Genomic DNA, 102,227 nt, shown 5'->3' with positions numbered 1-102,227 from the left:
TATCTCGGGTTCTTTCCAACTCATTGTACCAGCCAGGCACTCTATGAATTCAAGGAATTACGGCCAGATATTTTCCGATATTCATCGCCAATCTGCGCTGTTTGGCGCGGTGACAGGAACCAATCGCCTGTTTTGCAGCAGTTTCTGGAGCTGATCACAGTTGATGCCCCCACTAGCGCAGCTGGGTCCGCCGGTCAGAGGTAACATTGCCTAGTAGCGACCCTGGTATTCTGCGGCACAGCACACTCAAAGGGCGTTTTTGGCGGAATACAAAACGGCCGGGATTGGTCTCAGTCTGCGCAAAGGCGAGACAAGTCAGTCAGCTGAGCTTCACCGCAGACTCACTTTTTGGTATTTCCGCAGCTCAAGAAACGCGGCGCGGATCTCACGAACTGCATTGAACGCGAAGCTAGAACCTGTATTCGGTGACTTGTCGATAGGTGGTGTCAGCGCGCAAAACCGTGTTGGGGAAAGCCGGCTCGTTGGGACTGTTCGGCCAGGCCTGCGCTTCCAGGCAAATGCCGGAACGGGGTGGATATGGAGAGCCTAAATGGCCGGTGTGCTTTCTTGAGAGCTTATAGCCATTATAAAGATGAATACCCGGTTGGGTCGTCCAGAGTTCCATGGATATATCGGCACAAGAAAGCCTTGCCGCTTTCAGCAACTCGCCAGAGCTTTTCCGGTGCAGGCAAAATGTATTGTTGCGGTCGACCTTGCCGAGAAGCCGCTCCTTTCTGAAGTCGAACGACGTGCCTTCTACCCTCGCCACGCTACCCGTCGGCAGCAACGACTTGGATGATGGCAGATAGCAATCGGCATTTATCTGGAGCATGTGCTGCTCGGTGGGGTGCGTCCCTGAAAAGTTGAAATAGGGATGGTGGCAGATGTTGATGATCGTGTCCCGATCGCAAGCAGCTAAGAATGTGAGCCTTAGTGTGGCTGGCTCGACAATCTCGTAACTTGCGCTCAGGATCAAAGTTCCAGGGTATCCCGCGTCTCCATTGTCGCTTTTAACTTCAAGAACGGCCTTTGTTGCCGTCCTTTTGGCCAATTCCCAATGCCGGTTCCAGAGACCATTGGAACCACCATGCAGGTGACCAATTCCTGTCTCGTTCTGCTCAAGGCATATTTCCTGATCATTCAGACGAAAGCGGCCATCGGCAATCCGATTGCCGTATCGTCCAATGACAGAACCCATGAATTGTTGGTCAAACGGGTAGATGGAAGGGTCTGCATAGCCAAGGACAAGTGGTGTATCCTTTCCTGTCAGACGCAAATCCGTCAGGCTCGCGCCATAAGTGATGACGTTGGCATGCAAGGACCTGTTGCCAATTTCAATCGCTTGCAATGGCTCAACCATTTTTGGGGAGCCGCCCACCAGTCTCTGCATCGAAAAAATGAAAATCTTCGCCGGCTGCGAACAATGGAACGACATCATGTGCGTTGAACGTGCTGCGCGTTCGGTCCAGAACGTGCATTGGTTGGCCAATGGCATCCACGAACAGCAAAGTCTCTGACCCTGTCGGTTCCACGACACGAATGTGGGCATTCCCCAGCGAGGTGCCCTGCCCTCCGACGCAGATATGTTCAGGTCGAATGCCGAGTATGATCTTTTGGCCACGGGCCTCGTCTGATGCAACTTCAGACAGATCGATGGTATTTCCAGCCGGCAATTCAAACTGACCCTGCTCAGACAAGTGGCCTTCGATCATGTTCATTGAAGGTGAGCCGATAAAGGAAGCAACAAAGCGCGTCAGCGGATTGTCATACAGCTCCATCGGAGTTCCCGTCTGCTCCACATGACCGTTGTTCATGACCACGATCCTGTCCGCCATCGTCATGGCTTCCACTTGATCGTGAGTAACGTAAACTGTTGTCGTCTTGAAACGCTGATGCAGTTCCTTGATTTCAGAGCGCATCTGCACCCGCAGTTTAGCGTCCAGATTTGAAAGAGGCTCATCGAACAGGAATAGTTTTGGGTTCCGAACAATGGCCCGGCCCATGGCGACCCGCTGACGTTGACCACCAGACAATTGCCCGGGCTTGCGTTCCAAAAGGTGGCTCAGATCCAATACGTCTGCCGCCACGTTGACTTTTTCATCGATTTCACGAGGCTTGACGCCCGCCAGTTTTAGGGAAAACCCCATATTCTTGCGAACCGTCATATGGGGATACAAGGCGTAGGACTGAAACACCATTGCAATATCCCGCGCACGTGGCGGCAAGTGATTGATGATCGAACCATCGATAGCTACCTGGCCCTTTGAAATCGACTCAAGGCCTGCGATCATGCGCAGCAGGGTCGTTTTCCCGCACCCAGAAGGCCCGACCAGAATAACAAACTCGCCGTCTTCAATGTCCAGCGATACGCCGTGAATTACCTCAAGCGAAGCGTAGGATTTTCGGACATCTTGTATTTCTATGGATGCCATTTGTCTTTCTTTCGAATTTCACACCAATTCAACGGCTTTTGGCGCCCGTTACTTCCGCAACGGCGTCAAAAAAGGAGCGCTTGGAGGGAGTGTTGATGGCCCAATTCACCGGCACGGACTGATAGCCATCGCGATAGTTGTTGTCGCCCTGGTCGTAGTATCCCCAAGGCGCATATTCCTCGACCGCCGCAAAAAGGTTGGTCACCGCAATTGAATCTTCATTGATCACAACTGGCATGGGGCAGCGTTTGAAGGCCTCTCGCTCACGTGTCCGCCGCACGACTTCGCGAGTGTTGGCCATGTTCATTTCATTGGTATGGACGAGAGCAAAGTCCGAGACCTCAAGAACGTCTTCCGTCGGGATGCCGTTTTGCAGCCCCTTCGAATCCGAAAGATCCAGCACGCCGTTGTGCCGCATGTGATAGGCGCCGCCGGCAAAGGATGTCGCCACCAACAATCTGCGCCCTTCGAGCGATCTGCTCTTTGCCAGAGCGATTAATTCGTGCACACGACCAGGCATCAGAACGTCATGGGTATAGTGAGGAATGTCAGCCTCGTTGTTGATCTCAACGAGAATGTTTTCGTGGCCGCTTTTTAACAACCAATCGCAAGCATTGATGACACCGCGTTTCACTGCATCTTCGTCAGAAATATATTTGTCCTGCCCAAAATAGTAGAGGCCGACAATGACCACGACGCCAGCAATGTCAGCTGCTTTGAGCAGACGATCCAAGCGATGCAAATAGGCTGATTTCAGATTTCCTTCGGGATCAATCGCCGTGTTGAGCCAAGGTTGTACCGTCTCTGTCTTCGTGATCGGCATACCACCTTGAAGATTGATCGTGACGGCATCGCAGCCATTGGCCTTGTATTCTGGAAGAACCGCGCAGAATTCTTCGAGATTGCGCTCTGGGTCCCAAACCCCGGTGTCGGGATAAACCCATTGATGACGCGTCTCCGGATTTTCATCGTCGAATATCGCCTGGACGACCCTGTTGTTGAACAAAAGGCCCTCGACCTGATGTCCTTTCCAGGTTCTCCCTTTGTGTGTTGGCGTTCCGTCGATTAAGAACTTTTCACCGTCGATTGAAACTCTGGTCATTGAATGCCCGCTAGGATTTGACGGCACCGGCGGTCAAACCGCCAACCAGCCATCGTTGCACGAAGAAGAAAAGCACCAGCGCCGGAATGGTGGACGCAACACACGCGGCCATGAACGCGTTTTGATACTGGCCGGCACCATCTTCAGCGGCAAAGGAACCGATACCCACTTGAATGGTCTGATAGTCCCCTGAAGACAGCAGAAGACTCGCCCACAGGAAATCGTTCCAGGCGTTGAGGAAAGTGAACACGGTCACGGCGGCGATACCCGGCAGGCAAATCGGCAAAATCACTCGCCAAAACGCGCCGAAATATGTGCAGCCATCCATCATTGCCGCCTGCTCCAGTTCCGGTGGGCAGGCAGATTGGAAGTACCCTCTCAACAGAAGAACCGCATAGGGGATTGAGAAGCCGACATAGGCAAAAATCAAACCTCCATATGTGTTCAACAGCCCCATTTCCTGAACCAGAAAATAGACAGGAAAAACACGTGTAATCGGAGGTATCAGCTGCGTGAGAAGCAACGTAACCAGAATGAGCGTTGCACCTGGAAACTTAAAGCGGGCAAGGACGTAGGCTGCCATGCAGGACACGACACTTGCTATGACGGCTGCGACCGAAGAAACGAGAAGAGAATTTCCGATATACCGCATCAACGGGATGATCTGATTGGCAATCAGATAAGGGTCGAATGACGGTGAGGCCGCCCAGAACTTGGGCGGAATGGCGTTCACCTCCGCCGTTGTTTGAAGTGAACTCTTCACCATCCAGAAGATGGGCAGCAAAATAAAAATTAACATCGAAGCCAGCGCGACAAATATCGCCAGGCGGGTGATCCAGTCACCGAGCCTTACGGAGTTTGCCTGCGATTGCGGTGCAATTGCTGAAGAGGCAACGCTCATGACCGGTTGTCCTTGGATTGAGCCCAAAGATAGAAGACGGAGATGATTGAACACATCACCAGCACGATGCCGCCCGCTGCAGCCGCCTTGCCGTATCGCAAGAACTGAAAGCCTTCCTGATAGGTCCAAACCGCAAGGACATTCGTCAGATTTCGGGGGCCACCCCCGGTCATGATGTAATTCATCTCAAAATGCCCAAATCCTCCCAGAAAAAGCAGCGCAAAGAGAACCATCAAGACAGGCCGCAACATAGGCAAGGTCACGTATCGAAACTTTGCCCAGACCCCTCCACCGTCCATTTCGGCCGCCTCGTAAAGGCTTTTAGGAATGGACTGCAAGCCAGCCAGAAGAAAGATGATGATGATCGGCAGGCCGTTCCAACAGCGAACTGCGACAATTGAAAGCATGGGAATGCTGAACGGTCCGATCGTGTCACTATCAGTCAGGAAGCGAATTTTGCGCTCAATTATTCCTGCATCCAGGAGCATACTGTTGATCGGGCTCGTATTTGTCTCCAGAAGCCATAGCCAGATGGCAGATGCGACAACAGGCGGTACAAACCAGGGACTGAGAATGACAGTCCGGAGCACAGAACGGCCGCGAAAGTCTGCGTTGATGACCTGGGCAAGAAAGAGGCCCATCAACACCGAAATACCAACAGCCAAAACTGTAAAGATCACGGTCTGCAAAACAGTCTGCAGAAACTTGTCGTTCGCCAGGATTTCGCGATAGTTGTCGAAACCGACCCATTCGGTCCCTTTCGACTGAACCGTAAGGAGGTCGTAAGACTGAAATGAAATCAACATCGTATCGACCATCGGGTAGACGCCGAGGACTATCGTGATCAATAGCGCCGGCGCGACCATCACGTAACAGAAGACGTTTTTTTCGTTCATATCGGAGTGTTGGGTCTAGCTGTCCAGGCAAGGAATGCGTGCATTCCAAGACGATCCAGATGGAAAGAAAAGGCGATCTGTCCCCCTACTGGAGAAGGGGGACAGATGCCCGGGAGGGCTGGAGCGCATTACCGATCCAGCTGAGCCTGCATCAACTCTTGAGCCGTCGTGATCGCAGCATCCATATCTTGCTGCTCAATGACAACGGAGTAGATCATGTCATAGAGGATACCGCCGGGCTCGGAGGTGGAAATGGCCGACCAAGCCGGTGCCGGATGCTGGGACGTGTGAGCATCTTCTAGCGCCTCGGCCACAACGCGTTTGTACGGTCGGTCACTCCAAAAATCCGTTGCCATAACTGCAGGTTTGGTTGCGACGGTTCCGGCTGCCTGGGACAATTTCAGCATGTTCTCGTCCCTGGACAGGTAAGCGAGCCAGTCGACGCATTGCTCAACCTTTTCAGAACCTCGCAGAACGCCAAGGTATCCCGCTCCAGAAAAACTTGCCCGGTTGGCAGGTCCAGCTGCACTTCGCGAAAAGGACCACTTCCCGTCTACTTCCGGATTTTCGGTTTCCAAGCGGTTGCCCCACGCCTGCTCAGCGCTTCCGATCATCGCAACCTTGCCGGCAACAAACGCAGGTCGGGCTTTGTACCCTTTCTCGAATGCATCTGGATCGGCAACCTTATGAACATTGACCATGTCGTGCATGAAGGTCAGCGCTTTGCGCATTGCGTCATTGTCGATTGTCGCTGTTTTCCCGTCGTCGGTCATGAATTCGCCGCCGGCCTGCCAGTACAACGGCATTAGCCAATCGACGACCTTGGCCGCTGACCCAAAGCTGTAGCCCCAGGTTTCAACCTCGCCGTTGTCACTGCGTTTTGTCATCTTCCTGGCGGCTTCAATCACCTCGTCCCAGTTTTCCGGCGGCTGGGTCACGCCGGCTTCTGCCGCTATGTCTGTGCGATAAAGCTGTGCGCGAATGTCGCCTCGCCACGGAATTCCATAAAAGTCTCCGCGCCAGGTCGAATCCTGCAATGCACCTTCATAAAAGTCTTCGACCGAAAACTTGGACTTGAAATCATTGATCGGCATCGGACCGAATTTATCTCCGCCGATAGCGGAAAAGGAATGGAGCCACCACATGTCGGCACAATCAGGCGCAGCACCACCTTGGGCGACTGCCAGCCAGGTTTTGCGTGAGGAAGACCAAGGCACGATCTCGTGGTTCACCTTGACCCCGGTTTCGGCTTCGTAGGCTTCTGTCAGCTCTTTGATCGCAGCAGTCCACTTGATCTGGTCACCATAAGTTTGCGTCCAGAACTCTATGCTTTCAGCGCCAGCTGGAGCCGCTGCCAGAAAGCTGGCTGATAGCGCCAGTACAGCTGTGGTCAGTTTCAGCTTTTCCATGGTGTCATTCCTCCATTTCACCAGAAAGGCCGCCTACGCAAGTGTGAAGCGTGCCTAGTTCCCCTCTTCGTCGGCAATTCTGCGGCGAAGCAATTCTATGGTTTTTCGGATGTGCTGGATCATCAGACGCTCTGCCTGGTCGGGATCCTTGGCTTCCAGCGCATCGATGATCGCCAGGTGCTCAGGATGAGTTTCCTCTGGCGAGCGCAAAATGCCTTGCGACAGGGACATGCTCATGATGGCATGAACAGAATCCAGCATTTTGGTAAGGTTGCCCTGCGTGACGAGCTTGGTCAGATAGGTATGAAACTCGACGTCGGCATCACGATAGGCTTGCGTGTCGCCGGTTTCGACAGCCGGTTGTGCCGCAGTGATGACAGAACGCAGATATAAGATATGTTTCTGCTCTATCGTCGGTGCCAGCAACCGGCAGATGAGACCTTCCAAGACGGCCCGCACTTCAAACAAATCCACGATCTGGCGTGTTCCGAATTCAGCCACATATGCTTCGCTGCGCGACGTCATCCGAACAAAGTCTTCGCCTTCCAGTTTTGCGATCGCACTGCGAAGCGGTGTGCGACTGACACCAAGGCGTTCCGACAGGTCTTCCTGGACCAGCTTTTCTCCGGAAACCAGATCACCAGACAGGATCATCTCGCGCAGCTGGAGATAGACTTCGTCTTCAAGGGTATTGGTATTTGACCTAGTCCGCATGTAGCTCTTCCTTTTGCAAGTAACCAAGGTGCGGAAATCTCAAACCTTTTTTGCGCATCATGCCAACCCCAATTGTGAGCGGGCATAAGTGACACTTCGGGCAAGCCAGACAGCCTCTTTGGATCGCGCCTCACTCAAATCCGGATATCCTGGAAGCCAATGCTCGAGAATTACGCTCATCTCATCAGGGTAGTCGGCCGCGCCTAGTACGGCTGCGCAGTCTGTCCGGCCATCGCCCAAGGGGCATCCCAGAATTCGAAATCCGACGCCATAGGGATCCGGTTCAATCACGTAATCCTTGAGATGGAGATTGATGGTATGAGCCGCTAACCGTCCTACGGTCTCGGCAGGCCATTCGCCGGCGCAAATCGAATTTGCAACATCAAGACAAACGCCGACTTGCGGGTCATTTATCCATCGAAGGAGCGCGACAAGACGATCGGAGGGAAAGTCGAAATGATTTTCAACGGCGATCTTGATCCTCTTGGCTCTTGCAAGCGGGAAGAGCGAAACGAACTCCGCTGCAAGGGCATCCAGTGGCTTTTCATTGTCTGGACCATCGAGGGCCACACGAAGAATGGGAGCGCCAATTTTCTCGCCGATCTCGAGATAATTGCGTACCTGCTCAACATCGAAGGACTGTGTTCCGAGCTCAAGCGTCACGCCAGCGACGCGTGCACGAGAAACCAAGGCACCGAGTTCGGCGTTCGACAGCTTGTGAAGAGGCAAGTTGTCAGCAAATTGGACAACGGACAGACCGTGACCGATTGCGACCTCCAGAACATCCAATGCACTCATAGGCACATCAGGAACCTGGTCTTTATGTCCAATTGACCAGCGAAATGCGTATGTTCCAAGACCCAGTCTCACAGCAACCCCCTGATGAGGTCACGGTAAGCTTGTGCAGGCACGCCCGAAGCTTGCGCGGCAAAGAGCGTTTTCTCTCCGATCTTGTCGAGCAGCTTCTCAAGATTTTCCATAATTTCAAACGTCGCGGCAATGGCCTCCGCGTTGTCACCAGAACGCGTGAACACGTCATAGGCAACCCAACCGTCGTAGCCGATGCGACGCATATAATGGAGCGTCTCGAGCGTTTGCCAAAGATGAACGGAAGCCGGAAGCATGTCCCAGTCGGCTCCGCGGTCGTTGTCGTTGAAATGGACGTAAAACAGACGGCCTGCTTCGCTGGCTATAGCCAATTCGGCTGCTGGACACTCACCTGCGATGAGTGCATGGCCGACATCCATCGTGACACCAATGTTTTCGGCACCCACCCTCTCACATAAATGAAGCGTCTTTCCCATAGAAGGCAGGATGATGTGGTTCTTGCTTTCAAACGCCTTGTATTCGATGCTTAGTTTGACATCACTTCGGTGATGCGCCGCTTCTGAAAAGGCCTCTATTGCCCATCGCCATTGTTGAATGTGGTCGGCCTGAAAACTGAAATCCCAGCCATCGATGAGCGGACAAACGGTGATCATGTTCGCGCCGAGCTCGACGGACATGTCCATAGCCGTCTTCAGATATGCAACCGTTTCTCTGCGAATTCCGGGATCGCGGTGAGTGAAGGACCCTTCTCTGAATTTGTCTTCAGTTTTGATGTTGACGTTTACGGCCGAGACAGCCAGGCCGCTGTCCTGCATTGCCTTAAGACCAGCACCATCTGAACCAAGATCCTGCGGATAGACGGGCTCAACGCCGTTGGTGCGCGGAATGGACTTGGCAATTTCAAGGCGCTCTTCAAATGAACGGTCGACCTGATACTGATGAAATCTATCCCGGTATCCGCCGATTGTTCCCAGCAAGATCGAATTTTTGTAAGCCAATTTCCCCGCCCTGCTAACGCTTCCTCGCCAAAAATCGACGACTGGAATTCATTTTGTATTCTCTGTATACAATGGACTCATAAAATACGGTACGCAAGCGCTTTTTGTGATTGGCTCTTCAAAGAAGCTCTGGTTCGGTTCGTTTGGAGAGGTCATAAGGACGAAAACAAGGGAGCTGCAAACAGGCTGTGGCTTCGCCAAATTCATTTTTGTGCTGAAATGAAAAACTCAAATCTATGCGCGTGAACAGAGAGTTGGATCAAATGAAACGTTGGACGACAATCGAATGCAAAGGCGAGCCTCATTGCCGGCATGAAAACGGCTTTGCTGCCCATGACGGCAAGCTCTATCTTTTTGGTGGCCGCCGGGTCCAACCCGTTGATATCTTCGACCCTGAGACCAATGAATGGACTTCAGCGTCAGCACCGCCCATGGAAATCCATCATTTCCAACCCGTCATATTTGGAAATGAAATTTGGCTGCTCGGAACAATGACGGGCGAATTCCCCCGGGAAACTCCTCTCGACAAGGTTCTGATCTACACGCCCGCCACCGATGACTGGTCTTTCGGACCTGAAATTCCTGCGTCACGCCGCCGTGGAGCGGCAGGATGTGTTTTGCACAACGATGGGTGGATCTACCTGGTTGGAGGCATTGTCGACGGACATCACTCAGGAACGCAATGCTGGTTCGACCGTATGGATCCGTCGACAGGCAGATGGGAGATCTTGCCTGACGCCCCGAACAAGCGTGACCATGCGCCCTGCGCCATCTTGAACAACAAGTTGTATTTTTTTGGAGGCAGAGAAACAGGCCGACACAATGGGCAGGACTATGATGCCTTGTTCGGCGACACAATTGCCGATGTCGACGTGTTTGATTTCGAACACCAGACCTGGTCAGTGCATCCAGAACCACTGCCAATCCAAACCGCCGCCGGTGGTGCTGCTTCTCACGGTAACAGGATTTATTACGTTGGAGGTGAAGCCCTTCGCAAGGAGGCATTCACCGATATGCAAATCTTCGATCGCAATGACGATCATTGGTCACCCGGCCCAGCTCTCAACTGCGGTCGACATGGAACAAACTGTTGCATACATGACGGCAAGATCTGGATTGCAGCAGGAAGCGGCGCACGAGGAGGTTCTCCGGAGTTAACCAGCCTGGAATGTATTGAAGTGCATAAATGAAACTCTTGTTCTTACTCGAACCGATGACCCCAAGGCGGATCGACAGTTGGCGGGACGATGTGCTGCGATTGTCAGCTGGCGCATTCTTCTGGCAGGGAGGTGCACCCAGAAACTGATAGAAACCCTGAAAGGCAATCGAAGGTAAGGATCGGCCAAGGCAGCAGGACCCCGTTTTCGAGCCTGTAGTTTCTGAAGTTGCACGTTTAGCACTCTGCAAAGAAAGCTGGAGGATGCTGCTTCAGTGCCTAACCCGAAAACTGGCTGATCCTCCCTCTTTGAAATGGGCGAACGTCATCGGCTACGCTAAATAAAGGCCATGAAGCATTGGACCGGCTTTTCACAAACATGATACCCGTTTTGGAAACCGGAACGGGGCAACATTCGGTATCGATTGACACGGGATCGCCTTGATCCGTTGTTCAAGAACGGCCTTGCCGGTGCAACGGACCTGCTTTGGCGGGTTTCAGTTCAAACTTCATCTCGATTTTTTGGAACCTCCTTTGTCAACGGCTCCCAATTCTTCGACACTTTGAACGATTTTCTCGCTTTCAGAAACACAGGCCTCAACCACCAAGTTGAGACGGTCTTTCAGGGGGTTCTCGTCATTGGCGAACAATCCCCATGCGTAGCTTATCTTCGCTGACAAGGGCCGGATCGACACACCTTCCACAGGCACGCCGAGCGCGGTCACCGGATCACATAGGGCAATACCCAGCCCCGCCCGCGCAGCCATTGCAGCACTTAGGGATGAGTTGGTGGCGATTTCTGAGGAGGGTTTGATGCTTTCTTCTCTGAAGGCACGATTGATGGCATCGCGAATACCGTAGCCGTTGCAGATCGTTGCCATCCTTTCGCGCGCAAACACCGAGAGCGGAATCGGCTCATCAACGTCGTAGCGGCTCCCCTTTCTGACCACGGCGACAACCAGAGACTCAAACCGTGCAAGGCATTTCAAGCGGTCGTGCTCACTCGGATAGGCTGAGAATCCGAGATCGGCCGTACGCTGACGAAGCGCGTGCAGAACCCGTTCCGAAGTTGTCGTTTCGACATGAACAAAGTCGGGCAACACATCGACGATCCGCGACAGTACCGGCCCGACCAGTCCTGAGGACATTGTCGGGGTTGCGACAATATCGATGGCGGCTAACCTTTCGTCCCTGATCGCATGTGCCCGCTCCGTTAGTTGCGATAGGTTGGCCATAACACGCTGGGATTCTTCAAAAAATTGGATACCCTTCTCAGTGGGCGAAATTTTCGGGCCGTTCCGCTCGAACAACGCAAATCCTACGCGCGCCTCCAGGTCCCTTACCATTCTCGTAACGGCTGGCTGACTTACCGACAGTCTCTGCGCGGCAGCCGTCATGGACCCATAGCGGACCACGGCAGCAAAAGCTTCCATTGAGCGAATGTCAGGCCGCCCATTATTCATTGTTGACATATTAGAGAACCTATCATTACGGTAAGCTATCATTGACACGTTAGTATGCAAAAATAGCATAGCAAGCTACTATGCGATCGGTAAGGGGACCGGCGCAATGACACTTGGATTTGTGAACGCGGTTATTGGGAGCACGTTCGGTCAGGCTGAGATCCGCATGGGTTCTTCTGCTCTGAAGACCGGCAGCTATTCGGATACGGACGGCTCAGTCTGCCATGCTTCTCCTCGACGGCCGTGCAAACCAAATAATTCCGACCCGGATCAAAGTGTGATCCTGCCAATGATCGTCGGTTCCAAAGAATTTCCTGGGTGGCATGCAAGATGACCAAAACACTGTCTTCTATAGACTCGCAAGGCTTGGCAGCGCTCGAGGCACGTCTCAAGGATGATCTCGATCTGCTCTGCTACCCCTCCAAGGACTGGATACCACGAAGAGACAATGTGACAGACGTCGTCATCATCGGTGGTGGCATGTGCGGAATGGTCGCCTGGCTGGCTCTGAGGACGGGTGGAGTTCACAATTTGCGCGTCCTGGACCGGGCCGCCAAAGGCAACGAAGGACCCTGGCTGGGATATGCGCGCATGGAAACCCTGCGGTCCCCCAAGTTTCTCACCGGCCCCGCCTTCGGACATGGCTCCCTGACGTTTCAGGCATGGTTCCGTGCCCAGTTCGGGACAGAAGACTGGAACCAACTGGACAAGATCCCGCGCACGATGTGGATGGACTACCTTTGCTGGTATCGCAAGGTCCTAGATATCCCGATCGAAAACGGCGTTTCCGTCGACCATGTCGAACCCGAGGGAGACTTGTTGAGACTGACGGTTTCGGGCGCGGAAACGGGCATCATTCTGACCCGCAAGCTGATCTTTGCAACGGGCCGCGACGGAACCGGCGGCCCGAATATTCCCGGGTTCATCAAGGGGCTGCCGGAGCATCTTTGGGCACATAGTGCGGACGAAATCGACTTTGCCGCGCTGAAGGACAAGCACGTCGCCGTTATCGGTGTCGGCGCGTCAGCGGTCGACAATTCGGCAGAAGCACTGGAGCACGGCGCAGCCGAAGTGCGTCATCTGGTTCGCCGCAAGGAGATGCCGACAATCAACAAGATGATGGGTATCGGCAGTTATGGATTTACCGCCGGTTATGCCGCGTTGCCTGACGAATGGCGATGGCGTTTCATGCAATACAGTTTTGCAACGCAAACCCCTTCTCCGCGCGGGTCCACATTGCGGGTCAGCCGTCACCCGAACGCTTACTTTCATTTCGACAAGGCGACGACGCGGATCGATCAATCCGGCGACGGCACACTCATCCACTTCGCGGACGGCACGTCCTATCAGGCAGACTTCGTCATCCTTGGGACCGGATTTGTCATTGACCCCATGGCGCGGACGGAATTTGGCGAAACGGCAGCGGAGATCCTCCTTTGGCATGACGTATACACACCACCTGCAGGTGAAGAGTCTGCCGATCTGGGGCGTTTTCCCTATCTGAATTCCGATTTCACCTTCAGGGAAAAGAACCCAGGCAAGGCTCCGTGGCTGAAAAACGTCTACTGCTTCAACTACGGCGCATCGGCCAGCCTCGGCAAGGTGAGCGGCGACATTCCCGGCATTAGTGATGGTGCCGCCTGGCTGTCCCGTGCCGTTGCGGCCGCGCTCTACGGCGAGGATATCGAGGTGCACTGGCAGGGGATGCAGGACTACGACATGCCGGAACTTCTTGGCGATGAATGGCAACCGACCGAGCTGCCGGTCGAAATAAGGTCAAGGGAGAGCGAGACGGTATGAATGTCTCTGACCTGACGGTTCTGAAGCAAGCCGGAGTTACACCGGACAGCACCTTGTCCGGGGTGGTGTCGATGCGCGGCAACATCATCGGAATGACGCAGGCCGCTGAGGTGGCCGTTTTACGCCCGAAAGAAACAGGAGCCTTTCCCCACGACCTTCGCGCAGCAATCGCCGCGCGCGTCGCGCGCCTCGCCGGAGATGAAACGTTGGCGGCCTATTATGTGTCTGACGCCGGACAATACGCGGCCTTGGCGGTGCCTGGAGAACCGGACATTCAGCATGAAGAATTGGCTGTGGTTTTGTCATTTGTCGACAAGATTGCAAACCAGACCCGGGACGCCGCCGGTGATGATATTTCCGGGCTGCAGGCAGCAGGCATTGCCGACGCCGATATCGTTAGGCTCTGCGAATTGGTTGCTTTCCTGGCTTTTCAGATACGTGTGATTTCCGGTTTGCGCCTGATGAATGGGAAAAACAAGTGACCCGCATCGTCCACAAATTCACCCGCAGAGTGCCCGAATGGCGCCCGCGTCTGGAGCCGGTGAAACTGGAAGAAGCCACTCGGGAGCAGCTCGATGCCCTCAGGGTGACCCCTTCCAACACCAAGGTGTCGGACTACGTCCTGACCCTTGCCCACGATGTCGAAAGCCTTTCGGTTCGCTCCCCGCTGTTCAACGCGATCATGTACGATCGTGGCGGCATGTCGCGGGAAGAACGCGAACTCGGTGCATTAGCGGCATCTATGGTCAATCGCTGCATCTATTGCGCCGCGGTTCATGCGGACCGTCATGCGAAACTGGCGAAAGACAACTCCGTGACCGACGAGCTGTTCGCTAACGGCGATAAGGCCGATCTCAGCCCGAGAAACAGGGCGATTTTCGATTTCGCACGCAAGGCCGCGGAGGCACCACCTTCCGCCGGCCCGGAAGATATCGACAAACTGTCGAGGGTGGGCCTCTCTGATGAAGAGATTTTCGATCTGATCCTGTCGTCCTCTTTGTTCGGCTGGGCAAATCGCCTGATGCATGTCTTGGGCGACCCGGTGGGCCGAAAGGAGACCGTATGAAAGATCCCATGCACATAGGCATTGCAGGGGCAGGCTCAATTGCTTGCGGCACGGCAGCGCTTTTGTACAGAAACAAGCATCTTCCGACACTCTGGTCACCCTCTGGAAAGAGCACGAACGCGTTCGAAACCGAACCCTTGCAGGCTCACGGGGTGCTCGAAGAGGAGTTTACGCCTGCTATTGCCCATTCGGCACAGGAGCTGGTCGAGGCGAGCGATGCACTGATCATCGCCCTGCCAGCAACCGGGCACAAGAACGTCATGGATGCGCTGGCACCCCATATTCGCGAGGGTCAGCACGTCATCATCTCGTCCCATGCGTCCTTCGGTGCGATCTACCTTGCGCAGGCTTTGGCGGCACGCGGCGTGAGCGCTCCCATCACCGCTTGGGGCACGACGATCGTCTCCGGCCGCCGCCAGGAAGAACACAAGGTGCGCGTCAACACCATACGCAACCGGGTTGATCTGTGTACCGTGCCCGCGTCCGGAACGGATGATGGACTGGCCCTGTGCCAGAGTTTGTTCGGTGATCGCTTCATGCCACGCGATGGCCTGTTGGCCATATTGCTGTCAAATCTCAATCCGCAGAACCACCTCGGGATCGCCCTTTGCAACATTACCCGGATGGAGCGAGGGGAGGACTGGAGCCAGGGCCTGAACGTCACGCCGAAGGTGGGACGATTGCTGGAGAAACTTGACCTTGAACGTCTTGCAATCGCTAAGGCGCTGGACCTAAAGGTCAAAACCATCTTCGAACACTTCCACCAGAGTTTCCACGTACCAGTCGGAACCATTTCCGAAATGAACCAGCAGATGCACACGCATGGTTATGGTGGCCTCGGCCCTGCGACGGCGGACAGCCGTTACGTGACCGAGGATGTTCCCTACGGACTTCAGGTCACTGTTGTTCTGGGCCGGCTGGTAGACAGGCCCGCCACGTTACACGAGGCCGGTATTAAGCTATTTTCAGCAATGTATGACCGGGATTTCGCGCTCGAAAACGAATTCCTCCATGCCTTGGATTTGGAAAGCTTCAGCCTTTGCGACTTGCAGCATGCGTCCCTTACCGGGGTGCTGCATAGACCATCCACGCCACAAACTTAACAAAAAGGATGGACCAAACTTAACCGACTAGGAGACGCTAAGATGACCAAACTTACCATTAATCGCCGACGCTTTCTGGGAACCGCTGCCGTTGGTGCGGCAACTCTGGCCAGCCCAGCCTATCTTCGCCGAGCAAGTGCCTCTGGCGGTGAAGTGAACATCTGGACGTACAACGACTTTGTTCCCGAGGCTTTCAAGAAGCAGTTCGAGGCGGACACCGGGATCAAGGTGAACATTCGCCTGGTTGATGACCAGGGCAAGCAGTTCAACCTGCTCGCTGCCGAAGCACCCAATCCCACAGTGGACATCATGACCGTGGCAGGTCACCGTTTCCTCCAGTTCATAGACAGCGACCTGCTTGCCCCGCTCGACACCGGACGGCTGAGCAACTGGGGGAACATCAATCCCACATTCTCCGAAAGCGACTGGTCCACGATCAATGGGCACAAGTGGGGTGCGCCGATCCTGTCCGGCATGGAAGTGCTCGCTTACAACACCGAGCTCGTCACCCCCGAGGAAGCCAGAAGCTGGGACGTTCTGTTTTCGGAAAAGTACAAGGGCCAGACCGCCTATATCATCCAGGACATGATGTCGATCATCATGCTCAAGATGGGTTATGACGGCAATATGGTTGCTTATCTCGACGACCCGGAAAAAGCAGCTGCGATTGTCGAGGAAGCCAAGGCATTCCTGATCGAGAAGAAACCGCTTGTCAGAAAATACTATGACAGCGGAGCCGAAGTGCAGCAGATGTTCATCAACCAGGACATTGCGCTTGGGCACAGCTGGAACGGTCCCGCCGCGGCACTCATCAACGATGGTTTCCCGCTGGCCATGACCATACCGCAAGAGGGCTCCTACGGCTTTGTCTACACCTACAACATAGCCAACAACGCCCCCAATTCGGACAATGCCTACATCTTCCTTGACGCCATCCTGGCCTCTCCGGAAATCGGTGCGTCGATGACCAAGGCGTCCGGCTTCATCTCCACCTACAAGGACGCGTCGAACTACCTGACGGACCTTGAAAAGAAATCAACCTCGTTCTCGGACGACGAACTTGAGAACCTGCAGTTCTTCCGCGCCGAGGCGAACGAGATGAAGTACGGGCTTGTCGATCCGGCGGTTGAAGCCATCAAAGCGGCCTGAGCCGTTGCTCTGACGAGCAAAAAAGACCTTGTCCGCCAAGAAGGCGGACAAGGCAATCAAGGCAAATTGGGGGAATTCTGGCATGAGCGATGAAGTCGCTCCACGCACTGGACGTGGCCCTGACACTTCGGAAAGAAAACATCTGACGTTCTGGGGTGCATTGTCAGGCTGGAAGCCGTATCGGCTGATTATCGGGATTGCAACCGCATCGCCGCGCCGCCAGTTCCTGATCCTTGCTGCCTTTCCGTTGCTTTGGGTTCTGACCCAGCACCTTGGACCAATGCTGCAAATGCTTCGGGTGAGCTTTACCGATGCCTATCCGGTTGCACCCGGTGTCGAGCAGCATTTCACTCTGGACAACTATGCGCGTTTCTTCGGCGATTATATTTTCTGGCAGCCGTTCTTCCGCACGCTCACCTTTGCCAGCGTCTTCACCTTTTGCACTTTGATCCTGACCTACCCCGTCGCCTATTTTCTGGCGCGTCACGTCAGCCGCAAAAACCAGATGTTGATGCTTCTTTTGTTGTTGATCCCGTTCTGGGTCGGCGAAATCGTCCGCACCTATGCGATCATGATCCTTCTTGGAAATACCGGAGCGGTGAACCAGTTGCTCAAGTGGCTGAGCCTGATCGATCGGCCCATCCCGTTCATGTACACCAGCTTTTCCATGGGCGTCGGGATCGTCTACCTGACAGCGCTCTACATGCTGTTACCGCTTTATTCGGCGCTGGAGAAACTTCCCAGAAGTTACAACGAAGCCGCTGCCGACCTCGGCGCTTCGGCCTGGACCCGTTTTCGAAGGGTCACCCTTCCTCTCACGCTGGAAGGTATCTCATCGGGATGTACACTGGTGTTCCTGATATCGACCGGGTTTTATGCAACTCCGGTTCTGCTCGGTGGCCCCTCGACAACCGTGTTTGCCGAAACGATTGCCGGGTTCTTTCATGTCGCAGGCGATGAGTGGCCGACAGGTGCCGCCTTTGCGACAATCATGTTCCTTGCCGCGATAATCCTGACCGGTGTCTTCCAGAAACTGATGAACTCTCTTCGCAAAGGAGACAAGAATTGAACCGGGGTAACCGCATTCTTCTGTCTTGCGTCTACTGGGCCTTTGTTCTCTACGTCTTCGTCCCGCTGGTCCTGATGATTGTCATGGGCTTCAAGGACAGCAAGTTTATCGGTTTTCCGATCCGCTCGTGGACACTCGATTGGTATACCGGTGTCTTCGACGATGCGGCCGTACCGTCGGCATTTGTCTATTCGGTCGTCATTGCAGTTCTCGCGACAATCATCTCCGTTTTCGTCGGAACCTGGATTGCGGTGCTCCTGGAAGGCAGAAAGTTCCTGGGCCGGACCGCAATCTTCGGTTTGACCGTTCTGCCTGCACTCGTGCCTGGCATCATTTCCGCCATTGCATTCCGGATCTATGCCAGGTGGCTCGGCATCGAACCTGGAATGGGCGCTATTGTTTGGGCGCACGCGGTTCACAACGTACCATTCGTGGCCCTGGTGGTGATGGCCCGGCTGTCGACACTACCAAAAAGCCAGATTGAAGCGGCGCGAGACCTCGGCGCTGACCCCATCATAGCCTTTTTACGGATCACCCTGCCCTATCTTGTACCTGCCATCCTGGGTGCCAGCATCTTCTGCCTGTTGCTCAGCTTCGACGATTTCGTCCGTTCCTTCTTCCTGGGAGGATACGATCCGACCCTGCCGGTTCTGATTTTCGCCAAACTCAGATCCGGCATGTCACCGGAAATCAATGCCATTGCGACAATCGCCCTGATCCTCACAGCGGCAATCGGCATATGGGCCGAACGATTCACCCGCCGTATGAACAAGGAGTCTTGAAATGACTGAAACAAATCCCCTTGTTCGCATCGAGGGCGTCACCAAGAAATTCGGTGAGACGGTCGCCCTTGACAATTTGACGCTTGATATCGCCCGGGGTGAATTCGTTACCTTCCTCGGCCCGTCCGGTTGCGGCAAATCCACGACACTCAGAATTCTAGGGGGCTTTGAGCGGCCGACGTCCGGCCGTGTCATCCTGGATGATCTGGACGTCACGCGACAGCCGCCGGAGAAGCGGCATGTGAACATGGTGTTTCAGGACTATGCCTTGTTTCCACATATGACCGTACGCCAGAACATCTCTTTCGGCCTTGAACTAAAAGGTATGAACAAGACTGATATCCGCCTCCGGCAAGACGAAATAATGTCATTTCTGGAACTGGAAAACTATGGAAACCGATATCCTGGGCAACTGTCTGGGGGGCAGCGACAGCGGGTGGCGCTGGCCCGGGCGCTTGCTCCAGATCCCGCCCTTCTTTTGCTCGATGAGCCGCTGGCAGCACTCGACGCGAAACTCCGCGGTCAGGTTCAGCAGGAACTCAAGGCGATCCAGCGGCGAACCGACAAGACCTTCTTCTTCGTGACCCATGACCAGGAGGAAGCTCTGACGATGTCGGATCGCATTGTGGTCATGAACCATGGGCGCGTTGAACAGGACGGCACACCCGAGGAACTTTATTTCCATCCCGCGACCAGGTTTGTCGCTGAATTCATCGGAGAGACGAACCTTCTGACTTGCAAGATGCGCGGTCAAGATGGCGATGCGATTGTGATGGACTGGTTTGGCCAAACGTTAAAAGGTCAATCGCAAGGCCATATTCCCCAGGTTGGCGATACGATCACGGCATCTGTCCGGCTGGAAAAACTCGCCTTCCATACAGCCCGGCCCGAGCACTCAAATGCTGTAAGGGGAACCGTTGTTGGCAAGACTTTTCTTGGTAGCCGCATGTCGGTCGACCTGATGGTCGAAGAAGCGCAGGGTGCAAAGCTCCGCGCCTTCGTTGATGCGGATGTCGGTCAATCGGTCGGCTCCGAACCGGTTTGGATAGGATGGGACAGTGAAAGCATGGCCGTGCTTCGCACCTAATACCAACCTCAACCAATAAGAACCTAGGACCACACCAATGTCCGTCATCTGCAAATCTGCAATGGTTGGCTGTGAACCGTTTCCGGTCTGCGGAACTTACGACGGGAACCCGTCGGTCTACGAATTGCATCGGAAGCGCACAGCTTCAGGGAAATTCAGCCGCAGGTAGTGCCTCGGAAATCGATGCCGAACTTCGATCTTCGGGCATGATAGGATCTAGGCCGTGGACTCATAAAATCCCAGCCATAAGCGGAATGCCGCAAGCTTGATGAAGGCAAGGAAGTTTGCTGCCAGCTAGTCGTATCGCGTAGCAATTCGTCTGCAGTGTTTGATGCGGTTGTAGCAGGTCGTATACGGCCCATAGCGTTTGGGCAGGTCACGCCACGGTGCTCCTGACCGAAGTACCCAGAAGATGCCATTGAGGACACGCCTGTCATCCACACGAGGCACGTCTCGGGACTTGCAAGGCAGGACAGGTGAAATCAACTGCCATTCGGTGTCGGTAAGTGCATATCTCATGTTCAAGGCTCCTTATCTGAGCTTGAATCGCGTCGACATGCCAAAGTTCAATGTCTGCTTTGCCCCCATATGCTGACCTAATCCACAAGATCGACTGATTACTTCGAGCACAGCTGGAGGGTGATATTTGGAGTTGCGTCATCCCGCTGCCCCAATTCAAGTAGAATATCTGAAGCACTCCGAACGACTCTAGAACCATGTTTTTATGAGAAGAATTATTAAGATCACCGCTGCTGCAGTTTTGCTGCTTTTCTTGGGGGTGCTGGGATACGGAGCATATGGCTATTTTGATGCGCTCGCAGCTTCAGAAGAACTCGAAGCAAGAGCCGAGAGCCTTCTGGCCGAAAATTTGGGTGGCTCATCGCTCGGTGAAGAACGTTACCGTCAGCTTCTAGTGGTCCAAGATCCGGCCTTTGAACAACACAGCGGCGTGGATGTGACAACGCCGGGTGCCGGTATCACGACCGTGACGCAATCGCTTGCCAAGCGGGTTGGATTTGAGAATTTCACGCCCGGGATCGGAAAAATCCGACAGACCGGTTACGCACTCGGCTTGGAGACACGATTGAGCAAAGAACAGATTATGGCGCTTTGGCTCGATACACTTGAAATGGGGCGGGGGCCGGACGGCTGGGTCACAGGATTCCATCGTATGAGCGAAGCGGTTTACGGCGCAACGCCCGACACAATTGCGGATGATGAGTATCTATCCTTGCTTGCAGTCCTAATTTCACCGGGCCGCTACAACCTCGGCAGCGACGACCAAGCACTTCAAGAACGTACGGTACGTATTCGCCGTCTTGTTTCGGGGGAGTGTGCGGCCAACGACAATTCAGACGTGTGGCTTGAAGGCTGTAGGTAGGATAGAAACGCTGCGCTCTGGCACCCTACTCAGTCGATTGGACGGCCACGCCACACCCGCCGAAAGCGGTCATGCACATCCAATTGCTTATGAGTACACACCCTAGTGGCCTTTTGACAGGTCATGGATATCAGCGATGCTTGCGACCAACGGATCAGGCTAGAACTGCGCAGCGCCGAACTCCAGCATGCACAGGATGGTCTAGGTGTCTGCCGGTTCGTTCCTTGGTTTCTATTGCCTGGCTTCGATTTTCAAAGAGTGGGCAAAGTTCGCCAGCTTTTCTGCCGGCATCGCTCATCAGGCAATCGGCAGATCCGGGCCTATTGGCACAATCGCGCATTCGTAAACAAACTTCTCACAAGGCTAAGAGAATTTGCCCAATGGCCTTAGCCCGATTTTTGCACCTTTCCCCTATGGTGATTATCGAAATTCCGTTCGGTACAGAAAATCTCTCAGGGAAACAGGGACAATGCTCACAACAGGTTTCGATGCGACAACCGATGACGCGCAAGCCAACGAAATAAAGCTCCCGAACGCGAGCTCGAAATTCTATCCGATCATGGGCTCAAACATCAGCGTACAGGCGATAGTCGAAGGATCACTCCTTGCCGATATCGAACTTGACCCCGTTCCCGAATACGGCATCCATTATTGAAGGGTAGTTGAAGCGCTGATTGCCGGAAGGACCAGCTTTCCAGAAGCTGGAAAACAAAAACGGTTCCTTATTCACCATCCTGAAAATTTGGTTCGAACACGGCCATATGATTGTCCGGAGAACTGGCAAAGAGCTCTGCTTGGACGGCGATTTGATATCTTTTGGCCACTGCCGTCACGCGCAGATCCGATAACTCAAATGCAAGCTTCTCCCAACTCATCGACCCTCACTAAATAGGCAACCATTTCAGGCCTTTCTTAGTGTCTTTCAGATCTCCAAATTTGCTGTTTCGACCTGGAAAATGTCTTTCTGGCCAGAGCATTTGTTCATTGCAGTGACCCGGCTCGGGCTATAACGAAGCCAGGTCCCTGAGCATCAATGCGATGCCTGGAAAGAAGATCAGCAGGGCTGACATCAAGAAGAGGATCACGAAGAACGGAAACGTTCCCTTGATCACCTCCATGTAGGGCCGGTTGAAGATTGCGATCGCGGTGAAAATATCACAGCCGAATGGTGGAGTTGCGGACCCGATTGCCATTTGCAGCGTCACCATCACACCGACAAGAACCGGATCAAGTCCGGACGCATCGACTATCGGCACGAAGATGGGTGTCAGAATAACCAGCACCACCAATGAATCGACAAACATGCAGCCAACGAAAAAGCTCAGCGCGATCACAGCAAGAATATACTTGTCCGATGCACCTTCCAAATTGAGCGGTTCAAGCAAGCCTTGAGGAATTTGCTCAAAGGAGATGTACCAGGAAAACGCCTGCCCAACACCGACCAGAATGAAAACGACAGCCGTAATCAAGCCTGTGCTGAGCGCCGCGTTCAGGATGTCATTCAGCTTGAGCTCACGGTAGATCACGCATTCAACAATCAGCGCATAAAGAACTGAAAAGGAAGCCGCTTCGGTCGGCGTCACCGCGCCTGAATAGATGCCGCCCACGATAAGGGCGGGAAACCCCAAAGGCAGCAGCGCCTTCTTGATCGCGGCAATCCGCTCGGCAGCGGTCTTGCGTTCCACGAGAGCAATCGTGTCACCTTGAAGCAGGCTGTAGACGTAACAATAGGCCGAAAAAAGTGTTGCCAGAACGATACCAGGTCCAATACCCGCGATGAACAGTTCACCGACGCTGGTATTGGCAAGAGTGCCGTAGAGAATGAGACCGATACTTGGTGGAATGAGAAAGGCAATGTCACTGGCATTGATGATCAATGCCATGACAAAACTGTCCTTGTATCCTGCCTTCAACAGCTTTGGGCGCATGATCTGGCCGACCGAAACCACCGTAGCTTGCGTGGAGCCGGACACGGAACCAAAAAGCGTGCAACTGAGGCAGGCAGTGATTGGCAGCCCTCCCCGGCGATGGCCAAAAAAGGCTTCGATCAGTCCAAGTAGATTGTTGGCAGTGTGACCGCGCGCCATGATATCGGCCGCCAATATGAACATCGGAACGGCTATCAAAGCATTCGGTGAAATTCCGGTGACGATCTGCTGGATGATGACACCGGTGTCAATCTGAGAAAAGTGAACCAATCCGACCATTGCCGCGACGGCCAAAGGCACAACCATCGGGAAACTGAGAAACAGCAGCACGATCATTGTCACGATCAGGGTGAAAGTGATGACATAGATGTCCAGTTCGCCTGCGACTATATCGTTGAGGAAGCTCATGATGTCGCTCATCTCAAACGCCAATATCTTCAGCTTCACCGTCCTGGACATCCAGTGACAGATACGTCCCCCTCTGGGTGACGTTCATCAAAAACGCAATCAGGTATTGGAGACTTGCCATCGCAAGACCAACGGGAATGACCGCATATATCAGATAGACAGGAAACTGCAGGGCCGGCGACAACCGATTGATGCCCTTGACTTCCTGGACATAGAGAACCGATTTGTAGGTCAGGAACATCAGCAGCAGCCCTGTCGTGAGCGAGATCAGCGTCAGCAGGACCTTCTTGGAACGCGGTGAAAGCGCGTCATAGACGGCAGTCATGCGAATGTTTCGTCCCCGTCGGACCGCATAGGCGAAACCGACGAATGTGACACCCACAATCAGAAACTGGTTCAATTCTTCAGCGAAAAACAGGCTTTGTCCAAATACATATCGACCGATCGCGTTGGCGGTTGAGTTCACCATCATCAGCAATATTGAAGTGATGATTATTGCCTTTTCGGCGAACTCAATGCCTCTGTTTGCTGTTAAGAGAAGCGTTTTCATTATCATCTCCCGTCTGCTGGCCGTTCATCGGCACAGCCGCGCCCTCCTCGCGCATAGAACGCAAAAGGCACGGGAATTCCGCCCGCGCCATTCGCGCATTCCTTGCCGGCCTACGAGGCGTCCTTCACCTCTTGAATCAGGTTTTCAAGAATTCTTTGGGCGCGATCTCGAGCCTCTGACTTTTCCTCCTCGCCATAAGCGTTTTCCACGACGGCGTAGTAGGTTTCATGCAAGCCTGTGCTGAGGTCCTTGAAAACCGCGCGCTCTTCTTCATTAAGCACAACAACTTTGAGGTCAGGGCGCTCTGCCAGGATTTTGTCCATATTTTCCTTGTTGATTTGGAGCTGATAGTCGTGTGCTGCCTGCTCCGCAGCGTCTATGGCCTTGTGGACCATGGCCTGCTTTTCAGCACTCAGGCCGTTGAACCATTCGCTGTTGGTGGAGACCGTGCCGACATAGGGCTGCTGCCCCGGAAACATCAGATAGTCCTGCACTTCATGCCACTTGGCATTGTAGATAAAGTAAATCGGGTTGACCATGCCATCGACGGTTTTGAGCTGAAGAGCACCGTAGACTTCACCCCAGGAAAGCGGTGTCGGCGTTGCCCCGAAGGCCTTGTAGGTTTCCACCGGAATTGTTGACGTAAAGGTCCGGATTTTCTGTCCGTCGAAATCCGCCGGGCTCCGAATTTCCTTGTTGGCTCCCCAGGCCATTTCGCCTTCGGAAATCATAGTCAATAGCTTCAGATTGACCTTTTCGAAGCGGTCGCTGAGGTCGTTGTAGATTGTTTCACTGCCTGTTAGGACCTTGCGAATGACATCCACATCGCTTCCAAGGACATAAGGAACACTGAGCGCCTGTACCTCTGGCACGTAGGACCCCAAATGACCGGTGCCAACTGAAACAAATTGAACGACGCCTTTGGCTGTCAGCTCAACAATGTCGTTTTCGGTTCCCAACTGTCCGTAATAGAAGATCCTGACCTTGATATCGCCGCCCGACTCTTCCTTGATCGTCTCGGCAAATTTCTTTGCAAAAATGTCCTGCACATCGTTTTTGTCCTCCTCGGAGGCAAACTTCCATGTCTCAGCGCCGGCACCGGTCGCAAGGCCAACCGCCAACACTGCTGGAATGACTAATTTCGTGAATAATTTCTGCATGTTGCTTCCTTTCACGACCCGCTCAGGCGGGCCCCTCTGAGATTATGACAAGGGGTAAGAAGTCCTCGCCGGTTGTTAGGTCGGGGAGCTGTGTGCACAAGGCGCCAAACCCAGCTGCGCCTGAGGGTGTGGTTGCTATGCCGAGCCTAGTCATAGCCGCGGCCGCTGCGGAACCATCTGTTTCGGAAAGCGTCTGATAGGTCACATTGCAGCGCTCAAGCACGCGCCAGGCAACGATTGAAGGTTCTTTGCAGTCCAGACGTCCCATGTTGGAATCCGGCCCATCAGACCGAGTGGGCCGGCCTGCGTCATGACTCGCCTTCAAACAAGCTGCAGCCTCAGGTTCAACAACGATCAGCTCCGGCTGGACGGCCCAGTTCAGGCGAATCATATGGGACATCGCGGCTGCGAGACCTCCAACGCCAGCCTGGAGGTAGACATGACTTGGCCAGTCGCCCGATGCTTCGAACGACGCCCGCAATTCCTCAGCGATGACGCAGTAACCTTCCATCACCCATTTCGGGATCTCGGTGTAGCCGGGCCAGGTACCGTCAGCCAGTAGTGTTGCGCCGGTCCGCGCAGCATCGTCAATCGCAGCCGCAACGCTCTCGTCATAAACGTCGCCGGACCACACAACCTCCGCGCCCAGTGCACGAAGTCTCTCAGCAAAATTTGCCGGAACGGTTCTTGCCAGATGAATACGCGACTTGGCACTGACCCATTGAGCACCCGCTGCAACGCCCAGCCCATGGTTGCCCGCACTTGCGCAGACGAATGTCAGCGTGTTGGCCATAGAACGCACATCGGCGTCCACGAAGCGTGCCGGTGTTAAAGCCTCACCGGTTTTGGCAAACCAGGCTTCTCCAACGAGGCGGGCCACGGCATAAGGAGCGCCAAGCGCCTTGAAGGCACCCAGTCCCATTCGGGTGGTTTCGTCTTTGGCCAGAAAGGAATAACCGCCTGGTCCCTGCAGTCGCCGCATCGGTGAGACGGCGTAGTTTTTCTGTGCTTTGAAGAAAGCAACCGCCTGTTCGAAGTCAGGAGAAAAATCGAGGATGTCTGTGTGTTTCATGCTCCATGATGTAGCATTTTCGGATTATTTGATTTTTTCAATTTCTGGCTTAAGCTTGACGAAATTTACCGCTCAAACAATCAAACCAGAGAATTTGCATCATGCTTGACAATTTGGACGATGCGGATCGAACAATCCTGAGATTGATGCAAAAGGACCGTCGGATTGGACTTGAAGTCCTGGCTGAAGAATGCGGATTGTCCGTCCCGTCAGTACAACGAAGGCAGAAGCGCCTGAAGGACAGCGGCGTCATTCAACAGGAAGTTGCCATTCTTGATGCATCGAAGCTGGACTGCGGCATGACACTGATAGTGATGGTGGAACTGGAGCGTGAAAGCCTTCAGCAGCTCGATATGTTCCGCAAGCTTGCCCGTTCCGAGCCACAAGTGCAGCAATGCTATTACGTGACAGGCGAAGCAGACTTTATCCTGATCTGCACAGCGCGCGACATGCAGGATTTTGAGGAGCTGACGCACCGGCTATTCTTTGAAAACTCTAATGTAAGACGCTTTCGCACGTCCGTTACCATGGAGCGCACCAAGGTCGGATTGACCTTGCCGATATAACCGGATGGCAGCCTAAAGCACATCAAGAGATACTTTGACCCTGTCCATGACAACGGAGGTCTTGAAGCGGCTGATATTGGACTCATCAAAGAAATGGTCCTGTGTGAACTGCTCGTATTCCTTGATGTCCCGGACCGTCAGGATCAACGTAAAATCGGCCTCTCCTGTAGTGTAGTAGCATTGCTGTACACACTGGGCGTTCTTCATTTTTCGCTTGAACTCATCCAAATGACGCCGGCTTTCACGCTCAAGAATGACGTCAACGATAATTGTCATGTCCCGCCCCAACCTTGACGGCGACAGGACTGAAACATCCCTTTCGATCACACCGCTTTCTCGGAGCCGTTTCAGGCGCTTTTGCACAGCCGCAGGGGACAACCCGACGTCCTGACTGATTGTTTCTGCCGTCAACCTCGCGTCCCTTTGCACAAGCCGCAGTATTTCCAGATCCTTGTCATCCATTGTCCGAAGTTGATCGCCTTTTGCCAGTTATTCAATGTTTTTCATCGCAAATGATCAAAAAACGACGCCATCCGACCCTTGAGACATTGTAGTTAGAATTGAGGAAACGGGAGGCATACCCATGCAAGCGTTTGAACAGCGCCTGACGGCACGACGGCAGGATTTTCACCGCAACCCTGAGCTGGGTTTCCAGGAAAAACGAACAAAACTTGAAGTCGCCCGCGAACTGCGGGCGCTTGGTATTGACGTGCATGAAGGCTCAGGTGTCGTTGGCGTCCTGCACGGTGGCCAGGGCAACCGGGCAATTGGATTACGCGCGGACATGGATGCACTTCCTATTACCGAAACCTCTTCGCACGGGCATCGCTCTGAAACGCCCGGTGTCATGCACGCCTGCGGTCATGACGGTCATATGACCATGCTTTTGGGTGCCGCAGAGCGGCTTGCCAAAGATCCGGATTTCGAAGGCACTGTCGTGTTTTTGTTCCAACCCAACGAAGAACTTGGTCTTGGCGCAAATGCAATGATCGATGAAGGCGTGTTGAAGCAATTCCCGCTCGACGAGATTTATGCAATTCACAATTTGCCAGGTGCACCAACCGGCCAGGTGTCCACCCGGACAGGCATTATCTGCAACAGCGAAACACTGTTTGAGATCAAAGTGACTGGTCAGGGCGGGCATGCATCCATGCCGCATACTGGCGTTGATGCGATTACGGTCGCCGCTGAACTTGTTCTTGCCCTCCAGAGCATTGTCTCCCGAAAGCTTCCTCCAGGAGCGGGAACGGTCGTTTCCGTCACCGAATTTTTAACGGACGGACAACGCAACGTCCTTCCCGGCCAAGCTGTCCTGAAAGGAGACTACAGAGCCAGGTCGCCGCAGGACCGGGCTGCCGTGGAAAAGTTCATGCGCCAGATCGCCGAGGGTGTGAGCGCGGCTCATGGAGTGTCGGTGACGGTAGATTGTGCTACGGAATTCATCGAAACAATCAACGCACACGCGCCGACGGAGGCAGTCTACCGCGCAGGAAGAGCGGCCGGATGCGAGGTTGTTGAAGACCGGCAGCCGATGAGTTTTTCGGAAGACTTTGCGCATTTCTGCTCCGCTGTTCCCGGTTGCTTCCTGTTATTGGGGAACGGAGAGACGGGCGCGAACGGTCAACCTCTGCACGCCTCCGATTATGATTTCAACGATGCCTTGTTGCCCATCGGTGCGGAGTTCTGGGTGCAGTTGGTGCGAGACCGGTTGCCGCGGCGAAAGGACAGCCAATGACAGAAGCGCCTTCCCGCGGATTTCCCGAAACAGAATTCGAAGCGCGCACTCACCGGGCCCAATTTCGCATGGCTGCAGCGGGTATCGATGGGATCCTTTTTATGAGTGAGCCCGAAATTCGATATTTCAGCGGTTTTCAGACTTTGTTTTGGCAAAGCCCGACCCGGCCCTGGTTCCTTTATCTACCCTCAACCGGCAAACCGATTGCGATCATTCCCGAAATCGGTGCGCAGTTGATGCACAGCACTTGGCTGGACGACATCCGCACATGGAGTGCACCCTGCCCTGAAGATGACGGAGTGAGCCTTTTGACGGAATTGCTCACACCGCTTGCAAGAGAGCGTAAGACGCTCGGTGTGATGAAAGGCCATGAAACCGGACTTCGCATGCCTTTGGGTGACTATGAAAGGCTGTTGCAAGGTCTCCCGAACCTGTCAATTACTGACGCGACTGACCTCGTTCGATCGTTGCGCATGATCAAGTCCGAACGGGAAATTGAAAAACTTGCTCACATCTGTGCCATCGGCTCACGGACATTTGCGAAGGTTCCGGAGCTGGCACAGGAGGGGCAGCCTTTAGAAGACCTGTTTCGCACCTTTCGCCGAGAAGGCCTCGCTCAAGGTGCTGACGATGTTCCCTATCTTGTCGGTGGTGCGGACCAGGGTGGTTACCATGATGTGATTTCACCACCCTCTCGCCGACCCTTGGCGCGCGGTGACATCCTGATGCTGGACACGGGTGCGGTCTGGGATGGGTACTATTGCGATTTCGATCGCAACTATGCCATCGGAACCGCCGATGCTGCTTCCCAAAAAGCATATGACGTGCTGTGGCGTGCGACTGAGGCTGGGATCAAGGCCGCCCGGGCCGGCATCACTTGTCATCAGCTTTATCAGGTCATGCAGGGTGTTATCGCGGAATTGCACGGCCAGGGTGGAAATGTTGGCCGCTTGGGTCACGGACTGGGTATACAACTCACCGAATGGCCCTCACATGCTCCCTATGATCACACACCCATCGCAGAAAACATGGTGCTGACACTGGAGCCATCGCTGAGTTATGGCGACGCCCTGATCATGGTTCATGAGGAAAACATCGTCATACGTGAGGACGGTGCCCAGTTGCTTTCCGAACGCGCCTCCCGCGACCTTCCTGTCATCTGAGGTGAGCCCATGAAACTGCAATTCGACACGGATGCCGGGATCGGAACACGAGCGACGTTGGGTGTGATCGTACTGGAGACCGACGAAACGCTGGAACCAGAGTTTTCCAGGCTCATGGCACTCGACGGTGTCGCCCTTTATCACAGCCGCATTCCGATGGTGTCCGACATTCGTGCGGACACACTTGCCCAAATGGAAAAAGACCTGCCGTCTTCGGCGCGGCTTTTGCCGCAATCGCTTGATTTCGATGTGATCGGTTATGGATGCACTTCGGCCTCAACGGTGATCGGATCGCGGAACGTCGCCCGCGCCATTCAGACGGTCTATCCCAACGCCTTGGTTACTGACCCCTTGGCCGCCGTAATTGCCGCCGGACAAGAGGTCGGTGCAAAAAGGCTCGGTTTCATAACACCCTATGTGCCGGACATATCTGAGCGCATGCGTTTGAAACTGATAAATGCCGGTTTTGAAATTGCCGGCTTCGGGTCCTTTGAGGAAGGCAATGACCGGGTCGTTGCGCGGATCAGTGAACTCTCGATCATTCAGTCGGCCAGGCAGATTGCTTCAGCCTCCCTTTGCGATGCAATCGTCGTATCGTGCACAAACCTTCGAACCTTGAACATTCTCAAGGAAACTGAACACGAGATTGGTGTGCCCATCATTAGCAGCAATCAGGCACTGGCGTGGCATATGCTGCGCCTCGCAAAGATCAATGACCCGCTGCCCGACTTTGGCATCCTGTTCGGCCAACACTGAATTCGATGTTTCTCGCGTCTGATAGGCGCATTTTGGTTTGGTCACGGCAGCAATCGGCGGACAGCAAAAGACGTCCATGGCCAAAACCGGACAGCGTCAGACGGCTTAGAACAGCTTGGCCGCCCTGGACCATGTTCACTTTCAGCGTCATGTCGCAATTCGAGCAGTCGTTTCGCGACCCAATCACGATTCAGTCGAAGGCGCTCGAAAAACATCTGGACAACCAAAACATCAGATGTTTAATATCATCTCATGTCTGAACTACTCTACTATGATCTCAAAGACACCGCGGGTGTTGTTCCGTCGCTTTCAACACAGGTCTGCCGCGAACTGGGCAGACGCATCGTTGGAGGTGTCGTTCGTGAAGGCGACCTGATCGACGACGAGAACAAGCTCTGCGAGCGTTTTGGCGTTTCAAAGTCTGTGGTTCGCGAAGCGGTCAAGCTTCTTGTTGCAAAGGGGCTTCTTGAGGTGAAGCGCGGCAGCGGCACGCGGGTCCGGCGGCGCGCCAGCTGGAACCTCCTGGATGATGATGTTCTGGCCTGGCATCTCAGTGTTGAACCAAGGCCCAGCTTCTTGAACCAGCTACTGGACGTTCGTCAGGTTTTCGAACCGAGCGCAGCCGCTTGGGCAGCGAATTCGGCAACCAAGGCGCAAATCGACGAAATCCGTGCCGCGCAACAAAAGATGGAAAGTGCTTCGGAGATCCAGGACTACGTGGTGGCAGACGCTCTGTTTCACCGTGCGGTGCTTCGTGCGGCAAACAATGAAGTCCTGATGGCAATGGAAGGCGTGATCTTTTCAGCGCTTTTGAGCTCTATCCGACTGACAAACGCTGACCCGCGGGACAACAAGCGTTCCGTCCCCCTTCATCAAAAAGTGCTTGCCGCCATTGAAGCGCAAGACGCCCCGGCGGCTGAAGCTGCCATGAAGGAACATTTGGAGGACACCCGCGAACGCCTTGCTCACATCATGTCAGGCACAAGCGGGAAATAGGCAAAACCCACCTGCCTGGAGGGGCAGTTGCAGAACTTCGCGCCTGTTGGTGGACAGGCTAGTGGCCGGCGGTTCGAGCTTGTTTGGAACCATACTCGCCCCGCCGGATCGATCGCTCAATCGAAGGAATTCCACCAGAAGATCCGGCGCTGAAAGCGCTGAAACATCGACGAGGAGGATAGGATGTTTCCAAGCACTATGAAAGGCTTATTGATAACGGGCACAGCATTGGCCACACTTTTGGGAGCCGGGGCAGCAGCCGCGGAAGATATGGTTGGCTTGTTGTTACCGGAAAACGTAAATCCCCGCTGGGAACAGCAGGACGCGGCGGCTTTCGTCTCGACGATGAAGGAAATCGCCCCGGACATTCGGGTGGAAGTCTTCAATGCCAACAATGACACGTCCGTCCAGCAACGCCAGGCCGAACAAGCCCTCACGCAAGGTGCAAAGGTGCTTGTGGTCATTCCCATTGACGGCGAAAGCTCCGCTGTCATTGCGGATATGGCTGCGGAAGAGGACGTTCCAACCATTGCCTATGACCGAATGATCAATTCGGCAAACACCTCTTTTTGGGTGCAGGCGGATTTGGAGGCGATGGGCTTCGATCAAGCCAGCCATGTCATTGAGAATACCAAGGATGGCGACACGCTGGTGCTGCTCAAAGGCTCTCCGACAGATCCGAACGCTGCAGTCATTCACAATGGGCAACTGCGCGCCCTTACGCCCCTGTTCGAGAGCGGCAAACGGGTCATGGGCTACGAAAACTGGACACAGGGTTGGGACCCGGCAATTGCCAGGCGCTCCATGGACCAGGCACTGACCCAGCTCAACAACAATGTTCAGGGTGTTGTCTCTTCAAATGACGGAAACGCCGGCGCTGCCATTGCGGCCCTGGAAGAACAGGGCATGGCCGGAACAATGCCGGTGTCCGGGCTGGATTGCACGGTGCAGGCCCAGCAGCTGATGCTCCTCGGCAAGCAGACACAATGTGGCTGGCGTCCGCTTGCCGATATGGCAAACGCGGCGGCCAAGGTGACTGTCAGGCTTATCAAGGGCGAGGACTTTTCCGACCTGGCTCCACAAAAAGTCAAGAACGGTGTTGGGGCCGAGGTCGCCTACGTTCCCGTTGGCTCCTATTCCGCCATTGGTGCTGAGGGTGTCGCCTACGTCATCGAAAACGATCCATCGATCACAAAGGAAATGGTCTGCCAGGGCGAAGCCGCGGCAACCGATTTCTGTAAGTAACCGGGCAATCCATGTCTTTGGAAAACAACAAGCAGGTGGGGCCGGCGGCCCCGCCACCTCGCTTGCGCGTTGCAGGTATCGAAAAACGCTTTGGCGGTGTTCACGCACTAAAAGGCGTCGACTTCGAGGTTGCACGCGGTGAGGTTATGGCACTGGTCGGCGACAATGGCGCCGGCAAGTCGACGCTCATGAAAATTCTGGCCGGGGCACTCACGTCGGATGAAGGTGACTTCTTCATCGATGAGAAGCCGGTCGCGATCAGCAATCCTCATGACGCCGGTGCACTTGGCATTCAGATTGTTTATCAGGATCTGGCCCTTTGCGAGAATCTTGATGTCGCGGCCAATCTCTCGCTTGGAGCTGAACCGGTGAAATCCGGCTGGCAGTTTCTACCGCGCATCTTGCGTCCTCTCGATGATCTTGAGATGGAAGTTCGCGCCCAGACCGCCATAGACCGGCTTCAGGTACGAACCCTCAAATCCGTACGCGCCAAGGTGGGTGGCCTCTCGGGTGGACAGCGCCAGGCGATTGCCATTGCCAGGGCCGTCGGTGCCGAGTGCAGTGTCGTGATGCTGGACGAGCCGACTGCGGCTCTGGGTGTCGCTCAGACGCGACAGGTTCTGGATGTCGTCAAGCGGCTCCGCGACACCGACCACGCCGTTGTCTACATCTCCCACAATATGCGCGACATCTTCGAGGTATCCGACCGGATCTGCATTCTGCGTCACGGAGCCAATGTCGCAACCTGGAAAACATCCGAGACGACCGCAGACGAAATCGTCGTTGCCATGACCGCCGGACTGGACAACGGGGCGAACAATGCAGCCTAACTCTCCATTTTCTCCGGTAGAACGTTTGCGACGACTGCGCGAAACACGCCTGGGCTCGTTCGTGCCAGTCCTTCTCGCACTGGCGGCGATCTGGCTCTATTTCGGGATAGCACTCCCCTTGTGGGAATTCTGGGGCGATCAGGATGCCACCAGTATCCGCTTCATCTTTCTCTCACCGCGCAATATCTACAATCTGTTCATGCAGTCAGCAGTGATCGCGACATTGGCGGTCGGAATAACCGTTGTCCTGCTTCTGGGGGAAATAGACCTCTCCGCCGCGGCCACGGCCGGTGTCTGCGCTGCGCTTCTTGGCGTTCTTGTGCTCGCCGGCATCCCCGGCTGGACGGCTTGCCTGATTGTCATGGCCGTCGGCGTCGCTATGGGGGCCGCGCAGGGGTTACTGATCGCCTATGTCGGCATACCTTCCTTTGTCGTCACACTGGCCGGCTTGCTCGGCTACCAGGGGCTGATGCAGAAGATCCTGCCAACGGGGAACCTCAACATAAGCGATCCCTTCGTTCGGGCAATCGCACGCATACTGGTTCCCGATATCTGGGGCCTCCTGCTTGCAACCCTTCTTGTTGTTGCAATCGCTGCACTGGCTCTGCGCCGTCAGGCGGAGCGTAAGCTCCGCGGGCTGGAACTCGACACCGCCACCACACTTTGGGGACAGGTCGCGTTCTTTGCGATCATCGTCTTTGCTGCGGTCCTGACGATGAACGCTTACAGATCGGTCCCACTCCTGATAATTCTCCTGACAGGTGTTACCGCAATTGTCGGCTGGGTCACGACATCCACACCCTTCGGCAGATCGATCTTCGCTGTCGGCGGCAATGCGGAAAGCGCGCGGCGTGTCGGCATGAACGTCAAACGCATCCGGGTGGCAGCCTTCGGGATTGTAGGCCTCCTGGCTGCAATCGGCGGCATCTTCGGAGCGTCCCGCTACGGTTCGGTGTCCTACACCGCATTCGCTGGCGGCTCCCTTTTGCTGGAAAGCATTGGTGCAGCAGTCATTGGAGGCACATCTCTGTTTGGCGGCCGCGGTTCTGTCTGGAATGCAATCCTTGGAGCACTTGTCATCGGGTCCCTGGGCAATGGTCTGGACCTATCCGGAGCGAGCGCTGCAGACAAACTCATGTTCTCGGGCGCCATTCTTCTTCTTGCCGTTGCGATTGACGCGCTGTCACGCCCGGCAGGCAACGGACAGCGCTAGGAGGTGCCAATGTCAACGTCGGAAACTCAGGCGCTCCTCTTGAAAGTTCTGGAAGAAATCATTCCGGCTGGCGGTGCACGGCGCATGCCGTCCGCCGGTATGAAGGCAGTTGCCGATGGTGTCCTCACGGCAACTGCCTATTCAAACGGCTCTCCAGGAGCAGTGACCCGGCTCCTGGAGGCAATCTCGATGAAATCGCCCGATTTTCCGATCCTTTCACCGGATGCACGGGTTGATGTTCTCAAGGTGATCGAAGCCGATCATCCAGCCGATTTCACCGAACTCGTTCGCCTCACCTACACGGCTTATTACAGCCGGCCGGAAATCCGTCCATTGCTTGGTGTCGCTGCTCATCCGGTGCACCCGGATGGATATCTCGTGGAACCGGAAAGCGACGCTCTGATGGATGAATTGACACGCCCGGTACGTGCCCGCGGCACGGCCTACCGGCAGGTTTGAGGCACTGGGAAGAAAAGATGACCAACCATCCTGTCGACGTCCTGATAATCGGTGCTGGAGCCTCGGGAGCTGCAATCGCATGGTCCCTTCTGGAAACCAGGATGCGCATTCTTTGCCTGGAACAAGGTGATCATTTGCAGGACAAGGATTTTCCGAGCCGTAGGGAAGACTATGAGCTTGCCCGCTATGGCGCATTTTCATGCGATCCGAATGTCAGGAAGCTGAAGCAGGACTATCCGATAAACTCGCAAGACAGCTGCATCACACCTGTGAACTGGAATGGCGTCGGTGGGTCGACCATCAATTTCCTGGGCCATTGGCCGAGGATGAAACCATCGGACTTCAGAACAAGGACATTGGACGGTGTCGCGGAAGATTGGCCGGTGGACTACGCCACTCTCGAACCGTTTTACAATTTGAACGATGAGAACACGGGCGTCTCGGGGCTGAGCGGCAATCCCGGATATCCTGACTATTCGCCCCCACTCCCGCCGATCCCGATCGGACATCTCGGTCAAACCCTCGCGAGAGGCTTCAACAAACTGGGCTGGCACTGGTGGCCCTCGGACGTTGCCATCCTGAGCAAGGACAGGGACGGTCGGCAAAAATGCGTGAATGCGGGAACGTGCGATCTGGGCTGCGCTGCAGGTGCCAAGGGGGGCACCAATTTCACCTATTGGCCGATACTGGAAAATGCAGGCGTTGAACTCAGAACCAATTCCCGTGTCCGTGAAATAGTGGTCGATCAGGAGACCGGCTTTGCGACAGGAGTTCTTTATCACGATGCCGATGGCAAGCTTCTTGAGCAAAAGGCAGAGCTTGTCGTGGTCGCTTGCAATGGCGTCGGAACGCCGAGACTGCTGCTGAATTCAAAGTCAAAACTGTTCCCGGAAGGCGTGGCCAACAGATCCGGTCTGGTCGGCAAGAACCTGATGTTTCATCCACTGACGGGTGTAGCCGGTGTCTTCGATGAGCCAATGCGCGGGCACGAAGGTCCAATGGCTTGCTCGATCCTCTCGCAGGAATTCTATGAAACGGACCCCTCTCGTGATTTTGTCCGGGGTTACGGATTGCATTCAGGCCGTTCAACGACCCCGATGACGTTCGCTCTTGGGGGTTACGGGATCGACAACCCGATCCCCTGGGGCGCTAAACACAGGGAGATCATGGACAATGTCTATCCCTATATGGCCGGTTTGACTGTCGTTTCCGAGGATCTCCCCGAAGAAACAAATTGTGTCAGCCTGGATCCGGACCTGACCGACAGCGATGGCATTCCAGCACCGAAGATCACCTACAGGCTCGGCGACAACACGCGGAAAATGCTTCGACACGGAGAAGCCAAGGCCGGGGAGCTTCTCCTGGCGGCAGGAGCCAAACAGGTCCTGTCAAAGGGCGACGACAGCGTCTGGTGGCGCGCTGGCTGGCATCAGATGGGCACGTGCCGCATGGGTGATGATCCGAACAGATCGGTCGTTAACGCCTGGGGCCGCTGCCACGATGTGAAGAACCTCTTCATTGTCGACGGGTCCATTTTTGTGACCGCTGGCGCGGTCAACCCAACCTCAACGATCCAGGCTTTGGCGCTTTACATCGGCGACAGGATCAAAACCAACATCGCAACGCTTTTCGATTGAGGCCGCATATGAATTTCCCGAGCAAAATGTATCTGGGTGGTGCTCTGGTTGAAGGGCATGGCACTATTGAAGTCGCCAATCCTGCGACGGAGGAACCAGTCGCCACTGTAGCCGCTGCCGGGCGTGAAGATGTGCAGCGCGCACTCGAAAACGCTCGAAACGCTTTTCCTTCATGGTCGAGAACATCCATCTTCGAACGCCAGCAATGGATGGCAAAACTTCGCAATGAAGTCATCCAGCACGAAGATTATCTACGAACCTACATCCACCATGAGCTCGGAAAACCCTGGGCGAGCACCCAGGAAGACTTCGACAGTCTCAAGAACTCTCTCCAGTTCTATTCCGAAGAAATTGTCCGCTTTCACGATTACGGCCTTGCAGATCGTGCAGGCACCCACACGCATACGATGGTTCACGAAGCTGCGGGTGTTGCCGTCGCTTTCCTTGCCTGGAACTTTCCGCTGCTCAACCTTGCTTTCAAGATCGGACCTGCGATGGCAGCCGGTTGTCCGATCATTATCCGCCCCTCAAACGATACGCCGATATCCGCCTATGCGGTTGGTGAACTTTGTGCCGGAATTGGGCTTCCGGCCGGGGTTGTACAGATCCTGGCAACAGACAGTTATGAAGCTGCCGATGCCCTTTCAGCGTCTCCAATCCCGGCAGTCATCACGTTGATCGGCTCGACCGCGACCGGGCGTCACATCATGCGAACCGGCGCAACGACGATCAAACGTTATTCCATGGAGCTTGGCGGAAATGCACCGGTCCTTGTGTTTGCCGATGCGGATCTGGAACAGGCGGCAGACATTATATGCGGCGTCAAGTTCAGCAACGCCGGACAGATTTGTGTCTCACCGAACAGGGTGTTCGTCGAAGCCACCGTTCTTGAAGAATTCACGGAGAAAGTTGTTGAACGAGCACAAAAGGCCAAGACAGGATGGGACCGCGATGCAGACATCACAACGGGTCCCCTGGTCAATGCGAAAGCCTGGAAACGGATCAAGAAACTCATCGACGATGCCGTTTCAGACGGAGCAGACCTGCTTGCCGGTGGCGACCGGCCGGCAGAACTGAGCCGAGGCCATTTCCTGGCTCCGACGGTGCTGGCAAATGTGCGCGAGACGATGGATGTCTATCGCCAGGAAACCTTCGGGCCGATCGTCAGTCTGATCCCGTTTCACAGCGAAGACGGCCTCTTGGAAACTGCCAACGACTGCGACGATGGCGGCCTGACGGCCTATATTTTCACGCAAGATCTGGCAAAGGCGGAACGATATGCCGCTGGCCTGCGCTACGGCGAGATACAGATCAATGGCGTGAAATACGATATCGATCTGCCACATGGCGGTATTGGCCAATCGGGCATTGGCCATGACTGCTCCGGTTTGGCGCTGAATGACTACCTCGTTCTTAAACGGGTCACGCGCGCGCTTGAGAGAGGTGCAGCATGAAAATCACCCGCGTCACCAGCCACGTTCTGCAATACGATTTGCCGGAAGAACTCGGTTACTCTCAACAATTCTATGCCAAACGCAGTGCCCACCTGGTTGAAGTGGAGACGGATGAAGGCATTACCGGCTGGGGTGAATGTTTCGGGCCAGGCAATGTCGCCCTTGCAAACAAGGGGATCGTCGAAAAGGTGATTCAGCCGATGATCCTCGGCGACGACGCGCTCGATCGGGATGTCATCTGGCATAAGGTCTACAATCTTTTGCGGGATCACGGCCAGAAAGGCATGCCCATTCAAGCGCTCTCCGGTGTTGATATCGCCCTTTGGGACATAGCCGGCAAAGTGGCGGGACTTCCACTGCACAAACTGATTGGAGGGGCTCATCGAAAGCGAGTCCAGGTCTATGGCTACGGCATGATGCTCAAACGCGAGAACGTCGATGAGCATGTTGCGCGTTTCAGGGCCGAAGCAGCTGAAATCATGGACAAGGGATTTGTCGCGGCAAAGATGAAATCCGGTCTTGGCCCGAAGGAAGACGTTCGGCTCTGCGAGGCAGTTGCCAGAGGGGTCGATGGCCGTGGCAAATTCATGGTCGATGCCAATCACTGCTACACGACGTCCGACGCGTTTTATGTCGGCAGAGCCCTGGATGAACTTGGGGCCTATTGGTTCGAGGAGCCTGTCGCTCCCGAGGATCTGGACGGTTACCGGGAGCTGCGGGCCGGACTGAAGGTCAACATTTCCGGCGGTGAAGCTGAATTCAATCGATGGGGCTGGCGCCAAATCCTGGAAAACCGGGGATTGGACATAGCCCAGCCGGAGGTGTGTGCAATGGGCGGCGTCAGCGAATATCTGCGCGTTCTGACCCTTTGCCACGCCCACTTCACCCCCGTCATCAACCATGTCTGGGGTTCGGCCATTGCCGTTGCCGTCAACCTTCAGCTTCTCGCGGCTATGCCGCCACTTCCGGGAGGTCTGAACCCATGGGAACCGATGCTCGAGTTCGACACGACCGATAACAAGTTCCGGGACGCCCTGCTGGTAGAGCCATTGCGCATACAGGAAGAGGTCTGTGCGAGTGGTGGATTTGTGACGATCCCCGACCGCCCGGGTCTCGGCGTGGAACCGGACCGCGATTTCATTGCCAAATATGAAGTCGACTAAAGGTATCGTCTTAAAAATCAACCTAAAAGGTCAAATATTCGGGACGTATCGGCACCGGCTCAGCCCAGGTGGCCAACCGTTATCCAGTCGGTGAAGGCAAAAACTTTCCTGTCGAATTTGGTTGTCGACCCCCGCTTGCTGTCTGAAAAAGCGTGCTGTGATAGTGTGACGACTTGCTAAGTTTTATTTCGGTTGGGCAGCATCAATGCATTCCGTTCTTGTTATTCTTAAAACCGTCTTTTTTTCTTCTTTGTTTTGCGCGTTTTTGATTTCGCAAGCCAGCGCAGCACAGCGGGTCGCACTGGTCGTTGGAAATTCGAATTATTCATCGGTTGGCAGGCTGCCCAACCCTGTCCGGGATGCGACGAATATCGGCGCTGTTTTGAACGAACTCGGATTTGAAGTGATTTATGGGCAAGACCTCACTCACCAGGACTTCCTGTTGACGCTCAAGCGCTTCTCGAACGCGCTCAAGGGGTCGGACGTTGGCCTGTTCTATTATGCCGGGCATGGAATGCAGATTTCCGGACAGAATTACCTTCTGCCAACGGATGTGAAGCTTGAGAAAGCCAATGCAATAGACACTGAACTCGTTGCCTTGAATTTGGTCCTGAAAGAAATGGATCAGCTGACCAAGACAAAGATTGTCCTAATTGATGCTTGCCGAGACAACCGGTTCATGCCCGGTGCAAACCGCTCCGTAGACGCTCAGATTGTTGAAACTGACCTGGGCTTGGCACCACTGGAAGCCGGCTCTGACACACTGGTTGCCTTTTCAACAGAGCCAGGAAGCGTAGCGAGAGATGGTGCGGGTTTGAACAGCCCTTTTTCAGAAGCACTTTTGCATCACATTTCGACGCCAAATCTAGATGTCGCGCGGATGATGAGACGCGTGAGAAAGCGCGTTATGGATTCAACTCAGAACGCGCAAGTTCCCTGGAGCAACTCGTCGCTGACAGGCGACTTTTCCTTCAACTATCAGGGAAACCGAGCGCTTACATCGGCAGCCAAGGAAACCGCGCTTTGGGATGCCGTCAAAGACGCCAACGAACCAGACCTGATCAGGATCTATCTGAAACGCTATCCCAATGGTGAATTCACCAAAGAAGCTTTGGCGCTCATCAAAACTGCACCGGAAAGCAAAATTGAACTTTCAGAGCGCGAAAACAGGGAAGTCCGGAACTCCCAAGCAAGGCATGTCCAGGACTGCATGCTTCAGGAAGAAAATGGCTATGACGGCGAACTGTCGACAACGGTAAATGCGTGTTCCGATGCTGTCGCCCAGTTTCCAAATTCAGATATCCTTCAGCTGATTTACGGTCGTGCACTCGATCGTTCTGGCGACGAGACAGCAGCAGCCAAGCAATTCCGGCAGTCCGCCGAACTTGGCAATACCGATGCCATGGTTGAACTTGCAGTCGCCTACGACCTTGGCAAAGGGGTTGAATGGCGCGCGGGCGAGACCCTGCGTCTTTTGGAAAAGGCAGCTGTTCTCGGAAATACCCACGCGATGGAAATGCTCGGGCATATCTATCTTGAAGATCGTCAGGTCGAATACGACGACGCGGTGTCATTCGAGTGGTTTCGGCAAGCAGCGGAAGGCGGCAACGCCAGTGCGGCCTTTTCAGTTGCCACCGCCTACAAGCACGGTGAAGGCGTTCGCCAGGATCACTTTCGTGCCCGCTACTGGTTTCAGGTCGCGCTTGCCGACACCAATGCCGATCAAACACTGGCGATGATCAACCTGGCGGATTTACTCGCAACGGGTCAGGGTGGCGACAAAAATCCCGAATTCGCGCTGGATCTCCTTATGAACGCTGCGGCGCAAGGAGACCAGCTGGCAATGCGTTCTCTCGCCGAGTTCTATCTCGACGGAACATTTGAAAGCGAGACAACTGCGACCGCTGTCGACTGGACGATGAAGGCCATCCGTGAAGGCGGACAAATCGAGGCTGAATTCTGGTTTGTTGATCCTGAAAAGAACAAAACCTACCCTGCAAGCTTCAGAAAAGAAGTCCAAAACCGATTGAAGGAAGCAGGCGTCTATTCCGGCGCGATCGATGGTGTCATCGGCGAAGGGTCGCTGATGGCAGTGTTTCAATACGCCAACCAATAGTCCGAGAAGCGAGTGGATATCCGGACCTTTTCGAGCGAGACCGTCGCGGCCGCCACATACCCTTACTAAACGTGAGGTTGAAAACCTTGCTTCGTTTAACGAAGGCGCGCAATATGATCTCCTACAACCAAACCATAAAGACGGCGCAAACGCAAGGCGAGGATTGCCAAAAGTCTGGCTGATGGTCGTTTAATCGTTCGGAGGAAAGCGCTCATGACTACCGAAGAGGTCGTTCGTAACGCCATTCAGTCGTATAACCGCGCGGATGTCGAGGCCATATCCGCGCTGTTGCATGACGACATTCACTATCGCATCCATGCCAATGCGGAAACTGCACCTTACTGCGCAGATTGTGGAGGCAAGGCAGCATTCTGGGAAGCGATTGGCCGGATTCAGTCAGACTGGAGCATCGACGACTATCGCCTGAGAGATATCATCGTCTCAGGCGAACGCGCTGCAACTCAGATCAGTCTCACAATCACCAGTCGCCATACCGGAGTTTCGCGGGAAACCGAACTGGCCCTGTTCTGGACGGTGAAGGACGGCTGCATCGTAGAGCTGCACGAGTACCACGACACCGCGGCAGCGGCTCTGTCAAAATAGCTGCGCCAATAGTTTGCATTCGCAGATGGAAGCAGCGGAAAACAACACCACAACTCCGCGCTGTCTGAAAATCCGCTACTCGTCGCAGACGGGAGTTGAACTTGTCGAACCAAAAAGCGCCAGCCGCCCCCTCAATTTTTCGGCTTGCGCGGCTGGGACAAAGATCAGCAATCTGAGGCGTTGGCTCTAGGCGGTTCGCTGGCTAGAACACGACAACAGCTCGAATTGATTTGCCCTCATGCATCAGGTCGAACCCGTGATTGATTTCTTCCAATGACAGCTTGTGTGTGATCATCGGATCGATCTCGATCTTGCCGTCCATGTACCAATCGACAATCTTCGGCACGTCTGTCCGGCCCGAAGCCCCCCCAAACGCTGTCCCGCGCCAAACCCGCCCGGTCACGAGTTGGAAAGGACGCGTCGAGATTTCTGCACCAGCGGGGGCAACGCCAATGATGATGCTCTCACCCCATCCCTTGTGAGCCGCTTCCAGCGCAGCGCGCATCACTATCACATTGCCTGTTGCATCGAACGTATAGTCCGCACCGCCGCCGGTTAGGTCCACCAGATGCGCGACGATATCCCCTTCGACCTTTGACGGGTTCACAAAATCGGTCATGCCGAAGTGCTTCGCCATTGTTGCCTTTCCGTCATTGAGATCAACACCGACGATCTGGTCGGCGCCGGCAAGACGTAGCCCCTGAATGACATTGAGGCCAATACCGCCCAGACCAAACACAATCGCGCGCGAGCCGATTTCCACTTTGGCTGTGTTGATCACCGCGCCAATACCTGTCGTCACACCACAGCCGATGTAGCAGATCTTGTCGAATGGAGCGTCTTTGCGAACCTTGGCAAGAGCAATTTCGGGAACGACCGTGTGATTGGCGAAGGTCGAGCATCCCATATAGTGGTGAATGGGCGTGCCATCGAGCATGGAAAACCGGGTCGAACCGTCAGGCAGCAATCCCTGACCCTGTGTGCTCCTGATCGACTGGCAAAGGTTGGTCTTCGGATTGAGGCAATATTCGCACTCCCGGCATTCGGGTGTGTAAAGCGGGATCACGTGGTCGCCTGGTTCAAGACTGGTCACTCCCTCGCCGATCTCGACCACCACCCCTGCTCCTTCATGGCCCAGAATGGCTGGAAAGATGCCTTCCGGGTCATCGCCCGAACGCGTGAACTCATCGGTGTGGCACAAACCAGTAGCCTTGATCTCAACCAGCACCTCACCGGCTTTCGGTCCTTCGAGGTTAACTTCCATAATTTCCAGCGGTTTGCCTGCTTCAAGAGCCACGGCTGCACGTGTTCGCATTTCTGCCTCCCGATAATTCGCTTGCATTGAGAAAAATTTGTCTCATGATTTGATAAGCAGTCTTACAATTTGAGAAAGACCCGTCAATATGCACCTAGAACGTCTGATCAACCTCCTGGAGATCATTGCTGTCGCAGGGCGTCCGGTTTCAACGCTTGAAGTGCAGAAGGCAACCGAACTGCCCAAACCGACCTGCTACAGGCTGATACAGACACTGGTTGACCGGAAACTCCTGGATCAGCCTTCCGACGATGGAAAATACGTCGTTGGTGAACGCCTGATCCGCATTGCGTTGCTGGGTAAATCGGACGTCGATGTCCGGCGCTGCGCGGCTCCGCTATTGAAAGCCGCAGCCACCAAATTCAACGAAACGGTTTTTCTGGCGCGCTTCCGTGACAGCAAGGTGGAAATTATCCATGTGGAAACCCCTGACGATCCGGCGCGCGCCTTCATTCATCCAGGCCTCGGCGTTCGTCCGATGCATGCCTGCTCCTGCTCCAAGGCGATTGCTGCGTTCGCCGAGCCCGATTTTCAGGAAGAAATTCTGTCCCGCAGCATGAAGCAGTACACCGAGCACACCAAGATCACCAAAGCTGAACTCCGGGCTGAATTTGAGGAGATTTCAAAACGGGGATTTGCCGATTGTGATCAGGAAATAGACTTGGGCATCGCAAGCGTCGCCGCACCGGTTTCGATCGGGAATATCGGCGCAACCTTCAGTGTCGGTGCGGTGGGTCCCATTCGCAGATTTGGAAAGGATTATCGACTTGAGATCGGCCAGAAACTGACCGGTCTATCGGAAAAGATCAGTGGAGCCATTCAACTCTGCAACGTTGCGGAGGTCTAGCCAAAACACTGATTTTGAGCCCGGTCACGGGCTGGAACTGCGTGTCCGGAATGGCGGCATTGCTACCAAAATGGGAGGAAAGAATGAATCTCAGGCCAGATCCTACATTCCATGCATCGCCAAAGCTGGCGATGCAGGCACCAGTCGAAAACTATGCATTCACGGTGATGCTCAGTCCCGACGGATCGCAATCCGACGGCATAGCCGTCATTGACCTCAATCCGGAATCCGACACCTACGGGCAAATCGTTCACCAGGTGATCGTGCCCAACAAAGGAGATGAATTCCATCACTTCGGCTGGAATGCATGCTCTTCAGCTCTGTCGCCGCTTTCAGGTCACGCGTTTCTCGAACGGCGCTACCTCATTGTTCCGGGCATCCGTTCCTCTCGTATCTATGTGATAGATGTCAAAGAACCTTTGAAAGCGAAGATCCACAAGACAATCGAGCGCGAAGAAGTGTTCGCCAAGACCGGATACTCCCGCCCTCACACCATCCACTGCGGGCCTGAGGGGATCTATGTCAGCTGTCTTGGCGGTCGCGGTGAAGACGGCACAGATGGACCTCCGGGTATCTTCATCATGGACTGCGAAACCTTCGACATCATCGGTCAGTACGAGATGGATCGGGGCAAGCAGGACAAGCACTATGATTTCTGGTGGAACCTTCCGCAGGACTACATGGTCAGTTCAGAATGGGGCTTGCCGCCGCAGTTCGAAAACGGTGTTGTGCCAGAAGACCTGTTATCCAACAAATATGGCCATTCGATCCATTTCTGGGATCTGCGCAAGCGCAAGAACATCCAGACAATGGACTTTGGCGAAAACCACCAGATGGCACTGGAAATCCGACCGGCTCACGACCCCACAAAGTCCTACGGGTTCTGCGGCGTCGTCGTCGACACCACCAATCTGCAAGGTTCAATCTTCACCTGGTGGCGCGACGAAGACGGAAAATGGCAATCCAAGAAAACCATCACCATAGATCCGCGTCCAGAAAAGGCTGAAAACCTGCCACCGCTGTTGCAGGGCTTCGAAGCTGTTCCGCCCCTTGTGACCGATATCGACCTCAGCCTCGACGACAAATATCTCTACGTCGCATGCTGGGGTCTGGGTGAAATGCATCAGTATGATGTTTCCGACCCGATGAACCCTGTTTTGACGGGCAAGGTTGAATTGGGCGGCATTGCTAAGAGAGCCAAGCATCCCAACGGCAAGGATTTCGCCTATGGCCCGCAGATGGTGGAAATCAGCCGTGACGGCAAACGCGTCTACTGGACCAACTCGCTTTATTCAACCTGGGATGATCAGTTCTATCCCGGGACGGAAGGCGGCCAGATGGTTATGGCACGTGTCGGTGAAAACGGCGGACTGGAACTCGACAGGGAATTCTACATAGATTTTCCGAAAGGCTTGAGAGCACACCAGATCCGCCTTGAAGGCGGCGACTGCTCAACAGACAGTTTTTGCTATCCTTCGGTCTGACGCATGACGGATCTCGCAACGGTGACGGCCCTGTGGTGGGCCGTCATCATTTCCGGCATCTATCACGGCGTGAACCCTGGCATGGGATGGCCATTGGCTGTTTCAGCGGCATTGATGGAACGCGACCACAGAGCGCTGCCAAAGGCGTTGGCGCTTCTGGCCGGAGGCCATTTCCTGGCAATGATCTGCATCTTGCTGCCGTTTTCCCTATTGCTGTTTCTGGTCGCGTGGGAAACCGAAATAAGGATCGGCGCAGGCCTTCTGGTGATCGCGATGGGTGTCTACCTGCTCATCAATCGCAGACATCCGAAAATGCTGGCACGTGTCCATCCAGCCCGTCTGGCCTTCTGGTCGTTTCTTGCGGCAATGGCGCATGGGGCTGGCCTGATGCTCGTGCCGATCTTTCTCGGCATTTGCGAGGCAGGCGGTCTGGATGAAGGCCATCTGGCGGCACAAAGCCTGATGAACAACAATATTGTAATCGCTTTTCTGGTGGCAGCCGTTCATACCCTCGCCATGATGGTGTCCGGAGGACTGATTGCCCTATTCATCTATCTTTGGCTGGGTTTGAAGTTCCTCTCAAGAACCTGGTTCAACCTTGATCTTGTCTGGGCGCTCAGTCTTGTCGTCGTCGGTGCATTCGGCATCTACTCAGCCTACGCTGGCCATTGACCTTAACAATCGACCCGAACGACGCCACGCGGGAACCGCTCATGCTCGTCAACGGCGCTGCGCACACCTGACAGGATCAGACCCAGGGTCATTTCAGCGACCAAGTACCGGAACCCTGGAGCGCACGACAGAACCTCTATGTCGCTTGCAGTCATGCCTCGGGCCAAGTGACGCTGGAGATAAGGAAACAGGGGCACGACGGATATAGCCACAATGACTGTGCAGCTCGAAAGCCCATCATGTCGCGGGATACTGTGCCCTGAAAATTCAACAACCCAACCGGCAGAGTTCGCATTTCATCCTGGGTCAACAGCAGCAACCGAAGCAAAAAGCTCGTTCGAGTTCCGCAAGAACTCAGGCAAGGCCGTGGTGACGACCACAGGCAGGGCGATAGGCATGATCACGCGCCGATAGATCTGAGACTCGGTAACACCGTCGATATGCGCAGTTTCCTGGAGTGCCTTTGGCACGGCTACGAAGTAAGCGGTGAACTTGAAGACGAACACTGGGGCGGAAAGGGCCAAGGTGCAAAGGACAACGTCAGGGCTCCCCGGTGAGGATGTTGCCAGTGCTTTGAGACCGAATGGATCAAGCATTTGATTGATCTCACCAGAACGTTGGTACATCCGGCGCCAGATCGTCGCGACTGCAATTGGCGAGATCACAGCGGGAAGAACGATGCAGGTCTGGAAAGATACGGGCATTCCAGCGGGAATAGACGAGAGGTTTGCTCACAAATTTCGTGACAAGGGGCCATTGCGTGATCGGCCGCCCCGTTAAAGCCCTATTGACGCCACGCGCTAGCCACTGAAGCGGACTAAACTAAAAGTTGTATCCATAAATTCATCTCTCAAAAATTGATCTTGCAAAGCTCAAACGCAAATGCAAGTATAGGTAATTATCACATCATAATACAACTAATAGTTGAATTATGATGTGAATCTCGCAAAAGATGAAGGTTTGCAACTGGCGCCGTCGGATGGGGCGGCAAATGGCTTTTTGCGTCCCGATTGGCCACTTGAAACCCTTCACTGATAGTCACCCCAGAGCCTGTCACGCAGGGAGACCTCGAAATGTCCACTCCGAACGAAGCAAGCGAACAATGGTGGATTAACGACCAGACCCCGGATAACCCTTTTGGCAAAAGTGAGGATTATGAAGCCTACCTTGACTACCTGGGCGCATTGTCCCGCAGCCTGACACCGGACATTGCAGCCGCGCCACTTGTGATAAATGTTCAGGAACTCAACAATCATCCCGACTACAAAGCCGCAGCCATTGGCGCTTTGGAGATGTGGTCCGCCGTCACCCCTCTCAAATTCGAGATCGTCGATGATGAGCCGTACGATGCCGAGACCCAATGGATGGAGATTGTCAGTCCGGAACTTGGCGAACAAAGCGATGGCAGTGCCTTTTCAAGCGACCGCTATGTCAGTATCGGCCAGCGATTTCATGACACGGAACCGAACAAGACCGATGTCGGAGGCTATGTCTTCGACAGCTTCATTCACGAATTCGGTCATGAATTCAGCCTGAATCATCCCGGGCTCTATAACTACAGCGGCCCGGGTGGTGTCCAGATCAACTATCTGAACAATGCCACCTGGATCTACGACCGTCAGCAATACACGGTCATGTCCTATTTCGACGGGATTGATGTCGGTGAAACCTCGCGCTGGTCGGCCTCAACGCCGCTCGTTGCAGACATTGAAGCAGTGATCCGCCGCTATTTCTCGACTGTCGATGACGATGGCGAACGCACCTATCAGCAGATCGACCTGAATACCGGAGACAACGTCTACGGCTACAACAGCACACAATACGGCTACCAGCTAACCTCCGAGGGCATGCAGCACGATATCGGTTTTGTAATCCACGATACAGGCGGCGAGGACACAATCGATTTTTCAGGCTCGACAGCTGCAACAATTCTTGATCTGCGAGCCGGTCAATTCTCCAGTGTAAATGGCCATAGAAACAACGTTTCCATCTTTGCCGGGCACAACGCCGATCAGAGTGCCTACTACATCGAAAACGGCATCGGCAGCAGCTATGACGACATTCTGATTGGCAATGATGGCAACAACGTCCTGGATGGCCGCGCCGGTGGCGATCGCATGGCAGGATACGGAGGCGATGACGTCTATTTCGTCGATTCCGCCGACGACATCGTGCATGAAGAGGCAGATGGCGGCAACGACACCGTGATCGTGCTGTCGAAAGACCTCGATGTCGGCGAAATCGCGAATGTCGAAAACATTATCTATGTCGACGGTTCAGTCGTTCCCCCAGCAGATGTCGCAGACGAAGCCCAACCAGAAACCGCAGGTTCGCTTTCCAGTATCCTGTTTGGTGATGAAAGCAACAATACCATTGACGGCGGTGCGGGCGGCGACACGATATTTGGCTTGGGCGGCGATGACCTCATCATAGGCGGCCGCGACACGCTGGCGAGCCGCGACATCAACAACACCATTGCGGTGGAAGATCTTGAAGATCAGACGGAAAGCGACGACGGCAATGACGCGCTTTATGGCGGCGCCGGAAACGACACCATTGTCGGTGGTGCGGGCGACGACTTACTGGACGGCGGCGATGGCGACGACCTGCTGAGGGGCCAGGACGGCGCTGACATTTTTCGAGGCGGCGCGGGCATCGACACCGTCGACTACAGCACGGAAAGTCCCTTCCAGCTTCTCGTCAATCTTGAAACGAATGTCGCCAGCGGTGGCACGGCATCCGGGGATACTTTCGACAGCATTGAAAACCTGATCGGTTCAGACGACCGCATTGACCGGTTCATTGGCACCGCAGCAGCAAATCATTTCTGGGGCCGCGGAGGTGGCGACTACTTCAATGGCGGAGACGGCGATGACATTCTGGACGGCGGCAATGATGGCGACATCCTTTATGGAGAGGGCGGCAACGACACTCTGATCGGAGGTTCCGGACAGGATTACATGAACGGAGGAACAGGGATCGACACCGTTGTCTATTCCGGAAGCTCCAGCGGTGTAACGGTCGATCTTGCCGGTGGCACAGCTTCGGGAGGCGACGCAGACGGCCCCGTGCAGATTGTAGGACGCGGGACGGCCATCCGGCATGACATCATCGTTGATGTCGAAAACGCTGTCGGCTCCATCTTCGACGACCATCTCATCGGCAATGAAATGGCGAACGAACTTTCCGGCGGATCTGGCGATGACACGCTGACCGGAGGTGACGGTGAAGACATGCTGAATGGCGGTTCCGGCAGCGACACAGCAGACTATTCCAACGCTGCCAGCGGCGTCAGGCTTAATCTGGCCAAAGGGAATTCTGAAGGTGACACATATGTTTCGATCGAAAATCTCGCTGGGTCCGGGTTTGACGATCGGCTGAAAGGAGATCGATCAGCCAATACTTTGACCGGTCAAGGCGGTGACGACATCATTCGTGGTGGCGGCGGTGACGACATCCTGTTCGGTGACTTTTCCGACCAAGGCGATGCCATTCCGCGCCCGGGCATGGGAACCGGTTACGCCACACTCGGAGGAGACGCAACAAACAACTCGATCGCCACGGCTTTCGATATTTCGAACAACTTCTCCTTGGCGGAAGATCCGGACATCTTCGATTCAACCTCTGTCCTGCATACGACTGTCAATGCCACGGGAAACGGGAAAGGTGGATATTACAGCATCAATCTTGCCGCCGGGACAATCCTGACGATCGATATCGATGGGATTGCCGATCCAAATGTTCATGACAGCTGGGTTCGATTGCTGGACAGCAATGGCGACGTGGTCACTGAAAACGACGACGGAGGCGGCGATCCCGGTTCCACGAGCAACCGGGATTCAAGCACAGTTTTCATTGTCGAGGAAACCGGTACCTACTACATTCTGGAAGGCAGCTGGACCAGCAGTGCGCCCGGCAATGGCTGGACGGAAGCTATCCCGGAAGGGTCCACTTACAAACTCAATGTTTCGGTAGAATTTCCGCCGGAACCGGTCCAGCCGGGCGAAGCGGGAAATGACAGGCTCTTTGGTGGCCGAGGCGACGACATGCTGGACGGGGGGCTCGGATCTGACATCCTCGTCGGCGGCGCAGGTGAGGATTCTTTCCGCTTTTCGACCGAGCTTGGAGCTGAGAATGTCGACCAGGTTCGCGACTTCGATACTGAAGCGGACATGTTCATGCTGGACAGCAGTGTCTTTTCAGAAATCGGTAACACAGGCCTTCTTGCGATCGGTGCATTTCAGTCCAATGCGGCAGGCGTGTGTTACGACACCGACGATCGCATCGTCTATGATACGGACGATGGGACACTGTCCTATGACGCCGACGGGTCAGGCGACCTTGCAGCCGTGCAATTCGCGCAGTTGAACCCGGGTCTGGATCTGTCAGCGCAGGACTTTGTTATCGTCTGACGGATTTGAACAGGGCGCTATCAAGCGCCCTGTGCCACGCAACACTGACTGTTCACCGAACCCCATCGGCGACAACCCGGATGGAGGCATGTGATGAAGCACTCAATCAATCGCCGCACAATGCTGACCATCGTCGCAGGAGCATCGCTTTGTGCAAACCTGCAGGTAACTGCTGCACGAACTCGCACCATAGACGGCACGCTCAGGTATCGTGACAAGAAAATCATCCCGAAAGGCCAAGTCGAAGTCTTTCTCAAAGGAAGTGATGCGAATGCGGACCCAGACACTGTCAAAACGCTGCTAACCAGCGATGGCTCTTCGCAATACATCACCTTTTCCCTGGAGCTGCCCGCCGGCACCCAAATCTCGAAAGTTTCTCAGATTGTCGCCCGGCTGGAGCGTGAAGACGGTTGGCTGCTGGCACGCGGCAGCGCCAGCCTGACGGTGCAGACACCCGTCAACATCACACTCAACACAGTCATGTATTGAACGACAGGTCATTCAGGTGTGGAATGATGCTCTCTTGCGTTGCGTTTGCGGGCTGCGGCTTGCTCTTTTCAGCGCCAGATCAGTCTGACCGGAGCCCCAGTTTTTGGAGCAACCTGTCCCGTTTCATCAGCCACCAGCCTGACTCGATTGGCCACATCTCAAATGAGGTATCATCGCCAAGAGTTTCGGCGCTGCGCAAAGGCCAATTGGGGTCGTCCAGCAGCTCTCTTGCAAGGGCAATCATGTCTGCCTTCCCTTCCCGGAGGATGTCCTCGCAAGCTTGCGGGTTCCATAAGAATCCCACTGCCATCGTCGCAATGTCCGCCTCTTTGCGCACCTTCTCGGCAAATGGTGTCTGGAACCCCTCCTCGATCTTCATTCGGCGCGGACGTTCTTTGCCGCCAATACCACCCGTCGAGCAATCGATGAGATCGACGCCAGCTTTCGAAAGCGCGATTGCGGTCCTGACCGTATCTTCGGCTTCCAGACCTCCTTCAAGCCAGTCGGTAGCCGACAGGCGGAATGCCAAGGGGTAATCTTCCGGCCAATGGGCGCGAATTGACTTCGCGACTTCGACCGCGAACCTTGTCCGGTTTTCAGCAGAGCCGCCCCAACGGTCGGTGCGGCGGTTTGAAATCGGAGACAGGAACTGATGGACGAGGAAGCCATGGGCCGCATAAACCTCGATCATCTTGAACCCTGCCTTGTGAGCCCTTTCAGCTGCCTCGCCAAACGATTGGACAATGCGCTGAATGTCCTCTTCGGTCAGTTCATCTGGTTCTGGCCATCCGTCTGCGTAGGGGATCGCGGAAGGTGCGCAAGCCCGCCACGGATCTTCGCCTCTTTCGGTGCTGTCTTCCTGGTCAACCGGCGTTTCGCCATGCCAGGGGCGTTTTTCCGAGGCCTTCCGGCCGGCATGGCTCAGCTGAATACCCGGTATTGCACCTTCTTTGCTGATAAACTCTGCAATAGGTTTGAGGGCGTCGATCTGAGTATCGTTCCAGAGACCGAGGTCGCCATGCGTGCGCCTCCCGTCCTTCTCCACGGCAGTTGCCTCGGCATAAACCAATCCGGCCCCACCGAGGGCGAACCGGCCAAGATGCACCATGTGCCAATCGTTCGCATGGCCATCGACCGCCCGGTACTGGCTCATGGGAGAGACGGCGATCCGGTTTTTGAAAATGACGTCACGAAGCTTGAATGAGGTGAAAAGTTTCGACATGCATGTCTCCGCCGCGGTCCGATTGTCACCGAGAGCTACCGGGCACTTCCGGCAACCTCAACCAGCTTGAGCAGAATCCGTCTTGAAATAAAGTTCACTTTTTTGACAGGTTGCAGAAGGGTTTAAGCTTGTATTGCGTAAAAAACAGCGCCCCCTGAGCGGCGAAGGTTCTGAAGAACCCGTCGCCCCGGCAGTGGAAACTGCGCCATCTGATCAGGCGGACTTGATCCCATAATTGGCGACTGCCCCAAGAACCTCGTCGATTTGTTCCTCCGACAGAATATGGGGTTTGCCAACCGATTGACTGACGATATAGGCATGTGCCAGGACTTCCAGCTCTTCCATACGCCAGAGCGCCTTTTCCAGTGTCTCGCCAACGACAACGGCCCCGTGATTTGCCATCAGGCAGCCGTGACGGGAGGTCATCGCACCTGTGACATGTTCGGACAATTCGTCGCTCCCAAAAAGCGCATAGTCCGCAAGCGGCACTGTATTGCCACCGAAAATCGCAACCATGTAGTGACATGCGGGAATGGCCATGCGGTTGATGGACAACGCGGTACAGTGAACCGGATGAGCATGAACAACAGCATGCATATCGGGCTTGTTGCGCAGAAGTGCCTGATGAAACTGCCACTCGGTCGACGGCGGGAAAGGTCCCTTGGCCTTCCCTTTGCCCTGGATGGGAACCGTCGCCAGCATATCTGGTGTCATCCTGTCATAAGGAACACCGGAGGGGGTAATGATCATCTTCTTGCCGGCACGAACGGATATGTTACCCGATGTGCCCTGGTTGATGCCCCGCCGGTTCATCTCCTTGCTGGTATCGATGATCGCCTGCCTGAGTTTATTCGTGTCCTTGTAAGGTGCCTTAAGCATTTTCCGCCGCCAGTTTGAGCAAATCCGCCGCCGTGCTTGAGCATGTGGCGATATGAGTGGCGTATCCGCCGCGAATGGCCGCCAGCATGGGCTCGGCCCGATCCGGACCTGACCCGACCAGCAGGCCCATATCCTTGTTGCGCATCTGATCAAGCGTAACGGCAATCATGCGATCTTCGATGTCCCGATTGAGGCCCTGGCCGTTGTGGTCAATCAGCCTGCCGCATATGACGCCAATGGCACCTTGTGCCGCACAGGCATCAATATCCGCCCTGTCCAAAAGGCCCGTGTGAACCACATGGCTGTCGTCACCACAGGTTCCGCAGGCGAAAATCGTCTTGTTGCAATTCGCGACGGCCCGCAGCTGCGCTTCGATAACCGGCTCCTGCCGTAGCCTTTCAACCAGATCCTTGCTCGACAAGACCAGGGGCACATGCAGGTTGACGCAGTGGGCGCCATAGCGTCTGGCGAGCGTCGCCGAACAGGTTTCAGCTGCGAAACCGAGAGCCGCAGGGCGGGACCCGACAAGTTGGACGACAGTCAGGTTCTCCATGGAAATGCGCGGTGCCGCCTCAGCCACCCTGTAAACCGTCTCGCCCCAGGCAACACCGAGCCGGTCACCCGGCTCCAAAAGCCATGGAAGCCAGTCAGCGACAACACGGGTCACCCGCTCCAGCGATTTTTCGGCACCGTCAGGTGACGATGGAATGACCACGGCATCACGAAGACCGAACCGGTCGACAAGGCGTCGCGCCAAATCCTGATTTCGAAAGACATCCGTGTCGAGAGATATGCGCACATAGTCCCGCTTGCGGGCTTCAGCCAGATAATTGACAACCGTCGCCCGGGAAATACCCAGCCGTTCGGCGATCTCGTTCTGGTTCATGCCGTCCTGATAGTAGCACCAGGTAACCTCAACGATTGCGTCTTCCTGTGGGCGTGCACGTGCTGACTGGCCGCGGGTCCCGCTCCTGCCGTCCGTTGGCCGGGACTTGGACGGGCTTGGGCTCATGCTCTCTTGGCGACCTGCGCAAGATCTGGAAACAATTCCGCAAGCCCTTCAGCGCTTGCCTCGCAAATCCCCCGTTCGGTGATGAGGCCTGTCACCAGATGGTTCGGTGTCACATCAAACGCCGGATTGCCGCCTGCAGTCCCGATCGGAGTGACTTGCACCTGGCCGATGCTCCCCTCCTCCGTCAGGCCCTGTACATGGGTTACTTCCCGTTCCATGCGTTCTTCGATCGGAATTTCGGCGACACCGTCATCAACGGTCCAGTCGATTGTGGGCGATGGCAGGGCGACATAAAACGGGACATTGTTGGCCTGTGCGGCAAGTGCCTTCAGGTAGGTTCCGATCTTGTTGCAAACGTCCCCTCTACGCGTGGTGCGGTCCGTTCCTGTAATTACCAGATCCACCATTCCATGCTGCATCAAGTGACCACCGGCATTGTCGGTGATGTAGGTGTGCGGAATGCCGTGACTCCCGAGTTCCCACGACGTCAATGCACCCTGATTGCGTGGACGTGTCTCGTCGACCCACACGTGAATTGCGATGTTTTCGTCATGTGCCTGATACATGGGGCTCGTCGCTGTGCCCCAGTCCACGGTTGCGATCCAGCCGGCATTGCAATGGGTCAGGATGCGCACGGGATCTCCATCCCGTTTGCCGGCTGCTATCTTGCGAATGATTTCAAGACCGTGCTGACCTATGCGGTGGTTGATGTCCACATCCTCGTCCGAAATCTCATGTGCAAGCCGCAATGCAGACGCGGAGCGCTCGTTTTCAGGCAGGGCCTTCAAAGCAGTTCGGCACCGATTGAGCGCCCATCGAAGGTTGATGGCAGTCGGCCGCGTCTTGTCCAGAAACGCCCAGGCACTGTCAAGATTTGCATCGGAAGGATCAGTCGCTGCAGCAAGGGCCATGCCATAGGCAGCCGTGGCCCCGATCAGCGGCGCACCACGCACACGCATTTCGACAATCGCATCGGCAAAATCTTGAAGCGTTTCAACATGCTGCACCCGAAACTCGTGAGGCAGCCAGCGCTGATCGATTATTTGCAGCGCGCCTTTGTCCTCATCCCACCAAAGCGAGCGGTAGTGGGTTCCGTTGACCTTCATAGGATGTCCTTCTTGTTGACTTGGCGTGCAAGCGTCAGCAAAGCGTCCAGCGAGCCACACTTCCCGGCATTGAGGATCAGTTCCGCGCCCATATGTAGGTTCCGAGCTTCCAGTGCCGCCTTGAGACCGTTGTCTTCGATCTCTTCGAAATCCGCGTTATGCGCCAGCGACAATGTCCTGCGATGCATTTCGATCCCGCAGAACCCGAGCGCTTCCGTCCAGATTTCCAAGAGGAGGTCGGCACATGAATCGGCTGACTTTTGTCCCTGCCCCTCGAATAACGCTTCGGGATAAAGCATTCCCGTTCGTTCGCTCTGCCACAGATGCGTGAACTCTTTTTCAAACGTATCGACGATCTCCTCGACCACAGTCAGGAGCCATTCCTGATAATCGTCCAGATCGTCTTTTGTCCTGTGCGCCGGTTGGCTGAAATAGGCCATGAAGAAGTTCGCAAGCAGCATCCCGATATCGAACCCCATCGGTCCGTACTGAACAAATTCCGGATCGATAACGCGGCTTTCGGTATCGGTTGACATGATCGACCCGCTGTGAAGATCGCCATGCACCATCGTCTCGGTGTTGGAGGCGAATTTCATCAGGTGGCGCTGCACCTTTGCTTTCAGCTTGGCATCTGATCGCAAACCGGCAACCACAGGACCCAAAGCATCCGTATGGTGGTTCATCTCGGCTTCATAGTAGGGATCAGTGAAGACCAGAGCTTCGGTAATCGCCGGTATTTCAACATTACCGGCAAATAGTCCGACATCTTTTTTCTTGTCGGCGCTCTTCATGGACAGTTCGGACCCGCGGAAAGCCGTCCGTGCACAGAACTTTCCCAGAAAATTGCCAAGGCCTGCAACCTTGTCGCCATCGATCAGCTTTCGACGCAGGATCTTGTGCGGCGACAAGAACTCCATGACGATCAGCGCTTGCGTTTCATCAAAATGATGGACAGCCGGTACCGAGCCAGGGTCGCGTTCGGCTTGTCGTACCAGGGCGTGATTTTCAAAGAAGGCCCGGTAGAGCGGCAATGGCCAGCTGTCGCCGACGAGGCGCACATATGGCAATGCCTGCTTGACGACGACGGATCCATTCGGGCCCTCAACGATGAAAACCAAATTCAGATTGCCGTCGCCAACTTCACGCACTGTCCAGAGAGCGGGATCTGATCCGACGCGTTTTGCCACAACGTCGATCGATGCAAGACGGGTTCCGAGCGTCTCCGGCGTTAACGGTCGATACTGGTCAGGCGTGTCCATGACTGCAAATTTTCCTCTCTTTTCCGTCCCGATAATGATCAAGATTATTCAAAAGTCAACCAGGTTGACAAATGACTATTTTGCATGCTGTAACTCTATTAAAGGGAATAAAAGCCCTGCAAAATTTTGGGAGGAACGGTGCAAAACGTCACCTGCAAACTCCGCGGTCTGGAAAAGTCCTTCGGACAAAATCACGTCCTGAAGGGCATTGATCTGGATTTGCGGTCCGGAGAAGTTACGGCATTGATGGGAGCCAATGGCGCGGGCAAATCCACGCTCGTGAAAGTGTTGTGCGGCTATCATTTCGCTGATAGCGGCGACATTGAGCTTGGCGGCGAACCCTTTTCACCGACAGACGCGGCCGATGCCATATCCAAGGGTGTTGTTACGGTTCACCAGTCGATCGACGACGGCGTGATCCCGGACCTGGACGTGGCGACGAACCTGACTCTCGACCGGTTGACCGAGCCCGGTGTCGGATTGTTTGTCAACGACAGGAAACTGAGAGCAAAGGCACGCGAAGTCGCCGAAAGCATGGGCCTGACCATGGACGTTCGCATGCGTGTTGCCGATCTGGATGTTGCCGACAGGCAGATGATCGCAATCGCTCGCGCCATGGCCCGCTCACCAAAACTGCTTATTTTGGACGAACCCACATCGTCCCTTTCGTCATCGGAGGCTGAGCGCCTCTTTGCCCTGATTGATAGACTGCGAGCGGAAGGGGTGGCGATCTTGTATATTTCCCACCGCATGTCCGACATTCGGCGTATCGCCGACAGGATTGTCACAATGCGCGATGGCGCGATCTCGGGCCTCTTCGAAACTGAACCTCTCGATTATGTCGGTGCGGTCAATGCGATGCTTGGACATCAGATGACCGAAGTGGACATCGATCCAGTACAGGGTGGACGCCCGGTCCTTCAGATTAAAAACCTGAAACTGTTCGAAGACAGCCGGCCGATCGACTTCGAAGCGCGAGAGGGCGAGATTGTCGCCTTTACCGGATTGCTCGGATCCGGAAAGACCCAACTGGCAGAAATCATCTATGGGCTGTCAAAGCCTTCCGGCGGCAGTCTCCTGCTGGATGGCAAGGAATATCTGCCGACGGGTGCAGGCGACGCGGTTTTAAAAGGCGTCTTCATGTCGCCCAAGGACCGTAGCGTGAACGCTGTCGTGCCCGACTTTGATATCGCCAACAACATGACGGTGCCATTTCTTGGCGCCTTCAGCCGATTTTCGTTTCTGGGCGACAAAGCGCAACGCAAAGCAACCGATGACATGATCGATAGGATCGGAGTAGTTTGCCAGTCCAATTTCGACGGCATCGACACTTTGTCCGGCGGCAATCAGCAAAAGGTCATGATTGGCCGCTGGTTGCTCAAGGCCTCTCGCATTCTGCTACTCGATGAGCCTTTCCAGGGTGTCGATATTGGTGCGAGGCGCGACATCGGAAGGTATATCCGGCAAACAGCTCAGAACCGAACAACGCTCGTCTTTGTCGCTGAAATCGACGAGGCCCTGGAAATCGCGGACCGGATCGTCGTCCTGAACGAGGCGGCAATCGCCGGCGAATACATCAACAAGAATATCGACTTGAACAGCCTGGTTGCGGATGTGTCCGGCCCCGGTGAGCGGCTGGCTCTCGCAGGATGAAATTTGGAAAATGAACAAGAACGCACTCGATTTCGCTATCAAATACGGCTTCCTGATCCTGCTGGGCGGGCTTGCGCTTTTCTTCTCGATCTACGCGAGCGGATTTGCCAGCCCGCGCTCGGCTGTCTTTATTTTGCAGTCGGTAGCCATAACAGGCATCCTGGCACTCGGTGTCACCTGTACTCTGGTCGTAGGCGGTTTTGACCTTTCTATCGGCTCGGTCGCGACTTCTGCCTTGATGCTATCTGCTTATACGATGGTCATCCTCGAACAATCGGCCTTTGTCGCTGTCGCACTCTGTCTCATCATGGGGGCACTCGTCGGATTGGTGAATGGCCTTTTGATCGTCAAGATGCGTGTGCCTGATCTTCTGGCCACCCTTGGCATGATGTTCCTTCTGATTGGCCTTCAGCGCATTCCAACACAGGGCAATTCCATTGCGACCGGAATGAGCCTCGAGAACGGATCTGTTGCCGAAGGCACATTTTCCGCGGCTTTTCTCTGGCTCGGCCGTCATCGGTTCGATCTGTTCCTGGACAGGCTCGTGCCTGTGCCCGTCGTCGTCTTTCTGCTGATCGCTCTCTTGATCTGGCTGTTTCTCGGATACACTAGGCATGGACGCCTGATGTATGCGATCGGTTCCAATGAAAGAGCAGCCGGTCTGGTCGGAACAAATGTCCACCGCTACAAGATTGTTGCCTACATGATTTCCGGAATGCTGGCCTCGGTTGGCGGAATTCTGCTCGCAGCGCGTCTCGGCCGCGGCGACATCGCATCGGGCAACAACCTGCTGCTCGACAGCGTGGCCGCCGCCCTGATCGGCTTTGCGGTTCTCGGCGCGGCTCGCCCGAACGCATTCGGCACGGCTGCAGGTGCGCTCTTTGTCGGCATTCTTCTTCAGGGTCTGACCATGATGAATGCCCCTTACTACATGCAGGATTTCGTCAAGGGAGCTGTGCTGGTCGCAGCCCTGGTCTTTACTTTCTACCTGTCATCGCGACGCGGAGGCAGGAGAACTGCGTGACGCCCGCCGGGCGCCGTTCATATTGGGAGGAAACAATATGCTCAGACGTGAATTCATGAAGCTCGCCATGGTGGCTGGCCTGGGTCTTGGCAGCGGCAGCGCGCTTGCAGCCGACATGCCCGCACCATTCGACAAACCTGAGGACGTGAAGATCGCACTGGTCCGCTATCTTTCAACAGGCGACTTCTTCCAATCCTATCTCTCGGGCGTGGAAAAGCAGGCCGAAGCCCTCGGTGTCGATCTGCGCGTCTTTGACAGCCGCCAGGATGCGGCCCTTCAGGCGGATATGGTCGATCAGGCAATCGCCCTCGGCGTTGACGGGATCGTCATTCAACACGGTTTGACGGAGTCCATGAAACCGGCCGCCCAACGGGCCGTCGATGCAGGCATAAAGGTTGTCGCTTTTGATGTGAATGTCGAAAACGACTCCATCCCACAGGTTGAGCAGTCAGACTATCTGCTTGGAAAAATGGCACTCGAGCAGGCGATCAAGGACAATGGCGACAGCTTCACGGCTGGCTATGTCTACGTGCCTGGCATCGCCCCCCTTGATCGGCGGGACGTTGCCTGGAAGGAAGTCAAGAAGGACAATCCGGGCATCAAGGAAGCTGCGATGTTCGGCACGCTCGACAATCCGATTGCCAACTCGGTTGCCAATCAGGCGCGCTCTGTGCTGCAGGCCAACCCGACCATCAATGTTGTCTTCGCACCCTATGACGAGTTTGCGAAGGGTGTGAAAATCGCCGTTGATGAGGCAGGCCTCAGCCAGGACATCAAAATCTATTCAGCGGATGTCTCCACTGCCGATATCTCCGCCATGCGTGAGCCGGACTCTGCCTGGGCCGCAACGGTTGCCACCAACCCGGCCGTCGTTGGCGAGGTCAGCGTACGCACGCTTGCGCTTATGCTTGCCGGAGAAGATCCGGGCAAGCAGGTAATCGTTCCGCCGACATTGATCACGCAGTCCTTCCTGAACGAGCAGGATGTGCGCAACATGGAAGACCTCGGTGAGAAGATGCCGCAGTTCCAACATGCTGACGTTTCCGTTGCTGAGTGGATCCCGCTTCCTGCGCGATAGGTCCGATCAAACCAGTTGGAAAGAGCCCGGCAACGCGTTGCCGGGCTTTTTTTGTGAAGCAGTTCACACATAATCCTTGGCTGGCATCTTGAAATCCGAACATATTGGAATTCCTATGAGGTCCGGGATGTTGTAATCCGCTCCCCCTTATCGGCGTTCATTCCGGCAAGTAGGACAATTGGCCAAGCTTAAAGACATTGCTGAAATTGTCGGCACCTCGATCGCAACGGTATCCAGGGTTCTGAACAGGGATGCCACGATCTCCGTGTCACCGCAGACCCGCGCACGTATTGTCGCCGTTGCGGAAGAACTCGACTACAAGCCGTTGAAGGAACGCCGGAACACATCCGCCTCTGGACGAATGTCTTTTCGCCCGAAAGTTTCAGAAATATACCTCGAACTTGGAGAGCGCTGGAAGCACGTCTCGGAAGGATCTTATTATTCAAGACTGAAAAACGGCGTCGAGAGCCGGTGTCTTGAGCTAGATGTCCACGTGGTAACTGTTAAGTGCCTCTATCCGGAGCTTTTCCAGCCTGACGGCAAAACGCGGGGCGCCATTGTCGTAGGACAAGGGTCTGGGATCCACCGACAGGCACGGGACTTTTGGCAAAATCTGATCGTATTTGCTGATTTCTTGCCCGAGGAACCCGATTTTGACAGCGTCGGGCACGATCTTTACTCCGCCACCGAACAGCTCATGACCGGATTGACGTCCAAAGGCTATCGCAGAATTGGTTTCATCGGTGGGTGCTCGCTCGGAGAACATCCTGAGATTTATGAAGCACGATTTGAAGCTTATAAGGACTGGCTGGGGACAAAGGATTCTTTCGACAGAACTCTCGTCTCTCTGGCAGGCAACACGACGGATAACGGTCTTGAATGTACGCGTGAGTTGCTTGCCGTGGAACCGAGACCTGATGCCATTGTGGCTTGCACCGACGACATGGCGGTTGGAGCCTACAAGGCCGTCCGGGATGCCGGTCTGAAAATCGCGCAGGACGTAGCGGTGGTCGGGTTCAACGACAACCCTGCTTCGGAGCTTTTGGACCCGGCCCTGGCAAGCGTTAGGCTCGCGCCGGAGGAGATCGGAACTTCTGCAGTCAATCAGCTGCTGGAACGGCTTTCAGGACGCGACATCGCCAAGAAAGTCGTCATTCAGGCTCCGATAATCTGGCGGAATAGTGTGAAGTAAAACTCTCATCAAAAATTTTAGTAAAATTTTACTAAACAGACACTCGGTGCCGTCCCATTCTTGTCGAACTTGAGGATTGCAATAGCCGTCCCACTGGCAATCGCCCCCTCAGGTAGTTCCGGTTGGGTGGATCCAATGGCGCGTCCGCCCGACCGGACCCACGTTTTCCGCCGGACAGGACCACCAATGCCCAAGAAACTGAATTTCTGTGAAGACTGGACCTTCGTCGCAGGTTTTGAGCCGCAAATGGCAGGTCAACACCTCGACGGCGACACGGTGAGATTGCCGCATACCGCCATTGAATTGCCGTTCGACTATTTCGACGAACGCTCCTATCAAAAACCCTTCACCTATCAAAAGAAGCTGCAATGGTCCGACTCCTTTCAAGACAAGGAGATCAATCTCGTTTTTGACGGTGTCATGGCGAATGCATCGGTCTTTTTGAACGGGGTGCACGTTGCCGGACACAAGGACGGTTACACGCCTTTTGAAGTCCGGCTGACAGAGGCATTTCGCGACGGCGAATGCCTGATCACCGTATGCGTGGATGGATCGGAAAATCCGGACATCCCACCCTTTGGCGGCCGTATCGATTACCTGACCTATGCCGGCATCTATCGCGAAGCCTGGCTGCAAATTGCTGACAGTATCTCGATCAAGACAGTGAAGATCGAGACGCAAGACACACTGAGCGAAGCACCCGGTGTTTTTGCCAGGATCTGGTTGAGCAATCCTGCTCAAACGGCGGTCAACGGTCAGCTTCATGGGGAACTGATCTCCCCTGACGGCGAATTCATTGCGGCGAGCACTACAGACATTGTTGCCGACCAGATTGCTGCTCTGGCGTTCGAGAATCTAAAAAACATATCGCTATGGGACCTGGACAATCCTGCCCTCTATACGCTTCGCCTTGCAATGCGCGCAGATGGTTCAAAAGACACTTTCGAAACAGTCTTTGGCTTCCGCACGGCAGAATTCACACCGGCGGGCTTCCTCATCAACGGCAGGAAGGTGAAGCTGATCGGATTGAACCGGCACCAGTCGTTTCCCTATTCCGGTTACGCACAAGGGCGCGCTTCACAGGAACGCGATGCCGAACTGCTGAAGGAAGAGTTGGGCTGCAATATCGTCAGAACCTCTCACTACCCACAATCGCCATGGTTCCTGGATCATTGCGACAGGATCGGACTTCTGGTTCTGGAGGAAATACCCGGCTGGCAGCATATTGGCGGCGAGACCTGGAAAGACGAAGCTGTTCAAAATGTGCGGCGCATGATCGAGCGGGACTGGAACCATCCCTCCATCGTACTCTGGGGTGTCCGCATCAATGAATCTGCTGACGACGACGCCTTTTATCAACGCACCAATGCGCTTGCCCGGGAACTGGACAGGACAAGACAGACGGGTGGAATTCGCAAAGATACCGAAAGTTCGTTGCTTGAAGATGTCTATACATTCAACGATTTCGTTCTGGGATCGTTTGAAGATCCTCGTGTCAATCGTCCGCGAACGCCGCTGAGAGACCGGAAGGAAACCACGGGACTCGTGAAACCGGTGCCCTACCTCGTGACCGAATATAATGGTCACATGTATCCCACCAAGATATTCGATCAGGAACAGCGGCAAATAGAGCACGTTACCCGGCACCTTGAAATTCTGAACGCTGCTTATGGTGACGATGCCGTTTCAGGCTGCATTGGCTGGTGCATGTTCGATTACAACACACATCAGGATTTCGGATCGGGCGACAGGGTTTGCTATCACGGTGTCATGACGATGTTTCGGGAAATGAAGCTTGCAGGTTACGCCTATGCAAGCCAGACCAGCCCGAACCGCAAGGTGATATTGGAGCCTGTCAGTATATGGGCGCGTGGTGAACGCAACATTGGCGGCACACTTCCGCTTATGGTGTTATCGAACTGCGATGAAATCAGAATGACCTATTCCAATGGCAACAGCTTCGAGATCTTCCGCGACACAGTAAACTTTCCACATTTGCCGCATCCACCGTTCTGCCTAGAACTGAGTACGGAAGCAGAAGACGCACTCGGGGTCTGGGGGCATGACTGGCCGGATGTCGAATTTACAGGCTACTTAAATGGCGAGCCGGTCGTAACGCGGAATTTTGTCGCCAACCCTCTGGCAACGGAGTTGCGTCTGGAACCTGATCGGATGACGCTCAATCCGGACCACAATGAAACGCGTGTTCTGACAAAGGCTCTGGACCAGGTCGGCAATCCGCTCACCTTCTTGAATGACAGCGTTTCCATCGAACTCGATGGACCGATTGAACTCATCGGGCCCGAAAAGGTCGCCCTGAGAGGTGGTGGCACCGGCTTCTGGGTGCGTGCGCAGTCAGGTAAGAAGGGGAACGCACATATCAGTGTGAAAACGTCCAGGTTTCCCGAAAAGAGGCTCACTCTTCAGGTCGAGTAGCCCTGCCCGTATCCCCGATCGACAACTTGCTGCTACTCAATCGTCGAAATAGTCCGAGTGCCGTATCTCAAGGTCAGCCAGGACTTTCAAGATGGAGGAGAAATGCAATTCGCCAAAACGCACCGCTTCAGTAAGGTCCCGGGCGCAAATTGCTTCAAAAATCCGCGCATGTTCGTCCTTTAGAAATCCAAGATGGTTCTTGTCCCTGAGCGACAAAACACGCAGACGGTCGAGAACCATCTTTTCTTTCTCCAGCACCTGTGCGGCGCGTGGAAATCCCGTTGCTTCGGCAAGTTCAAGGTGAAATGCGTCGTCCAGGTTTCCAAAGACGACTGCATCGCCAATGGCGACAGCATCTTCCTGCGCTTTCAGGTTTTGAAGCAAGCGATCGTGGGACGCACTGGGCAAACCGCCCGAGGCCAGGCGGCGAATATTCGCCATCTCAAGGGCTTCCCGCAAATAGCGGGCTTCCAGGATTTTTTCTTTGTTGAGCCTGGAAATAAAATTGCCTCGGCTGGGATAAGTGACCACCAGCCCCGCCTCGCGAAGGCGCATGAAAGCTTCTCGAACGGGGGTCCGGCTGGCCCCGAATTTTGCTGCAATTTCGGCTTCGGAGACAATGCACCCGGGCCGTAGATCCATATTCAGGATGGCGTGTTTTATTGATCCGAAGATCTGATCGCCCGCTGGTTTGGAAGCGTCAATACGCTTGAATTCCAAGTCCGTGCGTGCCGGACTATTGGCACTTGTCGTCATAGTTTTTCGACCAAATTGATACAGGAAAATTCCGGATTCTTACCTACCGGTATACCGGTACACGCATCTATTTACAACCGGTATACCGGTGTGCTAGTTGATAAATAAAGGTGGTCGAGAAGGTCCTAATGAGTATGCAAGTAGCCTTGGTCGGACTTGGTATGGTGGCGCAGACCCACGCACGCGCCATTGCCGCTACAAACGGCAGGGTCTCATTGCGAGGCGTTCTATCGCGCAGCAAAAAAAGCGCCGAGGCATTCTTGACCGAAGCATCCGGTTTTCTACCTGCAGCGCCGAAGATCTACGCCGACCTTCGGGAATTGGTGTCCGATAAGGACCTGGATTTTGTGATTGTCTGTACACCGCCAAATGCTCGGTCAGACATGGTCGCAACGCTTGCCGATCGCGGCCTGCCAATCCTTATGGAAAAACCGATTGAGCGGACATATGAGGCCGCTGAAGACATTGTCAGGCGCTGTGAGACCGCGGGCGTTCCACTCGGCATCGTCTTCCAGCATCGCATGCGCGCTTCAGCAAAGCAGCTGGACAACGTTCTGAAACAAGGAACATTGGGAGAGATCGCCCTGGTGGAGATCACGGTTCCCTGGTGGCGAGCGCAATCCTACTACGACGAACCCGGTCGAGGGACCTACCAGCGCGATGGCGGGGGCGTGCTCATTTCCCAGGCGATCCACACACTGGATCTTGCCTTGTCCTTAACCGGTCCAGTCATTGAGGTTCAGGCAATGGCAGCAAAGACCTCCCTTCACGATCTGGAAGCAGAAGATTTTGTCAGCGCCGGACTGCGATTTGACAATGGCGCAGTCGGCTCTCTCGTTGCCAGCACGGCAAGTTTCCCTGGTGGTGCGGAATCGATCACACTTCATTGCCAGCATGGATCGGCGGCCCTGAAATCCGGCCGACTGGAGATCCTCATGCATGATGGCAGCGTCGAGACTTTAGGCGAGGAAAGTGCGACGGGCGGAGGAGCCGATCCGATGGCATTTACCCACGAATGGCACCAGGCAGTGATCGAGGATATGGCCGATGCAATTGCCGACAAGCGTGCACCGAAATGCAGCGGCCGCGAAGCCTTGCGGGTGCACCGGTTGATCCAGGCTCTGATCCAGTCCGCATCGCAAAAGTCAGCCGTAGCAATCCCCCAATTGGAGCACTGAATGTCAAAACCCCTCAAGTTCGCCGCGTTGGGAATTGATCACCGGCACATTTTTGGAATGTCGGAGAACATGAAGCTGGCTGGGGCAGAGTTCACATCCTGGTGGACACTGGGAAAGCCTGAAACCCATGAAGGCTTCGCCAAACGTTTTCCGGATGTACCGATGGTCGAGAACCGGGAAGACATTTTCAATGACCCTGCGATCGACCTCGTGCTGATTGCATCGGTGCCTTCGCAACGCGCGGAGTTGGCGATTGCTGCGATGGAGGCCGGCAAGGACGTCATGGTCGACAAACCCGGCTGCACGACGCTGGAACAACTGGATGCGATCAAAAGCTGTGTTGAACGGACCGGCCGCATCTGGTCAGTGAACTTTTCTGAGCGGTTCGAAGTGGCAAGTGTTACGCGCGCCGCGGAATTGGTTCAGGAAGGCGCCATCGGCAAGGTGGTTCAAACGCTTGGCATGGGACCGCATCGACTGAACGAAGCCTCTCGGCCCGAATGGTTTTTCGAGCGTGACAGCTATGGCGGCATCCTGACGGATATAGCATCGCATCAAATCGACCAGTTTCTGTACTTCACCGGTTCAGCGGATGCCGAGATCACCGCTGCAAGCGTTGCTAACTACGCCAATCCGCACCGCCCAGGGCTCCAGGACTTCGGCGAAATCGTTCTGCGAAGTTCCCAGGGACACGGTTACATTCGAGTGGACTGGTATACACCCGACGCACTCCCGACCTGGGGTGATGGCAGACTGACGATTTTGGGAACCCAAGGCTATCTTGAGCTCCGTAAATATGTCGACGTGGCCGGAAAACCCGGCATTGATCACTTGTTCCTGGTGAACGGCACACGGTGCGAAAAGATCGACTGCTCACAAGCCGGGTTACCCTACTTTCAGCGACTTACCGACGACATCAACAACCGTTCGGAAACCGCGATGTCCCAAACCCACGCTTTCAAGGTTATGGAGCTTGGCCTTAAGGCGCAACTCATCGCCGAAGACCGAGGTCAGTCATGATCCGGGTCGCGATCATTGGTGCGGGTATTGGCCGTGCCCATCTGGAGGGGTATCGCGCCCTGCCAGAGAGATATTCCGTCAAAGTCATGTGCGATCTGGACATTGAACGTGCGACAGACGTTGTCGCCGGCACCAACGTCCAGGTGGAGGCGGATCTGTCCAGGGTGATGGCCGATCCTGAAATCGATCTGGTGGATGTCTGTCTACCGCCACACCTTCACTATCCGGTCGTCATGCAGGCCCTGGAAGCCGGCAAGCATGTGGTCTGTGAAAAACCGCTGGTCACCTCGCTCAAGGAAGCCGACGAGCTGGTGGCTGCCGCTAGAAAGGCAAACCGCCGCCTGACCCCGGTTTTCCAGTATCGCTTCGGTCCGGGCATGGCAAAACTCAAGGCTTTGATCGATGCCGGGCTTGCGGGCAAGCCTTATGCCGCAAGTCTTGAAACACACTGGGATAGGGATGAGGCCTATTACGCTGTCCCCTGGCGCGGGACCTGGGACGGTGAAAACGGCGGTGCGGTTCTTGGTCACGCCATTCACAATCATGATCTGCTCACAACTGTCATGGGCGCTCCCGCGCGGGTCAACGCCTCGGTTGCGACGCGTGTGAACGACATCGAAGTGGAAGATTGCGCTGCAATTTCATTCCAGATGGTCAATGGCAGCGTAGCAACCAGTTCGATCACACTTGGTGCGTCGACAAACACCAGCCGCATTCGGTTCTGCTTTGAAGGCCTGACGGCCGAAAGTGGCAGCGAACCCTATGCGCCTGCCGAAGGCGAATGGACATTCGTCGCCCGTGCGCCCATCACGCAATCGGAAGTCGATGATGTCCTTTCCAGGGTGCAGGACGGACTTTCCGGGTTCGCCGGCTTTTTTGAAGCTCTGGCGGACGCACTGGAAAAAGGCGGCACACTTGCCGTAAGCGCTGAAGACGGGCGACAATCCATTGAGCTTGTCAGCGCGATTTACCAGGCAGCACGCGAGAACAGGTCCATAAGCCTGCCGCTGACTGCCGACAACGAACTTTATTCAGGCTGGAAGCCAAAACAGCTGACCTGAATACTGAAAAGGGAGGAGTGAAGATGAACAGGAAACTCGAACTTGCCAGCGGTGCAGTACTCGCATCGCTTATGCTGGGCGTAGGAGCGGCATCTGCTGAAGAAATTCGGCTCATGTGTTCCTCGGACGGCAACGAATGCGAAGCCGCTATGGAAATCATTCAGCGCTTTGAAGCTGACAATCCTGACGTCAAGGTTGTCATGGACAAGGTGCCGTACAAGGCAATTCTGGAAAATCTGCCGGTCCAGCTTGCAGCCGGAACTGGTCCGGATATCGCCAAGGTGACGGATCTCGGTGGGCTCAACGAGTATTATCTCGATCTCGCGCCCTACGTGGATCGCGACTATTGGGAAACGTCGTTTGGCGACACATTGAACTGGTACCGGTCAGGACCGGACGATGACGGCATCTACGGCTTGCACTCGCAGCTGACGATCACAGGCCCCTACATCAACAAGACCCTGTTCGAACAGGCCGGTGTCGAAATACCGGCGGCCGATGCGGACTGGGACACCTGGGCCGATGCTGCCCGCCAGGTAGCAGAAGCAACGCAAACCCCGTTTCCGATGGCTATGGACCGGTCCGGCCACCGCATCGCGGGTCCTGCGATTTCCTACGGTGCCAAACTTTTTGACGAAAACGGCGATCCGATCCTCGTCGATGACGCTTTCACCGAATACGTGAACAAGTTTGTCGGATGGCACAATGACGGCACCATGGCCCGGGACGTGTGGGGCGCAAGCGGCGGCACCAGCTACCAGGACGCGGCGCAGGAATTCATCAATGGGGAGCTCGTCTATTACTTCTCGGGCAGCTGGCAGGTGCAGCGGATGGATTCCTCCATCGGTGACGCCTTTGACTGGGAGGTCGTAGGATCGCCTTGCGGTGCTGCTGGCTGTTCCGGCATGCCGGGCGGCGCAGGTTTTGTGGGTTTCAAGGACACCAAACATCCTGAAACCGTTGCCAAGCTGATCGACTATCTCGCTCAGGAGGACAACTACGCCGAACTCACTGCCAAGTCGCTCAACATTCCTGCGCATTCCGGCGTGGCGGCCAAGGGCGTGACCTACATCGACGCCTCACAAAAGGCCAACGACGCACTGAACGCCTGGGGAGCGCAGGTCGCAAAGATCCTGCCGGTCGCCTTCAAATATCAGGGCTACAAGAATAACCGGGCCATGTTCAACATCACACTGGCCAGGGTTTCACAGGCAATTGTCGGTGAGCTCAGCGTCGAAGACGCCATGGATAGGGCGAAGGAAGACCTCGCAACCGCCTTGGCGGAAGCTGGCAAATAAGACCAGTTAGCTCTTAAGGGCGGGCGCATCCAGCGCCCGCCCCCTTCGGCATTGGCGGGCAAGATGTCATGATCAGAATTGTTTCCTTCTTTATGGACCTCATCGATATCCCGATGAGGCATGCGCAAAGGTACCTGCGAGGACATTCCATCGCCTGGGTGTTCCTTTTTCCCAATCTTGTCCTCTTCGGCCTGTTCGCGTTCCTGCCGATCCTTTTGAACGTCGCCTATGCCTTTACCGGCACTGACAACATCATGCTTTGGGACCGGACCTACGTGGCGGGTGAGAACTTCGCCGCGCTCACAGCCTGCTCCAACTATCTGGATGCAAACAGTTGCGAACTCGACCTTTTCTGGCGCTCCGTTCACAACACATTGTTGTTCATCGTCCTTCAAGTCGGGATCATGGTCGGCGTTTCACTCGTGACCGCGCTGATCCTGAACCGCAGAATTCGCGCACGCGGATTTTTCCGGAGTGTCTTCTTCTTTCCCGTGCTGTTGTCGCCGGTCGTCGTCGCCTTGATCTGGAAGTGGATCCTGCAGAGAAACGGCCTGATGAATGCCGGACTTGAGCAACTTGGACTGGAGCGCGTTGTCTGGATGCTCGATCGGAACTGGGCCTTCGCTTGGTCCGTGTTTCTGTCTGTCTGGGCCCATATGGGTTTTTATACCCTGATCCTTCTGGCGGGCCTGCAAGCGATCCCCAGAGATGTCTATGACGCAGCTACGATGGATGCCGCAAAGCCTTTCCGCACCTTTTACCGGATTACACTGCCCCTCTTGATGCCGACCATGCTCGTCGTGATGGTGCTTGCACTCATCAAGGGCGTTCAGACATTTGATGAGGTTTACGCTTTCACCGGAGGCGGCCCGGGTTCGGCCACGACGCTTATCATCCAATACATCTACGAGACAGGTTTTGCCGGGGCGCCAAGGCTGTTTGGTCTGGCATCGGCAGCGTCGATCATTCTGGCGCTCGTCCTGGCAGCTTTGACCTTCCTCCAGCTCAAGTTCACGAGGAGGAATGCAGATGGCTAAGGCAATTGATTTTCTGACGCGCACGCGCGGCCACGGAAAGCTGCATTGGACGGACTGGTTTACCTACGCCTATCTGCTTTTCGGCATCTTGCTGATGTTCGGCCCGGTTGTCTGGCTGGTCATGTCATCCTTCAAGACGGATGCAGAGCTCGACCGGTTTCCGCCCCGTTTTCTTCCCTATGCGGCTCAGACGGTTGAGCTTGAAGGGTATTCAAAGCCCCTGCCGCTCTACAAGGTCGTCAGCGGTGAACTCGCAGGCGAGACGGTTGCGCAGGTTCGGCGGATTGGATTGACCTCCCAGGTCGTGCGCCTCGACGCGCCGGACCAAATTGTCAAGATCGGTCTTAAGGACCGCGAACCGATCGAACGGATTTCGATCGCGACCGAAAACTACACCAATCTCTTCAGCAAATTCGATTTTCTGAGGTTTTTCTGGAACAGCACCTTCATCACGGTTGTGGCAACGGTGATCATGCTGATCGTGAATTCAATGGCTGCTTTCGCGCTGGCAAAATACAAGTTCAGTGGCAGAGCAGCGGTTATGGCCATGGTCATAGGGGTTCTGATGATCCCGCAAACCGTAGTTCTTGTTCCCTTGTTCATTGTGACCAAGGAACTCGGGATGCTCGACAGCCTCTGGGGGGTCATTGTTCCAGGTGCCGCCACACCGACCGGCATTTTTCTTTTGAGGCAATACATGCTGACGATCCCGGACGAAATCCTGGATGCTGCGCGCATGGACAAGGCAAGTGAGTGGAAAATCTACTGGCGCATTGTTCTTCCGTTGAGCGCACCTGCGATTGCCGTGCTGGCAATCCTTGCCATCATGTGGCGCTGGAATGATTTCCTATGGCCGCTGATTGCGCTTTCCAGATCGGATAACTTCACACTGCAGCTGGCGCTGAACTCCTTCCAGGGTGAGATGACCACCCAGTGGAGCAGCCTCCTGGCCATGACGGTTCTGACCCTTCTGCCGGTTGCCCTCGTGTTTGCCTTTTTGCAGAAATACATCGCAACCGGAATTGCTTCGACTGGTGGCAAATAACCAAAACAATGAGCGGGAAGCGCAAAAATGGCCGATCTCAGACTGAAGAATGTGACAAAGTCCTACGGAGCCGTTGAGGTTATCAAGGGTGTCGACCTGGAAGTTGCCCATGGTGAATTCTGCGTTTTCGTCGGCCCCTCGGGTTGCGGCAAATCCACTTTGCTGAAGATGATCTCCGGACTGGAAAGCATCACCAGCGGAGATCTTTATATTGGTGACGATCAGGTGAATGAGGTCGCTGCTGCCGAACGCGGACTTGCGATGGTGTTCCAGTCCTATGCGCTCTATCCGCACATGAACGTGCGTCAAAACCTCTCCTTTGGCCTTGAAAACCTGAAGACACCGAAACCGGTCATTGAGGAAAAGATAAACGCGGCCGCCAAGATGCTGCAGATCGACGAATTGATGGACAGGCGGCCACGGGACCTGTCTGGCGGACAGCGCCAGCGTGTTGCGATCGGACGTGCCGTTGTTCGCGAACCGCGCATTTTTCTTTTTGACGAGCCCCTTTCAAATCTCGATGCGGAGCTGCGCGTCGATATGCGCTCGGAAATTGCCCAACTGCACCGTCAGCTTGGCAACACGATGATCTACGTGACCCACGATCAGGTCGAGGCCATGACAATGGCCGACAAGATTGCAGTGCTGCGTAGTGGACTGGTCGAGCAGTATGGCAAACCTCTGGACCTCTTCAACGACCCAGCCAATATCTTTGTAGCCGGCTTCATCGGCTCGCCAAAAATGAACTTCATTCAGGGCGAACTTCAAGGAAACCGCCTCCTATTGAAAAACGGCGAAAGCATTGAGCTGCCTGAAGCCAGGTTCCACTTGAAAGACGGCGCAAAGGTAACGCTGGGAATACGGCCGAACGACATCGCACCTGGATCCGATGCGACCCATGGGTTGAATGCGAACATCAAATCGGTCGAGCAGCTGGGCGGCGACTCCTACATCTACGCGGTCAGCGACATGGGAGACAACATCACCGTCCATCGCCCTGGACAGGTGAATGTCTCCGTTGGCGACAAGCTTCTGCTGGAAGTCGATGTCGATACGACGCATCTTTTCGACACTGAAACCGGACTGACGCTGCGCAAAAACAGAACCGGCAACACTTCCGAGGCATCTGCTCAATGAAACAGACTTGGCGCTGGTTTGGTCCCCACGACACAATCGGAATTCATGAATTGCATCAGGCCGGAGTGCAGGGCGTTGTCAGTGCATTGCATCACATCAAACCTGGCCTTGTCTGGAGCAAAAATAACATTGCTGAACGGCAGGCCCTGATTTCCCGCGGCGGACCTGAAAGCGCAACACCGATCCATTGGGATGTCGTGGAGAGCCTGCCGGTTTCAGAGGCGATCAAACTGCAATCGGCGGACTTCAAAGAACATGTGGCAAACTACAAGACCAGCCTGCAGAACATTGCTGCCTGCGGCATCAAAACCGTGTGCTACAACTTCATGCCGGTCCTTGACTGGACGCGAACGGATCTCAGACGAAAGCTTTCCCACGGCGGAACAGCCATGTGGTTCGACCTTCTCGACTTTGCCGCCTTTGATCTGTTTCTCTTAGAGCGTCCGGGAGCTTCGGACGACTATGACGCCGACTTTTGCGAGCGAGCCCGGCAAAGGGCTTCCGAACTCAGCGATCAGGAACGCCAGGCTCTCCAGCAGAACATCGTGGCCGGTCTTCCGGGCGCAAACGACACCTGGACACTCGACGAGATCCGGGTGCATCTATCAAGCTACAAGAATATTTCAGCGGACAAGTTGCGCCAGCATCTGATCGACTTCCTTTCCGAAGTCGCCCCTGAAGCGGAAAGGCTCGGTTTGCGTCTTTGCTGCCATCCCGATGATCCTCCTTTCTCCCTGTTGGGACTGCCGAGGGTCATGTCAACCGAAGACGATTACCGGCGTGTCATGGAGGCAGTTGATATCAGTGCCAACGGCATAACGCTTTGCACCGGTTCGCTCGGGGTTTCACCACAGTTTGATGGTGTCGGTTTCGTGGAACGGCTTGGAGGGCGCATCCATTTTGCGCATTTGAGAAGCACCATGCGTGTTGCCCCTGCAAACCGCGCAAGAACCAGCTTTTTCGAAGCAGCCCATCTGGAGGGCGATATCGACATTGTCGGCGTTGTCGAGGCTCTTTTAAGAGAGGAAAAACGCAGGCGGGCGGAAGGCAGAAACGACCACGAAATACCGATGCGCCCAGACCACGGCCAGGATCTGCTCAGCGACCTGACCGTCGCAAGCATGCCCGGCTACCCCCTGATCGGCCGCATGCGCGGGCTGGCGGAACTAAGAGGCGTTATGTCAGCGTTCGAAAGAAACGTTTGAAGCCAAAGGAAATCGTTGACGACAAGATTTCCCTCCGCAATCGCTAAAAGATTGTTGGGCAGAGTTCGACAAAATCAGCGATGGTCGGCCAGTAATTTCTTGATATCGGGCTTTGAGCGATGACGCCGGTCCATTGGAATCCGATCTACCACCACCAGTTCGATGTCGGCGAGTGCATTCATTTGAGACTTCCATTGCACCGCGTATTGGCTACTGCCTGCTAAGAAAAGAACTGGTTTGCTATTTGTGTCGACCGCAAATGCCGCCGCGGAGACACCTGGCCAAAGACGTGCCGCCGTTTCGATTGCAAAGGCAAATAGACCATCTGTTGAAGCGCCATGTCGCCCGAGCAACCAGAGCTGCCCTTGGTCATCCAAACGCCCAGCGTCTCCTGTTCGATGCCAGATACGATCGCCATCATAAATCTTTGTTGTTTCGTTCTGACTTGGATCGAGATACCCACGATTGACATGTGGTCCAGCAACTTGAATTTCGTTTTCGTGAACGCGCAAGACAACGTCTTTTACTGGCACACCAACAGGCAATCCACCGCCTGTCGCCGCGATTACCCAATCCTGCTCAGCAAGGTTTTCAAGATGCTCGAATGCAATCGGTTCCGCTTCTGTCGATCCGTAAACGTTCGTCAGACCCAAGCCGGCATGCTCTTTGAGAAACTGCCGTGCGACGTCCGGATAAAGAGGTCCACCTCCTGTCATTATCCTTCGGACATTCGAAGGTAATGGCACATGTTTCAGCTGCGCAACTGCTACAGGAGGCAAAAGCAGGCGTGTCGCGTTCGTGTGCTCAGCCAGGTGAGTGACAGCAGTCAGGGGCATCCGGTCTTGCCGACGCAAGTTCCAGGTCGGCATTACCGCCGTGGTACCGTGACCGATGCAAGTGAGAACGAAGGCAGGAAACGCAACAATATCCACTTCAGTTTCGCGTTCCGGCGCAATCAAGGGTGCCAGAGCTGTGTGTTGCGCGCGCATCAACCCATGTGAGCGTTCAATTGCTTTCGGCTGACCTGTACTGCCACTGGTAAAGGATATCAGCGCAGGTTCGGAGGGCTCCATGGGCTCCAGAATATCGTTCTCGCCTCGACCAGCTGTTTCTGCCGACAACCGGATGGGAATACGGCGTGTTTCTGGAAACAAACGCGCCAACACACCGACCTTCCATGACGCCAGCAATGCCTTGGGCTGTGTTACCAATGCAGCATGCCGAACTCCGGTAATTCCCAGCGCAGGTTCCGGAAAAACTGCTACGGCACCAAGCCGCCAAAGCGCTGCAAGACCAGCGTAAAGACCAATGCCGGGAAACGTCCCCACAAGGACCCTATCCCCTTTAACGATACCCTTGGCAGAATACTCTCCCGCCAGCTGCGCGGACATTCTGCTGAGTTCGCTATAGGTGACTGACTTGCCAGACTTGTCAATGATCGCTGTTTGGTTGGCGCGAACTCCAGCTTCGGTAAGAAAGTCATGGATCAGATTCACAATCGCAGCCCCATCAGGGCATAGTGTCGAAAAGCAACACCGTCGAATTTCCGGCTCTGAGCTTCAGAAGCAATTCCAGAACGCATCAGGGCGTGAACGACTTCGCGATAACCGAGGTCCCCCGCCCGCTCATGAACCCTGTCGGCCATGACACGACCGGCACCAGGGATCGCTCCCACATAAGTCTTGAGCACAACCGCGCCACGTCGGATCGGGTCCGGGAACGCCAGTGTCAGGCCCTGAACAGCACCGTCATCATCGATCGCTCGGAGTATGAAACGCGGATCTGCCTTGGCCAGAAGTGGTGCATAACGCTGGATGAACAGAGCCTCAGGCACAGGTGTAAAGAACGGCGTTTTCCGGAACCCGTCCATCACCAAAGAATGTGCGCTTGACAGCAGATCTTCCGACCTCTGCCCATTCCAACTTTCAATCCGAAGATCCGGGACCGCATTGGAAAAGCCACGCGAGCCAGGTTTGGCACTTGCAGACGCGTGAAGCTCGGCAACTTCAAACCCAGCCCGTTTATAGGCCTCGAAGTCATCAATCGAACCGTTGGGCTCCATCAAAAAAGCTGGACTGCCATCGGACCAGATCGGCAGGCGGTAAGTACCCCATGTCGAACCATCCATTGGCCCGACAACGGCTTCGTAACCTTCATCTCTAAGCGTCTTACAAATGCTGGACAAGGTTGCAGCACCGCTCGCAGCATCTTCAAATGAAAAACATCCAATCGCCGCTGTGCGCATACCGTTCCAGGAGGGGGCATCTGAAAATACTCTTGGCTCTCCTGTCAATTCAGCACCTCGTAAACGTAAACAGGCAATAGCAAGACCAAGGCAATAACACTGAACCTGAAACCAGGGGCGGTGCTGTTCCAATGCCGTGGCCGGACAACCTCTGAAATCGCAGCCACAATCGTGACCAATGAGACGACAGCGACAATCGGCAACTGCGGAACCCATCCCGTAAATTGGTTCATGTCGGGCAACAGCAACCAGTATGCAGGCAACGCGACAGCTGCTGCTACAATTCCACTGAGAAACTGAAAGCGTGAACCCCTGTATGCATAACAAGCATAACCGACGCCGATTGCTACAAAGGATCCCGAATAAAAGGCAATTGCGTTAATGCCAAACAATGTACCCGTGATCAGCCAAGCCACTCCAGTCAAAATCAGCGTAGCAACAAAGTCCAGGATCAATTCCGTGTCGTCTCCACTTGGTCTTGATAGCAAGACCGCCAGAAAGGCCAGCAGGGGAAGCACGGCATTCATTGGTGAAACAACAACAACGGTCAAGAACATAGCCACGGAAGCAGAGCGCGCAGCATGTGGAGACATGCCGACAAGCGGTGCTGCAAACTGAACAATGATAAGAAACAAAAGCCAGCCTAGTGTGATGGCCGCCAAAACCATCGTAGGTGAATCCGCCCAAGTGAATAGCAAAACATAAATACCGACTGGTACAAAAAGGTTGTCCAGGCCTCTCCAGCTCGCTGCCTCAACATACGTTGAAAACATGGCAACAAGTGTGGAAAGAAGGATCACGTTTTGTCTTGGAATGTCTGTGGCAAGCAACAAAATGGTGACAGCGGTCATCCAGGTCACCACGAAGAATGTAGCGCTGCCTTCAACGCTCTTGATCCGATCCTCGCCACCAAAACGCATCCGGCCGTATTCCGTACCGACCAAGGCAGCAGCCGCATCTGAAAGCGTTAAGACAGCGATCGGCAAGACATAAAGGGCGGGATGGCCGGCGGAGAGCACAAACAGCAGAGAGACCGCCAGAAGAAACAGGAAGTCACCCCAGGACCGGCGTTGAACCGAATGCAGCGATGCTCCAACACCCTCGGATGCAATACCAGGTATCCGAAGCACCAAAAGTGCAAGCGCAGAAAATACCGCAAAGACGAGAAAACCTTCCCGCGTCAGTAGCAACGGCAAAAGCATTGCATGCAAACCTACGCCAACATGCACAGCTTTGCGCTGGCTTTCCGCGCTTAGGAAAAACTTATCAGAGACTTTTCGAATAAAAGCTGCCAACGCAAACAACGCGAGCACCGATGCAAGCGCAATAACTGTCTGCGCGATCACTCGGACGTCTCCTCTACCACGAGGTCAGCATAGAAGAATGCCTTGTCCAACTGCTTCAACTGAGTTTCCAACTCAGACAAGCGTCTTACGCGGTCCGAAAAGACGGGAGGAGCGCTCCGCGGCGCCATCATGTTCCAATAGACAAATCGAGAACGTGCATTGGCAACAGAAAGCAACCTTTCGTAGACCTCTTCGGTCTCTTCCAAAGACATATACTCAAAAATGTCTGAAAGGTTGAACCCATCGAATTGCCCCAGGTTGGTTCGATCCACGGCTCCTTCAATGAGTGTGATGCGATCAAGACGAGCTGCGATCGTTTCGAAGTTTTCAGCTCTCCAGGCTGTGGGCAAGATCTCTGTGTTTGTGCCGGTTAAGATGGCGCGCATATATGGATTTTCACTCGGGTTCTGGTCGACAGCGGCGAAGCGCACTTTATTTCGGACATGCGAACCCGCGCTTCCCTCGACATGGTCGAAGAATGCCGGGTCCCGGCCTAACCATCCCATGACCCTGCGTGAGAAAAACAGGTTAGTGGTAAGCCTCCAACGACGATTGTCCCATCGATTTTCGAAAAAGCGTACACGCTCTTCCCGTGCACGTTTGGTAAAAACGCTCTCAACAGTCGATTTGGTGTGAATCAATGGAAGGACAAATCGACGAAAGAGACGAAAATAATTCTCAAATTTCCCAACGTTACCAGCACCATTTTTAATAACATTTGACCTAAGGCCCTGCCAGAAGCTTGCAGTTTCAGCATCCAGGGAGCGGGTCACTTGATCAAGCAGAGCACCCCGATCTTGAGACGGGCGGACACCGATCAGTTCCAGAAATTTTTCATGTGACAAGACCTGATAAGCTGCGATACGCAATTTTAAACAGGCGAGCTGCGCCTTCGACAGATCTGCAGCGACAACCTCACTTGGATCAAGGATAAGCAAGGCAAGCACATTGTCCCCGGCAGCACAAATCGATAAAAACCGCTGTCCAGCATGACCGTGAAATGCCGAAAGCAATACATCTGCATCTTCCCAGGCTCGGGCATACCGAATTGATTCAAAACTTGCACGCTGTTCGATCGATATTGTCATGTCAGTTTCCTGACCCATCCGGACGATCCGTCAACTTCGATCCTTTCGCCTGTATTGATCCAATCGCAAGCTTCGTGGAGTGCAACCACGCACGGAATACCCAGTTCACGAGAGACGATTGCAGAGTGAGAAAGCACACTTCCACGCTCGCCAATCACAGCAGCCGCATTGGCAAAGTGTGAAATCCAGCCGGGGTCGGTGTGTCGAGCAACCAAGATTTCTCCAGCTCGAACCTGCTCTTCCGCTGGATCTAGAATGACGCGAGCAATTCCAGTTACAGAACCGCCACCGCACGCTGTACCACGTCTTTCGCCTTCATCTTTTGCCACCCTGTCTGCAACAGCAGTAGCCTGACGGCTCGCGCGATCGATCACCGAGCCTCGTACAAGGATCCGTTCAGGAGGATCGGACAATTTCGTAGCGTCTTCCAATTCCTGTCGACGCAAACCAATCAATCCGCGCATATCGCTACTTAGCGCTGTTCCTTCAGCGACACCGAGCAATTCATCGACTGTAAGTAGGAAAACATCGCCAGGCTCTTCGATACAGCCAGTTGCCGTCAAACTCTTGCCCATAGCGAGAAATACACGTCGGGCATAGCCAAAAATACGAGTCCGTTCAAAGCGCAAGTTTTCCCGATCTCGCACGCGCGACTTGGTATAAGCAAGGATCAGACTTGCAAAGATTCTTCTAATCGGTTGTCGAGGTAGCAGCTGCTTAAGCTGGTGATCTGTTGAAGGGCGGTTCGGTTGAGGTCCGCTCCTCGAAGCCGATGCAGCAATTGCTCGAAACAGGGCGTTTGGTTCTTCGTCCAAAGTGGGTTGCTCGAGTTTCAGCTCACCAATGCGTCTGTCACCAAAGCGGTTCAGATAGTTGCTAAGCAGCGCTCCCAATCCGGGGATTCCAAAAATCGCTTCGCGGTCGTCGCTTTCGAGTATTTCAAGCGCACCGGCATTTGTGCGAACGACCTCACCCATTTCTCGAATGAGACGAGCCGGCTCAGCTGAAACGATGTCTCCCTGACCTATCATGACGTCATTGTGAAGCAGAAGACCAGGGTCACCAGCCCAATGCTCAAGCAGCTTCCTTGAACCTCCGAAGGCCATCATGCAAAGAAAGTCGTTGACGATAGGCGCATCCCAATCATCCAAAAGAGCTTGTTCGACACGGCGATATTCCTCCGCCAGTGCAGACAGGGGATGCTGGGACAAAAGTTGCCAATCCACCTTTGGCGGCACAGTTTCTTCAATACGTTTCATGAAGCCTGATCTGATCGACGCCACCCGCACCGCTGCCCAAACCAGTCTCACGACCATCAACAGTCCAGAAACCGGGCTCGTTGTCGGTTGAACTCCAGCAAGCACCTCGTCCGGGATAGGCTCGGCAACGCCCATCATGGTTTCCATGTGTTGGCGATTGCTTGAAAAGAAGGGCAAAAGGGACAGCAGGCGATACCAGTTGCCAAGATTGTAGTACATGCGGCCATCGATTCGAGCGAGCATGTTCGAAAGTTCTGCCGCATGACCATCGATCATTTTGCGCCGCGTCCCAATCAAATTCAGGAATGTACGATAAACACGCTCATAGGCTGTGACAGCAAAACTATACGTCAGCGGGGAAACGATGCCCGGGTAGCTTTCGACGATGTTCGAATTATCGAAAACCAGAAGTCTGGTTTCTGCAGCACCGGCATCTAAGAGTTTTGACGTAATCGGGCGCGCTTGAAGCAGAAAGGGCTCATTATCGTTCTCCGCCCATGCCCACTCGATATCCTGTGGCACACCTCGTTCATTCGTGACTTCCGCGCACATTTGGGCAATCGTGCGCGCACTTTCCAAGCTAAGCACACTTTTTCCATCTGGTGCCTCGAGCATTTCTAGATGCGGCAGGGAAAAGCGCCAAGCTTCCCCGCTTACTTCTCCTGAAACCAAGGCATCACCCAATCCAGCAGTGGCTGCGACCAGAACCTGGTCGCGTCTACCGGAAACAGGGTCCGCCGCAAAGGCAACACCTGCGGCTCTGGCCTTGACCATAGCTTGAACAATGACGGACGGCATATCAATGCCGTTCAACCCGCGTGCAACACGATAGGCCGAAACAGAAGACTCAAGACCTGAGGCAAAAACCCGCTCGGCTGCAGCAGACACATCTTCGATAGCGACATTAAGCACGGTCAAAAACTGACCAGCATGAGAGTCAACAGCACCATCTTCTGCGCGTCCTGATGACCGCACAGCGAATTGCACAGAGGGCAATTCGAGACAGGCAGCCTTCACGTGTCTCCGGCCCTCTTCCGATAAACTTCCGCTCTCAATTGCCTCAGGTGGAATGACAAAAAAAGGCGGCACTTTGAAGCCTCGCCGAGACAACTCAGCCAGGACAAAAGCTTTTCCACCAACCGAGTGTAGAGAGGAAGATGACACCTGATGAGCGTCGACAATAGGCGTCACAATGTGTCTCCAAAGCTGGGTGCATAGGCAGCAATGAGATAACACCCCAGAACCCAAACACCTGAGGCATATTCAAGTCGCTTTTGACGCTTTCTGTCGGGGTGTCGAAAGAAATCGGTTATCAATGCCAAGAACGGAAGCAGCAAACAGAACCCGCATACAGCCGTCGTAAATGGACGCGACAGATAAACACCGCAAACGACGAGCGCAGTAAAGGCAATCAAAGTCACGGCGGCAAGCGCAAGAAGCGAACGCCGGTGCCCCCAGCTGGAGCTGTAGGTTTCCACACCTTCCCGCTCCTCTTCCGGCGCCCAGATTTTCCGGCCAAATTCTACGACACAGCCATTGGCCAGGCTCATCAGCAAAAACGTCCAGATGCCCTGAGGCATCGAGCCGTGAGGAACCCATTCACAACCAGTCAAGACCACGTCAATCAGTGGCATTATCGCCATATGAGAAACAAGATAGAGAGTGGGCGACCGCTTCAAAAATGTCGGCGCGAAGAATTCAAAACCCATCAACGCCAGCCAGACCCATACACCTATAACGAGCCACAATAGCACGGGTGCCAAATAGTAAGCGGCAAATACAACCGGCAGGACACCGGCTCCTGCAATCCAAAGGATCAGATTCAAAGATACAAGACCACGCGGGATTGGCCGCTCAGGTCGATATCGTCGGTCGACTTCCGCATCTTTGACTTCATCCAGTGCACGCATTTGCCAGAAAAAGATCATTACGATCAGAAAGGCGATCAAATAGACAGGAAGATCAGGCAATGACCGATCCGCCAATCGAGCTGAAGCCGTCACTGACGCCGCAGAAAAGGCTGCCAGCAGCGGGACAGTCTGGATCAATGGAAAACGTTCAGATTGATAAATCCACAGTCTTTCGACTACTGAACCGTGTTGTTGCACTTGGCCGCCCATTCCTATTCGCCTCGGGCAAGGCGCTTATGTGCGTCACCGAATTGCCCACCGGCGACCGCAGCAGTCAACGACAACTCTCCGCATAGGCACATCGCTGCAGCAATCTCGGCTAACGCAGAAGCATTCCCTGTGCCCCTCAGTCCTATGACATCGAGACAGGCGGACTGCGTGGGCAATTGGGTTCCCCCACCAACCGTACCCAACATGAGATTAGGAAGTGTTACAGTTACCAAAAGACCGCTTTCACTACGCTCCATCCGTGTGAAGCCAACAGCTGATTCCGCAACACAGGCAACATCTTGTCCTGTTGCAAGATAAAGCGCGGCCAAGCCGTTTGCGAAATGTGCTTGGGCTCCAACTTGGCCTGACATCAAAGCGCCTAGATTTGCAACCCTGCCATACTCGAGAATTTGCTCGATCGACAACCCAAATGTCTTTTCGACAACGTCTCCGCGCACATCAACCTGTGCTGTGACCCGACGCCCGCGGCCCAGCATGGCACCGAGAAAACTCGCCTTTTTGTCGCCTGAGAAATTTGCTTCCAGATACCAGGTTTTCGGTGCCACAGGCGACGCTTCAACAGCATGGGCACAAAGTGCTTCAGTTGCAAAGGTCACCATATTCTGTCCTGCCGCATCTCCCGTGTCATACCGGCACATCAAAAAGACGATCTCGCCATCAATCACCGGGTCAATTGAGAGCAGTTTTCCGTGACGTGTGGTAGTTTCAGCCACAGAAATCAGATCATCCAAGGAACTTACCACCCAGTCGACAAACAGCCCTGCCTCTGCAATGGAAGAAAAACGAAAAGCAGGGGAACGCAAAACACCTTCACCAAGCGTCGCGACACTAACGCCGCCAGATCGCCCAACGGCTTTGGCTCCACGTGCATAAGATGCAACGAGAGCTGCCTCAGTGGTTGCCAAGGGAACAAAATACTCACCCTGCGCAAAAATTCCATTTACACACAGTGGCCCAACCACACCGATCGGCACTTTGACTGTTCCGATCATGTTTTCAATGTTGCCAGCGTAAGCATCCAGCTGCGCAAGTGTTTGTTCATCCGCCAAACTGTCTTGCGCAGAAGAGGGAACCCCGGACTTTTTCAATCGAGTCCAAATTCTGGATACTGAGGCACCTGTCGGTTTTGGCAAGGTCATTATTGGTGATGACACCCTTTCGCTTGGTTGCAGGCGTGCTGCAACGTCCACAGGGTCAGAGTTTTTTTTCAACTTGCGCAAAAAGTGAAGTGTTTTTGGAGGTATAGGCATCGATTGCATCCAGAATAATGTTGTTGTTCTGAATGCAAACTGTCACTCAGACCTCTTCATCCATTGCACGGAATAGTAGTAGGTCATTGTAAAAATTTCACAAAGCAATATTGAAATACCTTCCAACCTACGACGAAGCACATCACCAGACGACACCATCCTATAGGCTAGTCTGAAACTCGATGACGTCGACGCTGCGAATACGTCTTTCGTGCAACACCGAGAAGGCAAGAGCCGTTTTGCTTTGGGGCTTGCGGGTTCATAGAATCGTTGGACAACCCAAGGCCCAAACCTCATCCCGCCGCGCGAAAAAGTTGGGCTAGCTATTCAATTGGATCATAAGACAAGGCCCAGTTAGGAGTTGAAAACCAACAGCGGGTTGGGTCTGAGGGTCTTTGCCAGATGAGACTTTGAACGAATTCGATGCCGGGGCGTCGGAAAGCGTCTTGCAGTCTTTCTACTTCCTGCCGCTTCATTGAACCGGCACCACCTTCTGCGTGAATGAAAAAGGCCTGACATATCCGGGAGGCGGAAAACCCTGCAGTGCAACGCTGAATGAGAAAAGCTGCGCCATGACGGGAAAACCGGGGACCTGCAGGCCGGTTGGGCTTTCCCGGGACACCAAGCGGAACGACCAGGCGGCCATTGGCAGCAAGCCCTTCTATCCATTTTTCCAATGGCGCCAGAACCGCAAAATTCACGTAGATGCCATCGACTTCGTCTTTGGGCCAAACAGCTGCATCATCGACGTGAAACGTGACATTGGCACGGCTTTCAAGCGCCGGTCGCGCGCTTTGCGCCAGCGCTTCATCCAGTTCGATTGCAATAACATGACCATCCGGTCCAACAAGCTCGGCAAGGAGCGCCGTATAGTAGCCGGTCCCGGCACCCAGATGGACGACTGTCTCGCCAGTCTTGGGTGCAAGCGCTCCCAGCATCCTGGCATGAAGCGAGGGGCTGCCATTGTTGACACCCCGCGCCGACGACAATACGAACAAGGCATCCTGATAGGCATAGACCGGATCGTTTTCAGCAAGCTGAATGGGGGCGTGCGCCAGGTCTACGATTCTCCAGGGATCAGACCCCAGAAAATCTTCCCTGTGCACCCGGCTGAATGCACGCTCTATGTCATTGTTTGTGTCTACACCTGCGGTTGCACAGATTTGCTTGGCAAAAGCAGACCGCACGATGGCGAGTTCTTCAGGTGTCATCTTCGCTTTGTCCGATTGTATTGGAGCTATCAAAGAGCAAGATTTCGGAATAATTGCGTCGACGCTTGCAGAAATCAGAATTGCACCCAAAATGCTTGTCCACGGTGGAGAGCGGGCAATCTGAGAGCTTGTTGCAACCGGCTATCAATCAGGCATCGGGATCCTTATCAATCCATCCTTTTCAACCGATTGCAGCAACACGCCATGATCAGCCCGGAGACAGGTGCTTGCCGCCCAATCGCAGGAAACCCAGCCACTTTCTTGGCCGACCAGAAAAACTTTGCGCCGTCCTTCGAAGAGATCATGGCTTTCGACAAGACCCGCCTCGTCGCCCACAACAATTGCTCCCTCTGGCCCACCCCAATCGAGCCAATTGAACGTTCTCTGATCGCGATTGAACTCTCGAACCCACCAGCCATGTCTTGTCCCGTGGACACGCGCTGGCGCGAATTCAGACCCCGCGGCAATGAACTTTCCATCGGGCGACCAGACAAGAAACTGCGGGTAGTGTGAAAAGCTGGTTTCGCTCGTCAGAACATCGCCGCTGTTACGGTCCCAGATCACCACACGCGCGCGCATGGATGAAGCAAGCCGTGACCCGTCCGGCGACCAGGAAAGCTGAGTTGAATTATCGACGGTACAGCAAAAGACGCTTTTCGCCTCGCCTGTCCTTTCGTCCCAGACCTTGACCGTGCCGTCTTCTGAAGCACTCGCCAAAAGGTCCCCCTCCGGCGACCAGGCGAGGTTTTCAACACTGTCTTCATGGACTGCCGACTGGGAGATTTCGGCACCCGTCCCGGCGTCGAACAAGCGCACAACACTCTCGTCTCCGCCAGTGGCGATCATGGTACCATTCGGAGACCAGGCAACGGAACGAACTGCGTCCTGATGGCCCTCCAGGAGCCAAATCTGGTTGCCGGTGCGCGCCTCCCAAACGCGAGCGGTCTCGTCCCATGATCCGGTGGCAATTTGCGCGCTATCGGGCGACCAGGAGAGCGTCAGAATATCGTTGGTATGGCCGTTCAGAGCCGCAATCTTCCGACCTGTTGCCATGTCCCAGACGATGTTCACCTCTTCTCGGTCAGCGGACACCAAAAGTGAACCGTCGGGTGACCAGGCCAGAACATGGATCTCTGCCTCGTGACCCGTCAGTTCCTCAACCAGTTTCCCGCTTGTTTCGTCCCAGACGATGATACGCCCGTCCTCTAAAGCCATTGCGGCCAGACTTGAGACGGGCGACCAGGCAACGCGGTCGACTGGTTTTGCCTGACCGCGAACCGTCAGAGTTGTCTCCTGGCTCTTTCGATCCCAAATCCTGAGCGCATCATCGGAATACCCGGCAGCAAGACGTCCTCCATCCGGAGACCATTCCAGAGCACCAATCCAATTGTTTTCGTCCACTCTTGAATAGGTTTGGCCAAAGCTTTCTGTTTCCCAAAGCCGCAGTCCGCCATCATCGCCTGCGGCGGCGATCGCTCCTCCCTCAGGAGACCAGACAACGTTGACGCAGACATAGTCCGGACTTCCGCATGACAATTCAGCAATTGTTTTGCCCGACGCGACATCGACCACGCGCACGTCATTTGTGCCAAGCACAAATGCGATCTTCTGGCTATCTGGTGACCAGGCGATCCCCTTTTCGGCATCATCCTCGAAGTCAGCGACTTCAAGCACCAGCTCACCGGTATCGATATTCCAGACGCGCGCCGTGCGGTCCTGTGATCCAACGGCAAGAAATTCGGCATTCTGTGCCCAGGCCAACGAAAGAATGGTGTCGTCGAACCCTTTCAGAACATTGGTCTGTTCACCTGTTTCGGGATCAAATATCAATATATCGAAACTTGGATCAGAAGACGCATAGTCGGTTGAAGCAAGTGCGAGGTATTTGCCGCTTGGCGACCAGGCAAGTGCTTGTGCTGTTGAATAGGTCGCCGGAAAGAACTCACCGACATTTTCCCTAACCGACCACAGAGCGACCCCACCGGCCATCGTCGCGGCCACTTTTGATCCGTCAGGAGACCACGCAACAGCTGAATCTCCCGGCAGGCCTCCGTCAAATTCAACGATCAGGGAGCCCGTACGAGCGTCCCACAGCCGGGCCGGATCACCTTCAGCAGCAGTTGCAAGATACGTTCCGTCCGGAGACCAGGCCAGATCGGCCACCTCCCCCTTGTGACCAAAAAGGACGGCGCTCGCTTCACCTGTATCGACATTCCGGATGGTGATGAACGGACCCCATGGGGCCGTCGCGACACGTGTACCGTCTGGCGACCAGGCGATATAGTCGACTGCGGCCGCCCAATGGCCGGACAAACCAGCGATGAAGCCTTCGCTCAATTCGACCTTTTGCGATATCGGGCTTTTGTTTTCTTTCGTCTCTTCACCGGCAAAAGCGTTGCCAACGGCACACAGGCCGAGAAGGACAAGTATTCGCCGGAAGACCGTTTTCAGACAAAAGCGAAGAGCAATTGCGGGTTTCATGCAGCTGTCTCCAAGTCGCAATGGCAACTTGCTCATTATGACACTGCCAGTGGCCGCTTCCAAGAAATGCTTGGCTGGACGCGCTTCGGAGCTGCGCAAAACAGCCTCAAATCGAGACCTGAAGCGTTAACCAGCTTCAGTCGCCAAGAATAACACTTCAATTTATACGCCAATAACCCCTAGATCTATTTGTGATTCCAAGTAAAATTACAAAGTAAGAAAGCTAAAATACTTCGAATTTCGAATTAAATTAGCTTTATTATAGTATTAATTACTTGAAGAGGTCCAGATGACTGTACTCATCACCGGGGGCGCTGGTTACATTGGCTCCCATTGCTGTTTGACATTCCTTCAGGCAGGACATGACATCGTCGTCGTGGACAACTTGTCCAATGCCAGCGATGTGAGCTTGGACCGGGTGGCGTCGATAACCGGCGCGAACGTCGCGTTGGAGATCGGCGATATCCGCGACCAGTCAAAAATCGAGGAGATCATGAAACGGTACGGCTGCACTGCGGTTGTACACTTTGCCGGCCTGAAGGCGGTCGGGGAATCGACCCGAATGCCGCTTGCCTACTATGACAACAACGTGGTCGGCACTCACAGTCTTTTGTCGGCAATGGCAAACTGCGGCGTGAAGCAATTGATCTTTTCATCTTCCGCTACGGTCTATGGAGAGCCTCAGTTTCTGCCCCTCACCGAAAATCATCCGACCAGCGCGGTCAATCCATACGGCCGAACCAAACTGATGATTGAAGACATGTTGCGCGATACCGCGGCAAGCGATCCAACATGGCAGTTCGGTATCCTGCGGTATTTCAATCCGGTCGGTGCGCATGAGAGCGGGCTCGTCGGCGAAGACCCGCAAGGCATTCCGAACAACCTCATGCCGTTCATCACACAAGTTGCGGATGGGCGACGGACTGAACTCGCGGTCTTCGGCAACGACTACGACACACCGGACGGCACCGGTGTGCGTGACTACATCCATGTTGTTGATCTCGTGGAAGGACATTTGCGGGCACATGAAATCCTGGCTTCCGGGTCCGCCCCTTCAAACTGTTTTGCAGTCAATCTGGGCACCGGTAATGGCTACAGTGTTCTGCAGATGGTCAAGGCCTTCGAGAGGGCGTCCAACAAACAGATCCGCTATTCCTTCGCGCCACGCCGAAGCGGAGATGTTGCCGAGTGCTATGCCGATACACATCTTGCCGAGAACCTTTTGAACTGGAAGGCAGTCCGCGGTCTCGATGACATGTGCAGAGATACCTGGAAATGGGTTCTCAACAACCCGCGCGGCTATGAAACTGCAGCCTGAACAAAAGATTGCCCATCCAAACAGGAAAGCCGGCACACTGCCGGCTTTTTTGTCTCATTCTGTCGGCAAAGCAGTTCCAGCTCACGCACTGTTTCCCGATACCACTACTGCTGAAAGTCCCGAAACACCCTAACGCTGCGGACCGCCGTAGCCGCCCCAACCACGTCACCATCATTCTTTCCAGCAAATGGGGCGACGGCATTGCTCAAGAGAACCAGAGCTGGGGTATGAGCAAACTCATTCGGCGCATCAAAGACTTCCAGGTCATCGACATAAAAGCGGAAGCGATTGCTGGTCCATAGCATTGCATACCGGTGAAATGCATCGTCCAGACGGACATGTGCGCGATAGCTTGCTGCCAGCACATCCTTTTGAGGACGCCAGCGCCGTGCGGTGACCTGAACGATATTGGGATATTTGACTTCGGCGACATCCAGTTCGAAATGGGTGTTACCCTCGGTCCTGCGATCCGACACCAGCCAAAAGGCATTGTTGACGCCTGCTTCGCGTGCAATACGCATCTCACATTCGAAATACCCGTAGGTTTGACGGAAGTCTCTTGTGCGAATGTATCCGCCGGTGAACGGTCGCTCCGGATCTGATTGATGCCCAAGACGAAGGTTCAGTTCACCATTTGCAAGCTCAACGTTCTTTGGAAATCGCATTGTCTTGTGACCGTCGCCACCAATCCGCACACGTTCCCATGCCTTGTCAAACTGCCTCCGGTTGCTGAAGTCTTCCCGAAACGTAAGTGCCCATTCTCCCTTCGTCTGTTGAAGCGGCGTCGGCAGATCAATCGAGGACAAGGCAAACAGCGGCGCGGGCACCGCCAGGGAGGCAGCACCTGCCAGCGTACCGGCCGCCAGTCCTGAAAGGAATTTCCGGCGGCTCACCACGTCTTCTGTATCGGGGTCGATGTGCAGACTGCTCAACTTGCCAGTTTTTCCTTGGCGTCCGGAGCTGTCTTCTCACGCAGCTTCAGTTCCAGGTTCCACGCCCGGCTGCGCAGCGTCTCGATTTCGCCTGTCATGAAGTCCACTTCATTCCTGAACCAGCCGGTAACGTCCTCGACCGACTGCTCCACCCGAACGAGATTTGGCTTGACCAGCGGTTGCTCCGGTGGCGATGCAACCGGCTTTGCAAGCACATGGTTCAGACCATTTTCCGTAAGGAAGCGATAATACTCCGCATAGTTCAAACGGTAGACATGCTGTACCTTGGAGAAATCGGCACTTTCGAAAATGCGCTCCAGATTGATCGGCAGATAGTCTTCAATCTCGACCGAAGGGATGGCGAACAGCGTCGACAATTCGCGTATCCGGCTGTCATAGGTAAAGAACACTGCGGGAATACCCTGGTGAAGACCGATCACATTGCCGTGGAGACGAAACCCGACAAGAACGTCGACGTTTTCTCTGGCATCGGCTGCCCATTCGTCAACATCAAAGAAGGCCTGCATGCGATCACTCACAAGCGCCTCGACATCCTTGTCTCCCTCAAGGTGATACTTGTTGAGGATCGACTGAATGTGCTTCTGCTTGGCCTCTCCAGTCTCGAAAATCGCGAGCGTTTCTTCGCGTTCTCCTTGCGAATACAGGCGGTTTGCCGAGCGTTTGGCGACAGCTTGAATAAGCGCCCTTTGCATCCTGTTCGTCTTTGTGGCGTTGGAGGCATAGTCGGCCGACAGGTATTTGTTGAGCGTTAGACCCACCCGGGCATTGGCCGGATCCAGCGGCTTGATTTCAATGGACGGCCTCAGGTTCCGATAGAAACTCGGGCATCCGATGATCCGGATGTTCTTGATGCCGATATCGTTGAAGACTTCGGCACTGTAAACACCGCGCACGCCGATGGTTTCGCATTTGTCTGCAATGATCTTCCACGCTTCCACACTGCCCTTTGGCAGCTCAAGTTTCTTGTATTTTGCCGCCTGCGCACCAACGCCTACCGGAACAATTGGTCCTTTCAACTTTTTCAAAAGCGGAATGACATTACCAATGTCCACTGTCTCGGTGAGATAGTTCGACCCCCGAATAACGGTCGCGTCGTAGTCGTCCTTCGGCCACAGTTTTTCATCTGCGGCATGTGCAAACTGAACATTGGTGATCTGGTCGTAGGCCAGCGCTTTGAGCATCGCGTCATAAACCAGGACGTCGCCGGTATTGATGCCGCCGCGCGCAAATGCCGACAAGGGATCATCGATTTTCAGGAACGCCGATTTGTTACCCGGCTTGACGGCAGCGCCGCCATTGAGAACGAAGAGCTTTTTCATGTGATAGAAACCTTTCCAAATGAGGGCTCAAACCCTTCGATTACCGGACCGACGATTGCCGGTTTCGCTGATGCCTCGGGGGAAACTCGTTGGTTTGCGAGCCGGCCCTTGGGTGGCCTGAGACCGGGACACTTGAGGGCTGGGTGCCTTGGCGCGCCGGATGCTCTGCAAATGATCGGGGAACCAGGTGTGAAGCTGGCGCAAGAACGGCTGGAGGCTTTTTTCCCAACTGCGTTCCGCGCTCCGCGAAGCAGCGTTTGCTGATAGCGTCTGGAGCAGTTTTTCGGATTTCGACAAGGCCTCAAGCGCCACGATCAGATCGTGCGTTGCCACCCCGTCATCGTCCGCACGCAACAGCAGCCCGTCGACCTTGTGGTCGATCAATTCGTCGACGGCGCCGACATCCGTTGCAATCGGAATGCAACCGAGACGCTGTGCCTCGATGATTGTCAGCGGCGCGCCTTCCCATCTTGAAGGCAGCACAAAGACATCCGCCCAGGCCATCAGGCGGCTCAAATGGCGATTGTCATAAATCGGCGGATCGACTCGTATACCGACTTCAGCGAACCGGTCTTTCCACGATCCACCTATGTCGGCATCCATGACATCCGATCCGACAATGCGCCAGTCGATGCCGATGCCGCGCTGTTTAAGCGCTCGTCCTGCGGCAAAGATCCGCTCAATGCCCTTCTGCCTGTCCAGACGACCGAGAAAAACCGCCCTCAACCTGCCGTCCCGGCCAAGCTTCCGGCTCTCCGCAAGAGCCTTTGCATCCTCGACTGCAAGCGGATAACCGGCGGCATTGGGAATGTGCAACAGCTTGGCCATCGGCACGCCCATGCCGTGCAACCATTCCGCCATGTCCCGCGAACATGTCAGTACGCTGTCATAGATATGCTCATAGGCGAGCGTGAGATAAGGATGACCCGCGGGCCGGCCCAGTTCGGAACTGTCCAGGACGTGCACATAGTTGACGACCTTGACACCGCGCCGCCTGAGTTCGCCGAATATCGCATTTGCGGGAGCCAGCTGGTTGTTGATGACGACGTCCAGCCCTGACAAGAAGCCAAGCACTTCTTCCGAGCGGGCATACTCGTCATGTCCCATCAGCAATTCATGGCCGGAGAACATGTTCGGCCCGCCCCACAACGGATAGTCATCAGCGAGAAAATTGATGCTCTCGAAAACGCCATCATTGTCGGCAATGCGGTTGTAGACGGGTTTCCCCAATACATAGAGGTGGACCTCGCAGCCGGCGTTTTTCAGAACGCGAGCCGACGCATACGCAACCTTCTCTACACCGCCATATGTGGCGATCGGCAACAGCAGCCCAACGCGAAGCCGCTTTGTCTTCGATGCCAGGCGCGGCATGATCGGCGATGCACCGACACTATGTCTGAGCAGCTCATAATATTTGCTGCGCTCCGGAAAATAGACCGACCGCCAGATCCAGCGCTTGTCGGGTCCGTGCCGATATCCCGATTCCCGCAGCGCACCGAGCGTTGCCAGCAGGCTGTTGGTAGCAGAAAGAGCTGTTCCCTGAATATTTTCGGCTGAAAACGGTCCTCTGATCACGATTTCGGCAATCTTCGGGGATGGGTTCGCCCCCCTCAACGTCCTGATCCAGTCGTCGGATTTGTCTTCCACGCATTGCTTCATGATGCTGAGCGAACACATCCAGCCTAGTGGCTTCTTGGAAAGTTCAGCACCTTCACCAAGTGTATTCACGTCAATTGCAAGCTTGTCTTTGTCGCTTTCAAAACGCAGTGCCACAAAATGGTGCGACGCGGAGAGCCGCTCACCGAGCCAAAGCACATTGTGCAACAGACCGCAGCTTCTGAGCGCTGCCCTGTGTGCCGGAGACAGCCAGAGCCAAAAGGGCGGCACGCCGAAGGTTTCCGGCTCGGCTTGCGCCGACCAGAAGGTCTTCACGAATTCCTCAATGCTGTGCGTTTCGTGTTGCGCCAAAGGATCGGTGAACAAATCCACCAGATAAGTGTCTGCTCCAAAAGCAACGAAACGGGGAGCTTCTTCGTGTTCCCAGCCCAGCAGCGTGTCTGTCGAGAACAGCTTTTTGTGCTTGTCCTTAATGTAACTCAGGATGCTGTCGCGCGTGCGGTTTGAGTCCCGCAACATGCTTTCTGCGCGCTGCCGATATTCGAACCCGAAGAACGGATAGTTCGATCCCTTGAAACCAAGGGAGATCGCTTGAAGCCAAAAATCCCAGTCCTCGAAGCCGGACTTCATGCTTTCGTCGAAACGAACGCCGGCGTCGAGGAGGGATCTGGAGACCAGGCTGCCGGCCTCACAGATATTGTCGAAAGTGACATGCAGAAGACGGGAATACTCAGTCGTGTAGTTGCCGTTCCACTCAATCCCGAACTTGTCGATGTTGGGATAGACCCAGTCTATGTCGTCATCAGAGCGCATAAAGTCCATAAGCACCCGGATTGCGCTTGGCGTGATCCGATTGTCGGCATCCAGGAAGTAGATTGCCTCAAGATCGGAAAAACTGCGCAAGGCAAAATCGATCCCGTAGTTACGCGCAGAACTCAGACCACCATTTGCCTTCTTCAGATAGTAGACATTCTCATGAGCCAACGCGTAAGCGCGGGCGGTCTGACCGGTTTCTGGATACGGGCAACCATCGTCAACGATGATCACCGCGATGTTGAAAGGCGCTTCCTGCTCCAAGGCAGCGTCGATCGCCTCTGTCAACAGAACCGAGTGCTTGAACACCGGAATAACGATCGCAACAGTGGCCGTTGGCATGCCGGAACCACCGAATATTGCATGACGCACATTCGGCAATCCCGGTCTTGAACCTGTTTGTTGAAGCATGTCGGCCTACCCGCTCACAACAGCGCGGAAATTGCCGAATTTTGCCCAGGCGAAATCATTACCGCCCGGCTCGCTCATACGTGTTGCGAAATAGACATTCTGCCAGACGCCGATCTGCTCGCTGGCAAATGCGCTGACGTGAGCCGTCTCGCCGTAGGTCACCGAACTCCAGCCGGAAAAGGCTTCACCAACCGTCTGTTCCCGTTCCCCGGAAAGGAGCGATTTGGCAGCAGTCAGATCCTGCGCAACCACAATGGCAAATTCGATATCAGCAGCCTGACTGTTGTCGATAAAGGCCTTGGCCGACATACGGATGACCTGCGGTGGGCAAGCGGCTGGCAACTGACCAATCGTCATGCCTTCCGCAGGTGGATGGCAACCGATCGCGCGCTCTGTCGGAAGCGGCATGATGGCCTCGAAGTCGAAGGACACCTCGTCGGAATTGGCAAGACTTGCGTGTTCGAGAATACCAGGGGCAATCGGCACATCCCGAAAGCCTTCGTCAAGATCGACCTGTTGCGATTGGGCCGGTATGTAGTTGGCGTGCTGCGGCATGGAAACGCCTGGAATACCGCCCCAGACCTGAAGCGCGAGACTGTTTTTCAGCACTGACACACCGTTGGCGGCATCCCGCACCTGGAACATGTCGACAGGTTGCAACCCGCCCACGGACAAACGCGGCACGTCTTCTTCGGTTTGTTCGGACTGAAGGCGGAATTCCAGTGTCCGTTTCAACCCGGCGGTTGACCGCGACAACCCAAATATATTCCAGCCGGACGCAAGGTCTCCGCTTGAAAAATGCCAGGTGTCGACGATCCGAAGATCTTCCAGCGTCATGAGCTGCGCGCGCAGCTTGATGTCCGGCCGGGAGCCGGCTTGTTCGACATGAAGCGCAATGCCGCTGACGCCAGAGCTTGGCACAGGGAGGATCTGAGTTATGCCGTCAGCTGAAGCACTTGCAAGCACGTTCGGATTGAGAGGATTTTCGGCTGGTTCATTGCTGAACAAAAGGTCGAGCGGCTGAAGACCGTGCCTGTTCAAAAACGCTTCAAGCGCTGCAAAACGGTTTTGAAGATCGTCGTTGAGGCTGCGGAGCGTCTTGAGCTCCCGGCTGGAAAGCACCAAGCGGCGCGCACCTGATATGACATGCTCAGACACCAGCCCCACGAGCGAGGAGATTGCTTCCACTTCACCGCTGCGCCCCCAGCCGATGACCGGCGGCAGCTGTGTCACGCCTCTGTGTTGCAGCCATTTGAGAAAACTATCTTTCTCATCGCTAGCAGAAGGATCCATGATGACTGCAAGCGGCAAGAGAGGAGCTTCCGAGACTTGAAAGCGTCCGGAATTCTCGTCCGTGAATTGCGCATAACCTTCCTCAACACCCTCAAACCAGACGGTTTTGACCGCCTCCAAAAGCGAGCCAGGAATATCCTGACGAGAGACACCGACGACGACAAGCGTCAGCTCCTTGAGGAGCAGGATCTCCCTGGATGAGTTGTTTACCGGAAACGCATCTTGTGTGGCCACGACTGACATTCAAGCCCCCAATAGAACTACGAAACGGCCCTCAGCAAAAGGAACGCCTCTTAATCAAGTATACAATCCGAAGATTCATGATTATTTGTGACAATAATGCGGCGCAACATAGAAATTTGTCAAACTTTTTATCTGTTTATATTATTCAATATTTTATCTATTATAATAAGAACTATTATTATAAGAAAAATACTTTTAATATACTTTCAATTTCGAAATAAATTACATGGCCACGGCAGTTCGCGGATGGCTCTGAGGCGTTCTATCGCGCATAAAGTGAGCCACACGATTCTCGCTCAGAAAATCGCTCATGATGAAATAGGTATCGGCATAGGCGCGATTGAATGTGTCGAAGAGGCTCTGGTCCCAGAAGTCTCGTAGCCGAAAAACCTGATCACTGAAAACGTCGAAGCTGGGGATGCTGAATGTATCTGCAAATTCGCGTGTACGGCTGTCATAGGTGAAGTAGAGGGCCGGAACACCGTTGGCCAATGCCATGAGATTTCCGTGCAGGCGATAACCAAGGACGAAGTCACAAGCCTTTACGCAAGCGTCGTAGTCGGCAACTACGTCGGAATAGAACAGTCGGTTTCTGTAAAGAGCTTCAATCTCGTCATCGAGATACCATTCGCTTACCCAGGCATTCTTGCGCAACGAAGCAATTGCCTCCTCGCCCTGATCGGGCGTTCCCAGAACCAGCTTCTTCTCTTCAAGCTCGCCCTGCGCCATGAGGACGGTATCGAAGCGGCCCGCAACCGATTTGATGAGGTCTCGATGGAAAGTCAGGTATTGCCGGATATCCTTTGCATATGCAGGCGACACTTCACGCCGGACCGTTACGCCGACTTTCCTGACATCGTCGATATTCGGCAGTCGGATTTTCAAATCAGGATCATTGTGTCGAAAGGCTGTCGGGCAACCGATCACTCTGGTGTTTGTGATCCCGATATCCGCAAGAATCTCAGCTGTATAGTTACCGCGAACGCCGATCGAAGCGGTCGAATCCGAGATCAAACGCAACACATTCCGAGTGGTTTCTGACAAGGACAGTTTTCCGTCGACCGGCGCCTGAGCACCGATCCCGAATGCCAGCACCGGCAGCTGAAGCCGGTTCAGGACTTTTTCCGACAGCTCCCAATTCATCTGCTCGTTGATGTAGTTGGAACCGCGGAGCACGACATAGTCGAATTCTTCACGCAGCCGGTCGATTTCGGCCGGATTGAAGTCCCGGATCGTAAGCGTTTCCAGCTTGTCGAAATTCAGCAGTTTAAGTGAAGAATCGAAGACAAAGGCGTCACCAATATTGTGGTAATGATTGATATTGCGCTGAATGTCCCGGTGGCTGTACCAACGCACATTGTTATGATCATAAACTTCGCCGGAGGGTATCATCACGAGGATACGGGACATTCCGGTTTCCTTTGCTTTTTCAGGCACTTTGCTTGAGGGTATCCGGCAAGCCCGCTAGAGCTGCTGAACGGCCGTCCATAGCATTTCGATAAAGGACAGCGTGCTCTCCGGCGCTCTCCAGATGGGTTTTTGGGGGCTGGATACCAGCCCGAAGGCGGCTCCACAGATCTTGGTCCGTGAGGGCTTCGCACATACGGTCAGCGAGATCTTCCGGGCTTGCTACACGGGCATGCAGACCGTCGATTCCCGGGCGAACCTTTTCGGCCATGCCCCCAATATCGCTGCAGATGATCGGGCGACCGTGGAAAAACGCTTCTTGAATGATCACGGGGGAGTTTTCCCACCAGACCGACGGCATCATTATCCAGTCTGCCTGCTGTACAAGAGAAGGCATGTCGGTATTCTGATAACTTCCTGCAAATCGGACGCGTTTCCCGGCGGCTTCCAGCAGGTCACCGATCTTTTGACGAAACTCTTCAGGTTGCCGCTCCAGATTGCCACCGTGAATCGTCAGCGTGGCATCATCGCCCCAGACGCTCTGGGGTATCCTCTGAACCGCGTCCAGCAGGACATCGATACCCTTGTAAGGGGTCATCTGACCGAAAAAAGCAAAACGGCACCGACGTTCAGAGCTTCCGGTAACCGGGCGAACTTCCGCCGCTTCGCCCACATTCAAGCCGTTCTCAATGACCGAGATCTTGTTTTCAGGCAGGCCCCAGGCAACATAGCGTTCCGCCAGAAACCGGCTTGGAGAAACATAACCGTCGGCAACACTCAGCATGGCTTGAATGAACTGCCGACGTCGCAAGAACGTTCCAGGTGCAATGTCCGGAAAACAGCCGTGACAGGCGATTGGGGATGCTGCCTTACACAGCTTGTGGCCTTTCGTTTTGACCATTTGCCCGTGATGGTGGCAGATCGAGAGGAATTCGTGGAATGTCACCAGAATGACAGCATCCGGCAATGCCTCGCGCACCGTATAGAGCGCTTCCAGACCCAATCCGATGAAATGGTGAAAATGCACGACATCCGGACGAAGTGTGCGCACGAAGCGGCGCAGATCCCTGCACAGGTCGCCAGTATTGCGGTTGGAGACAAGAAAAGGATCGTAGTCGTCTGCATGAAAGAGCAATTCGTCATCGGCATCATCAACCCCCATCAGGGCGGATTGACCGTGCCTCGGATACTCGTTTCCAACCCGTGCAAGGAAAAAGGACTGCGTTCCCGGTTGGGCCTTTAAGCCGAGATGAAGATTGTAGGATGCGACTTCCGCGCCGCCGAGTGAAAGCGTCGGATGCCCATGGGAAATGATCAGCACACGCAAGGTGTCGTCCGAGATCTTCGCCGTGTCAGAAGTCGACCCGGTCATGCCCTGTCCTCCGCCAATTCCGGTAAAACTGGCAGCCAGAAGCGGTCGAAACTGCGCCGGTCGATATCGGCAACAAGTTTTTTCCAGTTGGCATTGGACAGCGAACCATCATCAGCGTGGATCATTTCCACCTGCGGCACCCAGACAGAACCGACCCCGGAAAGCTTCAATCGCAAAGCCGCATCAAGGCCCTTCTCGTCAGTGCCTAGATAGTTCCGGGAAAACCCGCCCGCTTCTGCAAGTGCCGACCGGGACATGATACAACAGTCAAACGGCACAGCGGCGACCTTTGTTGTTTCCGCCCCCAAAAGGGTCCGGCGCGGGTAACCGAGATAGTGTTGTTTCAGTTGGTGACGTCCGTCATCCAGTTCGATCCAGGCACCGCCCCATCTGATGGTGTCGTCTTCATAAAGGATGGTAGGTGCCACCAAAGGGGCTTCATCGTGAACCTGGAAAGCCGAATGCAGTGCCTCCAACCAGCCGGGAGCGCGTGGCAGCATGGCGGAAGAAAGACAGACGATTGTGTCGCACGGTGCTTCACCGGCGCCGGCCTGGATCGCGTCGAGCGCGTCCCCGGCATGGCTCACCAGAACCAACCGAACAGACAGCCCGAAAAAACCGGCGATCCGGCGAAAGTCTTCAATCTGCTCCTGCCCCATCTCATCAGATATCGCCAAGACGATAGGCAGACCCTTCAAGCTCGGATCGAGCGCACAAAGAGAGAGCAGAACTCTGGATCTTTCAAAGTCGTCATCCAGCCCAACAACCAGTGCAAGCGGCGCATTTTCCGGGAAAGGACCCAGGTCGTAGATTTCACAGACTGCGGGATCCGGAGCTTCCGCTGCCTGAACAAAAGGCAGAAAGTGGCGCTCAAGGACGTCAGGACGAAAAGCTGTCGCAGGATCTAGCCCGGAAATCAGCCGCCGCAATGCCGGCTTGAGCAGCGCCCGGCCAAGGGCAATCGGAGCGAAGGCCGATCTGCCGTCTTTCAGGACGAGTTCAAGATATGCCTCTTGAAACACGGCTCCGTCCTGCGCTGGAACATGAGCAAGAAATCCATGGCGCTGTTTTGCATCCGGCCCATTCAGGAACGGTGACAGTGTTTCGAACGCACTGGTCACATCTGGCCGCCGCTGTTGTGTCCAGCGTGCATCAAGTCTGCAACTTGTCCCATCTGAACGAAACAGCACGGCCTCGACACGCTCTTCCGGGTCCAGCAGCCAGCCGGAAAGCAGCGCACCAGCACGATCTACACAGGCGCTGAAATCGATGCCGACACGGACCGGGACATCCAACTCGCTTACAGTTTCCCGGCCATCGAAACGTTTGCCTGCCTCTTCCAAAAGGGCCCTGCCGTCGCCTGCTGGGGAGAGCTTCGGCAGGAGGGACCGGATGTGCGACGGCAGGGCCCTGACCGGGAGCACTGACTTGCGTTCATGAACATGAACTGCATTCCAGCCCGCCCGGCTTCGAACAAAGATCTTTCGGAGAGATTGGACATCTGCCTTGTTTTCGACAGCAAGAAGACCGGAAAATCCAAATGCCTTGCCTCCGGTGTCCTTGCGTTCAAAAAGTCCACTTGTAAACGCTCCGATCTGAAGGCTGTCTCCCAAGACGAAAACACGGCTTGTACCTGCGGGGATGGCCTTGGCCCAACCCTGCAGATAAATGTCGCCCTCATCGAACGCTCCCAGAATTTCCACAAATCCGTCGCACCCCGAGAAACCATCAACAAGTCTGGCCGTTGTGTCCATCGCATCGGGCGTTGCGCCGCCGTTCAGCAGCGCTTGAACCAGGCTGTCGATCACATCCGGTTCTGTCTGGGACGAAAGTTCACTCACCTTGCCAAAGAAACTCTGGAGGTCATCTGCCCGCGACTTGAAACCATATGGATGAGAATGGCCCTGACACCGGATCGTCAGGCGCTCAGGCCGGATATCCAGCCCGTTTGGCAGGGAAAGAATGGCAACAAATGGAGTTTTGCTGCCCTTCAGCTGTCCATCGTGCTGCAACACGGCAACTGTGCAGAATACAGTCGCCTTCGGATCGTCATTGAGAACGGCCGGCCAGCTTCCGGAAATTACATTTCCAACGCCCGCGACCAGAAGTGTTTCGCGATCAAGACCGGCACAAAGAAGTGAATGCCCGTCCACCGGAACGCAGGATCTATCCGTTCTATCATTCTTGGAAGCTGCGTTCTGGCGCTGCCGTGTATTCGGCAACTTTTTCACTCCCTCCAAAGTGACGACTGGCTCCATTCAACCTACCTCCAAAGGCCGCCGGCTGTGGCAAACAGCATGCCGCCGACAAAGCCAAGAAGAATTGCCAGCAGTAGCAAGTGAACCTTGAGATTGTTCTGGCTCTTGTCGCCAAGTTCCGTGAGCCGGCTGTCAAAACCCTTCAGAGTAGTATCGAACCGGAGCAGGAAGACCTCGAGCTCCTTCACCCGCTGGGACAGTTCCCCCTGCCCGCCCTTGAGGATGGCAAGGGCTTCACCGAGTTCGCCTTCGTTTGACGCAAGCGCATCAATGCGTTGAACAGTCTCGCGCAACAGCTTTGTGGCGTCGCGCTGTCCGATGGCGCTTTGGCGTTGTGCCACGATCAACCGGTCGACCTTCTCCATTACCAGAGCCAGCGGCATGGCAACGGCTGCCTCGGCGGCCCGCTCTTCTGCGCTCGGTCTCGGCAACTTGAGTTGCGCGTCACCTTCCGGCGTTTCAGCAATGACGGTCAGGCCTTCAAGAGCAGAGGCGACAGCCTGCGGCAATTCAATATCGAAGGCGTAGTTGCCATCGCCTATACCGTTTCGTTTCAGATCGACCCGCGGGTTCTCTGCAACTTTGCTGAGGACCCGTTCTCCGTCATGAAAGACATGAATAGTCATGCGGTCGCTGGGGCTCGAGGCATCCCAGGCCCAACCCAGCAGCCGTCCGTTTTCAAACGCGTCGACACGTCCCTGGAGCCTGGCGGGCACCGCTTTGACCTGATCCACATCGGTAACATCCGATCCGGAACCTTTGTTTTCGCTCTTTACCTTTTCAAGAGAAGTCACACTCATATCGATCCTCCTCAGGCAGCAGGTGCGCGCGGCATTGAGTGCCGGCCTTGAAAGAGACCTAGATATTGCTCGGCAACGACCGCCACGGAGGGGGGGACGCGCACATTTGCCGCCAGGTTTCTATAGAGTTCTGCGTCTCCGGCAGCCATCGCCATGGTGATCGCCAGACTAACGGGATCATTCTTGCGAACATGAAGCCCGTCGATGCTGTCCTTGACAGCCTCTGCCATGCCTCCGACACCGCTGGTGATGACAGGGCGGCCATGCTGTTGAGCTTCCGCGATGACCAACGGAGCGTTTTCCCACCACACGGACGGCACGACCACCCAGTCGACCGGTTCCATGAGGCTGGCAACTTCATCGGGTCGGTAAGCACCGAGCCGTTGCACGTTCGGCGCTGTTTCTTCAAAGAGCGCATCGATACGCTTGACGAAATCCTTGTCCTGAAATGGTGCCCCGCCATGGACCCGGAGTTCAAAATCAAGATCCTTGTCCTTTAGCAGGCGAGCTGCCTGCAGGAGGACTTCGATACCTTTCCAGGGTGTCAGATTGCCAAAGTAGCCGAACACCGATTTCGGCTCATTAGTAGCCGCCCGACTGGCCACAGGTGTGGTCTCCGGTCGCCCGTTGCTGATGATCCTTATCTTCTCTGCTGGAAGCCCCCACCGCACATAGACGTCCCGCAGGAACGCACTTGGCGCAACGAATTCATCCACTGCGGCCAAATGGGTCTTGATGAAGCGCTCCCGCAAGCGCAGATCATTCGGCTTGGCGTCTGGAAGACAGCGGCACAGTCCGCCCGAACCCAGGGCCGCACAGGCCTCATCCGGACTTTTCATCAGGACACCATCATTGGCGCAGATCGCATAGTAGTCGTGAAGCGTCATCACGATACGCACATCCGGGAGCGCGCGACGCAACAGGACTGGGAGCTCGACCCCGAAGAGCAACAAATGGTGTATGTGAACGACATCCGGCTGGAAATTATCAAGCAAGGTGCGCATGTCCGGCACGAAAGCCTGCAAATCTATCTGACTCATGTTGAACCGGTCGAAATGACCTGCCCACATCAGCAATTCATCACCGCTGTCACTGATCGCCTGAAAGCTGGTGCCTGGATGTGGATCGCGGTGCAAATGGTTCGTCGCACCGACAAAGAGCGATTGATGCCCTGCCTTGCGATACGCCTTGGCAA

87 protein-coding genes and 1 pseudogene (1 of these 88 cut by a window edge) are annotated in these 102,227 nt (G+C 54.8%); 45 read left to right on the top strand and 43 right to left on the bottom strand.

The features are described from left to right. On the top strand, positions 1 to 204 hold a 204-nt coding region (locus Q0835_RS12515), incomplete at its 5' end, for a hypothetical protein (protein WP_298961594.1). A 205-nt stretch (positions 205 to 409) separates the two neighbouring features. Here Q0835_RS12515 and Q0835_RS12510 read toward each other — a convergent pair. From Q0835_RS12510 to Q0835_RS12470, 9 genes are all read right to left on the bottom strand, one after another. After that, positions 410 to 1,360: an aldose epimerase family protein gene (locus Q0835_RS12510; RefSeq protein WP_298961591.1), complete on the bottom strand. Its 951-nt coding sequence runs from the start codon at positions 1,358 to 1,360 to the stop codon at positions 410 to 412. Then, positions 1,353 to 2,432 (bottom strand): sn-glycerol-3-phosphate ABC transporter ATP-binding protein UgpC, encoded by a 1,080-nt coding sequence (gene ugpC, locus Q0835_RS12505; protein WP_298961588.1) that lies wholly within the window; start codon positions 2,430 to 2,432, stop codon positions 1,353 to 1,355. Before ugpC (Q0835_RS12505) ends, Q0835_RS12510 begins: the two co-directional genes overlap by 8 nt. A gap of 28 nt (positions 2,433 to 2,460) precedes the next feature. Continuing rightward, on the bottom strand, positions 2,461 to 3,534 hold the full coding sequence (locus Q0835_RS12500) for a hypothetical protein (RefSeq protein ID WP_298961585.1): 1,074 nt from the start codon (positions 3,532 to 3,534) through the stop codon (positions 2,461 to 2,463). Positions 3,535 to 3,544: 10 nt separating this feature from the next. Then, on the bottom strand, positions 3,545 to 4,435 hold the full coding sequence (locus Q0835_RS12495) for a carbohydrate ABC transporter permease (protein ID WP_298812800.1): 891 nt from the start codon (positions 4,433 to 4,435) through the stop codon (positions 3,545 to 3,547). Then, entirely contained in the window at positions 4,432 to 5,331 is a 900-nt protein-coding gene (locus Q0835_RS12490) for a sugar ABC transporter permease (protein WP_298812802.1), read from the bottom strand. Before Q0835_RS12490 ends, Q0835_RS12495 begins: the two co-directional genes overlap by 4 nt. Before the next feature lie 128 nt (positions 5,332 to 5,459). After that, positions 5,460 to 6,740, bottom strand: coding sequence for a sugar ABC transporter substrate-binding protein (locus Q0835_RS12485; protein ID WP_298961582.1), 1,281 nt, complete (start codon positions 6,738 to 6,740; stop codon positions 5,460 to 5,462). Between the two features lie 54 nt (positions 6,741 to 6,794). Continuing rightward, positions 6,795 to 7,454: a GntR family transcriptional regulator gene (locus Q0835_RS12480; protein ID WP_298812807.1), complete on the bottom strand. Its 660-nt coding sequence runs from the start codon at positions 7,452 to 7,454 to the stop codon at positions 6,795 to 6,797. A gap of 57 nt (positions 7,455 to 7,511) precedes the next feature. Next, the gene (locus tag Q0835_RS12475) at positions 7,512 to 8,324 is read right to left on the bottom strand and encodes a sugar phosphate isomerase/epimerase (protein ID WP_298961580.1); all 813 of its coding nucleotides are present in this window, start codon (positions 8,322 to 8,324) and stop codon (positions 7,512 to 7,514) included. Further along, entirely contained in the window at positions 8,321 to 9,280 is a 960-nt protein-coding gene (locus tag Q0835_RS12470) for a sugar phosphate isomerase/epimerase (protein WP_298961578.1), read from the bottom strand. Before Q0835_RS12470 ends, Q0835_RS12475 begins: the two co-directional genes overlap by 4 nt. Positions 9,281 to 9,543: 263 nt before the next feature. On the opposite strand from Q0835_RS12470, the gene Q0835_RS12465 reads away from it, so the two are divergent. After that, positions 9,544 to 10,470, top strand: a complete 927-nt coding sequence (locus Q0835_RS12465; RefSeq protein WP_298961576.1) for a kelch repeat-containing protein — start codon at positions 9,544 to 9,546, stop codon at positions 10,468 to 10,470. 475 nt (positions 10,471 to 10,945) lie between these two features. Here the strand turns inward: Q0835_RS12465 and Q0835_RS12460 are convergent, their stop codons facing one another. Then, the gene (locus Q0835_RS12460) at positions 10,946 to 11,908 is read right to left on the bottom strand and encodes a LysR family transcriptional regulator (protein ID WP_298812818.1); all 963 of its coding nucleotides are present in this window, start codon (positions 11,906 to 11,908) and stop codon (positions 10,946 to 10,948) included. 321 nt (positions 11,909 to 12,229) lie between these two features. Here Q0835_RS12460 and Q0835_RS12455 point away from each other — a divergent pair, with 321 nt between their 5' ends. From Q0835_RS12455 to Q0835_RS12420, 8 genes are all read left to right on the top strand, one after another. Next, the gene (locus Q0835_RS12455; protein ID WP_298961574.1) at positions 12,230 to 13,699 is read left to right on the top strand and encodes an NAD(P)/FAD-dependent oxidoreductase; all 1,470 of its coding nucleotides are present in this window, start codon (positions 12,230 to 12,232) and stop codon (positions 13,697 to 13,699) included. Beyond that, positions 13,696 to 14,181 (top strand): hypothetical protein, encoded by a 486-nt coding sequence (locus Q0835_RS12450; RefSeq protein ID WP_298961572.1) that lies wholly within the window; start codon positions 13,696 to 13,698, stop codon positions 14,179 to 14,181. The genes Q0835_RS12455 and Q0835_RS12450 overlap by 4 nt, the downstream gene beginning before the upstream one ends. After that, positions 14,178 to 14,765, top strand: a complete 588-nt coding sequence (locus tag Q0835_RS12445; RefSeq protein ID WP_298961569.1) for a peroxidase-related enzyme — start codon at positions 14,178 to 14,180, stop codon at positions 14,763 to 14,765. The genes Q0835_RS12450 and Q0835_RS12445 overlap by 4 nt, the downstream gene beginning before the upstream one ends. Positions 14,766 to 14,773: 8 nt before the next feature. Continuing rightward, on the top strand, positions 14,774 to 15,868 hold the full coding sequence (locus Q0835_RS12440) for an NAD/NADP octopine/nopaline dehydrogenase family protein (protein ID WP_298961630.1): 1,095 nt from the start codon (positions 14,774 to 14,776) through the stop codon (positions 15,866 to 15,868). A 42-nt stretch (positions 15,869 to 15,910) separates the two neighbouring features. Next, on the top strand, positions 15,911 to 17,017 hold the full coding sequence (locus tag Q0835_RS12435; protein ID WP_298961566.1) for an extracellular solute-binding protein: 1,107 nt from the start codon (positions 15,911 to 15,913) through the stop codon (positions 17,015 to 17,017). 82 nt (positions 17,018 to 17,099) lie between these two features. After that, a complete protein-coding gene (locus tag Q0835_RS12430) occupies positions 17,100 to 18,086 on the top strand; it encodes an ABC transporter permease (protein WP_298812830.1) in 987 nt (328 codons plus the stop codon). Beyond that, positions 18,083 to 18,868, top strand: coding sequence for an ABC transporter permease (locus Q0835_RS12425; RefSeq protein WP_298812832.1), 786 nt, complete (start codon positions 18,083 to 18,085; stop codon positions 18,866 to 18,868). The genes Q0835_RS12430 and Q0835_RS12425 overlap by 4 nt, the downstream gene beginning before the upstream one ends. A gap of 1 nt (position 18,869) precedes the next feature. Continuing rightward, positions 18,870 to 19,955: an ABC transporter ATP-binding protein gene (locus Q0835_RS12420; protein ID WP_298961563.1), complete on the top strand. Its 1,086-nt coding sequence runs from the start codon at positions 18,870 to 18,872 to the stop codon at positions 19,953 to 19,955. A 327-nt stretch (positions 19,956 to 20,282) separates the two neighbouring features. Here Q0835_RS12420 and Q0835_RS12415 read toward each other — a convergent pair. Next, positions 20,283 to 20,474 (bottom strand): annotated as a pseudogene (locus Q0835_RS12415) (transposase); the annotation flags it as partial. A gap of 205 nt (positions 20,475 to 20,679) precedes the next feature. Here Q0835_RS12415 and Q0835_RS12410 point away from each other — a divergent pair. Both Q0835_RS12410 and Q0835_RS12405 read left to right on the top strand, forming a co-directional pair. Next, on the top strand, positions 20,680 to 21,336 hold the full coding sequence (locus Q0835_RS12410; protein WP_298961560.1) for a transglycosylase domain-containing protein: 657 nt from the start codon (positions 20,680 to 20,682) through the stop codon (positions 21,334 to 21,336). Between the two features lie 469 nt (positions 21,337 to 21,805). Then, positions 21,806 to 21,991: a hypothetical protein gene (locus Q0835_RS12405; RefSeq protein WP_298961557.1), complete on the top strand. Its 186-nt coding sequence runs from the start codon at positions 21,806 to 21,808 to the stop codon at positions 21,989 to 21,991. Positions 21,992 to 22,340: 349 nt separating this feature from the next. On the opposite strand, the gene Q0835_RS12400 is transcribed toward Q0835_RS12405, so the two are convergent. The 4 genes from Q0835_RS12400 to Q0835_RS12385 all read right to left on the bottom strand — a co-directional run bounded on the left by Q0835_RS12400 (position 22,341) and on the right by Q0835_RS12385 (position 26,454). Next, positions 22,341 to 23,684 carry a TRAP transporter large permease gene (locus tag Q0835_RS12400; protein ID WP_363324503.1) on the bottom strand — a complete coding sequence of 448 codons (1,344 nt, stop codon included), beginning with the start codon at positions 23,682 to 23,684 and terminating at the stop codon, positions 22,341 to 22,343. A 1-nt stretch (position 23,685) separates the two neighbouring features. Further along, a complete protein-coding gene (locus tag Q0835_RS12395; protein WP_298961554.1) occupies positions 23,686 to 24,222 on the bottom strand; it encodes a TRAP transporter small permease in 537 nt (178 codons plus the stop codon). 110 nt (positions 24,223 to 24,332) lie between these two features. Next, positions 24,333 to 25,382 carry a TRAP transporter substrate-binding protein DctP gene (dctP, locus tag Q0835_RS12390; protein WP_298961552.1) on the bottom strand — a complete coding sequence of 350 codons (1,050 nt, stop codon included), beginning with the start codon at positions 25,380 to 25,382 and terminating at the stop codon, positions 24,333 to 24,335. A 22-nt stretch (positions 25,383 to 25,404) separates the two neighbouring features. Beyond that, positions 25,405 to 26,454, bottom strand: coding sequence for a pyridoxal-phosphate dependent enzyme (locus tag Q0835_RS12385; protein ID WP_298961549.1), 1,050 nt, complete (start codon positions 26,452 to 26,454; stop codon positions 25,405 to 25,407). Positions 26,455 to 26,555: 101 nt separating this feature from the next. On the opposite strand from Q0835_RS12385, the gene Q0835_RS12380 reads away from it, so the two are divergent. Further along, on the top strand, positions 26,556 to 27,020 hold the full coding sequence (locus Q0835_RS12380; RefSeq protein ID WP_298812847.1) for an Lrp/AsnC family transcriptional regulator: 465 nt from the start codon (positions 26,556 to 26,558) through the stop codon (positions 27,018 to 27,020). Positions 27,021 to 27,032: 12 nt separating this feature from the next. Here the strand turns inward: Q0835_RS12380 and Q0835_RS12375 are convergent, their stop codons facing one another. After that, the gene (locus tag Q0835_RS12375; protein WP_298961546.1) at positions 27,033 to 27,482 is read right to left on the bottom strand and encodes an Lrp/AsnC family transcriptional regulator; all 450 of its coding nucleotides are present in this window, start codon (positions 27,480 to 27,482) and stop codon (positions 27,033 to 27,035) included. Positions 27,483 to 27,603: 121 nt separating this feature from the next. Between Q0835_RS12375 and Q0835_RS12370 the strand changes: the two genes are divergently transcribed. The 13 genes from Q0835_RS12370 to Q0835_RS12310 all read left to right on the top strand — a co-directional run bounded on the left by Q0835_RS12370 (position 27,604) and on the right by Q0835_RS12310 (position 42,390). Continuing rightward, complete coding sequence (locus tag Q0835_RS12370) at positions 27,604 to 28,755, top strand: amidohydrolase (RefSeq protein WP_298961544.1); 1,152 nt, start codon at positions 27,604 to 27,606, stop codon at positions 28,753 to 28,755. Then, positions 28,752 to 29,918: a Xaa-Pro peptidase family protein gene (locus tag Q0835_RS12365; RefSeq protein ID WP_298961541.1), complete on the top strand. Its 1,167-nt coding sequence runs from the start codon at positions 28,752 to 28,754 to the stop codon at positions 29,916 to 29,918. Before Q0835_RS12370 ends, Q0835_RS12365 begins: the two co-directional genes overlap by 4 nt. Positions 29,919 to 29,927: 9 nt before the next feature. Beyond that, positions 29,928 to 30,674, top strand: coding sequence for an Asp/Glu racemase (locus Q0835_RS12360; protein ID WP_298961538.1), 747 nt, complete (start codon positions 29,928 to 29,930; stop codon positions 30,672 to 30,674). A gap of 252 nt (positions 30,675 to 30,926) precedes the next feature. After that, positions 30,927 to 31,670 (top strand): FadR/GntR family transcriptional regulator, encoded by a 744-nt coding sequence (locus Q0835_RS12355; protein ID WP_298812857.1) that lies wholly within the window; start codon positions 30,927 to 30,929, stop codon positions 31,668 to 31,670. Positions 31,671 to 31,853: 183 nt separating this feature from the next. Then, a complete protein-coding gene (locus Q0835_RS12350) occupies positions 31,854 to 32,915 on the top strand; it encodes a sugar ABC transporter substrate-binding protein (RefSeq protein ID WP_298961536.1) in 1,062 nt (353 codons plus the stop codon). Positions 32,916 to 32,926: 11 nt separating this feature from the next. Beyond that, positions 32,927 to 33,745 carry an ATP-binding cassette domain-containing protein gene (locus Q0835_RS12345; protein WP_298961533.1) on the top strand — a complete coding sequence of 273 codons (819 nt, stop codon included), beginning with the start codon at positions 32,927 to 32,929 and terminating at the stop codon, positions 33,743 to 33,745. After that, entirely contained in the window at positions 33,735 to 34,958 is a 1,224-nt protein-coding gene (locus Q0835_RS12340) for a sugar ABC transporter permease (RefSeq protein WP_298961530.1), read from the top strand. The genes Q0835_RS12345 and Q0835_RS12340 overlap by 11 nt, the downstream gene beginning before the upstream one ends. 9 nt (positions 34,959 to 34,967) lie before the next feature. Then, positions 34,968 to 35,417, top strand: a complete 450-nt coding sequence (locus Q0835_RS12335) for a hypothetical protein (RefSeq protein WP_298961527.1) — start codon at positions 34,968 to 34,970, stop codon at positions 35,415 to 35,417. Between the two features lie 17 nt (positions 35,418 to 35,434). Continuing rightward, positions 35,435 to 37,054 (top strand): GMC family oxidoreductase, encoded by a 1,620-nt coding sequence (locus tag Q0835_RS12330; protein ID WP_298961524.1) that lies wholly within the window; start codon positions 35,435 to 35,437, stop codon positions 37,052 to 37,054. An 8-nt stretch (positions 37,055 to 37,062) separates the two neighbouring features. Continuing rightward, positions 37,063 to 38,508, top strand: coding sequence for an NAD-dependent succinate-semialdehyde dehydrogenase (locus Q0835_RS12325; RefSeq protein ID WP_298961521.1), 1,446 nt, complete (start codon positions 37,063 to 37,065; stop codon positions 38,506 to 38,508). Next, positions 38,505 to 39,671: a mandelate racemase/muconate lactonizing enzyme family protein gene (locus Q0835_RS12320; protein ID WP_298961518.1), complete on the top strand. Its 1,167-nt coding sequence runs from the start codon at positions 38,505 to 38,507 to the stop codon at positions 39,669 to 39,671. Before Q0835_RS12325 ends, Q0835_RS12320 begins: the two co-directional genes overlap by 4 nt. Before the next feature lie 205 nt (positions 39,672 to 39,876). Beyond that, positions 39,877 to 41,787, top strand: coding sequence for a caspase family protein (locus Q0835_RS12315; RefSeq protein WP_298961515.1), 1,911 nt, complete (start codon positions 39,877 to 39,879; stop codon positions 41,785 to 41,787). 213 nt (positions 41,788 to 42,000) lie between these two features. Further along, on the top strand, positions 42,001 to 42,390 hold the full coding sequence (locus Q0835_RS12310; RefSeq protein ID WP_298812879.1) for a nuclear transport factor 2 family protein: 390 nt from the start codon (positions 42,001 to 42,003) through the stop codon (positions 42,388 to 42,390). A gap of 202 nt (positions 42,391 to 42,592) precedes the next feature. On the opposite strand, the gene Q0835_RS12305 is transcribed toward Q0835_RS12310, so the two are convergent. Further along, entirely contained in the window at positions 42,593 to 43,705 is a 1,113-nt protein-coding gene (locus Q0835_RS12305) for an S-(hydroxymethyl)glutathione dehydrogenase/class III alcohol dehydrogenase (protein ID WP_298961512.1), read from the bottom strand. Between the two features lie 88 nt (positions 43,706 to 43,793). Between Q0835_RS12305 and Q0835_RS12300 the strand changes: the two genes are divergently transcribed. From Q0835_RS12300 to Q0835_RS12290, 3 genes are all read left to right on the top strand, one after another. After that, on the top strand, positions 43,794 to 44,552 hold the full coding sequence (locus Q0835_RS12300; RefSeq protein ID WP_298812883.1) for an IclR family transcriptional regulator: 759 nt from the start codon (positions 43,794 to 43,796) through the stop codon (positions 44,550 to 44,552). 83 nt (positions 44,553 to 44,635) lie between these two features. Beyond that, positions 44,636 to 46,036 (top strand): selenium-binding protein SBP56-related protein, encoded by a 1,401-nt coding sequence (locus tag Q0835_RS12295; RefSeq protein ID WP_298961509.1) that lies wholly within the window; start codon positions 44,636 to 44,638, stop codon positions 46,034 to 46,036. Positions 46,037 to 46,039: 3 nt separating this feature from the next. Continuing rightward, positions 46,040 to 46,708 carry a hypothetical protein gene (locus Q0835_RS12290; protein ID WP_298812889.1) on the top strand — a complete coding sequence of 223 codons (669 nt, stop codon included), beginning with the start codon at positions 46,040 to 46,042 and terminating at the stop codon, positions 46,706 to 46,708. Between the two features lie 2 nt (positions 46,709 to 46,710). Here the strand turns inward: Q0835_RS12290 and Q0835_RS12285 are convergent, their stop codons facing one another. Then, positions 46,711 to 46,863 carry a hypothetical protein gene (locus tag Q0835_RS12285; RefSeq protein ID WP_298812891.1) on the bottom strand — a complete coding sequence of 51 codons (153 nt, stop codon included), beginning with the start codon at positions 46,861 to 46,863 and terminating at the stop codon, positions 46,711 to 46,713. A gap of 141 nt (positions 46,864 to 47,004) precedes the next feature. After that, positions 47,005 to 47,304: an ABC transporter permease subunit gene (locus Q0835_RS12280; protein ID WP_298961508.1), complete on the bottom strand. Its 300-nt coding sequence runs from the start codon at positions 47,302 to 47,304 to the stop codon at positions 47,005 to 47,007. Positions 47,305 to 47,781: 477 nt separating this feature from the next. Here Q0835_RS12280 and Q0835_RS12275 point away from each other — a divergent pair, with 477 nt between their 5' ends. Both Q0835_RS12275 and Q0835_RS12270 read left to right on the top strand, forming a co-directional pair. Next, positions 47,782 to 51,120 (top strand): M10 family metallopeptidase C-terminal domain-containing protein, encoded by a 3,339-nt coding sequence (locus tag Q0835_RS12275; protein ID WP_298961505.1) that lies wholly within the window; start codon positions 47,782 to 47,784, stop codon positions 51,118 to 51,120. Positions 51,121 to 51,213: 93 nt separating this feature from the next. Continuing rightward, positions 51,214 to 51,609 (top strand): hypothetical protein, encoded by a 396-nt coding sequence (locus tag Q0835_RS12270; protein ID WP_298961502.1) that lies wholly within the window; start codon positions 51,214 to 51,216, stop codon positions 51,607 to 51,609. Between the two features lie 79 nt (positions 51,610 to 51,688). On the opposite strand, the gene Q0835_RS12265 is transcribed toward Q0835_RS12270, so the two are convergent. The 5 genes from Q0835_RS12265 to mtnK all read right to left on the bottom strand — a co-directional run bounded on the left by Q0835_RS12265 (position 51,689) and on the right by mtnK (position 57,087). Further along, positions 51,689 to 52,831 (bottom strand): NADH:flavin oxidoreductase/NADH oxidase, encoded by a 1,143-nt coding sequence (locus Q0835_RS12265; RefSeq protein WP_298961499.1) that lies wholly within the window; start codon positions 52,829 to 52,831, stop codon positions 51,689 to 51,691. 213 nt (positions 52,832 to 53,044) lie between these two features. Beyond that, positions 53,045 to 53,710: a class II aldolase/adducin family protein gene (locus tag Q0835_RS12260; RefSeq protein WP_298961496.1), complete on the bottom strand. Its 666-nt coding sequence runs from the start codon at positions 53,708 to 53,710 to the stop codon at positions 53,045 to 53,047. Beyond that, on the bottom strand, positions 53,703 to 54,722 hold the full coding sequence (locus tag Q0835_RS12255) for a sugar-binding transcriptional regulator (protein WP_298961494.1): 1,020 nt from the start codon (positions 54,720 to 54,722) through the stop codon (positions 53,703 to 53,705). Before Q0835_RS12255 ends, Q0835_RS12260 begins: the two co-directional genes overlap by 8 nt. Beyond that, positions 54,719 to 55,828 carry an S-methyl-5-thioribose-1-phosphate isomerase gene (gene mtnA, locus Q0835_RS12250; RefSeq protein ID WP_298812912.1) on the bottom strand — a complete coding sequence of 370 codons (1,110 nt, stop codon included), beginning with the start codon at positions 55,826 to 55,828 and terminating at the stop codon, positions 54,719 to 54,721. The genes Q0835_RS12255 and mtnA overlap by 4 nt, the downstream gene beginning before the upstream one ends. After that, positions 55,825 to 57,087: an S-methyl-5-thioribose kinase gene (gene mtnK, locus Q0835_RS12245; protein WP_298961492.1), complete on the bottom strand. Its 1,263-nt coding sequence runs from the start codon at positions 57,085 to 57,087 to the stop codon at positions 55,825 to 55,827. The genes mtnA and mtnK overlap by 4 nt, the downstream gene beginning before the upstream one ends. A 138-nt stretch (positions 57,088 to 57,225) precedes the next feature. Here mtnK and Q0835_RS12240 point away from each other — a divergent pair, with 138 nt between their 5' ends. The 5 genes from Q0835_RS12240 (at position 57,226) to Q0835_RS12220 (ending at position 64,470) form a co-directional block, all read left to right on the top strand. Beyond that, positions 57,226 to 58,740 (top strand): sugar ABC transporter ATP-binding protein, encoded by a 1,515-nt coding sequence (locus Q0835_RS12240; RefSeq protein ID WP_298961489.1) that lies wholly within the window; start codon positions 57,226 to 57,228, stop codon positions 58,738 to 58,740. Between the two features lie 10 nt (positions 58,741 to 58,750). After that, complete coding sequence (locus Q0835_RS12235; RefSeq protein WP_298812921.1) at positions 58,751 to 59,764, top strand: ABC transporter permease; 1,014 nt, start codon at positions 58,751 to 58,753, stop codon at positions 59,762 to 59,764. Between the two features lie 55 nt (positions 59,765 to 59,819). After that, entirely contained in the window at positions 59,820 to 60,842 is a 1,023-nt protein-coding gene (locus tag Q0835_RS12230; RefSeq protein ID WP_298961624.1) for a substrate-binding domain-containing protein, read from the top strand. A 178-nt stretch (positions 60,843 to 61,020) separates the two neighbouring features. Next, positions 61,021 to 62,034, top strand: a complete 1,014-nt coding sequence (locus Q0835_RS12225) for a LacI family DNA-binding transcriptional regulator (protein WP_298961486.1) — start codon at positions 61,021 to 61,023, stop codon at positions 62,032 to 62,034. A gap of 135 nt (positions 62,035 to 62,169) precedes the next feature. Next, positions 62,170 to 64,470: a glycoside hydrolase family 2 TIM barrel-domain containing protein gene (locus Q0835_RS12220; RefSeq protein ID WP_298961484.1), complete on the top strand. Its 2,301-nt coding sequence runs from the start codon at positions 62,170 to 62,172 to the stop codon at positions 64,468 to 64,470. A 36-nt stretch (positions 64,471 to 64,506) separates the two neighbouring features. Here the strand turns inward: Q0835_RS12220 and Q0835_RS12215 are convergent, their stop codons facing one another. Further along, positions 64,507 to 65,226, bottom strand: a complete 720-nt coding sequence (locus tag Q0835_RS12215; RefSeq protein WP_298812926.1) for a GntR family transcriptional regulator — start codon at positions 65,224 to 65,226, stop codon at positions 64,507 to 64,509. A 128-nt stretch (positions 65,227 to 65,354) separates the two neighbouring features. Here Q0835_RS12215 and Q0835_RS12210 point away from each other — a divergent pair, with 128 nt between their 5' ends. The 8 genes from Q0835_RS12210 to uxuA all read left to right on the top strand — a co-directional run bounded on the left by Q0835_RS12210 (position 65,355) and on the right by uxuA (position 74,207). Then, positions 65,355 to 66,404 (top strand): Gfo/Idh/MocA family oxidoreductase, encoded by a 1,050-nt coding sequence (locus Q0835_RS12210; protein ID WP_298961481.1) that lies wholly within the window; start codon positions 65,355 to 65,357, stop codon positions 66,402 to 66,404. Continuing rightward, positions 66,405 to 67,424 carry a Gfo/Idh/MocA family oxidoreductase gene (locus Q0835_RS12205; RefSeq protein ID WP_298961478.1) on the top strand — a complete coding sequence of 340 codons (1,020 nt, stop codon included), beginning with the start codon at positions 66,405 to 66,407 and terminating at the stop codon, positions 67,422 to 67,424. It abuts the gene before it with no gap. Continuing rightward, the gene (locus Q0835_RS12200; RefSeq protein WP_298961475.1) at positions 67,421 to 68,485 is read left to right on the top strand and encodes a Gfo/Idh/MocA family oxidoreductase; all 1,065 of its coding nucleotides are present in this window, start codon (positions 67,421 to 67,423) and stop codon (positions 68,483 to 68,485) included. The genes Q0835_RS12205 and Q0835_RS12200 overlap by 4 nt, the downstream gene beginning before the upstream one ends. 23 nt (positions 68,486 to 68,508) lie before the next feature. Further along, positions 68,509 to 69,783 (top strand): ABC transporter substrate-binding protein, encoded by a 1,275-nt coding sequence (locus tag Q0835_RS12195; RefSeq protein WP_298961473.1) that lies wholly within the window; start codon positions 68,509 to 68,511, stop codon positions 69,781 to 69,783. Positions 69,784 to 69,851: 68 nt separating this feature from the next. Next, positions 69,852 to 70,820, top strand: coding sequence for a sugar ABC transporter permease (locus Q0835_RS12190; protein ID WP_298812937.1), 969 nt, complete (start codon positions 69,852 to 69,854; stop codon positions 70,818 to 70,820). Next, positions 70,813 to 71,865, top strand: coding sequence for a carbohydrate ABC transporter permease (locus Q0835_RS12185; RefSeq protein WP_298961470.1), 1,053 nt, complete (start codon positions 70,813 to 70,815; stop codon positions 71,863 to 71,865). Before Q0835_RS12190 ends, Q0835_RS12185 begins: the two co-directional genes overlap by 8 nt. 27 nt (positions 71,866 to 71,892) lie before the next feature. Further along, positions 71,893 to 73,002, top strand: coding sequence for a sn-glycerol-3-phosphate ABC transporter ATP-binding protein UgpC (gene ugpC, locus Q0835_RS12180; protein ID WP_298812943.1), 1,110 nt, complete (start codon positions 71,893 to 71,895; stop codon positions 73,000 to 73,002). Next, positions 72,999 to 74,207 carry a mannonate dehydratase gene (gene uxuA / locus Q0835_RS12175; RefSeq protein WP_298961468.1) on the top strand — a complete coding sequence of 403 codons (1,209 nt, stop codon included), beginning with the start codon at positions 72,999 to 73,001 and terminating at the stop codon, positions 74,205 to 74,207. The genes ugpC (Q0835_RS12180) and uxuA overlap by 4 nt, the downstream gene beginning before the upstream one ends. A gap of 74 nt (positions 74,208 to 74,281) precedes the next feature. On the opposite strand, the gene Q0835_RS12170 is transcribed toward uxuA, so the two are convergent. The 9 genes from Q0835_RS12170 to Q0835_RS12130 form a co-directional block, all read right to left on the bottom strand. Further along, on the bottom strand, positions 74,282 to 75,703 hold the full coding sequence (locus Q0835_RS12170; RefSeq protein WP_298961464.1) for an AMP-binding protein: 1,422 nt from the start codon (positions 75,701 to 75,703) through the stop codon (positions 74,282 to 74,284). Then, on the bottom strand, positions 75,700 to 76,500 hold the full coding sequence (locus Q0835_RS12165) for a hypothetical protein (RefSeq protein WP_298961461.1): 801 nt from the start codon (positions 76,498 to 76,500) through the stop codon (positions 75,700 to 75,702). The genes Q0835_RS12170 and Q0835_RS12165 overlap by 4 nt, the downstream gene beginning before the upstream one ends. Next, positions 76,497 to 77,798 carry a hypothetical protein gene (locus Q0835_RS12160; protein ID WP_298961458.1) on the bottom strand — a complete coding sequence of 434 codons (1,302 nt, stop codon included), beginning with the start codon at positions 77,796 to 77,798 and terminating at the stop codon, positions 76,497 to 76,499. The genes Q0835_RS12165 and Q0835_RS12160 overlap by 4 nt, the downstream gene beginning before the upstream one ends. After that, positions 77,795 to 78,886, bottom strand: coding sequence for a DUF3419 family protein (locus tag Q0835_RS12155; RefSeq protein WP_298961455.1), 1,092 nt, complete (start codon positions 78,884 to 78,886; stop codon positions 77,795 to 77,797). Before Q0835_RS12155 ends, Q0835_RS12160 begins: the two co-directional genes overlap by 4 nt. Next, positions 78,883 to 81,234, bottom strand: coding sequence for a PEP/pyruvate-binding domain-containing protein (locus Q0835_RS12150; RefSeq protein WP_298961621.1), 2,352 nt, complete (start codon positions 81,232 to 81,234; stop codon positions 78,883 to 78,885). The genes Q0835_RS12155 and Q0835_RS12150 overlap by 4 nt, the downstream gene beginning before the upstream one ends. Before the next feature lie 98 nt (positions 81,235 to 81,332). Further along, positions 81,333 to 82,265 (bottom strand): UbiA family prenyltransferase, encoded by a 933-nt coding sequence (locus tag Q0835_RS12145; RefSeq protein WP_298961453.1) that lies wholly within the window; start codon positions 82,263 to 82,265, stop codon positions 81,333 to 81,335. A 2-nt stretch (positions 82,266 to 82,267) separates the two neighbouring features. Continuing rightward, positions 82,268 to 83,335: a hydroxymethylglutaryl-CoA reductase gene (locus tag Q0835_RS12140; RefSeq protein ID WP_298961451.1), complete on the bottom strand. Its 1,068-nt coding sequence runs from the start codon at positions 83,333 to 83,335 to the stop codon at positions 82,268 to 82,270. 524 nt (positions 83,336 to 83,859) lie between these two features. Next, positions 83,860 to 84,747: a methyltransferase domain-containing protein gene (locus tag Q0835_RS12135; RefSeq protein ID WP_298812949.1), complete on the bottom strand. Its 888-nt coding sequence runs from the start codon at positions 84,745 to 84,747 to the stop codon at positions 83,860 to 83,862. A gap of 144 nt (positions 84,748 to 84,891) precedes the next feature. After that, positions 84,892 to 87,228: a WD40 repeat domain-containing protein gene (locus Q0835_RS12130; RefSeq protein ID WP_298961449.1), complete on the bottom strand. Its 2,337-nt coding sequence runs from the start codon at positions 87,226 to 87,228 to the stop codon at positions 84,892 to 84,894. 289 nt (positions 87,229 to 87,517) lie between these two features. On the opposite strand from Q0835_RS12130, the gene galE reads away from it, so the two are divergent. Beyond that, positions 87,518 to 88,546 (top strand): UDP-glucose 4-epimerase GalE, encoded by a 1,029-nt coding sequence (gene galE, locus Q0835_RS12125; RefSeq protein ID WP_298961445.1) that lies wholly within the window; start codon positions 87,518 to 87,520, stop codon positions 88,544 to 88,546. Between the two features lie 104 nt (positions 88,547 to 88,650). On the opposite strand, the gene Q0835_RS12120 is transcribed toward galE, so the two are convergent. The 9 genes from Q0835_RS12120 to Q0835_RS12080 form a co-directional block, all read right to left on the bottom strand. Then, entirely contained in the window at positions 88,651 to 89,478 is an 828-nt protein-coding gene (locus tag Q0835_RS12120) for a glycoside hydrolase family 16 protein (RefSeq protein ID WP_298961442.1), read from the bottom strand. After that, positions 89,475 to 90,818 carry a polysaccharide pyruvyl transferase family protein gene (locus Q0835_RS12115; RefSeq protein WP_298961439.1) on the bottom strand — a complete coding sequence of 448 codons (1,344 nt, stop codon included), beginning with the start codon at positions 90,816 to 90,818 and terminating at the stop codon, positions 89,475 to 89,477. Before Q0835_RS12115 ends, Q0835_RS12120 begins: the two co-directional genes overlap by 4 nt. Positions 90,819 to 90,845: 27 nt before the next feature. Next, positions 90,846 to 93,659, bottom strand: coding sequence for a glycosyltransferase (locus Q0835_RS12110; RefSeq protein WP_298961436.1), 2,814 nt, complete (start codon positions 93,657 to 93,659; stop codon positions 90,846 to 90,848). Positions 93,660 to 93,665: 6 nt separating this feature from the next. Further along, entirely contained in the window at positions 93,666 to 95,195 is a 1,530-nt protein-coding gene (locus tag Q0835_RS12105; RefSeq protein ID WP_298961433.1) for a DUF6212 domain-containing protein, read from the bottom strand. A 222-nt stretch (positions 95,196 to 95,417) separates the two neighbouring features. After that, positions 95,418 to 96,605, bottom strand: a complete 1,188-nt coding sequence (locus Q0835_RS12100; protein WP_298961430.1) for a polysaccharide pyruvyl transferase family protein — start codon at positions 96,603 to 96,605, stop codon at positions 95,418 to 95,420. Between the two features lie 19 nt (positions 96,606 to 96,624). Beyond that, the gene (locus Q0835_RS12095) at positions 96,625 to 97,974 is read right to left on the bottom strand and encodes a glycosyltransferase family 4 protein (RefSeq protein ID WP_298961429.1); all 1,350 of its coding nucleotides are present in this window, start codon (positions 97,972 to 97,974) and stop codon (positions 96,625 to 96,627) included. Continuing rightward, on the bottom strand, positions 97,971 to 100,232 hold the full coding sequence (locus Q0835_RS12090; protein ID WP_298961427.1) for a hypothetical protein: 2,262 nt from the start codon (positions 100,230 to 100,232) through the stop codon (positions 97,971 to 97,973). Before Q0835_RS12090 ends, Q0835_RS12095 begins: the two co-directional genes overlap by 4 nt. A gap of 5 nt (positions 100,233 to 100,237) precedes the next feature. Beyond that, positions 100,238 to 101,032, bottom strand: coding sequence for a hypothetical protein (locus Q0835_RS12085; protein ID WP_298812971.1), 795 nt, complete (start codon positions 101,030 to 101,032; stop codon positions 100,238 to 100,240). An 11-nt stretch (positions 101,033 to 101,043) separates the two neighbouring features. Next, positions 101,044 to 102,227, bottom strand: partial view of a glycosyltransferase family 4 protein gene (locus Q0835_RS12080; RefSeq protein WP_298961618.1) — the 3' portion only. It continues 73 nt past the right edge of the window; only the last 1,184 of its 1,257 coding nucleotides appear in the window; its start codon lies beyond the right edge, outside the window; its stop codon occupies positions 101,044 to 101,046.

The organism is uncultured Roseibium sp., from assembly GCF_947499295.1.
GTDB lineage: Bacteria > Pseudomonadota > Alphaproteobacteria > Rhizobiales > Stappiaceae > Roseibium.
The sequence above is the reverse complement of the archived record's forward strand: the minus strand, read 5'-3'. Positions and strand labels throughout refer to the sequence as shown.

What these genes read in the sequence shown, in the direction of transcription:
- Q0835_RS12510 (WP_298961591.1), bottom strand. Translation starts at nt 1,360, where the DNA reads ATGGTTGAGCCATTGCAAGCGATTGAAATTGGCAACAGGTCCTTGCAT.
- ugpC (WP_298961588.1), bottom strand. Translation starts at nt 2,432, where the DNA reads ATGGCATCCATAGAAATACAAGATGTCCGAAAATCCTACGCTTCGCTT.
- Q0835_RS12500 (WP_298961585.1), bottom strand. Translation starts at nt 3,534, where the DNA reads ATGACCAGAGTTTCAATCGACGGTGAAAAGTTCTTAATCGACGGAACG.
- Q0835_RS12495 (WP_298812800.1), bottom strand. Translation starts at nt 4,435, where the DNA reads ATGAGCGTTGCCTCTTCAGCAATTGCACCGCAATCGCAGGCAAACTCC.
- Q0835_RS12490 (WP_298812802.1), bottom strand. Translation starts at nt 5,331, where the DNA reads ATGAACGAAAAAAACGTCTTCTGTTACGTGATGGTCGCGCCGGCGCTA.
- Q0835_RS12485 (WP_298961582.1), bottom strand. Translation starts at nt 6,740, where the DNA reads ATGGAAAAGCTGAAACTGACCACAGCTGTACTGGCGCTATCAGCCAGC.
- Q0835_RS12480 (WP_298812807.1), bottom strand. Translation starts at nt 7,454, where the DNA reads ATGCGGACTAGGTCAAATACCAATACCCTTGAAGACGAAGTCTATCTC.
- Q0835_RS12465 (WP_298961576.1), top strand. Translation starts at nt 9,544, where the DNA reads ATGAAACGTTGGACGACAATCGAATGCAAAGGCGAGCCTCATTGCCGG.
- Q0835_RS12460 (WP_298812818.1), bottom strand. Translation starts at nt 11,908, where the DNA reads ATGTCAACAATGAATAATGGGCGGCCTGACATTCGCTCAATGGAAGCT.
- Q0835_RS12455 (WP_298961574.1), top strand. Translation starts at nt 12,230, where the DNA reads ATGACCAAAACACTGTCTTCTATAGACTCGCAAGGCTTGGCAGCGCTC.
- Q0835_RS12450 (WP_298961572.1), top strand. Translation starts at nt 13,696, where the DNA reads ATGAATGTCTCTGACCTGACGGTTCTGAAGCAAGCCGGAGTTACACCG.
- Q0835_RS12440 (WP_298961630.1), top strand. Translation starts at nt 14,774, where the DNA reads ATGCACATAGGCATTGCAGGGGCAGGCTCAATTGCTTGCGGCACGGCA.
- Q0835_RS12435 (WP_298961566.1), top strand. Translation starts at nt 15,911, where the DNA reads ATGACCAAACTTACCATTAATCGCCGACGCTTTCTGGGAACCGCTGCC.
- Q0835_RS12430 (WP_298812830.1), top strand. Translation starts at nt 17,100, where the DNA reads ATGAGCGATGAAGTCGCTCCACGCACTGGACGTGGCCCTGACACTTCG.
- Q0835_RS12420 (WP_298961563.1), top strand. Translation starts at nt 18,870, where the DNA reads ATGACTGAAACAAATCCCCTTGTTCGCATCGAGGGCGTCACCAAGAAA.
- Q0835_RS12410 (WP_298961560.1), top strand. Translation starts at nt 20,680, where the DNA reads ATGAGAAGAATTATTAAGATCACCGCTGCTGCAGTTTTGCTGCTTTTC.
- Q0835_RS12405 (WP_298961557.1), top strand. Translation starts at nt 21,806, where the DNA reads ATGCTCACAACAGGTTTCGATGCGACAACCGATGACGCGCAAGCCAAC.
- Q0835_RS12400 (WP_363324503.1), bottom strand. Translation starts at nt 23,684, where the DNA reads ATGAGCGACATCATGAGCTTCCTCAACGATATAGTCGCAGGCGAACTG.
- Q0835_RS12395 (WP_298961554.1), bottom strand. Translation starts at nt 24,222, where the DNA reads ATGAAAACGCTTCTCTTAACAGCAAACAGAGGCATTGAGTTCGCCGAA.
- dctP (WP_298961552.1), bottom strand. Translation starts at nt 25,382, where the DNA reads ATGCAGAAATTATTCACGAAATTAGTCATTCCAGCAGTGTTGGCGGTT.
- Q0835_RS12385 (WP_298961549.1), bottom strand. Translation starts at nt 26,454, where the DNA reads ATGAAACACACAGACATCCTCGATTTTTCTCCTGACTTCGAACAGGCG.
- Q0835_RS12380 (WP_298812847.1), top strand. Translation starts at nt 26,556, where the DNA reads ATGCTTGACAATTTGGACGATGCGGATCGAACAATCCTGAGATTGATG.
- Q0835_RS12375 (WP_298961546.1), bottom strand. Translation starts at nt 27,482, where the DNA reads ATGGATGACAAGGATCTGGAAATACTGCGGCTTGTGCAAAGGGACGCG.
- Q0835_RS12370 (WP_298961544.1), top strand. Translation starts at nt 27,604, where the DNA reads ATGCAAGCGTTTGAACAGCGCCTGACGGCACGACGGCAGGATTTTCAC.
- Q0835_RS12365 (WP_298961541.1), top strand. Translation starts at nt 28,752, where the DNA reads ATGACAGAAGCGCCTTCCCGCGGATTTCCCGAAACAGAATTCGAAGCG.
- Q0835_RS12360 (WP_298961538.1), top strand. Translation starts at nt 29,928, where the DNA reads ATGAAACTGCAATTCGACACGGATGCCGGGATCGGAACACGAGCGACG.
- Q0835_RS12355 (WP_298812857.1), top strand. Translation starts at nt 30,927, where the DNA reads ATGTCTGAACTACTCTACTATGATCTCAAAGACACCGCGGGTGTTGTT.
- Q0835_RS12350 (WP_298961536.1), top strand. Translation starts at nt 31,854, where the DNA reads ATGTTTCCAAGCACTATGAAAGGCTTATTGATAACGGGCACAGCATTG.
- Q0835_RS12345 (WP_298961533.1), top strand. Translation starts at nt 32,927, where the DNA reads ATGTCTTTGGAAAACAACAAGCAGGTGGGGCCGGCGGCCCCGCCACCT.
- Q0835_RS12340 (WP_298961530.1), top strand. Translation starts at nt 33,735, where the DNA reads ATGCAGCCTAACTCTCCATTTTCTCCGGTAGAACGTTTGCGACGACTG.
- Q0835_RS12335 (WP_298961527.1), top strand. Translation starts at nt 34,968, where the DNA reads ATGTCAACGTCGGAAACTCAGGCGCTCCTCTTGAAAGTTCTGGAAGAA.
- Q0835_RS12330 (WP_298961524.1), top strand. Translation starts at nt 35,435, where the DNA reads ATGACCAACCATCCTGTCGACGTCCTGATAATCGGTGCTGGAGCCTCG.
- Q0835_RS12325 (WP_298961521.1), top strand. Translation starts at nt 37,063, where the DNA reads ATGAATTTCCCGAGCAAAATGTATCTGGGTGGTGCTCTGGTTGAAGGG.
- Q0835_RS12320 (WP_298961518.1), top strand. Translation starts at nt 38,505, where the DNA reads ATGAAAATCACCCGCGTCACCAGCCACGTTCTGCAATACGATTTGCCG.
- Q0835_RS12315 (WP_298961515.1), top strand. Translation starts at nt 39,877, where the DNA reads ATGCATTCCGTTCTTGTTATTCTTAAAACCGTCTTTTTTTCTTCTTTG.
- Q0835_RS12310 (WP_298812879.1), top strand. Translation starts at nt 42,001, where the DNA reads ATGACTACCGAAGAGGTCGTTCGTAACGCCATTCAGTCGTATAACCGC.
- Q0835_RS12305 (WP_298961512.1), bottom strand. Translation starts at nt 43,705, where the DNA reads ATGCGAACACGTGCAGCCGTGGCTCTTGAAGCAGGCAAACCGCTGGAA.
- Q0835_RS12300 (WP_298812883.1), top strand. Translation starts at nt 43,794, where the DNA reads ATGCACCTAGAACGTCTGATCAACCTCCTGGAGATCATTGCTGTCGCA.
- Q0835_RS12295 (WP_298961509.1), top strand. Translation starts at nt 44,636, where the DNA reads ATGAATCTCAGGCCAGATCCTACATTCCATGCATCGCCAAAGCTGGCG.
- Q0835_RS12290 (WP_298812889.1), top strand. Translation starts at nt 46,040, where the DNA reads ATGACGGATCTCGCAACGGTGACGGCCCTGTGGTGGGCCGTCATCATT.
- Q0835_RS12285 (WP_298812891.1), bottom strand. Translation starts at nt 46,863, where the DNA reads ATGACTGCAAGCGACATAGAGGTTCTGTCGTGCGCTCCAGGGTTCCGG.
- Q0835_RS12280 (WP_298961508.1), bottom strand. Translation starts at nt 47,304, where the DNA reads ATGCTTGATCCATTCGGTCTCAAAGCACTGGCAACATCCTCACCGGGG.
- Q0835_RS12275 (WP_298961505.1), top strand. Translation starts at nt 47,782, where the DNA reads ATGTCCACTCCGAACGAAGCAAGCGAACAATGGTGGATTAACGACCAG.
- Q0835_RS12270 (WP_298961502.1), top strand. Translation starts at nt 51,214, where the DNA reads ATGAAGCACTCAATCAATCGCCGCACAATGCTGACCATCGTCGCAGGA.
- Q0835_RS12265 (WP_298961499.1), bottom strand. Translation starts at nt 52,831, where the DNA reads ATGTCGAAACTTTTCACCTCATTCAAGCTTCGTGACGTCATTTTCAAA.
- Q0835_RS12260 (WP_298961496.1), bottom strand. Translation starts at nt 53,710, where the DNA reads ATGCTTAAGGCACCTTACAAGGACACGAATAAACTCAGGCAGGCGATC.
- Q0835_RS12255 (WP_298961494.1), bottom strand. Translation starts at nt 54,722, where the DNA reads ATGAGCCCAAGCCCGTCCAAGTCCCGGCCAACGGACGGCAGGAGCGGG.
- mtnA (WP_298812912.1), bottom strand. Translation starts at nt 55,828, where the DNA reads ATGAAGGTCAACGGAACCCACTACCGCTCGCTTTGGTGGGATGAGGAC.
- mtnK (WP_298961492.1), bottom strand. Translation starts at nt 57,087, where the DNA reads ATGGACACGCCTGACCAGTATCGACCGTTAACGCCGGAGACGCTCGGA.
- Q0835_RS12235 (WP_298812921.1), top strand. Translation starts at nt 58,751, where the DNA reads ATGAACAAGAACGCACTCGATTTCGCTATCAAATACGGCTTCCTGATC.
- Q0835_RS12230 (WP_298961624.1), top strand. Translation starts at nt 59,820, where the DNA reads ATGAAGCTCGCCATGGTGGCTGGCCTGGGTCTTGGCAGCGGCAGCGCG.
- Q0835_RS12220 (WP_298961484.1), top strand. Translation starts at nt 62,170, where the DNA reads ATGGCGCGTCCGCCCGACCGGACCCACGTTTTCCGCCGGACAGGACCA.
- Q0835_RS12215 (WP_298812926.1), bottom strand. Translation starts at nt 65,226, where the DNA reads ATGACGACAAGTGCCAATAGTCCGGCACGCACGGACTTGGAATTCAAG.
- Q0835_RS12210 (WP_298961481.1), top strand. Translation starts at nt 65,355, where the DNA reads ATGAGTATGCAAGTAGCCTTGGTCGGACTTGGTATGGTGGCGCAGACC.
- Q0835_RS12205 (WP_298961478.1), top strand. Translation starts at nt 66,405, where the DNA reads ATGTCAAAACCCCTCAAGTTCGCCGCGTTGGGAATTGATCACCGGCAC.
- Q0835_RS12200 (WP_298961475.1), top strand. Translation starts at nt 67,421, where the DNA reads ATGATCCGGGTCGCGATCATTGGTGCGGGTATTGGCCGTGCCCATCTG.
- Q0835_RS12195 (WP_298961473.1), top strand. Translation starts at nt 68,509, where the DNA reads ATGAACAGGAAACTCGAACTTGCCAGCGGTGCAGTACTCGCATCGCTT.
- Q0835_RS12190 (WP_298812937.1), top strand. Translation starts at nt 69,852, where the DNA reads ATGATCAGAATTGTTTCCTTCTTTATGGACCTCATCGATATCCCGATG.
- Q0835_RS12185 (WP_298961470.1), top strand. Translation starts at nt 70,813, where the DNA reads ATGGCTAAGGCAATTGATTTTCTGACGCGCACGCGCGGCCACGGAAAG.
- ugpC (WP_298812943.1), top strand. Translation starts at nt 71,893, where the DNA reads ATGGCCGATCTCAGACTGAAGAATGTGACAAAGTCCTACGGAGCCGTT.
- uxuA (WP_298961468.1), top strand. Translation starts at nt 72,999, where the DNA reads ATGAAACAGACTTGGCGCTGGTTTGGTCCCCACGACACAATCGGAATT.
- Q0835_RS12155 (WP_298961455.1), bottom strand. Translation starts at nt 78,886, where the DNA reads ATGACAATATCGATCGAACAGCGTGCAAGTTTTGAATCAATTCGGTAT.
- Q0835_RS12145 (WP_298961453.1), bottom strand. Translation starts at nt 82,265, where the DNA reads ATGGGCGGCCAAGTGCAACAACACGGTTCAGTAGTCGAAAGACTGTGG.
- Q0835_RS12135 (WP_298812949.1), bottom strand. Translation starts at nt 84,747, where the DNA reads ATGACACCTGAAGAACTCGCCATCGTGCGGTCTGCTTTTGCCAAGCAA.
- Q0835_RS12130 (WP_298961449.1), bottom strand. Translation starts at nt 87,228, where the DNA reads ATGAAACCCGCAATTGCTCTTCGCTTTTGTCTGAAAACGGTCTTCCGG.
- galE (WP_298961445.1), top strand. Translation starts at nt 87,518, where the DNA reads ATGACTGTACTCATCACCGGGGGCGCTGGTTACATTGGCTCCCATTGC.
- Q0835_RS12115 (WP_298961439.1), bottom strand. Translation starts at nt 90,818, where the DNA reads ATGAAAAAGCTCTTCGTTCTCAATGGCGGCGCTGCCGTCAAGCCGGGT.
- Q0835_RS12110 (WP_298961436.1), bottom strand. Translation starts at nt 93,659, where the DNA reads ATGCTTCAACAAACAGGTTCAAGACCGGGATTGCCGAATGTGCGTCAT.
- Q0835_RS12105 (WP_298961433.1), bottom strand. Translation starts at nt 95,195, where the DNA reads ATGTCAGTCGTGGCCACACAAGATGCGTTTCCGGTAAACAACTCATCC.
- Q0835_RS12100 (WP_298961430.1), bottom strand. Translation starts at nt 96,605, where the DNA reads ATGTCCCGTATCCTCGTGATGATACCCTCCGGCGAAGTTTATGATCAT.
- Q0835_RS12095 (WP_298961429.1), bottom strand. Translation starts at nt 97,974, where the DNA reads ATGACCGGGTCGACTTCTGACACGGCGAAGATCTCGGACGACACCTTG.
- Q0835_RS12090 (WP_298961427.1), bottom strand. Translation starts at nt 100,232, where the DNA reads ATGGAGCCAGTCGTCACTTTGGAGGGAGTGAAAAAGTTGCCGAATACA.
- Q0835_RS12085 (WP_298812971.1), bottom strand. Translation starts at nt 101,032, where the DNA reads ATGAGTGTGACTTCTCTTGAAAAGGTAAAGAGCGAAAACAAAGGTTCC.